Source organism: Leifsonia araucanica (assembly GCF_051161895.1).
Taxonomy (GTDB): Bacteria; Actinomycetota; Actinomycetes; order Actinomycetales; family Microbacteriaceae; genus Leifsonia.
In genome coordinates, this window is record NZ_JBMBTW010000002.1 from 566,594 (window position 1) to 678,559 (window position 111,966).

The window sequence follows — 111,966 nt, forward strand, 5'->3', positions numbered from 1 at the left end:
CCGGACCCGCGACGATGACCCCCACGGATTTCCTCGGCATCCCGCACGCGGATCTCGCCGACCTTCTCCGCCCCGTCACCCCGACGGCGTCTGTGCTCACCGACACCGCGCCAGCCGGCAGCGTGCGCCCACCGGACTCTGGCGGCCGAGCCCAGGCGGACTCCCGCTCGCGCGAACCCCGACTCACCGAGGACGGGGTCCACGCGCTGGAGACGCGTTTCGCCTGGGCTGCCATCTCCACCCTGATCGAACCAGGGGACACCGATGCTCGACTGCTCGCCGACACCCTCGGCCCCCGGGAGGCACTGCGCAGCATCGTCGTCGGAGATCCGGCAGACACCGTGCTCGGCCGTCTGCGCGAGGTGGACGAACTCGCCACCGACACGCTGAGCCGACGCCTGACTGCCGCGCTCGAACGCTGGAAGCCGAGGATCGCACTCGCCACCGCCACGCGGGCTCTCACGTCGGCGGCGCATCTCCACGCCACCCTTCTCACTCCCGCCGACGATCACTGGCCGGCAGCTCTGGATGCGCTGGGTCACGGCGCCCCGCTCACCCTCTGGGTGCGCGGAGACCTTGCGCGCCTCCACCAACTCGACCGCTCGATCGCGCTCGTCGGAGCACGCGCATCCACCGGCTACGGTGAGCACGTCGCGATGGAGAGCGCGGCCGCGCTCAGCGACAAGGGCTTCGCGATCGTGTCCGGCGGCGCCTACGGGATCGACGGCGCAGCGCACCGAGCAACGCTCGCGAGCAACCAGACGACCGTCGCCTTCCTCGCCGGCGGTGTCGACCGCCTGTATCCGGCCGGGAACACCCGGCTCCTGCAGCGCATCGCCCAGAGGGGGGTGCTCATCGGTGAACTTCCGTGTGGTTCGCCGCCCACCCGCTGGCGTTTCCTTCAGCGCAACAGACTGATCGCCGCTGTCGCGACAGCCACCGTCGTCATCGAGGCAGGCAGCCGTTCTGGATCCCTCAACACGGCGGGCCACGCGGCAATGATGGGTCGGCCGCTCGGTGCGGTCCCCGGCCCGATCACCTCCCCCGCCTCGTCGGGCTGTCACCGCCTCATCCGCGAGTACGACGCCGTCTGCGTCACCACCCCGGACGAGATGGCCGAGCTCGCCGGCGACCCGCTGCCTCCGGATTCGGCCGGAGTGGGGGCGCCGATGGGATGCAACAGGCCGATGACGCATGACCGGGCCCCGTCGAATGAGCGGGAAGGCCCGACGATCGAACTCCTGGGACCAGACCCACACCCATCCCCACACCCAGACGTGGCCGCAGACCGGCCTCCGGCCTTCGCCGAATCCCCACAGGTAGACGGGCACGACGTGCGACTCAGAGACGCGCTCAGCGCACGGACCCCACGCAGCATCCCCGACATCGCGGCCAGGGCAGGTCTTTCGCCATCCGAGGTCATGGCCACGCTCGGCCGGCTCGAGCTCGCCGGTCAGGTCACGGAAGACGAGGGAGGGTGGCGCACGACGCGCTGAGCCGTGCAGAGCGTTGGGTGCGTGGCGTTGAGGACGTGGCGTTGGGACGTGGCGTTGGGGACCTGGCGTCGGGGACCTGGCGTCGGCGACACCACCAAACCGAGCGGCAGCGGGGAGTCGCCGCGCGCGCCAGCCGGTCGTGGGGGAGGCTGGGAGGGTGCAACTCGCCCGGGCTATCGACGACTTCGCCGTGCATCTCACGGTGGAGCGGGGCTATTCGCCGCAGACGGTGCGGGCGTACCGGTCGGACTTGACCGGGCTGGCGTCGTTTGCTGCTACGCGGGGGGTTGAGGAGACGTCGGGGCTGAGCCTTGAGGTGTTGCGCGATTGGCTGTGGGACTCGTCCCAGCACGGTCTGTCCAAGGCGACACTGGCTCGGCGGTCGGCCTCCGCGAAAGGGTTCAGCGCGTGGGTTGCCCGGCAAACCGGGGACGACAACGATCCGGCGGTCCGGCTGCGGGCGCCGAAGGCGGACAAGATGCTGCCGCGCGTAGTCAATCGCTCGCAGATCGACGCGCTCCTTGCGCGACTCGCGGCGCTCGCCGAAGACGGCGATCCCGGGCGGGTGCGCGACCTGGCCGTCATTGAACTGCTGTACGCGACCGGTATTCGGGTGTCCGAGCTGACCGGGCTGGATGTCGACGACGTCGACCTGGACCGGCTGACCGTTCGCGTGCTGGGGAAGGGGGCGAAAGAGCGGGTGGTCCCGTTCGGCGTTCCCGCTCAGACGGCTGTCGTCGACTACCTTCGACGTGCGCGGCCGGTGTTCGTGACCGAGCGGTCCGGGCCGGCGCTGCTGCTCGGGCCCCGCGGGGCGCGGCTCGGGTCACGCGCGGTCTATGGGCTGGTTGCCGGACTGCTCGCCGACATCCCGGGCGGGGGACCCTCTGGCCCTCACGCGCTCCGGCACACGGCCGCCACGCACCTGCTCGACGGCGGTGCCGACCTGCGCGCTGTGCAAGAGCTGCTCGGACACGCCAGCCTGGGCACGACGCAGATCTACACCCACGTCTCCACGGAACGGCTCAAAGAGAGCTACCGCACCGCCCACCCTCGCGCCTGACCCACGCTCCGCGGCGGCATTCGCCGGTGGATGGAGGGGGAGCAGCACCGCCCTCGGCACACGGTCGAAGAACAGCAGGGGAGAGACGTACTCGCCGTCCACGCGCACGCCGACGTGGAGGCAGGTCGCTGCGCAGTGGCCGCCGTTCGCGACGTGGCCGAGGAGCTGGCCGGGTGCAATTTCCGTTCCCAGCGCCAACTCCGATGCGAGGGGCTCGTAGCTGGAGAGAATGCCGTCGCCGTGGTCGAGCGTGAGGACCGGGCGATCGACGACCGTGCCGACGAACTTCACCGTGGCTCGGGCGGGGGCCGTGACCGGTACCGCCGCCCCGGTGCCGGAAGCGACGGCGAAGTCGATGCCCCTGTGCCCTGCCGCGTACGGCGTCGGGGGAGCCGCATACGCGTTCGACAGCACGGCAGGCTGCACCGGCCACGCCCACGCGCCTGGCTGGGTAGTGGCGGTGATGGCGGCCGTGGCGGAGGCGGAGGTGGTGCTGGCCACCGCATCCACTGGCTTGGTTGAAGCAAGCACTCCGATCAACGCGAGCACCAGCGCCAACACCACCGCCAGCCTCACCGCACCTGCCACACCCGCATCCCCTCCACGCTCGCTCACCACTTCCATACCTCAACCCTGTCCGCCGCACTCTCTCGCTGCCGCCCCGGCAGGAATCCCGTGGACAACACCCCAGCGCCGCCTCCTGTGGAGAACCCCGCCCAACACACCCGGCCCGACACCCCGCCCTTGCCCCCAACCGCCTTCGGAGTATCGTGTGGGTCGCCGGTTCGCCGCAGCCAGCGGCAGCCCGCAGCGAGCGGCAGCCCGCAGCGAGCGGCAGCCCGCTGCAGCCGCGGCCAGCCGCGCGCCGTACAGCCACAACCGAAAAAAGGTCTTACATGTCTGAGCAGCAGAAGGCGTCGTCGTCGGCGTCAGCCACAGCGTCGTCGGATGCGAATGTGCCGAAGCCGACCGGAGCCATGCGGAGGAAGGTCATCGGGCTGGCGATCGCTGCAGCCGTCGGTGGCTTCCTGTTCGGCTTCGACTCGTCCGTCGTCAACGGGGCCGTCGACTCGATTCAGAAGCATTTTGCCCTGAACGCGTTCGTCACCGGGTTCATCGTCGCCATCGCCCTGCTCGGCTGCGCCGCCGGTGCGTACATCGCCGGGCGCCTCGCCGACCGCTGGGGCCGGCTGAAGGTCATGCTGCTGGGCGCCGTGATGTTCCTGGTCAGCTCGATCGGGTCCGCGCTGGCGTTCTCCGCGTGGGATCTGGGCATCTGGCGCGTGATCGGCGGTCTCGGCATCGGGATCGCGTCCGTCGTCGCCCCCGCATACATCGCCGAGATCGCTCCGAAGCAGTCGCGCGGCAGCCTCGCGTCGCTGCAGCAGCTCGCCATCACCATCGGTATCTTCGTCGCCCTCCTCTCCGACGCACTGCTCGCCGGGGTCGCTGGATCCGCATCCAACCAGCTGTGGCTCGGGATGGAGGCCTGGCGGTGGATGTTCCTGGTCGGCGTGATCCCGTCGGTCGTCTACGGCATCCTCGCGCTCACGCTGCCGGAGTCTCCGCGCTTCCTGCTGGCGAACGGACGCCACGACGAGGCCAAGGCGATCTTCTCCACGCTCGTTCCGGAGAGCGACGTCGACCGGCAGATCGCCGACATCGAGCGGGCCATCGCCGAGGACAAGGAAGGCAAGAAGGCCACGCTGCGCGGCAACAGGTTCGGGCTCAAGCCGATCGTCTGGATCGGCATCATCCTGTCCGTGTTCCAGCAGTTCGTCGGCATCAACGTGATCTTCTACTACTCGACCACCCTGTGGCGGGCGGTCGGGTTCACGGAGAGCAATTCACTGCTCATCACCGTGATCACCTCGGTCACGAACGTGGCCGTCACCATCGTGGCCATCCTGCTGGTCGACAGGGTCGGGCGGCGTCCGATCCTGCTCACCGGGTCGATCGGCATGACCGTGTCGCTCGGCGTGATGGCGCTGGCGTTCGCGTTCTCCGAGAAGGTCGACGGAGCCGTCACCCTTCCCGGAGCCTGGGGACCGATCGCGCTGGTCGCCGCGAACCTGTTCGTGGTCTGCTTCGGGGCGTCGTGGGGTCCGCTGGTGTGGGTGCTGCTCGGCGAGATCTTCCCGACCAAGATCCGCGGCAAGGCACTCGGCGTCGCCGCAGCTGCGCAGTGGATCGCGAACTTCCTGGTCACGATCAGCTTCCCGCCGATGTCCGACTTCTCCCTGCCGTTCACGTACGGGATGTACGCGATCTTCGCGCTGCTGTCGTTCTTCTTCGTGTTCTTCAAGATCCCGGAGACGAACGGGATGGCGCTCGAACACGCGGAGACGCTGTTCACGAACGCGGGCAAGAGCCGCGGTCCGCAGGTGCGGTCGACCGGCGACACCGTCTGACGCCGGCGCGCCCGACGGCCCGCCGTTCCTGATAAGCTGTCTGAAGCACTCCGCCCGTCGGAGTGACTACGCGTGCCCACACGACCTTCACGGGTCGAGGCCTTCACCGGCTGGCGCGACATCCACCGGTCTTCTTTCTCCAGCGGTCATCCGCGCGGTGAGCGAAGCGGATGCGCGCGCAGGGCACCAGGAGCGGCGGCCACACGGTCGCCACTGACAAACCGCAACGCGCATCCGCCTGCCGGCGCAGAACGCCCTGGCTCCGGATGCCCAGAAAAGGAGAACGGCATCATGGCCGTTGTAACCATGCGCCAGCTGCTCGACAGCGGCGTCCACTTCGGACACCAGACCCGTCGCTGGAACCCGAAGATGAAGCGCTTCATCCTCACCGAGCGCTCCGGCAGCTACATCATCGACCTGCAGCAGTCGCTCGCATACATCGACAAGACCTACGAGTTCGTCCGCGAGACGGTCGCCCACGGTGGCACCATCCTCTTCGTCGGCACGAAGAAGCAGGCCCAGAACGCCATCGCCGAGCAGGCGACCCGCGTCGGCCAGCCCTACGTCAACCAGCGCTGGCTGGGTGGTCTGCTGACCAACTTCCAGACCGTGTCGAAGCGTCTCGCCCGCATGAAGGAGCTCGAGGAGCTCGACTTCGAAGGCACCACGAGTGGCTTCACCAAGAAGGAACTCCTCATCAAGAAGCGCGAGCTCGACAAGCTGCACAAGTCGCTCGGCGGCATCCGCAACCTGTCGAAGACCCCGAGCGCTCTCTGGGTGGTCGACACCAAGAAGGAGCACCTCGCGATCGACGAGGCCAAGAAGCTGGGCATCCCGGTCATCGGCATCCTCGACACCAACTGCGACCCGGACGAGGTCCAGTACCCGATCCCGGGCAACGACGACGCCATCCGCTCCGTCAGCCTCCTCACCCGCATCGTCGCCGACGCAGCGGCAGAGGGCCTCATCCAGCGTCACCAGAAGCCGGAAGAGGGCACCGAGCCCGCCGAGCCGCTGGCCGAGTGGGAGCAGGAGCTCCTGAAGGCGTCCGGCGAAGAGGTCCAGGCCAGCGCCGAGACCGAGAAGGCGGCAGACGCCGACCTCGCTGAGGCCAAGGCGGACTCCGCTGAGGTCGTCGCCGAGGGCGAAGCGGTCGCAGAGGCCGTTGCCGAGACCGAGGCTGCCGACGAGGCCGCCGCCGTCGCGACCGACGACGCCACCGAGGCGGTCGTCGAGGCCGAGACCGAAGCCAAGTAGTCCGCTTCCTCACCACACAGTTTCAGAAGACAAGGGTTCTCAACGAACATGGCAAACATCAGCATCGCTGACATCAAGGCCCTGCGCGAGCAGCTCGGCACGGGCATGGTCGACACCAAGAAGGCGCTCGAGGAGGCCGATGGAGACATCGAGAAGGCCACCGAGATCCTGCGCCTGAAGGGTGCGAAGGGCAACGCGAAGCGTGCAGACCGCTCCACGAGCGAAGGCCTCGTCGCGGCCAAGGAGAACGGCGAGACCGCCACGATGATCGAGCTCGCCTGCGAGACCGACTTCGTCGCGAAGGGCGAGAAGTTCGGCGCCCTCGCCGAGAAGGTCCTCGACGCGGTCACCGCCGCGGGCGCCACCACGGTCGAGGAGGCCCTCGCGGCCCCCGCAGGCAGCCAGACCGTCGCCGAGCTCATCGGCGACGAGGCTGCCATCCTCGGCGAGAAGGTGGAGCTGCGCCGCGTGGCCGTCGTCACCGGCGAGCACTTCGCGATCTACCTGCACAAGACCTCCAAAGACCTGCCCCCGCAGGTCGGTGTCGTGCTCGGCTACGCCGGCGACGACGCGGAGACCGCGCGCAGCATCGCCCAGCACATCTCGTTCGCCAACCCGGAGTTCCTCACCCGTGAGGACGTCCCGGCGGAGGCCGTCGAGAACGAGCGTCGCATCGTCGAGGAGATCTCGCGCAACGAGGGCAAGCCGGAGGCAGCACTGCCGAAGATCATCGAGGGTCGCCTCGGTGCGTACTTCAAGCAGGTCGCGCTCCTCGAGCAGGACTATGCAAAGGACAACAAGCTGAGCATCAGCCAGGTGGTCAAGGACGCGGGGATCACCGTGTCCGGCTTCGCCCGGTTCAAGGTCGGCGCCTAGCAGCACCATGAAGGAGTCCGGATCGTCTCGTACGATCCGGACTCCTTTTCTGTGCGCATGCCGACCGCGTTCGGTGCAGGGCTCGCACACCCACTAGCTTTAACGAGATCGCTCACGGAAGGACTCATTACGCATGTCGGAATCCAACAAGAGGCGCAGGGTCCTTCTCAAACTCTCCGGTGAGGCGTTCGGTGGCGGCCAGCTCGGCGTCAACCCGGACATCGTCAGCGCCATCGCCCGCGAGATCGCGCAGGCGGCGCAGGACGTCGAGATCGCCATCGTCGTCGGCGGAGGCAACTTCTTCCGCGGCGCCGAGCTGTCGCAGCGCGGCATGGACCGCGGCCGCGCCGACTACATGGGGATGCTCGGCACCGTCATGAACTCGCTCGCCCTGCAGGACTTCCTCGAGCAGGCAGGCGCGGAGACCCGCGTGCAGTCCGCCATCGCGATGACCCAGGTGGCCGAGCCGTACATCCCGCGTCGTGCGGAGCGTCACCTGGAGAAGGGCCGCGTCGTCATCTTCGGTGCAGGCGCCGGCCTGCCGTACTTCTCGACGGACACCGTCGCCGCCCAGCGCGCCCTCGAGATCGAGGCCGACGTGGTGCTCGTCGCCAAGAACGGCGTCGACGGCATGTACGACGACGACCCCCGCACCAACCCGGATGCGCGCAAGATCGACCAGATCAGCCACCAGGACGCGCTGCAGCAGGGCCTCAAGGCCGTCGACTCGACCGCGCTCAGCCTCTGCATGGACAACGGGATGCCGATGCGCATCTTCGGCATCGAGCCGGCGGGCAACGTGACCGCAGCGCTGCTCGGCGCCGAGATCGGCACCCTGCTCGGCTGAGGCTGCCGCCGCAACCGCCGCCCGCAGCATCCGCCCGCATCCTGGGCTCTAGACTAGAAACCGTTCCACCGACTGAAGGAGAGACCGTGATCGCGGATGTGATTTCCGACGCCACCCAGCGCATGAGCAAGACCGTGGAGGCGGCGAAGGACGATTTCAGCACGGTCAGCGCCGGTCGCGCGAACCCCGCGCTCTTCCAGAAGGTGCTCGTCGACTACTACGGTTCCCCGACGCCGCTCGCGCAGCTCGCCGGTCTGCAGAACCCGGAGGCCCGCGTCCTGCTCGTCACGCCGTACGACAAGTCGGCGCTGAAGGAGATCGAGAAGGCCATCGTCGCGATGCCGAACATGTCGGCGAACGTCGGCAACGACGGCGACATCGTGCGCGTCACCCTGCCGGAGCTGACCGAGGAGCGCCGCAAGGAGTTCGTCAAGATCGTCCGCACCAAGGGCGAGGACGCTAAGGTCGCGATCCGCAACATCCGCCGCAAGGCGAAGGACGACCTGGACGCCCTCAAGAGCGAGGTCGGCGACGACGACGTGGCACGCGGTGAGAAGGAGCTCGAGAACATCACCCGCTCGCACGTCGACGCCGTCGACGACGCACTGAAGCGCAAGGAAGCCGAGCTCCTCGAGGTCTAGGCGCTGATGACCAACGACACACCGGGCGATCCTGAGAAACCCGTCATCCCCAAGCGGGGCCGGTCGGTGTCGAAGGCCGAGTTCCGAGCCCAGGTGCAGGCCACCCGGGCGGACTTCGAGCGTCAGGTGCTCGCCCGCAAGGCGCAACTGGATGCGACGAACGAGCGCATCGCGGAGCGCACAGGCCGCAACCTGATCCTCGCGATCCTGATCGGCGTCGGCGTCGGCGCCCTCCTGCTGTTCAGCCTGATCTTCATCAAGGAGATCTTCCTGGTCTTCGGGATGGCGATGGTCGGCTTCGCCGGTTTCGAGCTGACCCAGGCGTTCCGCGGGGCCGGCCACCGCGTTCCCCGCACGCCGACGCTGATCGCCGCGCTGGCGATCGTTCCCGCATCGTTCTTCTTCCACGCCGGTGGGCAGCTCGTGTCGCTGTCGGCCGGCATCCTGTTCGTGGTCGTCTGGCGTTTGATCGAAGAGGCCACCCGGCCGGCTGCGCGGCGCGGGGGAGCGGCGCTGGTCCGCGACCTGACGTGGAGCGTGCTCGTGCAGCTCTACGTCGTCCTGCTCGGCAGTTTCGCGATCCTGCTGCTCGCGGAGGACGGCGGGGAGTGGTGGGTGCTGGCGTTCATCATCCTGGTGGTCGCCGTCGACACCGGCGCCTATGTGAGCGGGCTGTCGTTCGGCAAGCACCCGATGGCGCCCACGATCAGCCCGAAGAAGACCTGGGAAGGCTTCGCGGGCGCCGCCGTGACGAGCGTGATCGCTGGCGTCCTGCTCTCGGTGTTCATGCTGCACATGACGTGGTGGTTCGGCGTCGTCTTCGGCGTCGCGCTGCTGCTCACGGCCACCCTGGGCGACCTCGCCGAGTCGCTGATCAAACGCGACCTGGGCATCAAGGACATGAGTTCCTGGCTGCCCGGCCACGGCGGCTTCCTCGACAGGCTCGACTCGATCCTGCCGTCCGCGGCGGTCACGTACGCGCTGTTCCTGATCTTCGGATGACACAATAGGGGAGTGAGCACCTTCCCCCGCACTCGCAAATCGGTCATCGGGTACGACACCGAACAGGTCGACGAGTTCCTGCAGACAGCGCGCCGCGCATACGACGGAGGCGCGGCAGACGGAGGCACGGCGGACGACGCGCCCCTCCTGACGGCCGCAGACATCCGGCACACCGCCTTCGCGATGAAGAAGGGCGGATACTCGACGTCGCACGTCGACGCCGCCCTCGAACGCCTCGAGGACGCCTTCGCGGCGCGCGAGCGGGAGTCCGCGCGGACCGCGATGGGAGACGCCGCCTGGTTCGAGCAGGCCCGCACCACGGCGCAGGTGATCCTCAACCGGCTGGAGCGTCCAGCGGGGGAGCGGTTCGAGCGCGTGAGCTTCTTGACCTACGGCTACAACAAGGGCGACGTCGACCGTTTCGCCACCCGGCTGTCGCGGTATTTCCAGGACGGGCGACCGATGAGCGTCGAAGAAGTGCGCACCGTCACGTTCCGTCCGCAGCGCGGCGGATACCGCGAAATCCAGGTCGATCTGCTGCTCGACGGCGTGACGGATGTGATGCTGGCTGTTCGCTGAGTATGGGTGGGCTGTGTTGGCAGTTCGTCAATTGTTCGTTATGGTTCTGTGATCGTGGGTAGACGAGAAGCAGAGATCATTCCGCTGTCTCCGGCCAACCCGGTCGGCGTAGCGTTCAAGCGACCCCGGCGTCCGCACATCCGGTCGCGTGCGGCCCTCTACGGTTTCGCCTTCACGGCGGCCGTCGGCTTCGCGCTCGTGAATGTGGTCGACCCGTATTCGGGATCGGCGGCGACCCCGGCGTACGCGGACACCGTGCAGGCGACCAGCCGGTTCGGCGACGCTCCCGTGCAGTCGCTCACCGCCCCCGGTTCGTACACCGCGACGGTCACGCGCGAGGCGATGACGGTCAAGCCGAAGCCGAAGCCCGTCGTGGTGGCGCCTCCGAAGCCCGCCGCGACCTCCAGCGACTCCGGCTCCGACTCCGGATCCGGTGGTGGAGCACCCGCCGCCGGCACGCCGGACCCGGGTTCCGCCCAGGCCATCGCCTACCAGATGCTGCAGGCGCGCGGCTGGGGAGACGACCAGTACAACTGCCTGGTGTCGCTCTGGAACCGCGAATCGGGCTGGAACGTCTACGCCTACAACGCGGGCAGCGGCGCATACGGCATCCCGCAGGCGCTGCCCGGCAGCAAGATGGCGTCGGCCGGTCCGGACTGGCAGAACAGCGCGGCCACCCAGATCACCTGGGGGCTCGGCTACATCTCCGGGCGCTATTCGACGCCCTGCGGCGCGTGGAGCCACTCGGAGAGCTCCGGCTGGTACTGATCCCCTCGGGAGCATCCTGAGCGGTCAGCGGCGCTCTGAGCGCCGGATGGTGGCGGCAACGGTCACAGCGGCCGCGAAACGGTAGCGTTGCTGCATGGAGTTCGCGCTGATCGGTGTCATCGGGGTGATCGTCCTCGTCACCGTCTCGAAGTTCTCGAAGCAGCTCGGCGTCGCCGCTCCGCTGGTGCTCGTGCTCGTCGGGGTGGCCAGCTCGTACATCCCCGGTCTGCCGGCTCCGATCGAGGTGCCGCCCTGGGTGATCCTCTCCGCGGTCCTCCCGCCGCTGCTGTACGCGGCGGCGATCCAGGTGCCGCTGATGGACTTCCGGCGCAACCTGGGCACCATCTCGGCGCTGTCCGTCGGCCTGGTGATCGTGACGGCCGTGATCGTCGGCGTCGTGCTGCACGCGCTGCTGCCCGGCCTGTCGCTCGCCGAGGGCATCGCGCTCGGCGCTGTCGTCAGCCCGACGGATGCGGTGGCCGCCACCGCCGTCGCCAAACGTCTCGGCCTTCCCGCCCGGCTGGTCACGGTGCTCGAAGGCGAGAGTCTTGTCAACGACGCGTCGTCCCTGGTGCTGCTGAAGTCGGCGCTGGCGGCGACGGCGGCCGTGGTCAGCATCGGATCCGTCGCCTGGAACTTCGCGTTCTCCGTGGTGGTCGCCATCGTGATCGGGCTCGTCGTCGGCATCGTCACCGTCTACTTCCGTTCCCGGCTGAACGACTCCGTGCTGGAGACCGCGATGTCGTTCGCCGTGCCGTTCATCGCGTACATCCCGACGGAGGAGCTGGGCGCATCCGGGATTCTCGCGGTGGTCGTCGCGGGGCTCTACACCGGACACAACGCTGCGAGGAAGTTCAGCGCGCAGGCCCGCATCGCCGAGCGGCTGAACTGGCGCACCGTGCAGTTCGTGCTGGAGAACGGCGTCTTCCTGCTGATGGGCGTGCAGCTGAACACGATCATCGGCAGCGTCCAGAGCGACAAGGAGTCCATCACCGTCGCCACCGCCGTGGGCATCGGGCTGCTGCTCTGCGTGCTCCTGCTCCTCATCCGGGCCGCGTTCATGACGCCGATCGTGATCTGGCTGCGGGCGACGCAGCGCAGGGCGGCGGAGCTGGAGGACAGGGTCAGCGCGGGCCTCGACCGGGTGCGCAACAGGGATGAGCCCACCACCGAGCGCGGGCACCGGCGCTGGCGCCGGCTCACCCGGTATCTGGAGCGGCGCTCGGCCGACATCACCGAGATGCAGGATTCGCCGATCGGCTGGCGCGGCGGCGCCGTGCTCACCTGGGCCGGGATGCGTGGGGTCGTCACGCTCGCGGCGGCCCAGTCGCTTCCGGCGGACGGCAGCATCCCGTACCGGGCGGAGCTCATCCTGATCGCCTTCACCGTCGCGCTCGTCACGCTGCTGGCGCAGGGAGGAACGCTGCCGCTGATGATCCGGCTGCTGCGCGTCTCCGGCACGGACGCCGCCGCCGACCGGCGCGAGCTGGCCGGCCTGCTCGAAGAGCTCAGCGAGGCGGGCATCGCCGCGCTCGAGAACCCGGAGATCCCGCTGGCGGACGGCCAGAAGCTCGACGACCAGGTGGTCGATCGGGTGCGGCAGGACACCCTGCTGCGGGTGGAGGCGGAGTGGGAGCGCGTCGAACGCGAGGAGCAGGAGGAGGAGACCGTCGGGCCGCACCAGCAGTACCGTGCGCTGCGGGCCGCCGTCCTGGATGCCGAACGCGCCGCGCTGCTCGAAGCGCGCAGCAGGGGGAACTACTCGTCGCGCATCCTGAGCAGGGCGCAGACGATGCTCGACTTCGACGAATCGCGGATGGCGCAACGCGAAGACCGGCCGTGAATCGGGCGTTTAGACTGGACAGATGCCGCGCAGCAACCGTCCCCGAGGTCGCCAGGGCCGGGTGCCCGGCGACGACGACGAGGAGAACGGCCTCGGCCGTCTGCTCGCGGGCTGGCGGCAGACGGAGACCCGCCGTGGCGTGGTCTGGAACGTGCAGCCCGTCTCCGCACTCCAGGCGCAGAAGAGCTACGTCTGCCCCGGCTGCGGAAAAGACGTCGCCCCGGGCGTCGCGCACGTGGTCACCTGGCGCGCCGACGGCGTGATGGGCGACGCTGCGGACATCGCCGCGCGGCGGCACTGGCACGCCCACTGCTGGAAGATCAGCTGACGAGAGAGGTCACGTCCGTGACGACTGCCCCCACCGAGATCCGCGGCGCCATCGAGCTGCCTGCACGACGCGAAGACATCGAGCTGCACACGCGCGACGGCCTCACCCTGGTCGGCGAGCTGGCGAGCCCGCTCGACCGTCCGCCGGTCGCGACCCTCGTCACGCTGCACCCGCTGCCGACGGGTGGCGGCTTCATGGACTCGCACATCCTGCGGAAGGCGGCGGGGCGGCTGCCTGCCTTGGCAGACATCGCCGTGCTGCGCTTCAACCTGCGCGGGGTGACGTCGCCGCGCGGCACCAGCCAGGGCGCGTTCGGGCACGGCGTCGACGAGCGGTACGACGTTGAGGCGGCGATGGACTTCGTCGCGGAGCGCGGACTGCCGAAGCCGTGGCTGGTCGGCTGGTCGTTCGGGACGGAGCTGGCGCTGATGTACGGACGCCAGTATCCCGTCGCCGGGGTGATCCTGCTCTCCCCGCCGCTGCACCGCGCAAAGCCGGAGCACCTGGCGGCGTGGGCGGGGGACAGCCGCCCGATCGTGGCGCTCATCCCGGAGCACGACGACTACCTGAAACCGGATGCGGCCGCCGAGCGGTTCGCGCCGCTGCCGCAGATCGAGCTGGTCGACGTGGAGGGCGGCAAGCACCTGTGGGTCGGCGAGACGCAGACCAGGCGCGTGCTGACCGAGATCGTCGCGCGGGTGAACCCGTCCGCGCTGCCTCTGCCGACCACGTACCCGCCCGTCGACTAGCGACGACGACGGGCGCCGGCGCCGCGCCGCGGGCTAGAGCTCGTTCTGGCGCGGGATGACGACCTGCTTGATGATGAGCAGGATCGCAGCGGCGAACGGGATGGCGATCAGCGCGCCGAGGATGCCGAGCAGCGTTCCACCCGCGAGGGCGGCCACCACGACCAGGGCGCCGGGCACGGCCACCGCGCGGTTCATGATGCGCGGGCTGAGCACGTACGCCTCGACCTGCATGTAGATGATGTAGTAGATCGCTGCAGCGATGGCGGTCGGCGGCCCCGCCAGCAGACAGACCGCCGTGATGATCACCGAGCCGGTGATCGTGCCGACGAGCGGGATCAGCGAGAAGAAGAACGCCACCGACGCGAGCAGGATCGGGAACTTGGCGCCGATGATCGTCAGGAAGATGGCGCTCAGGACGCCGTTGACCAGCGCCAGCGCGACCTGCCCCATCACGTACTTGCCGACGGAGTCGGTGATCTGGTCGCCGAGGTCGGCGAACCGGGAGCGCTTGGAGGCGGGCACCAGCTGGTAGGTGGCGCGCTTGATGCTCGGCAGCGACGCCGTGAAGTAGATGGTCAGGATGATGATGATGATGCCGCCGAACACGCCGCTGACGATGCCGATGCCGGTCTGCAGCACCTGCGAGGTGATGTTGGGCAGGTTCTGCTGCAGCCACTTGGTGACGGCGTCGATGTTGTCCTGGTTGACGATGGTCGGGAACTGGTGCTGCAGCCCCTCGAACCACTTCTCCGCATCCCCGTGGTTGACCCAGCCGATGATGCCCTGGATGAGCTGGGACAGCTGGTCGACGGCCACCGGCACGATCGCCCAGATGAGCAGAGTGACCAGCCCGATGATGACCACCAGGGTGACGGTGAGCGCCGCCCAGCGCGGGAACTTGCGCCGTTCGAGGAACGAGATCAGCGGCTCGATGCCGAGCGCGATGAAGAGGGCGGCTCCGATGTAGGTGAGGATCGTCGCCAGGTTGACGATCGAAGTCAGGAGCAGGAAACCCAGCCCGACCCCCAGGGTTCCGATCAATCCGACGCGGAACGGGTTCAGGATCTTCACGGGGCCCCCACGGTGCTCTTGGTCAGTCTCTGTCGGTGGTCACCTTCTCGGCCTGCTGCAGGACTCCACGCAGGTTCTCGAAGTAGCCGGCAACGGCTTCGCGCTCAATCCTAATCTGGGCCAGCCGCTCCTCGGCGTCCGCCACCAGGCGGCGTGTCCGTTCGTCGGCGTCCTCGATCAGCGCAGCTGCGCGTTCCTCGGCTTCGGCGACGATGGTACGCCCGGTTTCGTCCGCTTCGGACTTCGCCGACTTGATTGTCGTGCGCGCCTCGTTCTCGGCCTTCTCCGCTTCCGCACGCGCCTGCGCCGTGCGCTTGACGGCGTCGGCGAGCTGAGTGTTGGCCTCGTCGAGGTACTTCTGGGTCTGGGCGACCGCTTCCTGGTGCCGGAGCAGGTAGTCCTTCTCGGCCTCGTCGCGGCGCGCTTTGAGTTCGACGTCGAGGTCGATGCGGGCCTGCTCGATCTCGCGGGTGCGCGCATCCACGGTCTCGAGCACCTCGGTGCGCATCGTGGTGAGCTCGGTGTCGAGGGCGGACCGCGCCTGCACGGACTCCTGCTCGAACGCGCTGCGCAGGGAGGCGAGCTCGGCTTCCAGCGCTGTGCGTGCCTCGGCGACCTCGGCGGCCAGGGTTGCGCGCGCCTCGGCGGTCTCCCGCTCGAGGGCGACGCGGGCCTGCTCGGTCTCCGCCGCGAGGTCGACGCGGGTCTGCTCCGCCTCGCGCTGCAGGGCGAGGCGCTGCTGCTCCCTGTCGTTCTCCAGCTCGTTGGCGGTCGCCTCGCGCTGGTCGGCCAGGTCGACGGCCGTGCGGCGGGTGTCCTCCGCGAGCGTGCTCTGGATGCGCTGGACCTCCTCGTCGAGGCTCGACTTGGTCTGCTCCACCTCGGCGGCGAGGGCGGACTTCGTCTGCTCGACCTCTGCGGCGAGAGCCGACTTCGTGGTGGTGACCTCGGTCTCGAGGGCCGACTTCGTCTGCTCGACCTCGGCGGCGAGGGCGGATTTCGTCTGCTCGACCTCTGCGGCGAGGGCCGACTTGGTCTGCTCGACCTCTGCGGCGAGGGCCGACTTGGTCTGCTCGACCTCGGCGGCCAGCTCGGCCTTGGTCTGCTCGACCTCGGCGGCGAGGGCCGACTTCGTGGTGGTGACCTCGGTGTCGAGAGCGGACTTCGTCTGCTCGACCTCTGCGGCCAGGGCCGACTTCGTGGAGGTCACCTCGGCGGCGAGCTCCGACCGGACGTTCGCGGTCTCCGCCGCGAGGGCGCTGCGCTCGCGCGCGAGCTCGTCGGCGAGCGAACTCCTGGCCGCGTCGACCTCCTCGGCGAGGGATGCGCGCAGCTCGGTGGCCTCCGCATCCAGTTCGCGGCGCTGCCGCTCGGCGTCCGCGGCGAGGGCCGCCCTGGTCTGCTCGACCTCGGTGGCGAGCGCGGTGGCCGTCTGCTCGCGGTCTGCGGCGAGGGAGGCTGCGGTGGTCGCGCGGTCGGACTCGAGCTGCGCCCTGGTCTCGGTCGCCTCCTTTTCGAGGGCGGTTCTCGTCTGCAGGACCTCGTCGGCGAGTTCCTTCCTGGTGCGCTCGACCTCCTCGGACAGGGCGCTCCTGGTGGTCGCCGCTTCGGCGTCGAGGGCGCTCTTCGTGGTGCTGACCTCGGTGGCGAGGGCGCTCTTGGTGGTGGTGACCTCGTCCACGAGTGCGCTCTTCGTGGTCGTGACCTCGTCCGCGAGCGCGCTCTTCGTGCGGGTGACCTCGTCGGCGAGCTCCTGCTTCGTGCGGGTGACCTCGTCGGCCAGGGCGCTCTTCGTGCTGGTGACCTCGTCGGCGAGCGACGACCGCGTCTGCTCCACCTCGGCGTCGAGCGACGCCTTGGTCTGCTCGACCTCGACCGCGAGGGCCTTCTTGGTCTGCTCCACCTCGGTCTGCAGCGCGAGGCGTGTGGTCTTGGACTCGTTCTCGAGGTCGGCCTTCGTCTGGGCCGTCTCCGCGGCGATGGCCGCCCGCTGCTGCTCGACCTCTGCTGCGAGGTCCGCGCGCGCCTGGGCGGCTTCGGCGGCGAGGGCGTTGCGCGTGCTGGTCTGCTCCGCCTCGAGGCGGTCCGCCGTCTCCGCCACCTGCCTGGCCAGGTCGAGCCTGGTCTGCTCGGACTCGCGCTCGAACGCCGCCCTGTCCTCGGCGAACGCGGTGGCGAGCTCGGTGCGCCTGGTTTCGATCTCGCGGTCGAGCTGGGCGGCCTCTGCGCGAGCGGCCTCCGCCTCCCTGGTGGCCACGGCCTTGAGCTCGGCGGCCTCTCTGTCGGCCTCCGCGCGGACGGCGGACGCCTCGCGCTTGCTGGTGGCCCTGACCTCCGCCGCCTCCGTGGCGACGGCTCCGCGGATCGCCGCGGCCTCGCGCATCGCGTCGGTGAGCAGCGTCTCCTTGTCCGCCCTGGTCTTCTCCAGCAGCTCGGCCGACTCGATCTGGGCGTCCTCGATGGCGGTCGTCGCGCGGGCCCTGGCGTCGGCCAGGATGCGCTCCGCCTGCTGGGATGCGGTGGTCTTGATCTTCTCGACCTCTGCTGCGACACCGGCGCGCAGCTTCTCCGCGTCGATGTCCGCCTGCGCGATCAGCCGGGTGGACTGCTCTTCGGCGACCCTGAGGGTGTTCTCCAGTTTGGTGCCGAGGCCGGAGAACGTCGGGCTGCCGACCTCCTCGATCTCCGCGTTGAGCTCCTCGACGCGCACCTGCAGGCGCTTGATCTCCTTGGTGGCGTCCGCGGCCTGCGTGTTCGACTTGATCAGGTCGCGGCGCAGCTCCTGCAGGGCCTTGTCGACCTCGTCCTTGTCGTAGCCGCGGAAGACCTGGGTGAAGTTCGATTCGTCGGTGGCCACTTCATACTCCTGAAAGCTCGGGGGGTGCGGCGCCTGGCGTGCACCCCGACGATCCTACATTTCAAGCCAGGGGCGCGCACCGGTGGACAGTGCATCCGTGGAGGCAATGGTTAGACGGCTCCCAGGGTGACCCGGTATCTTTGTGTAACTGTGCCTCCCGTCGTCTCCGGCACAGAAGGAGCTTGCTTGCGTTTCGTACTCGCCATCGTCGCGTTCGTCGTGGCGGCCGTCATGATCGTCGCGGGAATCGCCCAGCGCACGGTTTTCGCGCCCCCGTCGCAGATCGCCGCGACCACGACTGTCAAAGGCGACCCTCGATTCATCGTGATCGACGGCGCTGTGCTGAACGCACATCCCGGGCAGCAGACCCTGTCGGTGAGCGGTGGAGACGCCAAGTCGCAGGTGGTCGCGTACGGCAGGACCGCCGACGTGAAGGCCTGGCTGGGCTCCGAGAAGTATGTGAGCCTCGGGCTCGACAAGACCACCGGCGACATCACGATGAAGACGGTCACCACCAAGACGACGGACGGTGAATCGACGTCGACGGCCACTCCGGCCCCGACGTCCACCCCGGCCGCTCCCGCCGACCCGGCGACGACCACCCCGGCGGAGGGCGCGACGACGGGCGACGCGGCCGCCACGCCGAACCCCAACCCGGCCGGCTCCGACATGTGGCTGGAGGAGTTCGACGGCGAAGACGCGCAGGTCACCAGGATGAACGTCCCGGACAGCATCAGCGTGATCGTCGCCGGAGACGGCACGAAGGCTGCTCCGAACCAGATCCGCGTCACCTGGCCGGTCGACTCGAGCACCCCGTTCGCCTTCCCGCTGATCATCGGCGGCCTCGTGCTGCTGGTGGTGGGCATCGGCCTCTACCTCTGGGGCCTGTACGCCATCCGCAAGTCGCGTGGCCCGCGCAGGAAGGGCGGACCGAAGATGCCGAAGCTGCCGAAGGCGCCCAAGTACAAGCCGTCCAAGGCCGTCGAGGCCACCCCGAAGGGCCGTCGGTCGATCAGGCGCTCGATGGTCGCCGTGCCGATCACGCTCGTCGGCGCCCTGGCCCTCAGTGGATGCTCGATCGGCTCCGTGCAGTCGTCCTCCGTCCCGATCCGCACGGCGAGCCCCATCACCACCGAGCTCCCCAAGGCCAAAGACCAGCTTCCCCCCGCCGTCACCGTCCCGCAGCTGGAGCGCATCGTGAAGCGCATCTCCGCCACGGCGACCACGGCCGACGCGAAGGCCGACCCGGCCATCGCCAAGCAGCGCTTCACCGGTCCTGCCCTGCAGCTGCGCGAGGCCAACTACGCCATCCGCGCCAAGAAGGCGGACGAGCCAGCTCTTCCGGCCATCCCGGCCAGCCCGATCGTGCTCTCGCTCCCGCAGGCCACGGACACCTGGCCGCGCACGGTCACCGCCGTCGTCGAGACGCCGAAGGACGCCAACGGGGCGGCCCAGGCTCCTCTCGCGCTGACGCTGGTGCAGGAGACCCCGCGCGACAACTACCTCGTGACGTACGCCGTCTCGCTCGAACCGAAGGCCAAGGTCCCGAACCTCGCACCGGCGAGCATCGGCTCCGCCGTCGTGCCGCCGGACTCGAAGCTGCTGAAGCTGCCGCCGAAGGAACTCGCCGCCGCATACGGCGACGTGCTGATGAACGGGGACGCGAGTACGTCCGCCGCGCTGTTCAGTCCGGACGGCGACACCCTGCGCACGCAGGTCGGCGCCGAGTGGAAGGCGCAGCAGAAGGCCGAGCTGCAGCAGAAGTTCGGCGCGACGTCGTCGCTCGACTTCACCAGCGCCGTCGGCGCAGGACCGGACATCGCGATGGCGACCAACGACTCCGGTGCGATCGTCTGGGTCAACCTCGAGGAGACGCAGACCCTGCGCGTCGTCGAGGCCGGAGCGGAAGTGGACGCAGGGCCGACCTCCGCCGCGCTTTCCGGAGTAGCGTCGTCCAAGACGGGCATCGCATCCACTTACGGATACCAGCTGGCGTTCTACGTGCCGCCGGCGGGCTCGTCCTCCAAGATCACCCTCCTGGGCTTCGCCCAGGGCCTCGTCTCAGCCAAGGAAGTCCAATGAGCCAGATCCCGCCGAGCCCCACGAACCTGCGCGGAGCCGTCGACCTCACCTCGCTCGTGAACCGGGCCATGACGTCCGGGCAGCCCGCAGCGGCCGGCGCGGCCGCCGGAACGGCACCGGCGGGGGAGCAGGGCGGCGACGTCGCTCTGCCGAGCCTCTACTTCGAGGGCACGGACGCCAACTTCAACGACTTCCTCGACCTCTCGATGACCGTCCCGGTGGTCGTCGACCTGTGGGCCGAGTGGTGCGAGCCGTGCAAGCAGCTCAGTCCCATCCTGGACAGGCTGATCGCCGAGTACGGCGGCCGCCTGGTGCTGGTGAAGGTCGACGTGGATGCGAACCCGCAGCTCACGCAGGCGTTCCAGGCGCAGTCGATCCCCGCCGTCGCCGCCGTCATCGGCGGACGCCCCGTGCAGCTCTTCGCCGGGGCGATCCCGGAGCAGCAGGTGCGCGACGTGTTCGAGCAGCTCCTGCAGCTCGCCGCCCAGAACGGCGTGACCGGACGCGCGGCCGTCGACGGCGCAGCGGTGCCGGAGGCCGGAGACGCGGCGGAGCAGGCGGAGCCGACGCCGGAGCCGCTTCCCCCGCACCACGCGGAGGCGTACGAGGCGATCGAGCGCGGCGACTTCGACACGGCCATCGCCGAGTACAAGACCGCGATCGCCCAGGACCCGCGCGACAGCATGGCCGTCGCCGGCCTCGCCCAGGTGAGTCTGCTCGCGCGGCTGGCAGGAAAGTCGCTCGACGAGATCCGCTCGGCCGGGGCCGCCGCTCCCGACGACGTGGACGCGCAGCTGCTCGTGGCCGACCTCGACATCTCCGGCGGACACGTCGACGACGCGTTCGACCGGCTGCTCACGCTGTTCCCGAAGCTCGACGCCGCGGGCAAGGACGCGGTGCGCACGCGCATCCTGGACTATTTCGAGATCGTCGGTGTGGATGACCAGCGCGTCGTGAAGGCGCGGGCTAGGCTGGCGTCGCTGCTGTACTGAGCCGATCACCGGCCCCAGCGGCTTCCGCTCCTAACCGCATCGTATCGATCTGCCGGGAGGCCCCTGCATGGCCCGCGTTCTCGTCGTCGGAGGAACCGGCCTCGCCGGTCGCGCCGTCACCAATGAAGCCGTGGGCCGTGGCCACGACGTGATCGTCGCCTCCCGCCGGGTGCCGGACGACGACAGCGAGCAGTATGTGCTCGGCGCCGTGTACGAGACGGCCGACGTCGTCTCCGGAGACGGGCTCGAAGCGGTGCTCGAGGGCGTCGACGTGCTGGTGGACACCACCAACGGCTCCGGCAGAACCGCCGCCCACGTCTTCGCCCACGGCTCGCAGAACCTGCTGCACACCGCGGCCCGGTTCGGCGTGCACCAGGCCGTGCTGCTGTCCATCGTGAACGTCGATCAGTCCGGGTACAGCTACTACCGCGCCAAGGCCGCCCAGGAGCGCGTCTACCGTGAGTCGCCGCTCAGCACCCGCATCCTGCGCACGACGCAGTTCCACGACTTCGTGTCGTCGATCTTCGCGCGGGGGAAGGCGGGCGTCATCCCCGCTCCGTCGAAGACCAGCTTCCAGCCGATCGCGGTCACCGACGTCGCCCGGCTGCTGGTCGACGCCGTCGACGGCCAGGGCGAGGAGGATTCCACGCTCACGGTCGGCGGCCCGAAGGTCGAGACCACGCGCGAGCTCGCGGAGCAGTGGAAAGCGGCCACCGGCGCGCGCGGCGCGATCGTGCCCGTGCGGCTCGGCGGTCAGCTCGGCACGTTCCTCCGGGCGGGCAGCAACCTGGTTCCGGATGCTGCCCTGCCCGGCATCGACTACGCCACCTGGCTCAGCTCGAACGCGGCTTGAGCCACAGGGCGCCGAGCGGGGGAAGCGTGACCAGCGCGGACGCCGGGCGTCCCGCCCAGGGCTCGTCCACCGCATCCACCGCCCCGAGGTTGCCGACACCGGAGCCGCCGAACGCCTCGGCGTCCGTGTTCAGCAGTTCCTCCCACTGACCGGCGAACGGCAGCGCGACGCGGTAGCCCGTGTGCGGCGCGCCGGAGAAGTTCATCACGACGGCGATCGGTGAGCCGTCAGCGTCCTTGCGCAGGAACGACACGACGTTGCCCGCCGCGTCCGAGCCGTCGATCCACTCGAAGCCGGCCGGATCGTTGTCGAGCGCCCAGAGTGCGGGGGTGGCCTTGTAGACCGCGTTCAGCTGGGCCACCAGGTCCCAGAGGCCGCGGTGCGACGGCTGGTCGAGGATCCACCAGTCGAGGCCGCGCTCCTCGCTCCACTCCGACGGCTGCCCGAACTCCTGGCCCATGAACAGCAACTGCTTGCCGGGGTGCGCCCACATGAACGCGAGGAATGCCCGCACGTTGGCGAGCTGCTGCCAGTGGTCGCCCGGCATCTTGCCGAGCAGCGAGCCCTTGCCGTGCACGACCTCGTCGTGGCTGATCGGCAGGAGGAAGTTCTCGCTGAACGCGTAGACGAACGAGAAGGTGATCTCGCTGTGGTGGTAGCTGCGGTACATCGGGTCCTCCTCGATGTACTGCAGCGCGTCGTGCATCCAGCCCATGTTCCACTTGAGGCCGAAGCCAAGGCCGCCGGAGGAGGTCGGCTGGGTGACGCCCGGCCAGCTGGTGGACTCCTCGGCGATCATCACCGTGCCCGGATTCCGCTTGTACGAGGTGGCCGTGACCTCCTGCAGGAAGCTGATCGCCTCCAGGTTCTCCCGGCCGCCGTGGATGTTCGGCAGCCATTCGCCGTCAGCGCGGGAGTAGTCGAGGTAGAGCATCGAGGCGACGGCGTCGACCCGCAGGCCGTCGACGTGGAACTCCTCCAGCCAGTAGAGCGCGTTCGCGACGAGGAAGTTGCGCACCTGCGAGTTGCCGAAGTCGAAGACGTACGTCCCCCAGTCCTTCTGCTCGCCGCGGCGCGGGTCGGAGTGCTCGTAGAGCGCCTGCCCGTCGAACCGGGCCAGCGCCCAGTCGTCCTTCGGGAAGTGGCCGGGCACCCAGTCCATGATCACGCCGAACCCGGCCTGGTGCAGCCGATCGATCAGGTAGCGCAGGTCGTCGGGAGAGCCGAACCTGCTGGTCGGCGCGTAGTACCCGGTGACCTGGTATCCCCACGATCCGCCGAAGGGATGCTCCGCGAGCGGCAGGAACTCGACATGCGTGTAGCCGAGGGCGCCCACGTAGTCGATCAGCTGGTCGGCGGCCTCCCGGTAGCCGAGGCCCGGCCGCCAGCTGCCGAAGTGCAGCTCGTAGATGCTCATCGGGCCGGAGTGGGCGTCGTGGGAGGAGCGGTCGCGCATCCACTGGTCGTCACCCCAGACGTGCTCGGAGGCGGTGACGACCGATGCGGTGGCCGGGGGAGTCTCCGCCTGCCTGGCCATCGGGTCCGCCTTGCGCACCCACGCGCCGTTCTGGCCGAGCAGGTCGAACTTGTAGATCGCCCCGGCGCCGATGCCGGGGAGGAAGATCTCCCAGACGCCGGAGGAGCCCATACTGCGCAGGGAGTGGCGTTCGCCGTCCCAGTCGTTGAAGTCGCCGACCACCCGCACGGCGCGGGCGTGCGGCGCCCAGACGGTGAACGCCGTGCCGTGCACGCCGTCGATCTCGCGGAGGTGCGCTCCGAGAGCCGTCCACAGCTGCTCGTGCCTGCCCTCGGCGATGAGGTGGATGTCCAGCTCGCCGATGGTGGGCGCGAACCGGTATGGGTCTTCCGCGTCCCAGACGCTGCCGTCCGGGTAGCGGGCCTCGATCGTGTACGTGTCGGCTCCGATGATGTCGATGCCCTGCCAGACGCCGTGGGCGACGTGCGCGAGCTCGATGTGCGCGCCGGTCGACAGCACGGCCGTCACCTCGCTGGCGAGCGGGCGCAGCGTCCGGATGACCGTGATGGGGTCGGCGACGCCCGGCGCGCTGACCGCGTGCTGGCCGAGGATGGCATGCGGGTCGTGGTAGCTGCCGGTGGCGACGGCGAGGAGCAGCCCGTCGTCGAGGGTGGGGAGCTCAACGGCTGCCGCGCCTTCGGGGATGGGACTCATCAGGAACCTGCCTTCACGGTAAGGATGTGCACGGGCTCGGTGAACGCGTCGAGCCGGACGTAGTCGTCGGCCCCCCAGGTCCATTTCGCACCCGTGACGATGTCTTTGACCTCGAACAGGGCGCCGGGCTCGACGCCGAACGCGGCGACGTCGAGGTGCACCATCGTCTCGCGCACCGAGTGCGGGTCGACGTTCGCAACGACGATGACCGCATCCGGTTTGCCGCTGCGGGTGAACTCGCCCGCGAGGTATTTGGAGTAGACGAGGATCGAGTCGTCGTCGCTGGCATGCACCCGCAGGTTGCGCAGCTGGCGGAGCGCCGGATGCTCGCTGCGCGCCCGGTTGAGCATGGTCAGGTACGGCGCGAGCGACTGGCCGAGGGTCTGCGCCCTGCCGTAGTCGCGCGGGCGGTACTCGTACTTCTCGTTGTCGATGTACTCCTCCGCGCCGGCGCGGGCGACGTTCTCGTACAGCTCGAAGCCGGAGTAGACGCCCCAGGTCGGCGCGGCCGTCGCCGCGATGGCCGCGCGCACCTTGAACGCGGCCGGGCCGCCGAACTGCAGGTACTCGGTGAGGATGTCCGGGGTGTTGACGAACAGGTTGGGGCGCAGGAAGTCCGCCGTCTCTGTGGCGAGGCCGGTGAGGAACTCCTCCAGCTCCTCCTTCGTGTTGCGCCAGGTGAAGTAGGTGTACGACTGCTGGAATCCCGCCTTGGCGAGCGTGTGCAGGATCGCGGGGCGGGTGAACGCCTCGGCGAGGAAGACCACATCCGGGTCGGTGGCGTTGACCGTGCGGATCAGCCACTCCCAGAACGCCAGCGGCTTGGTGTGCGGGTTGTCCACGCGGAAGATGCGGACGCCGAGCGACATCCAGTAGCGGACGATGCGCAGGATCTCCTCGCGCAGGCCCTCCGGGTCGTTGTCGAAGTTGATCGGGTAGATGTCCTGGTACTTCTTCGGCGGGTTTTCCGCGTACGCGATCGTGCCGTCCGGCAGGGTCGTGAACCACTCGGGATGCTCGGTGACCCACGGGTGGTCCGGTGCGGCCTGCAGCGCGAGGTCGAGCGCGACCTCGAGGCCGGCCTGCTTGGCCTTGCCGACGAAGTAGACGAAGTCCTTCTCCGTGCCGAGGTCGGGGTGGATGGCGTCGTGGCCGCCCTCCGCCGAGCCGATGGCCCAGGGCGAACCCGGATCGTTCGGTCCCGCATCCAGCGTGTTGTTCGGCCCCTTGCGGAACGTGCGCCCGATCGGGTGGATCGGCGGCAGGTAGACGACGTCGAAGCCCATCGCGGCGACCTCCGGCAGGCGCTTCGCCGCCGAGCGGAAGGTGCCGGACTTCCAGGTGCCGTCCGGCTGCTTCTTGGCCCCCTCGGAGCGCGGGAAGAACTCGTACCAGCTGCCGACGCCGGCGCGGGTGCGCTCCACCTGCACGCCGCGTGTCGCGGACAGGGTGGGCAGGTCGACGACCGGGCGCACGGTGAGGATCCCGGCGACGCGCGGCTCGATGGCGGCGGCGAACCGTTCATCCACTGTCTTGGTGGTGTCCGCGACGACCTTGGCGGTCTCGGTGAGGTGGCGGCGCTCCGCCGTGCTGCGGCGCTTGTCCGTCGCCGCGCGGGTGAGGAGCTCGTGCCCGATGGTCAGCATCAGCTCGGTGTCGATGCCGGCCGGGATCTTGACCTCCGCGTTGTGCCGCCAGGTGGCGTACTCGTCGGCGTACGCCTGCACGCGGTACTTCCAGAGGCCCTCCGTCTCCAGCTGGACGAGCACCTCCCAGCGGTCGGTACCCGGGTCGACGGGGTGCATCCTGTGCTCGGTCTGCACGCCGTTCGGGTCGAGTAGGAGAAGGTCGACGCCGATCTGGTCGTGGCCCTCCCTGAACGCCGTGGCCCGGAACGGGATCACCTCCCCGCTGAACGCCGCCGCCGGCCAGAGGCCGTCGTCCACCTGGGGGGAGAGCCCCAGGATCGGGATGCGCCCCAGCAGGGGAACGTAGTCGGTCTGCGCCGGTGCGCCGCCGTCCGCAGGGGATGCAGGCTGTCCGGCCGATACTGTTTTGGTCGCTGCACTCTTTGCCACACCCCGACCGTACACGCATTAACGTGCCGGACATCAGGCTCCCCTAGAGTGGCAGCGTGAAGGCTATCCGAAGGTTCACCGTCCGTGCCGTCCTGCCAGAGAATCTCTCTGCTCTCGAAGAGATTGCAGGCAATTTACGCTGGTCCTGGCATGAGCCGACCCGCCAGTTGTTCGCGAGGATCGCGCCCGAGTTGTGGCAGCAGGTTGGCCACGATCCGATCGCGCTGCTGGGCGCCGTCGAGCCCGCCCGGCTCGCCGAACTCGCCGCCGACCAGGGCTACGTCGACTGGGCCTCCCACATCCGGGAGGACCTGCGTGCATACCTGAGCGAGCCGCGCTGGTACCAGTCGCTCGACGACTCAGCGCCCCACTCCATCGCATACTTCTCCCCGGAGTTCGGGATCGCCGCCGCCCTGCCGCAATACTCGGGCGGCCTCGGCATCCTCGCCGGCGACCACCTCAAGGCCGCGAGCGACCTCGGCGTGCCTCTCGTCGGCGTCGGCCTCTTCTACCGCTCCGGATACTTCGCCCAGGCGATCACGCCGGACGGCTGGCAGCTGGAGAGCTACCCGGTGCTCGACCCGGACGGCCTTCCGCTGTCCGTCCTGCGCAACCCGGACGGCACCCCGGTGCAGATCACGCTCGCCCTCCCGGACGGTGTGCTGCACGCCTGCGTCTGGCAGGTCGCCGTCGGCCGCGTGACGCTGCTGCTGCTCGACACGGACATCCCGGACAACGAGGAGCGGCTGCGCTCGGTGACCGACCGCCTGTACGGCGGAGGAGGAGAGCACCGCCTGCTGCAGGAGCTGCTGCTCGGCATCGGCGGTGTGCGCGCCGTCAAGGCGTGGAACGACCTGACCGGAACTCCGGCCGCCGAGGTGTTCCACACCAACGAGGGCCACGCAGGGTTCCTCGGCCTGGAGCGCATCTCCGACCTGATCGGCGAGGGCCTCACCTTCGACGAGGCGCTGCAGGTGGTGCGTGCGGGAACGGTGTTCACCACGCACACCCCGGTCCCCGCCGGCATCGACCGGTTCGACACCCCTTTCGTCCAGCGCTACTTCTCCGCCGACCTCCTGCCGGGCGTCGACCCGCAGCAGGTGCTCTCCCTCGGCGCCGAGGACTACCCGGGCGGCTCGCCGGACGTATTCAACATGGCCGTGATGGGCCTCCGGCTCGGCCAGCACGCCAACGGCGTCTCGCGGCTGCACGGCGAGGTCAGCAGGCAGATGTTCAACGGGCTCTACCCGGGATTCGACGCGCAGGAGGTCCCGATCGACTCGGTCACCAACGGCGTACACGCCCCCACGTGGACGGACCCGATGCTGCTCGCGCTCGCCGAGGAACGCCTCGGCACCGACGACACCACCGCAGCGGACTGGGCCAACGGCCAGGCCGTCACCGACCTCGACCTGTGGTCGGTGCGCACCAGGATGCGCGAGCAGCTGGTGGAGGACGCCCGGCGCCGCCTGCAGGCCGCGTGGGAGTCGCAGAACCCCGGCGGCATCGCCCCGGCCTGGATGGACGAGCTGCTCGACCCGTCCGTGCTGACCATCGGGTTCGCCCGGCGCGTCCCGACGTACAAGCGCCTCACGCTGATGCTGCACAGCCCGGAGCGGCTGCGGTCCATCCTGCTGAACGCCGACCGGCCGGTGCAGATCGTGATCGCCGGCAAGTCGCATCCGGCGGACGACGAGGGCAAGCGCCTCATCCAGAAGCTGGTGCAGTTCGCCTCGGAGCCCGACATCCGCACACGCATGGTGTTCCTGCCCGACTACGACATCGGGATGGCGCAGCTGCTCTACCCCGGCACGGACATCTGGCTGAACAACCCGCTCCGCCCGCTCGAGGCGTGCGGCACCTCCGGGATGAAGGCGGCACTGAACGGCGCGCTCAACCTCTCCATCCTGGACGGCTGGTGGAACGAGTTCTACGACGGGGAGAACGGCTGGGCGATCCCGTCCGCCGACGCGGCGGGAGACGGGGCGGAGCGCGACGCGCTCGAAGCCGAGGCTCTCTACGACCTGATCGAGCACCAGATCGCCCCGCGGTTCTACGACCGCAACAGCGACGGCGTGCCCGAGAGGTGGGTCGGCCAGATCCGGCACACCCTGTCCACCCTGTCGCCCGAGCTGAGCGCGGGCAGGATGGTGCGCGAGTACGTCACCCGCCTCTACGTTCCCGCCACCACGTTCGAGCGCAGGCTCACCGCAGACGGCTTCGCCGCCGCCCGCAGCCTCGCCGCCTGGAAGTCGCGCGTGCGCGCAGCCTGGCCCGGCGTCACGGTCGCCCACGTCGACGCCGGAGGCGTGGATGCTGTGCCGCAGGTCGGCGACGAGCTGCACGTGCGCGCACTGGTGCACCTGGGCGGGCTGAGCCCGGACGACGTGGAGGTGCAGCTGGTCTACGGCCGCAGCCACGAGGGCGACGACCTGACCGACGTTCGCCACGAGGCGCTCGCGGTCGACGAAGCGGAGCCGGGCGTCGACGACCCGTCCGTGGCGCGCGAGTACCGCGGGACGGTCGAGCTCGACCATGCGGGCGGTTTCGGATACACGGTGCGTGTCGTGCCGCGCAACCCGCTGCTGATCTCCGATGCGGAGCTGGGGCTGGTGGCGGTCGCGAGCTGACCGTCAGGCGGCGATGGCCGCGACGTCTCCGGCGGTGACGGCGAGGAGGTCGGTGGGGGAGAGCTCCACGTCCATCCCGCGCTTGCCGCCGGAGACGAACACCGTGTCCCAGAGCTGGGCCGTCTCGTCCAGCACGGTGCGGAGCCTGGTCTTCTGCCCGATCGGGCTGATGCCGCCGACCACGTAGCCGGTCTTGCGTTCGGCGACGGCCGGGTCGGCCATCGTCGCGCGCTTGGCGCCGACGGCAGCCGCGAGCGCCTTGAGGTCGAGCATCCCGGTCACCGGCACAATGCCGACCACCAGGCCGAGCTCGGTGTCGGCGAGCAGCGTCTTGAACACGCGGTCGGGTTCGACGCCGAGCGCCTCCGCCGCTTCCAGGCCGTACGAGGCGGCCGCCGGGTCGTGGTCGTACGCGTGCACGGTGAACGGGATGCCGGCCGCCGTCAGCGCGACGGTCGCCGGGGTGCCTGCCATCCTCCCGGACGGCGACTTCGCCTTCGCCACTACTGCGCTGCCTCCGTTGCCTCCGCTGCCTCGGCCGGGTGCTGCTGGACGGCCGTCTCCGACGGCTCCAGGCGCGGGCCGTTTGCACGGAACAGCTGCATCGACGCGCCTCCCACCAGCCGGGTGGCGCCGGGAGCGAGCGTCTCGTGCTCCTCGTCGATCGGCACCTCCGTCGCGCTGTCCCAGAGCAGCCGGTACGAGTCGACGCCGGGTGCGACGGGCAGGCGCACCTCCACGTCGTCCTCGACGCCGTGCACGATCAGCAGGATGCGGTTGAACTCCTCCTGGTCGGGCGTCGACGCCGCCAGGTACTGCAGCGTGCGGTTCTCCGGCGAGTTCCAGTCCTCGTCGTCCATCAGCGCGCCGGACGCGTCGAACCAGTCCATGTGGCTGGCGTTCTTGGTGGACTGACCGAACACCGCGTACTTGCTCGGGCGGAGCGCGGGGTTGTCTCTGCGCAGTTCGAGCAGCCGCCGGGTGGTGTCGTACATCTCGCGCTGCTCGCGGGTGCGCAGCCAGCTCAGCCAGGTGAGCTCGCTGTCCTGGCAGTACGCGTTGTTGTTGCCGCGCTGGCTGCGACCGAACTCGTCGCCGGAGGTGATCATCGGAACGCCAGCGGAGAGCAGCAGGGTGCCCATCAGGTTCCTGAGCGCCTTGTGCCGGTCGAGCAGGACCGCCTCGTCGGTCGTCACGCCCTCGATGCCGTGGTTGAACGACCGGTTGTTGTCGGTGCCGTCCCGGTTGTTCTCGCCGTTACCGAGGTTGTGCTTCACGTCGTACGCGGTCAGATCCGCCATCGTGAACCCGTCGTGCGCGGTCACGAAGTTGACGGACGCCAGCGGTCCGCGCTCCGGCGAGAAGGTGTTCGACGACCCGGCGAGCCTGGTGGCGAAGCCGCCGATGCCGACCGGAGGGTTCCCGTTCCTCCGAGCCTCCGCGATGTCGGCGAGCCAGAAGTTCCGCACCCTGTCGCGGTAGCGGTCGTTCCACTCCGACCAGCCGGCCGGGAAGTTCCCCGTCTGCCAGCCGCCCATGCCCACGTCCCACGGCTCGGCGATCAGCTTCACGTCGGCGAGCGCCGGATCGCTGAGCACGCTCTGCAGCAGGGGGTGCTCCGGGCTGTACTGCACGTCCGCCCCGCGCCCCAGCGTCGCGGCCAGGTCGAACCGGAACCCGTCGATCTGCATCTCGTTCGCCCAGTAGCGCAGCGAATCCTGCACCAGCCGGATGGGGACCGGATGCCCGAAGTTCAGGGTGTTCCCGCATCCGGTCACGTCGATGTACGCGCCGGTCTCGTCCTGCCGGTAGTAGGTGGCGTTGTCGATGCCGCGGAAACCGGTGCGCGGACCGCCCAGCCCCTCCTCGGCCGTGTGGTTGTAGACCACGTCGAGGATGACCTCGAGCCCGGCCTGGTGCAGCAGCTTGACCATGCCCTTGAACTCGGCGAGCACCGCATCCGGACCGGCCGCCTGCGCAGCACGCGACGCATACGGGGCGTGCGGGGAGAAGAAGTTGAGGGTGTTGTATCCCCAGTAGTTGGTGAGCCCCTGCTGCAGCAGCCGCTGCTCGGAGACGAACGCCTGCACGGGGAGCAGCTCGACGGCGGTGACGCCCAGATCCTTCAGGTAGCCGATGGTCGACTCGTGCGCGAGGCCGGCGTACGTGCCGCGCAGCTCCTCCGGCACATCGGGGTTGAGCTTGCTGATGCCCTTCACGTGCGCCTCGTAGACCACGGTGTGATCCAGCGGGATGTTCGGCTTGCGCACGTCCCCCCAGTCGAAGCCGTCCGCCACGACCGTGCCGCGCCACCCGTCGGAGCCCACCCGCACCAGCCCGCGCGCATACGGGTCGAGCAGCATCGTCTCCGGATTGAACACGTTGGTGGGAGACGCTGGGCCGGACACCCGGATGGCGTACCGGGCGCCCACGGCCAGCGACCGCGACCTGCCCACCCAGACGTTGTTCGCATCCTTGGTCATCGGCACGGTCTTCACCAGCCAGTTCGGGTCCTTCGCGTCGAACAGGCACAGCTCCATGCCGTCGGCGTGCTCGGACCACACCCGCAGCTCGCCGCCGTGAGTGCCGACGCGGACGCCGAGGTTGCGCAGAGGATCAGCGGGGCTCATGCGATCTACAGTAGTGAATAGCCGACGAGCCGATCTGAGCGAAGGAGGGCCGGTGCCTGTCTACCTCGACCACGCGGCCACCACGCCGATGCGGCCGGACGCCATCGCGGCATACGCGGAAGCGATGGGCGTCGTCGGCAACCCCTCGTCCATCCACAGCCAGGGCCAGCAGGCCAAGCGGATGCTCGAAGAGGCCAGAGAGACCGTCGCCGCCACCCTCGGCTCCGACCCGATCGAAGTGGTCTTCACCTCGGGAGGCACCGAGGCGATCAACCTCGCGATCAAAGGACTGTACTGGCAGCGCAACACCGGCGCCCACCGGCCGCGCATCCTCGCGCCGGGAGGAGAGCACCACGCCACGATCGACACGATCGACTGGCTGCAGAACGCCGAAGGCGCACAGGCGGACTGGCTTCCCCTCGACGCCGACGGCCGCATCCGGCTCGACTCCGCCCGGGATGCGCTCGCCGCACGCGCAGACGAGACAGCGCTGCTCACCTTTCTCTCCGTCAACAACGAGGTCGGCACCATCCAGCCCGTCGAGGAACTGGCGGCGCTCGCCGCGGCGGCCGGCGTGCCGGCGCACATCGACGCGGTGGCGGCGTACGGGCACCTGCCGATCGACTTCTCCTCGCTCGGCGTCGCGGCGCTCAGCGTGTCGGCACACAAGATCGGCGGACCGGTCGGCATCGGCGCGCTCGTGCTCTCCCGCAGCGCGAGCGTCGTGCCTCTGGTGCACGGCGGCGGCCAGCAGCGGCAGGTGCGCAGCGGCACCCAGGATGTGGCGGCGGCGGTGTCGTTCGCGGTGGCGGCGCGTGCGGCGGCCGCCGAGCTGGCGGAGGAGAGCGCGCGGCTGACCGCGTTGCGGGACCGGCTGATCTACGGTGTGCGGGCTGCTGTTCCCGAGGCGCGGCTGAGCGGGCCGGAGCCGGAGAGCGGCGAGAGGGTCGCCTCGAACGCCCACTTCACGTTCCCCGGCGCCCAGGGCGACTCGCTGCTGTTCCTGCTCGACCTCGCCGGGGTCTCCGTCTCGACCGGCTCGGCCTGCCAGGCGGGCATCCCCGAGCCGTCGCACGTGCTGCTGGCGATGGGCCGCAGCGAGGACGACGCCCGCAGCGCCCTCCGCTTCACCATCGGCCGCACCACCACGGACGCCGACGTGGATGCGCTGCTCGCCGCCCTCCCGTCCGCGTACGCCCAGGCGTCCCGGGCCGGACTGGCCACCCGCGCCTCCCGCCTCGCCTGACGCGCTCGGCTGGCGCACTCGCTGGCGCGCTCGCTGGTGCTCCCGCCCGGCCCGGCGACCGCATCCAGGGTGGGCGCGTACAATCGCCGGGTGAAGATTTTGGCAGCGATGAGCGGCGGGGTGGACTCTGCGGTGGCGGCGGCACGCGCCGTGGACGCCGGGCACGAAGTGGTGGGCGTGCACCTGGCGCTCAGCAGGATGCCGGGCACGCTGCGCACCGGAAGCCGCGGCTGCTGCACGATCGAGGACTCGATGGATGCGCAGCGCGCGGCCAACATCATCGGCATCCCGTACTACGTGTGGGACTTCTCCGAGCGCTTCAAGCTCGACGTGGTCGACGACTTCATCGCGGAGTACAGCGCGGGCCGCACGCCCAACCCCTGCATGCGCTGCAACGAGAAGATCAAGTTCGCCGCGCTGCTCGAGAAGGCGCTCGACCTCGGCTTCGATGCGGTCTGTACCGGCCACTACGCCACGATCCTGACCGACGACGACGGCAACCGCGAGCTGCACCGGGCGAGCGCGTGGGCCAAGGACCAGTCGTACGTGCTCGGCGTGCTCACCTCCGAGCAGCTCGCACACGCGATGTTCCCGCTCGGAGCCACGCCGTCGAAGGCCGAGGTGCGCGCCGAGGCGGCGGAACGCGGATTCAGCGTCGCCACCAAGCCGGACTCGCACGACATCTGCTTCATCCCGGACGGAGACACCCGCGGCTGGCTCGCCGACCGCGTCGGCGCGGAGACCGGCGACATCCTCGACAGAGAGGGCAACCGACTGGGCAGCCACGATGGCGCCCACGCGTTCACCGTCGGCCAGAGGAAGGGCCTCAACATCGGCTACCCGTCGGACGACGGGAAGCCCCGCTTCGTGCTCGAGGTGCGCCCCAAGGACAACACCGTCGTCGTCGGCCCGAAGGAGGCGCTCGACATCGCCGAGATCGCCGGCTCCCGGTTCACCTGGGCGGGACGCGCTCCGGAGGACGCCGGCGAGGAGTTCGCCTGCGACGTGCAGATCCGCGCGCACGCCGACCCTGTGTCCGCTGTGGCCGTGGTGCGCGACGGCGAGCTGGTGATCCGCCCGGACGTGCCCCTGAACGGCGTCGCCCCGGGGCAGACCGCGGTGGTCTACGTCGGCACGCGCGTGCTCGGCCAGACCACCATCGACCGCACCGTCTCCGCCGTCCCCGTCGGCTAGGCGCCGAGGGGCGCGCCCCCGCCTGGACGTCGGTGGTGGTGAATAAGCTGTCTGTCGTGGCAGACGACACCAGCACGCACGACGACATCGAATCAGGCCGCGACATCGAGTCCGGCCAGGCCCAGAGCGACACGGACGCCCGCGCCGAGGCCGCGGAGCTGACCACGCGCATCCTGGAGCTGCGGGATGCGTACTACGAGCGCGACACCGTGCTCGTCAGCGACCAGGACTACGACCGCATGATCCAGCGGCTCGAAGAGCTGGAGCGTCTGCACCCCGAGCTGCAGAGCCAGGACAGCCCCACCCAGACCGTCGGCGGTCGCGCGCAGACCACGCTGTTCGCGCCGGTCGAGCACGCCGAGCGCATGCTCAGCCTCGACAACGTCTTCTCGATCGAGGAGTTCGAGGCGTGGGCGGCCAAGGTGGAGCGCGATGCAGGGCGCCGGGTCCACTACCTCAGCGAGCTGAAGATCGACGGCCTTGCGATCAACCTGCGCTACGAGTACGGCACGCTGGTGAGCGCCGCGACCCGCGGCGACGGCGTCGTCGGCGAAGACGTCACCGAGAACATCCGGTACATCCCGGCCATCCCGGCCAAGCTGTCCGGCACGGGCCACCCTCCGCTGGTGGAGGTGCGCGGCGAGGTGTTCTTCCCCGTCGCCGAGTTCGAGGCCCTGAACGCCGCTCAGCTGGAGCAGGGCGAGAAGGTCTTCGCCAACGCGCGCAACGCGGCCAGCGGGTCGCTGCGCCAGAAGGCGGAGAACAAGAACCAGGCGCAGCTCGCGCTCATGCACAACAGGCTGGTGCGACTGCACATGCTCGTGCACGGCATCGGAGCGTGGGCCAACCCGCCGGTGGCCAGCCAGTCCGAGGTCTATGACCTGCTGAAGGAGTGGGGCCTGCCCACTTCGTCGCACTACCGGGTGTTCGACGACGCCCACAAGGTCGCCGAGTTCATCGAATACTTCGGCGAGCACCGGGCGAGCGTCGAGCACGAGATCGACGGCATCGTGGTGAAGGTCGACGAGCTGGCGCTGCACGACGAGCTGGGAGCCACCAGCCGTGCGCCGCGCTGGGCCATCGCCTACAAATACCCGCCGGAGCAGGTCAACACCAAGCTGCTCGACATCGTCGTGAGCGTCGGCAGGACAGGGCGTGCGACGCCGTTCGCCGTCATGGAGAAGGTGAAGGTGGCCGGTTCGGAGGTGCGCCAGGCCACGCTGCACAACCAGGATGTGGTCAAGGCCAAGGGCGTGCTCATCGGCGACACCGTCGTGCTGCGCAAGGCGGGCGACGTGATCCCCGAGGTCCTCGGCCCGGTGGTCGAGCTGCGCGACGGCACGGAGCGCGAGTTCGTCATGCCGGAGAACTGCCCGGAGTGCGGCACGAAGCTCGCCCCGGCGAAGGAGGGCGACATCGACCTCCGCTGCCCCAACTCCGAGTTCTGCCCGGCCCAGGTGCGCGGGCGCGTCGAGCACATCGGGTCGCGCGGGGCGCTCGACATCGAGGCGCTCGGGGAGGTGGCCGCGGCCGCCCTCACCCAGCCGCTGCACCCGCCGACACCACCGCTCCCCACCGAGGCCGGACTGTTCGGCCTGCGGATGGAAGACATCTTCCCTGTCGAGGTCGTCGTGCGCGACTCGGAGACCGGGCTGCCCAAGCTCACGGACTCCGGCGCGGAGAAGACGGACACCCCGTTCCGCCGCCGCCGGCAGAAGAAGGATGGCGCGTACGACCCGGACGCCGCCGAGTTCGGCGGAGACGAAGACCACGTGCCGTCGAAGAACGCGGTCGAGCTGCTGGCCAACCTGGCCGCGGCGCGCGTGAAGCCGCTCTGGCGCATCCTGGTCGCCCTGAACATCCGGCACGTCGGTCCGGTCGCCGCCCGGGCGCTGGCCAACCACTTCGGGTCACTGGATGCGATCCGCACCGCCACCAGGGACGAGCTGGCCGCGGTCGACGGCGTCGGCGGGATCATCGCCGACGCGGTGCTCGCCTGGTTCGAGGTGGACTGGCACCGCGAGATCGTGGAGCGCTGGGCCGCGGACGGCGTGCAGTTCGCGACGCCGGGGCATCCCGGTCCCGGCGCAGCGGCGGAGGCGGGCGGCGTGCTCGCCGGGCTGACCGTCGTCGCCACCGGCTCGCTGGAGGGCTACACGCGTGAGGGCGCCCAGGAGGCGATCATCGCCGCCGGCGGCAAGGCAGCATCCAGCGTGTCGAAGAACACCGATTTCGTCGCTGCCGGACCGGGCGCAGGGTCGAAGCTCGCGAAGGCGGAGGCGCTTGGGCTGCGCATCCTCGACGCGGAGCAGTTCCGGATTCTTGTCGAGCTTGGGCCGTCTGCTCTGGACGATTCGGGCGATTCGGAGGCCGTGGACGAGCAATCCTGAGCCAGGACTGGTCCGTCTACGCCTGAACAGGGGGTAGAATGACCGGCCTGACGCGATCGCGCTACCGATAGCATCGAAGAGTGCGCTCGCCCGGGGCGCACTGCAAGGGCTTAGCTCGTCGCTCTCGGAGGGACCCGGACGGAGTGCTGGTCGGCTTTGCAGCTGTTATCGCCATGACCTCGGTCGCCACAGGGCTGACCGGGGTTTCCGTCGCGCCCGCAGATCTCCCTCCGATCGCGGCGTACAGCTACAGCGCCTCCTCGTACGACACGGTCGTCGCCGATGCTCCCTCCGGCAGCGGAACGTCCGCCGTCGCGCCGGGATCGCTGCTCGGGTCCATCGCCGGGCTGAGCGCCGCCGCGGTGCCCGGCTTCGTCAGCGCGCACAAGGCCGACCTCGACCGGATGCTCGTCACGCCGCCCCGCGCCGGTGACGTGTCCGCGGTCTGGCGCCTTCTCGACCCCGTCAAGCAGGCGGCGCTCGTCGCCGAGGCGCCGCACGTGATCGGCAACCTGGAGGGCATCCCGTACTCGGTCCGTGGCAAGGCGAACGCGATCGACCTCAGCCGCACGATCGCCTCGACCACGGAGCGACTGACCACCGAGAACGGCAAGGCCGTGCGCCTGGAGCTGGAGCGCAGGCTCACCACGCTCGACAACGTGAAGAAGGCCCTCACCGTCAAGGACGGCGTGAACCGCACCCTGGTCAACCTCGACACCTCCGACGACGCCAGAGCGTCGATCGTCGTCGGCGACCTGTCGACCGCGCGCTACGTGAGCGTGCTGGTGCCCGGCATGTACATGTCGGTGGGGGAGCAGATCGTCGACTGGGCCAAGGTCGCACAGAACCTTCACGACGAGCAGACCGCGTTCCTGCACAGGCTCCTCGGGCCGCGTTCCTCCGGCGGGGCGCCGGGCGTCGCCGTGGTCGCCTGGATCGGCTACCAGACGCCCGTGCTCACGAACATCGGCGGGATGCAGCTTGCCGAAGAGGGCGCGGACAGCCTGGAGCGCACCCTGGTCGGCATCCAGGAGCTGCGGAAGGAGAACCCGCCGTACCTGAGCGTGCTCGCGCACTCCTACGGGTCGACGGCCGCACTGCTCGCCCTCCAGCGGCACACGGTGACGGTGGATGCGCTGGCGCTGATGGGCTCGCCGGGCAGCGACGCGCAGTCGGTGCAGCAGCTGAGCGTGCGCGGCGGCAACGTGTTCGTCGGCCAGGCCGACCTCGACCCGGTCGTGCACAGCGCGTTCTTCGGAAGCGATCCGGGCTCCGCGTCCTACGGCGCGCAGCGGATGGATGTGGGAGGAGCTGTCGACCCGATCACCGGTAAGAGCCTCAGCGGCTCGTCCGGCCACAACGAGTACTTCACGGCCGGCACGGAGTGCATGCGCAACCTCGCCATGATCGGCATCGACCAGGGCCGCCTGGTGATCAGCGGGACGGGGTCGTCCGGCGGCGTCGTGACCGCCTCGGCGCGCTGACCCTGGACGGCCGCTCGGCTGCGCGCATAATGGGAGACGATGCAGCCGGATGACGACGAGCGCGACGCGGGCCAGCCCGCTCCGTCCCGGCGTGCCTTCCTGAAGACCGCGGGGATCGCGGGGATCGGTGCGGCCGTCGGTGGCGTCGCCGGCGGGGCGATCGGCGCATCCGTCGCCTCGCATCCCGCCCAGGAGATCGAGCACGAGACCGGCGAGGAGTACCCGCCGCTTCCCGTGCCGGACAAGCCGGGCTTCGAGCACCTGATCGTGCTGATGTACGAGAACCGGTCGTTCGACAACCTACTCGGCTACCTCTACGACGAGAAGAACCTCCCGGCGGGGAAGAGGTTCGACGGCCTCGCGTTCGGCGAGTACAGCAATCCGGACCCGGCAGGAGGCGTCGTCGCGGCGCATCCGTACGAGGGCACCACCGACTTCGTGATGCGGCAGCCGTCTCCCGACCCGGGAGAGGCGTACCCGCACGTCAACACACAGCTGTTCGGCACCGTCGACCCTGCCACGAACGCGACGGCGCGCGAGCGCGAGATGCTGCCGCCGTTCAACGCTCCACCCGCCGGGACGGAGGCGCAGATGAAGGGGTTCGTGCAGGATTACGTCGGCGAGCTCCGCAAAGACCTGAAGCGCGACCCCGTCCCCGAGGAGTACCGCAGGGTGATGGGCTCGTTCACGCCGGACATGCTTCCTGTGTTCTCCACCCTGGCCAAGCAGTTCGCCGTCTACGACGACTGGCACTGCGCCGTTCCGTCCCAGACCTTCTGCAACCGCTCGTTCTTCCACGCGTCCACCTCGCACGGCTACGTCACCAACGGGGGTAAGGGCGGGCTGAAGAAGTGGTTCGACGCCGCCAACGACTCCCCGACCATCTTCAACAGGCTCGACGAGGCCGGGATCAGCTGGCGGGTCTACTTCGACGACCGCCAGATCATCTCGCTCACCGGCTTCATCCACGCTCCGGTGCTCGAGCCGTACTGGCACAGCAACTTCCGCACGATGACCGACTTCTACCGGGATGTGGAGGAGGGCACCCTGCCCGCGTACGCGTTCGTGGAGCCGCGGCTGCTCTACGACCACAACGACATGCATCCACCCGGCGGCCCGATGACCGAGGAGAACGTCGACGGGCAGATCATCGTGGGCGGGGCGATCTCCGACGTGCGGGCGGGCGACCTGCTGCTGCACCGGGTGTACAGCGCCGTGCGGTCGTCGCGCAGCGCGAAGGGCTCCAACGCGCTGAACACGATGCTGCTCGTCACGTTCGACGAGCACGGAGGCACGTACGACCACGCCGTCCCCGGTCCCGCGACGCCCCCGGACGGCTCCGGTCCGGGCGAGATGGGGTTCACGTTCGACAGGCTCGGCGTCCGCGTTCCCACCATCGCGATCTCGGCGTACACGCAGCGCGGCACGATCATCAACGAGGAGATGCACCATGCCGCCGTGGTCAGCACGCTCGTGAAGAAGCACAAGCTCAAGCACCTGACCGACAGGGACAGGGGAGCGGCGACGATCGACAACGCCGTCAACAGGTCGACGCCGAGACAGCCGGGCACCTGGCCGGACACGCATCCGCAGTTCCTCCCGGCCAACCCGGAGCAGCAGGCGCCGGCGCCCGGCGACGACGACCGGCCGCTCAGCCCGCCCGGCATCGGCCTCGTCGGACTGCTGCAGGCGCGCTACGGGCTGCCGGAGGAGGAGACGCCCCGCACATACAAGGAGGCGTACGACGCGGTGACCCGTCTGGGAACGGGACTCTTCGGCGCGCAATAGAATTGGTGAGTCCACCCACGAGTCACCACGGAGACGCATGTCCGAAATCAGTGCAGAGCAGGTCGCGCACCTGGCGAACCTCGCCAGGATCGACCTCAGCCAGGAAGAGATCGCGAGCCTGACCAGCGAGCTCGGCCAGATCGTCGAAGCGGTCGCGAAGGTCACAGAGGTGGCCGGACCGGACGTCCCTGCCACCAGCCACCCGCTGCCGCTCACCAACGTCTTCCGCGACGACGATGTGCGGCCGTCTCTGACCGTTGAGCAGGCGCTCTCCGGCGCCCCCGACCGCGACGGAGACAAGTTCAAGGTCGCCGCCATCCTGGACGAAGAGTAGGACGCACGAATGACAGACCTGACCAGGCTCTCCGCCGCCGCCCTCTCCGACCTGCTCTCCGCGGGAGACGTGTCGAGCGTCGAGGCCACCCGCGCCCACCTCGACCGCATCGAGGCCGTGGATGCCGACGTCCACGCGTTCCTGCACGTCGCGGGGGAGAAGGCGCTCGCCACCGCCGCGGCGATCGACGCGCGCCGCGCATCCGGTGAGAAGCTGTCGGCACTCGCCGGCGTTCCCATCGCCATCAAAGACGTGCTCGCCACCAACGACATGCCGTCGACCTCCGGATCGAAGATTCTCGAGGGCTGGCTGCCTCCGTACGACGCGACCGTCGTGCGCAAGCTGCGCGAGGCCGACCTCGTGCCGCTCGGCAAGACCAACATGGACGAGTTCGCGATGGGCTCGTCGACGGAGCACTCCGCATACGGCCCGACCCGCAACCCGTGGGACCTGGAGCGCATCCCCGGTGGCTCGGGCGGTGGCTCCGCCGCTGCGGTCGCCGCATTCGAGGCTCCGCTCGCGCTCGGGTCGGACACCGGAGGGTCGATCCGCCAGCCCGCAGCCGTCACCGGCTCGGTGGGCGTCAAGCCGACGTACGGCGGCGTCAGCCGGTACGGCGCCATCGCGCTCGCCAGCTCGCTCGACCAGGTCGGCCCCGTCTCGCGCACCGTGCTCGACGCCGGTCTGCTGCACGACGTGATCGGCGGGCACGACCCGCTCGACTCCACGTCGCTCAGCGACACCTGGCCGTCGATGGCGGACGCCGCGCGCGCCGGGCTCGTCGACGGAGCCCTGCGAGGCATCCGCGTCGGCGTCATCAAGGAGATCTCCGGCGAGGGCTACCAGGCGGGCGTCAAGCAGCGCTTCGACGAGGCGCTCGCGCTGCTCGAATCGGCCGGTGCGGAGATCGTCGAGGTCAGCGCCCCCAGCTTCGAGTACGCGGTCGCCGCGTACTACCTCATCCTCCCCGCGGAGGCGTCCAGCAACCTGGCGCGCTTCGACTCCGTGCGTTTCGGTCTGCGCACCAACCCGGCGGAGGGACCCGTCACGGTCGAGCGCGTCATGTCCGCCACCCGCGACGCCGGGTTCGGCCCGGAGGTCAAGCGCCGCATCATCCTCGGCACGTACGCCCTGAGCGCCGGATACTACGACGCGTACTACGGCAGCGCCCAGAAGGTGCGCACGCTCATCCAGCGCGACTTCTCCTCCGCCTTCGAGAAGGTGGATGTGCTGGTCAGCCCGAGCGCGCCGACCACGGCGTTCAAGTTCGGCGAGAAGCTCGCAGACCCGATGGCGATGTACCTCAACGACATCACCACCATCCCGGCCAACCTGGCCGGCGTGCCGGGGATGGGCCTGCCGATCGGCCTCGCGCCGGAGGACGGCCTGCCCGTCGGGCTGCAGCTGATGACGCCGGCGCGTGCCGACGCCAGGCTGTACACGATCGGCGCAGCGCTCGAGCAGCTCCTGGAGCAGAAGTGGGGTCGCACCCTGCTGAGCCAGGCGCCCGACCTGAGCGCCACCGAGATGTTCGCGAGCGAAGAGGGAGCCGTCTGATGGCCAAAGCAGAACTGATGGACTACGACAAGGCTCTCGAACTGTTCGAGCCGGTGCTCGGCTTCGAGGTGCACGTCGAGCTGAACACCAAGACGAAGATGTTCTGCGGCTGCGCGAACGAGTTCGGTTCCGGTGCCAACACGAACACCTGCCCCACCTGCCTGGGTCTTCCCGGCGGTCTGCCGCAGGTGAACAAGAAGGCCATCGAGTCGAGCATCCGGCTGGGCCTCGCCCTCGGTTGCGAGATCGCGGAGTCGAGCAGGTTCGCCAGGAAGAACTACTTCTACCCGGACACGGCCAAGAACTTCCAGACCTCGCAGTACGACGAGCCGATCGCCTTCGAGGGCGCGGTCACCATCGAGCTGGAGTCCGGCCGCACGATCACGGTCGACATCGAGCGCGCGCACATGGAGGAGGACGCCGGGAAGCTGACGCACGTCGGCGGGGCGACCGGACGCATCCAGGGCGCGGACTACTCGCTGGTCGACTACAACCGCGGCGGTGTCCCGCTGGTCGAGATCGTCACCAAGATGATCGAGGGAGCGGAGCACGACGCTCCGGAGATCGGGCGCGTCTACGTGCACACGATCCGCGACATCGTGAAGGCGCTCGGCGTCTCCAACGCCAGGATGGAAGAGGGCAACGTGCGCTGCGACGCGAACGTGTCCCTGCGTCCCCGCGGCTCCGGAAAGCTCGGAACCCGCACGGAGACCAAGAACGTCAACTCGCTGCGCTCGGTCGAGCGTGCGGTGCGCTACGAGATCCAGCGCCAGGCCGCGATCCTCGCGGCCGGCGGCACGATCGTCCAGGAGACCAGGCACTGGCACGAGGACACCGGCACCACGAGCGCGGGTCGCCCGAAGTCCGACGCGGACGACTACCGCTACTTCCCGGAGCCCGACCTGGTGCCCGTCGCCCCGGCGCGCGAGTGGGTCGACGAGCTGCGCGGCACCCTGCCGGAGCAGCCGTCGCTGCGCCGCAAGCGCCTCATCGAGGCGTGGGGCTTCACGCAGCTGGAGTTCCAGGACATCGCGAACGCCGACCTCCTCGACGAGGTCGAGGCGACCATCGCAGCCGGGGCCACCCCGGCCGCCGCGCGCAAGTGGTGGTCCGGCGAAATCGCCCGCCTGGCGAACGCACAGGGTGTTCCGGCCGGAACGCTGGTGAGCCCGGAGCACGTCGCGCAGCTGGCCGGACTGGTCGAGGCGGGAACGCTCACCGACCGTCTCGCCCGCCAGGTGCTCGAAGGCGTCATCGCGGGCGAGGGCTCGCCGCAGCAGGTCGTGGATGCGCGTGGCCTCGCCGTCGTGTCGGACGACGGAGCGCTCATCGCCGCCATCGACGAGGCTCTGGCCGCGCAGCCGGACGTGCTGGCGAAGATCCGCGACGGCAAGGTCCAGGCCGCCGGTGCCGTGATCGGCGCCGTCATGAAGGCCATGAAGGGCCAGGCGGACGCCGCCCGCGTGCGCGAGCTCGTACTCGAGCGCGCAGGCTCCGCCGAGTAACACCTTCTCGACTCCGCCCGAGCGGAGAACCCAGCCGATCCAGCCCGGTTCTCCGCTCGGGCGGAGTGCTGCGCGGCGTGTCGGCCGCGATCTCCGCGTGGGCGGAGGCGCGGGGGTTGGCGTTCGGGCGGTGCGTGATGCAGATTAGGGAGATGGGCGTCTTCACACTCGGCGGGCTGACCACGGCCCCCGCCTCCACTGCCACGGAACTGCTCGCGCCGACGACCGCGGGAGCGCTGACCGCATCCGGGTGGCTGGACGATGTCGGGGTGGTGGAGATCGACCCCGCCGTCTCGGACACGGCGGCTACGCGCGAGCGGTTCGGCCTGGACGCCTCGACGCTCGCCAACTGCGTGGTGGTGGCCGGCAAGCGCGAGGGCGTCGAGCGGATCGCGGCCTGCGTGGTGCTCGCGACCACGCGCGCCGACGTCAACAACACGGTCAAGCGGCTGCTGGATGTGCGCAAGGCGTCGTTCCTGTCGATGGACCGCGCCGTGGAGCTGACCGGGATGGAGTACGGCGGCATCACGCCGATCGGCCTGCCCGCCGAGTGGCCGGTGTTCGTCGACGCCCGCGTCGCGGAGACCGACGTGGTCATCATCGGCTCCGGCGTCCGCCGGTCGAAGATCCTGCTGCCGGGGCGCTTCCTCGGTGAGCTGCCGAACGCCCGCGTCGTCGACGGTCTCGGCCTGGATGCGCTCGGCGCCGGCGCATGACCGGCATCCTCGAACCCGTCCGCTCGCGCCTCATCGAGACGCTGGCCGGACGCTCCGACGAGGTGCCCCGCTGGGTGCTCGGTCTGGAGGACGGGGAGGACGCCGGCTTCTTCGAAGCGGGAAGCGCGCCCTGGGTCGTGCACGGAGGGATGCCGACGCTCGTCGCCGGGGTGCGTGCGCTCCTGCTGCAGGCGCTGCATCCCGGCGCTCTCGCGGGCGTCAGAGACTTCTCGCGCTACCGGGAGGATCCGCTCGGGCGTCTGGCCGGCACGATCCAGTGGATCCACACGGTCACCTTCGGCAGCACAGGCCAGGCCGTCGCGAGCACGCAGATGGTGAAAGCGATGCACAAGAGGGTCAGCGGCACGTTCGTCGACGGCCACGGCGTCACGCGGCCATACTCCGCGAACGATCCGGAGCTGGCGGCCTGGGTGCACATCGCCTTCACCGACGCGTTCCTGACGGCCCACGAGCGCTGGGGGAGTCCCATCCCGGGCGGAGCGGACGGCTACGTGTCGCAGTGGGCGGCGGCCGGTGAGCTGATGGGCGTCGCGGAGCCGCCGCGCAGCGCGGCGGAGTTGCGCGCGCAGATCGGCGCGTACACCGACGACGGGGAGCTGCGCGGAGGACCGGAGGTGGAGGAGATCGTGCGGTTCATCCGGCGTCCTCCGCTGCGCAGGATGCTCCGGCCCTCGTACCGGGTGGTCTTCCGGGCGGCCGTCGCGAGCCTGGAGCCACGGCACCGCGCGATGCTCGGCCTCCGCACGACGCCGCTCGACCGGATGTTCCCCGTGGACAGGGCAGCGGCGACCGTGCTCGCCGGCGCGGGGGTGCTGCTCGGCCCGCGGACGCAGGCAGAACTCGCCGCCCGCCGACGCCTGGCGCGCCTCGCGGTGGACTGAGGACCTGCTCGGCGTCGTTTGGGGTTAGCCTGTCTCCAGCCGGCCCGCTCAGTGGAGAGCGGACCCGAGTCGGTGGAGGCGCAGAAATGACAGCGACCGTCCCCTCCAAACCGGAGGATGTGGAATCCAAGGGGCTGAAAGGCGGGGCCCTCGGCCTGGTCTCCAGCGTCGTGGTCGGGGTGGCATCGACCGCGCCCGCGTACAGCCTGGCGGCGAGCCTGGGCTTCATCGTCGTCGGCGGCACGGTCGTCGCCGGGGTGAAGGCGCCCGGCATCGTGCTGCTCGCGTTCATCCCGATGTATCTGATCGCGGTCGCGTATCAGGAGCTCAACAAGGCCGAGCCGGACTGCGGAACGACGTTCACCTGGGCGACCAGAGCGTTCGGGCCGGTCACCGGGTGGATGGGCGGCTGGGGCATCATCGTCGCCGACGTGATCGTGATGTCCAATCTGGCGCAGATCGCCGGGTCGTACTCGTTCACCTTCGTCGGCAGCTTCGGCCTGCCCGCCGTCGCCGACCTCGCGACCAACACCGTGGCGACGACGATCGCCGGCCTGCTCTGGATCGCGATCATGACCTGGATCTGTTACCGCGGCATCGAGATCTCGGCCAGATTGCAGTACGTGCTGCTCTCGTTCGAGGTCGTCATCCTGATCTTCTTCGCCGCGTTCGCGCTCGTGAAGGTCTACACCGGCAACGCGGAGCCGTACTCGCTCATCCCGCAGTGGGACTGGTTCAACCCGTTCACCCTCGACTTCAGCAAGACCATCGCACCGGCCATGCTGACCGCGATCTTCATCTACTGGGGCTGGGACACGGCCGTCTCGGTGAACGAGGAGACGAAGGATCCGGGGAAGACCCCCGGCCGCGCCGCCGTGATCAGCACGCTGCTGCTGCTCGCCACGTACGCGGTGGTCACGGTCGCGACGGTCGCGTTCGCGGGCGTGGGGGAGAAAGGGATCGGGCTGGCGAACCCGGCCAACTCGGGCGACGTGTTCTCGGCCATCGGGCCGACATTGTTCGGTCCTGGCCCGGTCGGCGCGATCCTGATGGCGCTGCTCGGCTTCTCCATCCTGACCTCGGCGTCCGCCTCCACCCAGACCACGATCCTGCCGACGGCGCGCACCGCCCTGTCGATGGCGGCCTACAAGGCCATCCCCGAGCAGTTCGCGCGCATCCACCCCCGGTTCCTCACGCCGACCTGGGCCACGATCGGGATGGGGCTGGTGTCCGCGGTCTTCTTCCTCATCTTCACCTTCATCAGCCCGGCGCTGCTGCTGGCGCTGATCGGGTCGATCGGCCTGATGATCGCGTTCTACTACGGACTCACCGGGTATGCCTGCGTCTGGTACTACCGCAAGACGCTGTTCCACAGCTTCCGCAGCATCATCCTGCGCGGGCTGTTCCCGCTGGTCGGCGGGCTGATGCTCACCTACGTCTTCATCTACGGACTGATCAACTTCGCCGCCGTGGACTGGCTGGTGGACGACAACGGGAAGAACGTGACCATCTTCGGCATCGGCGCCGAGGCCGTGGTCGGTGTCGGCGGTCTGCTGATCGGCCTCGTGCTGATGGCGATCTGGTGGTGGCGGCGGCCGGACTACTTCCGCGGCAGGACCCTCCCACGGCGCTCCGACGACCTGGTGCTGTCGCCGGAGGGCGTCGTCCCGGCGTTCGGGCTGCCGGACTCCGGCATCCCGCCCACGATCATCGCGCCGGACTTCTCCAATCTTCCCCCTGGACAGACCCCCATCAATGCCGAGACGCTGGAGCCGGTGAAGGAACCGTCCGAGCTACCGCCGGACGATCCCGCCCTGCCGCGAAAGGACGAGTGAGTGAGCGAACGACAGCGCGTCGTCGAATGGGAGGACCCGGCACCGGGAGTGGCCGTCATGCCCACCATGAGCGGCCTCGACTATCTCCGGTCGATGCTCGACGGGGAGCTTCCGCCCCCGCCGATCACCAACCTGATGAGCATGCGGCTCACCGACGTCGGGCCGGGCACGGCGACGTTCGTCTGCGAACCGGACGAGTCGCACTACAACCCGATCGGCACCGTGCACGGCGGGCTGGTCTGCACGCTGCTTGACTCGGCCCTCGGATGCGCGGTGCAGACGACGCTGCCGCAGGGTCAGGGATACACGTCCATCGAGATCAAGGTGAACTACCTGCGCCCTGTCTACGCGGGCGCCGGTCCGCTGACCTGCGTGGCGCACGTCACGAAGCCGGGCAGCAGGGTCGCGTTCGCCGACGGGGTGGTGACGGACGCCTCCGGCAAGACGGTCGCGACGGCGACGGGCTCGCTGCTCGTGTTCCCGCTCTAGCGGTCCGGGCCGGTCAGTCCTTCGCCGCGAGCAGCTGGTCGCGCACCTTGCGCCTGATCACCTTGCCCACGATGGAGCGAGGCAGATCGTCCACCTGGGTGACGTGCCTCGGCACCTTGTACGGGGTCAGCGTGTCCCTGGCGAACGCCCGGATCGCGGCCTCGTCGAACGAGGCGCCCGGCTTCATCACGACGGCGGCGACCACGTCTTCGCCCCCGCGCTCCTGCGGGACGCCGACCACGGCCACGTCCGCGACGCCCTCGAAGTCGCGCAGCGCGTCCTCGACCTCCGTCGGCGAGACGTTGAAGCCGCCGGTGACGATGAGCTCCTTGATGCGGTCGACGATGCGCACGAAGCCGTCCGCATCCATCGTCACGATGTCACCGGTGCGGAACCAGCCGTCGTCGGTGAACACCTTCGCCGTCTCGTCGGCCTTGTGCCAGTATCCGGAGAACACCTGCGGGCCCTGGGCGAGCAGCTCGCCCTCCTCGCCGAACGGGCGGTCCTGCGACGGATCGTCCGGGTCGACGACGCGCAGCCGCGTGCTCGGGAGCGCGAGGCCGACGGTGCCGTCCCTGCGCGTGGTGCCGACCGGGTTGGCCATCAGCACGGGGGAGCACTCGGACAGGCCGTAGCCCTCGACCAGATAGCCGCCAGTCTTGCTCTCCCAGAGCCGCACGATGCTCTCCGGCAGGCTCATCGCCCCGGAGATGGCGATCTCGATGCCGGACAGCGACACCTTCCGCTTCTCCGCGGCCGCGACGAGGCGGTCGTAGATCGGAGGGACCGCCGGCAGGAAGGTCGCCGGGCGCTTCTTGACCACATCCAGCACCAGGTCGGGATCGAACTTCGGGAACAGCACCAGGCGCGACCCCATGCTCATCGCGAAGGTGAGGCAGAGCGTCAGCCCGTACGCGTGGAAGAGGGGGAGCACGGCGTACACCACCGAGGTGCCCCGTTCGATGGTGGGCACCCACGCCCTGGCCTGCGCGGCGTTCACCGTGAGGTTGAGGTGGCTGAGCATGACGCCCTTGGGCAGGCCGGTGGTGCCGCTGGTGTACTGGATGAGCGCCAGGTCGTCGCGCTCGGGCCGCGGATACGAGGCCTTCAGCCTGCGGCCGCCGATCAGGGTCTCCCAGGTGACCGTGCCGCTGACCTTCGCGGTGAGCTGCTCTCTGGCCTGACGTGCTGCACGGACCGGCAGCCGCAGGGCGGCGCGCTTGGTCGCCGGCATCGCCCTGGTGATGTCGATCGAGACGACCGTGGTCACTCCGAGGTCGGCCGGGAGCTCCTGGACGGTCTTCGCGACCTTGTCCCAGACGATGGCGACGGTCGCGCCGTGGTCCTCGAACTGGTGTCGCAGCTCGCGCGGCGTGTAGAGCGGGTTGTGCTCGATCACCACGGCGCCGAGACGCAGAGCGGCGTAGAAGGCGACCACGTGCTGCGGGCAGTTGGGGAGCACGAGCGCGACCCTGTCTCCCTTGCGCACGCCGCGCTTGCGCAGGCCCTCCGCTGCACGGGCGATTTGGTCGCCCAGCTCCGCGTACGTGGTGGTCGCCCCGAAGAACTCGAGGGCGACGTTGCGCGGGTAGCGGGCGACGGACTCGTCGATCAGGTGCGCGAGCGAGCCGTCGGGCAGGTCGACGTCGTCCGGCACGTTCGGCGCGTAGCTCGCGAGCCACGGCCGCGCGGCGTAGTCGCCGGGAGCGGTGCGTGTGGCGTCGGTGCCTGGAGCGGAGGTGGTGGCGTCGGAGGTGGCTGCGGCGTCTGCGCCGTCCGGTGTCTGGCTCACGCTGGCAAGCCTACGCGGAGGCGACCAGCGCGCGCACCGCGTCGTCGATCGGCGTGCTGCCGGAGATGGCCTCCCAGACGTGCCCGATGGTGCCCGGCTCGTCGATGCAGGCGCTGATCAGCCGGGCGACGTCCTCGCGCGCGATGCTGCCCCGCTCGACGCTGTCCCCGATGGTCACGAGCCCCGTGCCCTCCTCGGTGGTGAGGCCGCCCGGGCGCAGGATGGTCCAGTCGAGCCCGGATTCGCGGAGCACGGCGTCCGCATCCCGCTTCGCCTCGACGTATGCGCGCCAGACCGGCTCGGTGTCGTCCGGCAGCGGCGCGTCGACGCCCCAGGCGGAGACCTGCACGAAGCGGCGGATGCCCGCGAGCACGGCGCCCTGCATCGACTTCACGGAGCCTTCGTAGTCGACCGTCCGCTTGCGCTCGATGCCGGAGCCGGCGCCGGCACCGGCGGCGAACACCACGGCGTCCGACCCGGCGAACGCCGTGGAGAGCTGCTCGGGCGTCGCCTTCTCGATGTCGAGCAGCACGCCCTCTCCGCCCAGGCGGTACACGTCGTCCGCGTGCTCCTCGTTCCGGACGATGCCGACGAAGTCGTCACCGTTGTCATAGAGCACCCGCATCAACTGCTGGGCGACTTTTCCGTGGGCACCGACGATCACAACACGAGTCATGCTTCCATCATGGACCCCTCGGGGGTGGATGCGCCCACGGCGAACACCTCCAGCGAATCGGCCGTGAATTTGTTAGCGTCATCCCATGCTGACGTTCTTCGAGCTGCTGGGGCGGGTCTTCGCCGCGTCGCTCGACGGCGTGCTCGCCGCATCCACGCCGGCCAGCATCATCGCTCTCGCCGGTATGGCCGGCGCGATCGGACTCGTCGCGGTCGTCGCGGCCGCCGGGCTCACGTCGGTGGCAGCACTGGCGGCGTCGCTGCGCATCCGGGCCCGGCTCGAACGGCCCATCGAACCGGCGGACAAGAGCGCCATGCTTCGCCAGTCCGATCCGGATGCCGACGGCCGCCCGCGCCCGCGAGCGCCCGGTCTCGCCCTGCGGACCGCGTAGCAGGAGCATCTCCCGCCACCCCGATGGGCGGCGCAGCCCTGCCGGCAGCCTCAGCTGCCGAGCGCGGTCAGACGGAATCCCCCCCATCCGTTCGACAGCAGGGACACCTCTCGTGGACATCTTCTCCTTCGGCCCCATCGCGGCCGTCCTCGACGCGACATACGCTCTCGTCACCGGCCTGTCCGGCGCTCTCGCGCCGGTCGCAGGCACTCTCAGCGGCCTGCTGGCCGTCGTCGCCCTCACCGTGATCGTCCGCGCGCTCCTCATCCCGGTCGGGATGAGTCAGGTGCGCGCCGAGTACAACCGCCGCCGTCTGGCGCCGCACATCGCCGAGCTGCAACGCAAACATGGAAAGGACCGCGAGCTGCTCGCCAGGAAGACGATGGAGCTCTACCAGTCGGAGAAGGTCTCTCCGTTCGCGGGGATGCTCCCGCTGCTCGCGCAGCTCCCGGTGATCTCGCTGGTCTACGCGGTCTTCACCCATCCGGCGATCTCCGGTCACGCCAACGAGCTGCTCGGCGAGCATGTCTTCGGCGCGCCGCTCGGCACGAGTTTCGTCGGCCTGACCAGTGCCGGAGCGGAGGTGTGGCCCGCGATGCTCGTCTACCTCGTCGTGCTCGGGCTGATCGCGATCGTTACCACCGTGTCCAGGAGGGTGCTCACGCTCCCGCAGCCGGAGGGCGCCGCCACGCCCGGTTCCGGCGGCCTGCTACGCGCCCTGTCGTTCCTGCCGTACGTGACCGTGGTGTTCGCGGCGTTCGTGCCGCTCGCCGCCGCCGTCTACATCCTGACCTCGACGGCATGGACCGTCGCGGAGCGGTTCACGCTGCGTCGTCTCCTCGACCCGGAGCGGCACCGTCCGGATGGGCGGATCGAGCCGTCCGCCGCCCGCTGACCGGACAGCCGGCCCGCCGGGTGGGATGCTTGGAGCATGAAGAACCGCAAGACAGCCGCCTCGACGGCCCCGGCGTTCGGCGTCGGCGTGCAGGTGTACGTGCGCGAGCCGCAGGAGCAGAGCGGTGACGACTGGGTGGGAGAGCCCACCGGCGTCATCATCGCGCCGGGTGCAGCGAGCCTGCGCAGCGTCAACCTGCCAGCCGGAGACGTGACGTCGTGGCTGGTCGCGTTCAGCGAGCCGCAGCGGCGGCGCGACGGACGCGGCCCGTACGAGCAGGCGACCATTGCACAGGCGCTGCTGGTGGCCGCAGACCCGATCGACGGTTAGCGGCATCCGGATGCACGGGGTCGGGCTGGTCCGCGGGATCAACGTCGGCGCATCCACCCGGGTGGCGAAGGGCGACCTGGCCGCCGCGTTCACGGATGCCGGGTTCGAGCGCGTCTCGACCTTCCTGCAGTCGGGGAACGTCGTGTTCGACGCCGCAGCCGCCCCGTCGGCCGCACAGGCCGCGGCCGTCGAGAGCGCCATCGAGAAGCGCTCCGGCGTCTCCGCCCGGGTGATCCTGCTGACCGAGAAGGCGTTCCGTGCCGTCGCCGCGGCGAACCCGCTGCTCGACGCCGGCGACGACCACTCGAAGCTGATGGTCACCTTTCTCGACCATCCCGTGCCGCCCGCGCTCCGCGTTCCCGACGCGGACGCGATCGCTCCGGAGGTCGTCAGCGTCGGTGAACGCGCCGTGTACCAGTGGTGCCCGCTCGGCGTCTCGAAGTCGAAGCTCACTCCCGCGTTCTGGCGCGAGGTCGGACCGGTGGCGACCGGGCGCAACTGGCGCACGGTGCTCCGCCTGATCGAGGAGCTGGATGCGCGAAACTGAGCGTTCTCCGCGAATAGTGCAGAACTGCATTCTTTCAGTTTAGAAAGCTTGCAGCGAGTGCAATAATAGTCAGGTGACATCGGAAACCCTCGGACTGCGCGAGCGCAAACGCCTGGAGACACGGGCGCAGCTCGAACGCGCCACCGTGCTGCTGGTGGCAGAGGTCGGACTCGAGAACGCCACGGTCGACGCGATCTGCGCCCGTGTGCCCGTCTCGCCCCGCACCTTCTTCAACTACTTCGACAGCAAAGAGGACGCCATCCTCGGGATGCGCGACCTCCCCATCGACGACGCCTTCCTCGACCAGCACAGGGCGGCCACCGCCGGACTGCCGGTCGTCGAACAGGTCATCGGCCTGCTGCTGCACGTGATGGGCCCGGCGATCGGAGACACCGAGCTGCACGCGGCCAGGATGGCGATCGTCAAGGAGCATCCGGAACTCCTGCGCCGGCAGTTCGCCCAGATGACACGGATGGGGGAGCAGCTCGTCGCGGGCGTCTCCCTCTTCCTCACGAACGATCCTGCGTTCTCCGCCCTCCCGGACGCCGAACGCGACTCGCTCGCCGAGCTGATCCTCCCGCTCTGCGGCGGCGCCATCCGCGCTGCCGTCAAAGAGTGGGTCGCCGACGGCTCCGTGCGCGACACAGCAGAACTTCAGAGGCGGGCCGTCGAGCTCGCCGGAAAGGTGATCACGGCACTCGCATGAGTCAGACAGCAACACACCAGGAGACCGCGGGCGCACTGCCAGACGGGGCTCCGAAGAAGAAGGCGATCCTCCTCGTCTTCGCCGGCCTCATGGTCACGATGCTCCTCGCATCCCTCGACCAGACGATCTTCTCCACCGCGCTCCCGACCATCGTCGGCGAGCTGAACGGCGTCGAGCACATGCTGTGGGTGACCACGGCGTACATCCTGGCGTCCACGATCATGATGCCGGTCTACGGCAAGCTCGGCGACCTGATGGGCCGCAAGGGCCTGTTCATCATCGCCATCGGGCTGTTCATGGCCGGCTCGGTCGTCGGCGGCTTGGCGGGCGACATGGGCTGGCTGATCGTCGGCCGTGCCGTGCAGGGCCTCGGTGGCGGCGGACTGATGATCCTCTCCAACGCGATCATCGCCGATGTCGTCCCCGCTCGCGAGCGCGGCAAGTACATGGGCATCATGGGCGGCGTCTTCGCCCTCTCGTCCGTCGCGGGCCCGCTGCTCGGCGGCTGGTTCACCGAGAGCATCGGCTGGCGCTGGGCGTTCTGGATGAACATCCCGCTCGGCATCCTGGCCATCGCGTCCGCCGTCGCCTTCCTCCGCCTGCCGAAGAACACCGCAGGCAAGCCGCGCATCGACGTGGCCGGGATGGGGCTGCTCGCCATCGCATCCACCTGCCTGGTGCTGCTGACCACCTGGGGCGGCACGACGTACGCCTGGGATTCGCCCGTGATCGTCTCGCTGATCGTGGGAACGGTCGCGGCGGGCATCGCCTTCGTCTTCGTCGAGAAGGCGGCGGCGGAGCCGATCATGCCGCTGGCGCTGTTCAAGGACCGCAACTTCAACCTGACCACGATCGCCGGTCTGATCATCGGCATCGCGATGTTCGGCGCCCTCGCCTACCTGCCCACCTACCTGCAGATGGTCACCGGGGCGAACGCCACCGAGGCCGGCTTCCTGATGATCCCGATGATGGCCGCGCTGCTCATCACCTCGATCGTCTCCGGGCAGCTGGTCAGCAGGACCGGACGGTACAAGTGGCTGCCGATCGCGGGAACGGTGATCGTCGGCGTCGCCCTGGTGCTGCTGTCGACCATGACCCCGACCCTGCCGGTGTGGGTGCTCTGCAGCTACCTGGCCGTCATGGGAATCGGGCTCGGGATGAGCATGCAGATCCTGATCCTCATCGTGCAGAACGCGTTCCCGGTGTCCCAGGTCGGCACGGCGACGGCGGCGAACAACTACTTCCGTCAGATCGGAGCCTCGCTCGGCTCCGCGATCGTCGGCAGCCTGTTCGCGTCGCGCCTCACCGAACTGCTCACCGAGCGGATGCCGGCAGGAGGCCAGGCGGCGGGCGGCGGGACCAACTCGCTCACCCCCGCGATCGTCAAGAGCCTGCCTGCACCGATCCGCGACGTGATCGTCGGGTCGTACAACGACGCGCTCACCCCGGTGTTCCTCTACATGGTCCCGCTGCTGCTCGTCGCGGTCGTGCTGCTCTGCTTCGTGAAGGAGAAGCCGCTGGCCACCACCATCGAGCGCGATGTGGTCGCGACGACCGCCGAAATCGACGGCTCGACGCATCCGACACTGGATGCGGAAGCGGCCTCCCAGCAGGCGGTTGCGTCCGACACGGCGCAGCCCGCCGAGGACGACGAGCTGGACGGAACACTCCTCAGGAGCTGACCGGCCTCGTCGTCCGAACGGCCCGCCCTCCCCGGCTTCGGGAGGGCGGGCCGTTCGCTTTACCCGTAATCACTGGCCCCGCGCGGCGGACGCTCCTACAATGACGGCATGTTCGTCGAGGGCACCCTTCGATGGCAGGTCACCGAGGACTGTCCCTGGGACCTGCTGATGGCGCTCGCCCTCCGCGACCTCGGACACCTCGACGGGGTCGGCGACCCCGTGATCCCGCGGCTGACGCCGGCGGTCGCTCCCGTGCTGCATCCGGCGACCGGTGCGCTCCCCGTGCTTCCCGCCCGGCGGCGCCCAGCGCATCCCGGAGCGGAGGGCAGCCCGCTGGCCGAGCAGTGGCTGGCGTGGTTCGAGTTCACCGTCGACAGGGAGCGGAGAGCGGCGGGGTCGCTGCTGCAGCCGCCCCACTTCTCGGCGTTCGACAGGGCGATCGAGCTGCAGGACCTCATCCTGGAGCACTTCGACGAGGCACTGCTGTGGGCGACGGAGCGGCACGACGAGTACGCCAGGGCGAGCGCGCAGACGCACGCCAGGCGTGCGGCCGACATCGTGGATGTGGTGCGCGACCGCGAGCACGAGCTGCGGAGACAGGCCGGCTACTTCCGGCTGGATCTCTCCGTGCTCCCTCTGGAGGAGCGCGGAGCCTGGATCGTGGGCCCGCACTCCGTCATCCTCAGCACGACCCTCCGAGACGACTCCGACGCCTTCCGCGCCTGGTTCGCCCCCGTCGTCGCCGCCCTCGTCTGACTCCGCCCCCTCCCCAAAACATCGAGTCCGAACTTATTCACGCGACACGCCGCGGCGAGCGTGAATAAGTTCGGACTCGATTGTCTCGGACCGATCAGGCGGGGCGCTGAGCGGGGGAGACGGTCTCTGCCGGGTCGGTGACGGCCACGTCGCCGACGGCCTCGTCGATGCGGGCGAGCACGTCGCCGGAGAGGCGGATGCCCGCTGCAGCGGCGTTCGAGGCGACCTGCTCCGGCTTGGATGCTCCGACGATGGCTCCGGCCACGTTCGGGTTCTGCAGGACCCAGGCGACGGCGAGCTGCGCCATCGTGATGCCGAGCTCGTCGGCGATCGGGCGGAGACGCTGCACGGCGGTGAGCACGTCGTCGTTCATGAACGACTTGATCGCGTTCGCGCCGCCCTTGCTGTCCGCGGCGCGGCTGCCCTCCGGCACCTCTCCGCCCGGCTGGTACTTGCCGGTCAGCACGCCCTGCGCCACCGGCGACCAGACGATCTGCGAGATGCCGAGTTCGGCGGACGCCGGGACGACCTTGCCCTCGATGACACGCCACAGCATCGAGTACTGCGGCTGGTTGGAGATCAGCTGGAAGTTCAGCTCCTTCGCCAGCGCCGCACCGGCGCGCAGCTGCTCGGCGTTCCATTCGGAGACGCCGATGTAGAGCGCCTTTCCGGCGCGCACCACGTCGGCGAACGCCTGCATCGTCTCCTCGAGCGGCGTCTCGTAGTCGTACCGGTGCGCCTGGTAGAGGTCGACGTAGTCGGTGCCGAGGCGCTCCAGGGAGCCGTCGATCGACTCGAAGATGTGCTTGCGGGAGAGCCCGACGTCATTGTGGCCCTTCGGGCCGGTGGGCCAGTAGACCTTCGTGAAGATCTCGAGGGAGGCGCGGCGCTCGGCCTTGAGCGCGTCGCCGAGGACCTTCTCCGCCGCCGTGTTCGCGTACGCGTCCGCGGTGTCGAAGGTGGTGATGCCCGCATCCAGTGCAGCACGGACGCTCTGCGTCGCGATGTCGTTCTCCACCTGGGAGCCGTGGGTGAGCCAGTTGCCGTAGATGATCTCGGAGATCTTGAGTCCGCTGTTGCCGAGGTACCTGAATTCCATGATGCTCACGCTACCCGACGACACTGTCGGCGGCACGTGGCAAGCTTGTCTGGTGGGACGAGCGGACGGCAACGACAGACGGGTGACCACCGAGCCGATCGACGACTCGTCCGCCACCATCCTGCACGTCGACATGGACGCGTTCTTCGCCTCCGTCGAGCTGCTCGACCGACCGGATGCGCGCGGCAAGCCCGCCATCGTCGGTCACCCCGGCCCGCGCTCGGTCGTGACGAGCGCGACGTACGAGGCGCGCAAGTTCGGGGTGCGCTCCGCGATGCCCGTCTCGCAGGCGCTCCGGCTCTGCCCGCAGGCGATCATCCTGCCGCCGCACATGCACAAGTACAAGGAGTATTCGGAGAAGGTCATGGCGATCTTCTCCGAAGTCACCCCGCTGGTGGAGGCGCTGAGCATCGACGAGGCGTTCCTCGACGTCGCGGGCGCCAGGCGGCTGCTCGGGTCTCCGCGCCGCATCGCCGAGCTGATCAGGGCGCGCGTGTACTCCGAGACCGGCCTCACCTGCTCGGTCGGCGCAGCGCCCACCAAGTTCATGGCCAAGCTGGCCTCCGGCCGGGCCAAGCCGGACGGCGTGCTGGTCATCCCGGAGTCCGCGATCATCTCCTACCTGCGCCCGCTGCCGGTCGGGGCGCTCTGGGGTGTCGGCGCCAGCACCCAGCAGGCGCTCGAGCGACTCGGGATGCGCACGGTCGCCGACCTCGCCGACGCACCGCTGCACGTGCTGCAGAAGGCGGTGGGCGACGCATCAGGACGCAAGCTGCACGAGCTCGCGAACGGCAGGGATCCCCGCTCGGTGGTCACGGAGACTCGCGAGAAGAGCGTCGGGCACGAGATGACGTTCGAGACCGACGTCTCCGATCAGGATCTGCTGCGCCGCGAGCTGCTGCGGCTGTCCAACCAGGTGGGGGAGCGGCTGCGCAAGCACGGGTTCGTCGGGCGCACCGTCGCCCTCAAGCTGCGGTTCTCCGACTTCCGCACGGTGACGCGGTCGCGCACCCTCGGCGAGCCGACCAACGTCGGCAGGCGCATCTTCGAGGAGGCGTGGCAGGTCTACGAAGGGCTCGACCTCGGCCGCACCCCGATCCGCCTCATCGGCGTGCGCGCCGAGCAGCTGCTCGACGGCGGGGGCGACAGCCTGGCGCTCTGGGATCCCGACGACGAGTGGCGCGAGACCGAGCGCACGCTCGACGCGGTCAGCGCACGGTTCGGGCGCGGGATGATCGGGCCGGCCTCCCTGGTGAAGCGGCAGCCGGACGCCGACGCGGCGGCCGACGACGGCCGCAACCCGCGCTGGCTCAGCGACTGAGCGTCAGCGCAGCAGGCTGAGCGCGCGACCGGTCAGCGCAGCCCGACGATGATGCCGCGGTGGTCGCTGCCGTTGTCCGGAAGCACGTCGCTCGACACGTTCGTCATGCCGCGCACAAGCGCGTGATCGAGCCGGGCGACCGGGAACTCGGCCGGCCAGGTGAAGCCGAAGCCGAGCGTGCTGTCCGGCGCCTCGGTAAGCGTGGACAGCAGCGGCTGGAACTTGCGGTCGGTGCTCGCCGTGTTGAAGTCGCCGACCACGATCAGCTTCGCCGCGTCGTCCGCGGCAACTGTCTCCGCCAGCTGCGACAGCATCGTGTCGCGCGATTGGTATGCGCCGGGCCGGACGGACGCGATGTGCACCGCGTAGACGCGCGTCGGCGTTCCCGGCGTGGCGAGGTCGACCCGCACCGCCCTGTCCCAGCCGAGGCCGAGGTCGAGCCGCTGCTCGTCGCTGATCGGGTACTTGCTCCAGACGCCGACGGTGCCGACGACGGCACTGTGCGGGTAGCCCGGGGCGAGAACGCCCGCGACCGTCTCCCGCGAGGTGGCGTCGAGTTCCTGCAGGGCGATCACGTCGGGCGCGCGGTCGGCGAGGTCTTTCGCGATCGCGCCCGCCGCGGTGTTCTGGGCGTGGATGTTCTCGCTCGCGACGGTCAGCGACGGCGCTCCCGCGTGCATCCCGGGCAGGATGGTCGGCAGGAACATGCTGCCCCAGACCGCGGCGGCCGCCGCGACGCAGAGCCCGCCGAACAGGGACAGCCGCAGCAGAGAGGCGATGCCGAGCAGCAGGATGACCCCGCCGAGCCACGGCAGGAAGGTCTCGATCAGCGACGCGGACCCCACGATGTTCGGCAGCAGACCGTGCCAGAGCAGCAGGGCGCCCACCATGAGGGCGAGCAGGCCTGTGACGATGCCGCGCGGGCCACGGCTGGAACGGATCATCGACACTCGCACGATTATTCACGGTGCACCGCTGAGAACCCGCCGCAAACGCTGGACAGAGGCTGAGCACTGCCCTGGTGAGCCTGGGAGCGGGAGGGTACGGTTGCTGCATGACCAACATCTCCCTGAAGCTCGCGGAAACGATCAGCTCAAACGGCATCAAGTCGGTCTACGGCGAGCCCGTGGAGATCGACGGGACCACCATCGTCCCTGTCGCGGCCGTGCAGTACGGCTTCGGCGCAGGCTCGGCCGGGGAGGGCGAGGAAGCAGACGCCCCCGGTGGAGCGGGCGGTGGAGGCGTGAGCATCCCGTTCGGTGCGTACATCAACGACGAGACCGGTGTGCACTTCCGTCCGAACATCATCACGCTGCTCGCCGTCGCCATCCCGTTCGTCTGGGTGGCCGGCCACGCCTGGGCACGCATCATCCGGGCGTTGAAGAAGTAGACTGAACGCGAACACGGGAGTCCGGTGAGCCGGGCTGAGAGGAAACTTCTCAAGTTTCGACCGTTGAACCTGATCTGGATCATGCCAGCGCAGGGAGACATTCTCGAATCCCGTGCCCTCTTTCCACGAACGAAAGGGCACGAACAGTGCACGCAACACTCTCTCCGAGCACCACAGCCGATCGCAGCACGCGCGTCATGAAATGGCGGGTCGTCGACATCGTCGTCGCCAGCGTGGTCGCCGTCGCCTCCGGCGTCGTCTTCTGGGTCTGGGGACAGCTCGACAACCCCATCTCCGGTCCGGTGAGCGCCGTGCTCCCGGGCTTCCAGGGCATCCTGAACGGGCCGTGGCTGTTCGCGGGCGTGCTCGGTGCGCTGATCATCCGCAAGCCGGGTGCTGCGATCTACACCGAGCTGGTCGCCGCGACCGTCTCGGCGCTGATCGGAACGCAGTGGGGCTTCGCGACGCTCATCTCCGGGCTGGTGCAGGGCCTCGGCGTCGAGATCGTCTTCGCCCTGTTCCTCTACGCCAACTGGCGGCTGCCCGTCGCGCTGCTCGCGGGCGCCGGAGCGGGCATCGCCGAGTCGATCCTCGACCTCCTCTACTGGTACCCCGGCTCCAAGCTCGGCTTCGTCGTGACGTACACGATCACCACGACCATCTCCGGCATCGTCGTGGCCGGGCTGCTCTCCTGGCTGCTCGTGCGAGCGCTGGCGAAGACCGGCGCGCTCAGCAGGTTCGCATCCGGTCGCGAGGCGACAGGCAGGGTCTGATCATCGCGGGCAGTGCGGATGGTCTGCGCGGACCGTCAGCCCCGGTCGCCGTTCGGGTCGACGACTGGGGCTGGCGCTATGCCGGGCGCAACGCGTGGGCGGTCAGCGGGCTGAGCCTGAACATCCAGCCGGGGGAGCGGGTGCTGCTGCTCGGCGCATCCGGAGCGGGCAAGTCGACCGTGCTCGCAGGACTCGCCGGCGTGCTCGGCGGGGACGACGACGGGGAGACCGTCGGGTCCGTCACCGTCGGGGGACGGCGCCCGGCCGAGGCGCGTGGGGCGAGCGGGCTGCTGCTTCAGGACCCGGACTCGCAGGTCATCCTGGCGCGCGTCGGAGACGACGTGGCCTTCGCCTGCGAGAACCTCGGCGTGCCGCGCGAGCAGATCTGGCCGAGGGTGCGGGATGCGCTCGACGCGGTGAGGCTCCGGGTGCCGCTCGACCACCCCACCGCGGAGCTCTCCGGCGGTCAGAAGCAGCGGCTCGCCCTCGCCGGGCTGCTGGCGATGCGGCCCGGACTGCTGCTGCTCGACGAGCCGACCGCGAACCTCGATCCGGACGGCGTGATCGAGGTGCGTGAGGCTGTCGAGTCCGTGCTCGAGGCCACCGGGGCGACGCTGATCGTGGTCGAGCACCGCGTGGCCGTCTGGCGCGGCATCGTGGACAGGGTGATCGTGCTCGCCTCCGACGGCGGTGTGCTCGCCGACGGACACCCGGATGCCGTGCTCGCCGACACCTCGAACGAGCTGAGAGCGGCGGGCGTCTGGCTGCCCGACGAACCGGTGCCGGTCGCCAGGGAGGTCGTCACCGGCGCACCGCTGCTGACCGCCGACGCGCTGGCGTTCGGCCGCGGTCCTGCCGTCGTCCGTCGCGCCCGGCGGGGGAGGCGCGGCCACGCGGACAGGACGGCCGACCTCGCCGCCGCAGCGCTGCCCGATCGAGTGGATGCGCGCATCGCCGAGGGCTCGGCGCTCGCCCTGGTCGGCAGGAACGGCGCGGGCAAGTCGACCCTGGCGCTCACCTTCGGCGGCCTGCTCCCTCCGCTCGGCGGGGTACTGCGCGCAGAGGCGGCCCTCGCCGGTCAGGCCGGGCAGGAGCCCTCCGCGTGGCGCTCGCGCGACCTGCTCACCCGCATCGGCAGCGTGTTCCAGAATCCGGAGCACCAGTTCGTCGCCTCCACGGTCCGGGACGAGCTCGCCATCGGGCCGCGCGTCCTGCGCGAACCGGAGAGCGCGGTGACCGCGCGGGTCGACGAGCTGCTCGACCGGCTCTCGCTCGCACCGTTCGCCGACGCGAACCCGTTCACGCTCTCTGGCGGCCAGAAGCGCCGCCTCTCGGTGGCGACGGCGCTCGCCACCCGGCCCACCGTTCTCGTGCTCGACGAGCCGACGTTCGGCCAGGACGCCAACACCTGGGCCGGCCTGGTCTCGATGATCGCCGAGCTGCGGGCCGACGGGCACGCCATCGTCGCCGCGACCCACGACGACGAGTTCGTGACCGCCATCGGCGCGACCAGGCTCGCGCTCGGCGCCGGAACGGAGGTGCGCGCGTGAGCATCATCGCCCCGGTGCGCCAGGGACCGCTCGGCGCCGTCAACCCGGTCGCCAAGCTGGGCGCAGCCCTCATCGTCACGGTGGTGCTGCTGCTGTCCATCGACATCGTCTCCGCCGCAGTCGCGCTCGGCCTCGAACTGGTGCTGCTGTGCTTCTCGCGCATCCCGTTCCGGGTGCTCGCGCTGCGCACGGCTCCGGTCTGGATCGCCGCGCCGCTCGCCGGGATCACCACGCTGCTCTACGGCCGCACCAGCGGCGTCGTCTACGTGCAGTGGATGTTCGTGGAGATCAGCGACGGCTCCATCCAGCTGGCGGTCGCGACCACCCTGCGCATCCTCGCGATCGGCCTCCCCGCCGTGCTGCTTTTCATCACCATCGACCCGACCGACCTGGCCGACGGCCTGGCACAGGTGCTTCACCTTCCTGCGCGGTTCGTGCTCGGCGGCCTGGCCGGGCTGCGGCTGGTCGGGTTGTTCGTCGACGACTGGCGCGCGCTCAGCCTCGCCAGGCGCGCCCGCGGCATCTCCGAGTCCGGAGCGCTCCGCCGGATGCTCGGTCAGGCGTTCGCCCTGTTCGTGCTGTCGATCCGCCGGGGCACCAAGCTCGCGACGGCGATGGAGGCGCGCGGCTTCGGGGCGTCGACCGTGCGCACCTGGGCGCGGCAGAGCGTGTTCCGTGGGCGAGACTGGGTGGCGCTCTCCGTCGCCGCAGCCGTCGCGATCACCGCGGCAGGCGCCGCCATCGCAGCGGGGACGTGGCATGTCTTCGGTGCGTGACGCCGAGCTGCGGCTGCGAGATGCGCTGCAGCGAGCGATCCGGGATGCGACTGCACGCCGGGCGGCGCCGGTCGTGCTCATCGACGGGCCGAGCGGGGCGGGGAAGAGCTCCCTCGCCGACCTGCTGCTGGCGGACTGGCCGGGCGACGTCGCCCCACGGCTGGTGCGGATGGACGACCTGTACCCGGGCTGGGGCGGGCTGGATGCGGCGAGCGAGGCGGTCGGGACGGACCTGCTCGCGCCACTCCGCGCATCCGGGGCAGGACGGTGGCGACGCTGGGACTGGGCGGCCGACGCCCCCGCCGAGTGGCACACCGTCGACGGCGACGCGCCCCTGATCGTCGAGGGATGCGGGACGCTCGCTCGTGCGAACGCGCGGCTCGCCGACCTCGCGCTCTGGCTCGACGCGGACGACGCCCTGCGAAAAGAGCGCGCGCTCGCCCGCGACGGACTCTCCTTCGCCACCCACTGGGACCAGTGGCAGCACGACTTCGAGCGCTACCTCGCGCGCGAACGCCCGAGGGAGAACGCCTCGCTCGTGCTCGACGTGACCGACTGGCCGCTGGCCGCAGCCCGGCAGGCAGCGCAGAGGACTAACGTTGAGGCATGACCGCAGCAGAACAGACTGAGACCGAGTACATCGTCGAATACGTCGACGGCCCCCTGGCCGGAACGACCGAGCGACGCCTCCTGATCGACGGCAAAGTGGACGAGCGCATCGGCGCCGTGGCGGCCATCGAGGGTCTCGAGTCGCTGTTCTGGTACGTGGCGGGCGCCGAGCGCACCGTCAACGGCGAGAAGTACGTGTCGTACTCGTTCGACGCCCCGGACAGCGACCCCGTCGAGACCGAGAAAGAGGAAGAGTCCCTCTAGTCCGGCAGCTGGCGGGCCGGGCCGACCGCGCCGGTTAGGCCCAGCCGAGCTCGTGCAGGCGGGCGTCGTCGACGCCGTAGAAGTGCGCGATCTCGTGCACCAGCGTGACGTGGATCTCCTCACGGAGCTGATCGATGTCGTCGCAGATCGACAGCAGCGGCTCCCGGTACAGGATGATCCGGTCCGGCATCTCGCCGAAGCCGTAACTGTCGCGCTCGGTGAGCGCGACCCCGTCGTACAGCCCGAGCAGGTCGAGCGAGCCGTCCTCCGGACGGTCCTCGACCACGAACACGACGTTGTCGAGCCCGTCGACCATCTCGTCCGGCAGCTCGTCGAGCTCGTCGGTGACCAGGCGCTCGAAGGCGTCGGCGTCCAGCTGGATCGGCACGGTCACCACGCCTGGGCGGTGGCGGCGTGCAGGTCGAGCAGTTCGACCGTGCGCTCGCTCGGACCGCGGCCGAACCCGCACTCCGTCGCGACGCCGAACCTCGGCTGAACGGCCGCCGCCGCCGCGATCCTGCGCTCGGCGCCGTCGACGCCGTCCTCGTGGTGCAGCAGCCCGAGGTACAGCTCGGTGTGCTCCGGCACGGTCACACCGGCGAGCGGGGCGAAGAACTCCGCGTCGTCGCGCTCGATCGGCACGGGCAGGTGGAACCAGGTGATCGGGCGGGTCGCGGCGCCGAGCACGCCGGAGAGCACGTCGGCCAAGTGTCCGGCGTCCGTCGGCTGCACGAAGTGCGCCTCCTCGACGTCGCCGTAACAGAGGTGGTATCCGACCTCGACGTCGGCCGGGACGGCGGCGGCCTGACGGACGGCGCGTTCGACGACACCGCCGAGCACGTCGTCGAACCACGGCACGATGGCGTGGTGCGACCGGATGTTCGCCGACTCGAGCAGGGCGAACTCGACGGCCGTGTCCCACTGGATCGCGAGGCTGTCGTGCGGGATGCCGTCGACGATGCGCTGGAGCTCGGCGAACAGGGCCCGCTCGTATGCAGGCTCGAACGCCGCGCGGTGCTCCGCGACCACGAACGCCCCGGTGATGGCCGCCGGTGTGGGCAGCGACACCTGGAACCGGGTGCCCTCCGCGATCTCGCCGGCCGCGCGCATCCTGTCGAAGGTTGCGAACGACTCCAGGGCCGCGTCGGCGTAACCGAGGTTCGGGAACACGAGGTCGTCGGCGGACACCCCGTCGTCGATCACGAAGGGGCGCCCGTCGAAGACGCCGCGGATGTAGAACGGCTCGACCGGGATGCGGGACAGCCCGCCCATCGTGTCGAAGCGCTTGGTCTGGAACTGGATCCAGTAGAACCGCTCACCGACCTCGCCATCCGGGATGCGGTGCATCCGGTCGCCGAGGTGGGTGCTGACGGTGCGGAAGACGGTCTCCGCGTCTGGCAGGTTGACGCTGCCGACGAGGTGGGCTCCCTGGACGGTGGGGGTGTTCACCCGCGCGAGTCTACCGGGAGCCCGTGCCGTGGATCAGTACCAGTTGACCGACTGCGAGTGCGACCAGGCGCTGCACGGGGTGCCGTACGAGCGGGAGATGTAGTCGAGGCCCCACTTGATCTGGGTGCCGGCGTTGGTCTGCCAGTCGCTGCCCATCGTGGCCATCTTGCTTCCGGGGAGGGCCTGCGGGATGCCGGTGGCTCCGCTGCCCGCGTTGTACGCCTGGTAGTTCCAGCCGGACTCCTTCTGCCACAGGTTGCTGAGGCAGGAGAACTGGTCGTCGCCCCAGCCGTGCGCGGCGAGGAGCGAGCGGGCGACCGACTTGGCGCCGTCCGGGGTGTTGGCGTTGGCGAGCGCGGCCACCGCGGCCTCCGCCGCCTTGCGGTCTGCCTCCGCCGCCGCTGCCGCGAGGGCGTCGGACGCAGCCTTCGCGCTGTCGATGGTGGTGCGGAGCGTCGAGTCGTCGAGCTTGTGATAGCTGTCGAGACCGGCGATGGCGGTCTTGGCCGCCGTCGGGTCTGCCTTCGCCGCGTATGCGTCGACGGTGCGGGTGGCGCCGACGATGGTGGTCTTCGCCTCGGATTCGAGGCGGTGGCGCACGATGCTCTCGTACACGCCCAGCTGTTCGTGGTGCATCCCGGTGGACTCGGAGAGTTCGCGGGTCTGCTTCTCGCTCTGCTGCTGGGCGACAGCGGGAGCGAAGAGCGATGCCGTCATCAGGGCGGCGGTGACGCCGGCGACGATGTGGCGGAAGGGGATGGTGGTGTTCTTGAAAGTGAGGGGCATGTGGTTCCTGGTTACGGGCTTCCCCGCCTGCCGTTCTGCGCACTCGGGCGCAGGGGAGGCACGGCTCTGCAGCGGTGAGGCTGCGACCCGGCGGGCTGACACCGCGCAGGCACAGGCGTGATCCACCGGCGACCTGGTGGTCCGATGGCGTGCTGTGCGCAACGCGGGTGTGCCGCGCGAAACGTTCGGCGGGCATCCGGGGGTATGGGGGGTGGATGCGCGGCAGGTGCACGGCACGACGGCGTACAGTGCCGTCGACCCGACAACGTTAGACGGCCAGTCTGGACGCGAGAGGCACGGAGCCTGGCAAAGTCGTGTGTGTGTTGCTGCTGATCAGCGGCCGTTTTCCTCGGCGGGGGACGGCCCGCTGGCGGAGGAGGTGGCTGTGGCGGTCGCGGCGGCGTGCTCGCGTTCCGCGGCCTCGTCTGCCGCATCCATGCGGGTGTCGGTGACCCAGAACATCCCGAGCAGGAGGCAGACCACCACGACGCCCATGCTGAGGAAGACCGCAGGCAGGCCGAAGAATTCGGCGATCACACCGCCGAGAGCCGCGCCGAGCGGCATGGTGCCCCAGGCGACCAGCCGGTATGCGCTGTTGACCCTGCCGAGCAGGCGGGGCGGTGCGATGCGCTGGCGGAGCGAGACCGTGATGACGTTCCAGATCGACACGGTGATGCCGCCGAGGAAGAACGCGGCGCCGATGACCCACGCGTCGGTCGTGAACGCGGGCGTCGCGACCGTGAGCACGCTGCCCAGGATGGTGAGGGCGAGCGCCCTGGCACGGCCGAGCCTCCGCTCCGCCCACTCCGCGGCGAACGAGCCGAGCACGCTGCCGAGCGCGGACGCGGTGAGCAGCAGGCCGTAGCCGGGGTCGGTCAGCTTCATGGCAGAGTTCGGGCCGACCGCGTAGAGCACGAGCACGGTGAAGGTGGCGCTCGACGCCAGGTTGAAGACGCCGACCATGATCGCCAGGACGCGCAGGATCGTGTTGTGCCAGAGGAAGCGCAGCCCCTCGGCGATGTCGGTGCGGATGGTGGTGGTGCCGGGGTGGTCGGTGCTGAAGCGCCCGCGGACGAGCAGCAGCATCCCGATCGCCAGCACCCAGAGCAGGACGGGCGCCCCGAAGGCGACGGCGATCCCGGATGCGACGAGGAAGCCGCCGAGCGGAGGCCCGACGAACTGGTTGGTGGTGAGCTCTGCGGCGTAGAGGCGGCCGTTGGCGCGGGAGAGCGCGTCCCTGCTCACGAGCTGGGGGAGGATCGACTGGGCGGAGGTGTCGTAGACCGTCTCCGCCGTGCCGACGAACAGGGCGACGGCGTAGAGCATCCAGATGGATCCTCCGCCGAGCAGGGCGATGACGACGAGCGCGGCCAGCAGCGTGGCGCGGGCCGTGTTGCCGATGAGCATTAAGCGCCGGCGGTCGAAGCGGTCGGCCAGGGCGCCGGCAGTGAGGGCGAACAGCAGCCAGGGCAGGGTGAAGGCGAAGCCGAGGCCCGCGATCAGCGCCGGTGACTCGGTGTAGCGGATGGCCACGAGCGGGAGCGCGACCTTCATCACGCCGTCGGCCAGGTTGGAGAGCGCGGACGAGGTCCACAGCTTCCAGTACGGCGCTCCGAGGGACGAGGTCATGGAAGAACGATGACACAGTGATTGAGAAAACTCAATCGATGGGAGAAAGACGGATCGAAGCGTAGAGTCTGCGTATGAGCGAGAGCGACAGCGCCCCCATCCATCCGGTCGACGCCAAGCGGCGCCCGGCGACGGTGAAGGAGACGAAAGCACTCGCGCATCCACTGCGGGTGCGCATGGTGCGCCTGTGCGGGCAATACGAGCTGACCAACAAGCAGCTGGCCGACCGCCTCGGCGTCGATCCCGGCACGGCGCACTATCACGTGCGCCAGCTCGTGGATGCGGGCTTCCTGGAACCCGCGCCGGTGCGCACGGGGGAGAGCGGCGCGCTGGAGAAGCCGTACCGCTCGACGGGGCGCAGCTGGTGGCTGTCGGATGCGCTGGCCGGGTCGGACCCGAGCGAGGGGTTCGCCCCGGTGGAGGCGTTCCAGCAGGAGCTGGCGGAGGCGGGGCCGACGTCCATCGCCACGTACGCGCGATTCTCCCTGCATCTGTCGCCGGAGGACATCGAGGAACTGGACCGCAGGATCGTCGCGGTGATCGACGAGTACGTGGAGACGGACGATTCGCGGCGGGACCTCCCGGTGCATGGCGGGATGTTCCTGCTGCACCGCTCGGCGGACTGAGCGCCGGCCTCAACGACGAAGCCCCCGCGCAATGCGGGGGCTTCAGTTCTCTTTGGGGTGAGTAACGGGGCTTGAACCCGCGACCTCCTGGACCACAACCAGGCGCTCTACCAACTGAGCTATACCCACCATGTCTTCGTCCGGAACGCGGTCCCGAACAAAGCAACTCGACGATTCTATTACATTCGCGGGGCCCATTTTTCCACTACGGCCGCCGACACGCTCTGAACGTCGTCCGTGGTGGGTCCCGGTTCGCCCACGAACGCTGCGCGGCGGTAGTAATCGAGCTCCCGGATCGACTCGAGAATGTCGGCGAGAGCGCGGTGACCGCCGTGCTTCTCGGGCGCGTTGAAGTAGATGCGCGGGTACCAGCGGCGGGAGAGCTCCTTGATGGAGGACACGTCGACGCTGCGGTAGTGCAGATGGTTGTCGAGGCGCGGCATGAACTTGGCGATGAACATCCGGTCGGTGCCGATGGTATTTCCGGCGATCGGCGCCGTGCGCGCGGTCGGCGCGAACTTGAGCACGTACTCGAGCACCTCGTACTCGGCCTCCGCCAGGCTCTTGCCGTTCGGGATCTCGTCGATCAGCCCGGAGGTGGTGTGCATGTCGCGCACGAAGTCGTTCATGTTCTCGAGCGCGGACGCGTCCGGCTTGATGACGATGCTGAGGCCGGGGTCGAGCACGTTCAGTTCGAAATCGGTGATGACCACCGCGATCTCGACGAGTTCGTCGACCTCGAGGTCGAGTCCGGTCATTTCGCAGTCGATCCAGACCAGACGATCCGAGGAATTTGCCATGCTGAAAGTCTAGTGCGGCCCTCCGACGGGCAGCGGCACCGGCTGTTTCGCATCCATGCCGTCCCCGGCGGAGATGCGCCGCATGCGCCTGGCCGCCCACGGGATGGCGTACACGCGCAGCCAGGTGCGCAGCGGGATCTCCTCCGGCGGGGGAACCGGCTGGTCGGCTGCCGCTTCTCCGGCGGTCGTCGCCGCGATCTCCGCGTACGGCACGCCGAGCGTGTGCGCCGCGTGCGCGGCGAGCAGCCGGTGGCCGCGGGCGCTCAGGTGCACGCGGTCGCTCGCCCACATGCTGCTCTCGCGGAACTCGCGCACGCCCCACACGTCGAGCACGATGGCCCTGTGGTCCCGCGCGATGCTCCAGATGTTGGCGTTGAAGACGGCGGCGCGTCCGCGGAACGGCTTGAGGAAGAACGCGAACTGCGGGTCGAACAGGTTCGCCAGCAGCACGGTCGCGCCGGCCTCCCGCAGCGACCGGATGCCGGAGTCAAGGCGCGAGGCGAGCGCATCCGGATCGGCGGCCGGGCTCATCAGGTCGTTCCCGCCGACCATCACCGAGACCAGGTCAGGGGAGAGCCGCAGCGCGTGCGGTACCTGCCCGTCGACCACGTCGGCGATGCGGCGCCCCCGGACGGCGAGATTGGCGAACTCGAACGGATGCCCCGCCAGTCTGGCGTCCCCGTCGAGGGATGGCGGCGAGGCGGTCGGCCCAGCCGATCCACGCCCCGGCCGGTTCAGGGTGCTGCGCTCCGCGCGCGGGCGGGGCATCGCAGAGGCCCTCGGTGATCGAGTCCCCGAGGGCGACATACCGGGTGAAAGCTGTGCGGCTCACATCCCGAGTCTGCCCACCGGTGCCGGGATGCGCGTGCCGACAGCCGCCGCTTGGCTCGATGGTCTCCGGATGTTCCCCGGACGTACACTGGAACCGTGGATTCGACATCGGCCGTTGGCCGTCCCGTCACCGACGGAGACGCTGTCCGGCTCACCCTGTACACGTCGGCGTTCTGCGAGCCGTGCATGCAGACGCGCGCCGTGCTGGCCGAGGCGGCGCGGCTCGTGCCGCTGGTGACCGTGACCGAGCTGGACGTCGCCCGCAACCTGCAGAGCGCGGAGGCCGACCGCATCCGGGTCACCCCCACGGTGATCGTGGCGACGGCTGCCGGCGACGAGGTGTTCCGCGCGGAGGGCGTTCCGACGCTGCAGCAGGTGCTGGTCGCCGCGGCGAAAGCGGTCTGAGCTCAGGTTCGGCGCGGCGCGGCGCGTGCGGCCCAGTCGTACTGCACAGCGGTGCCCCCGGCAGGAATCGAACCTGCGACCAAGAGATTAGAAGGCTCCTGCTCTATCCGCTGAGCTACGGGGGCGTGATTTCCACGATACCGCAGCCCGTCGGCCTCAGAGCGTCGCGCCGCTCTTGCCCGCCCTGTTGACGATGGCGATGGTGGGGCGGCGGCCGCGCAGGCCGAACCGGAGCCGCAGGCTCGCGCTCCTGGCGATCAGCAGGGCGATCACCACGGCGGCGACCGCGGGGACGACGCCGGAGATCATCATCGCGATGTGCGGCCCGACCTCCTCGACGACCCAGCCCATGAACGGTCCGCCGATGGCCTGGCCGCCGAGCAGCACCAGGATGTAGAGCGAGATGACCCTGCCCCGGATCTGCACGTTCGACGACATCTGCACGAGCGAGTTCGCCGCGGTGATGAACAGCAGGTTGCCCACGCCGATGCCGATCAGGAGCACGCCGAACGCGATCTCCGACGGCGCGAATCCGGCGATGGCCTGGATGAAGCCGAGCGCGGCAGCCGTGCCGACCACCATGCTCAGCCGCACGCTCGTTCGGCGCGTGGATGCGAGGGCGCCGACCAGCGCGCCCGCAGCGACCAGCGCGTTGAACAGTCCGTAGCCCTGCGCGCCGACGTCGTAGACGTTGTTGGCGTAGGCCGCGAGGAACACGGGCATGTTGAACGCGAAGACGGCGATGATGGCGACCATCACGACGGTCCAGAAGATCACGGGCTTGCGGCGCACATACCGGATGCCCTCGGCCAGCTGGCCTTTCGCACGCGGGGCCGCAGGGGAGTGGTGCAGCTGCGAGCGGTTGAGCGAGAGCAGCGAGCCGACCACGGCGAGGCAGGCGACGGCGTTGATCACGAACGACCAGCCGCCGCCGACCGCGGTGATCAGGATGCCGCCGACCGCGGGGCCGATGAGGCCGCCGAGCTGGAAGATGGACGAGTTCAGGCTGATCGCGTTGCGCAGGTACTTCGGTCCGACCAGCTCGTTGACGAACACCTGGCGGGTGGGGTTGTCGACCACGGTCACCAGACCGAGCAGGAACGAGATGAGATAGACGTGCCACACCTGGGTGAGCCCGGTGAGGGTGAGCGCGGCCAGGACGCCGGCCAGCAGCGCAGCGCAGGTCTGCGTGACGATGAGGATCTTCTGCTTGTTGTACCGGTCGGCGATCACTCCGCCGTGCAGGCCGAGCACGAGCATCGGCATGAACTGCATGAAGACCGTGATGCCGACGGCCGCGACGCTGCCGGAGAGCTGGAGCACCAGCCAGTCCATCGCGATGCGCTGCATCCAGACGGCCGTGTTGGCGACGAGGTTGCTTGCGGCGAACTTGCGGTAGTTGGGGACTTTCAGTGAGACGAACGTCTCCCGCCACGGTGGGCGCGTGCTGAGAACGGGCATGGGCCCGGTCGGTGGGGCTGCTGCGGTGGAGTTTGCCACGTGTATTCCTGCGTATCGAGTTTCGTATGAGGTTTCTGCACCTTCGACGTTACGCAACCTGAGCTATTCTTGCAGCGAATTGAACCTATAACTCCTATTGGATTACCGAATGGATGCGCGATGTTCGACCCTGTGCTGCTCCGCACCTTCCTCGCCGTGGCCGACACGCACAGCTTCACGAAGGCCGCCGCGCGGCTCGGGATCAGCCAGCCGACGGTCAGCCAGCACGTCCGACGGCTCGAAGCGGCGGCGAAACGGCAGCTGGTCGCCCGCGACACCCGGGATGTGCGGCTGACGGACAACGGGGACGCGATGGCCGGGTTCGCCCGCACGATCCTCGCGGCGCACGCGGAGGCCGACCGCTACTTCAGCGGCTCGGCGATGCGCGGGCGACTGCGCTTCGGCGCGGCGGACGACCTCGCGATCACGACGCTCCCGCGCATCCTGCGCCACTTCCGGCAGCAGCACCCGCAGATCAACCTGGAGCTCACCGTCGACCAGTCCGCGCCGCTGTACCGCCGCCTGCAGGCGGGGCACCTCGACCTCATCTTCATCAAGCAGAACCCGGGTACGACGGAGGGCACGGTCGTCGCCACCGACGAACTGGTCTGGATGGGGCAGGAGAAGACGGTGCTGGAGCCCGAGCATCCTGTGCCGCTGATCGCATACCAGGGGCCGAGCATCAGCCGTCAGATCACGATCGACGCGCTGGAGGCCGCCGGCCGCACCTGGCGCATCACCTGCAACACGCGCGAGGTGAACGGGGTGCTCGCCGCCGTGCGCGCCGGCATCGGGATCGCGGTGTTCCCCCGGTCGCTCATCCCCACCGACCTCATCAAGGTCACCAACCGGTTCGGCCTGCCCGACCTCGGCCACGTCGATTTCACCCTGCTCTCCAACCCCGCCGCAGCCCGCGAGCCGGTCGACGCGCTCACCACCGCCATCCTCGCCCGCGCCGTCACCCGCATCCCCTAGCCGCCGACCCCAAACAATCGAGTCCGAAGTTGTTCACGCGACACGCCGGTGTAGGGCGTGAACAACTTCGGACTCGATTGTTTGGGTCGGGTCAGCCGACGATCGGGATACGGTCGGGGTCCGGTGGGCGGAGGCCGCCGTCGGAGGAGCGCTTGCGCAGCGTGAGCGCGATGATCGGGAACGCGAGCACGGACAGCATCCCGGCACCGACCAGCGCGGTGGCCGTCCCGGTCTTCAGGTCGCCCTCCGCCACCCCGATGTTCGTCACCGCCACGATGATCGGCAGACCGGTGGCGCTGAACAGCGTGAGCGCGCTGCGGTCGGCGAACGTCGACCCGCCCGGCGCGGCGAGCGAGCCCGGCAGCCCGCGCACGATCAGCATCAGGACCAGGAAGATCGGCAGCAGGAGCAGCGCGTGCGGGTCGGTGACGAGCGCGCGGAGGTCGAAGCCGATCCCGGTGTTGATGAAGAACACCGGCACCAGCACGCCGAACGCGACCGCCTCGAGCTTCCCCTCGACGAGTTTGGCGTCCGGCTCCGCGGCTCCGGAAAGCAGCACCCGGCAGATCACCCCGGCGGCGAACGCCCCGAGGAGCATGTCGAGCCCGAGCGCGAGGCTCAGCCCGACCAGTGCCGCGATCACCATCACGATGAATCGCACGGCGAACTGCCCGCTCGTGTGCAGCGTCGCCCGCACCAGCCCGTGGAAGCGCTCGTGCCCTCCGCGCGCGGCGAACCAGACGGCGAGGCCGGCGATCACCGCGAACGCGATCAGCACCAGGGAGGCCGCGAGCGGCTTCCGCCCGCTGAGGAACAGCGAGATGGCGAGCAGAGGACCGAACTCGCCGACGGCGCCGACCGCTGTGACGGCGCGCCCGAACGGCGTCTTCAGCTCGCCCGCATCCCGCAACACCGGCATCAGCGTGCCCAGCGCGGTCGAGGTCAGTGCGATCCCCACGAAAACGCCCGTCACCGCATCCGGGGACAGCAGGATGCCGATGACCACGCCGGCCACCAGCGAGATCAGCCAGCCGAGGGATGCGCGTTTCAGCGGCCGACCCTTGATCGCCGCGAAGTCGATCTCGTTGCCCGCCATGAAGAACAGGAACGCCAGCCCGAAGTTGGCGACAGCGTCGAGCATGTCCGACTTCGGCACCCAGCCGAGCACCGCGGGGCCGATCAGCAGCCCGAGCAGGATCTCGAACACGACGAGCGGTATCTTCGCCACCCGGCCGACCGCCGTGGCCAGCAACGACGCCACCACCGCGAGCAGCGGGACGAGCACGATGGTTCCGACGGCGGGGTCCATGCGCCGATGCTACTGGCTGCGAGCGATCAGCGGCCGTTCACACGGCGGAAACGCACCGGGGATATGGTGATGATCATGCGTGAACTCCAGGCCAGAATCATCGACGAACTGAACGTGAGCCCTGTCATCGACCCCGCAGCCGAGGTCGAGAAACGGGTTGGGTTCCTCGTCGAATACCTGACGACGACCGGCGCATCCGGTCTCGTCCTCGGCATCTCGGGCGGACAGGACTCGTCGCTCGCCGGACGACTCAGCCAGCTCGCCGTCGAACGCCTCGCCGAACGCGGGATCGACGCCGAGTTCATCGCCGTGCGGCTGCCGTATGCGGTGCAGCACGACGAGGACGACGCCCAGCTCGCCCTGTCGTTCATCCGGCCGCAGCGCACGGTGACGTTCAACATCCAGCGCGGCGTCGACGGCATCGAGGACGAGTACCTGGATGCGATCGGCGACGACATGTCCGACTTCAACAAGGGCAACGTGAAGGCACGCGCCAGGATGGTCGCGCAGTACGCCATCGCCGGGCAGCGCCGCCTGCTCGTCGTCGGCACGGACCACGCGGCGGAGGCCGTCACGGGCTTCTTCACGAAGTACGGCGACGGCGGCACCGACATCCTGCCGCTCGCCGGACTCAGCAAGCGGCAGGGCCGCGCCCTCCTGGAGTACCTGGATGCGCCGGCACGCCTCTACACGAAGGCTCCGACCGCCGACCTCCTCGACCACAACCCCGGCCAGACCGACGAGGACAACCTCGGCCTCAGCTACGCCGACATCGACGCGTTCCTCGAAGGCGAAGACGTGCCGGACAGGGTCGCGGAGACCATCGAGGCACGCTACCTGGCCACGGAGCACAAGCGGCAGCTGCCCGCCAGCATGTTCGACGAGTGGTGGCATCGCCGAGGCGACTACTCGCGCTGAGGTGCTAGACCTCGCCGCTCACGAAAACGGTCCAGGACCGCCACACCGTGGCAGTCCTGGACCATTTCTTCGTGGACCGGGGCCGGATCAGACCGGCTGGTTGAGCTTCGAGGTCGGAGCGGTGTCGGAGGCGACGGGGCCGGTGCCCGTGTCGCTGCCGGTGCGCTCTGCCGCGTAGGAGGGGAGCGGCGTCGTCGCGAGCTGCGTCTGGCCCGCCGGTGCCTGTGCCTGCGCTGCTGCGTGTGCTGCTGCTGCCTGGGCGGTCTGGTCGCCGGTGTCGGACGCGGTCGGCGCATACTGCTCGTGGTGCTGCTGGGCGACCCACGCATCCTGTTGTGCGATCAGCGTGCGGTCGGTGTCGGTGTTCTCGAAGCGCCAGCGTTCGAGGTCGCCCTGGAAGATGCGGCGGGCGCGGCTGGGCTTGTTCTGCCACTCGATGAGGCGGTCGCGGAACTCCGCGATGGCCGGGTCGAGCTGGTAGCCGAACGTGGCAGACGCACGCTTCATCTCCGCGAGCTGGTGACCAGCCCAGTTCGCTGCGATGCCGGAGCCCTTGATCGGGAGCAGTCGCACCATGATGTCGGCCTGGCCGACGGCGCGGTCGGAGAGCACCTGCTCACCCGGGGTGAGGGAGTTCCAGACGGACGCCTCCGTCGCAGCGTCGACGAGCGCCGCGATGGCGGACGCCTTCTGCTGACGGTCGGTGCGGGAGAGCAGCCCTTTGACCGCGCCGCGCGCGATCCAGGCGCCCAGCAGTCCGGCGATGATCACGGCGACGGCGAGAACCACCGCGTTGAACACCACCGGCTGCGCGTCGGACGAAGTGAGCCAATCCACGAAATCATTCCACCACTGCATGCGGTGATGTTAACCTCGGCGGTCTCTCATCTCCGGCACGCCGCCCGGCGCGTCCGCGTCCCCGTGATCAAGGTGTGACAGAACCCGCCTGCCGCTACTCGTCTTCGAGGTGCTCCGTGCCGTCCACTGCGTACGGCTCGATGCTGGCGATCTCGTCCGCCGTGAGTGCTGGCGCGTCGAGCGCGGCGATGTTCTGTTCCAGCTGGGCGACACTGGATGCGCCGATCAGCGCGCTCGTGACGCCCGGCTGCCGCAGCACCCAGCTGAGCGCCAGCTGCGCGAGCGACTGGCCGCGGGCGGCGGCGATGTCGTTGAGCGCGCGGGCGCGTTCCAGGTACACAGGGCTCAGCTGCTTCTCCGACAGGAAGTGGCTGGTGGCCGCGCGGGAGCCGGCGGGAACGGTGCCGTCCAGGTAGCGGTCGGTGAGCATCCCCTGGGCGAGCGGCGAGAAGACGATGCTCCCGGCTCCCACCTTCTCGAGCACGGGGAACAGGCCGTCTTCGATGTGCCTGTCGAACATCGAGTACCGCGGCTGGTGGATGAGCAGCGGGACGCCGTGGTCGGCCAGGGCCGCCGCAGCTGCCGTGGTCTGCTCCGGCGAATAGTTGGAGATGCCGGCGTAGAGCGCCTTGCCCTGCTTCACGGCGGTGGCGAGCGCTCCCATCGTCTCCTCGATCGGAGTCTCCGGATCCGGCCGGTGCGAGTAGAAGATGTCGACGTAGTCCAGCCCGAGGCGGCCGAGGCTCTGGTCGAGCGACGACAGCATCGTCTTGCGGGAGCCCCACTCGCCGTATGGGCCGTTCCACATGAAGTACCCGGCCTTCGTGGAGACCACGATCTCGTCGCGGTACGGCTGGAGGCCTTCGCGCAGGATGCGTCCGAAGTTGGTCTCGGCGGTGCCGGCGGGAGGCCCGTAGTTGTTGGCGAGGTCGAAGTGCGTGACGCCGAGGTCGAACGCGCGGCGCACGATGGCGCGCTGGGTCTCGATCGGGCGCTCGTCGCCGAAGTTGTGCCATAGCCCGAGCGACAGGGCAGGAAGCTTCAGCCCGCTGCGTCCGCTGCGGTTGTACGTCATCGTCTCGTAGCGGTTCTCCGCGGGTTCGTAAGCCATGTCTTCATCGTAGGAGAATGGAGGCGGTCGAAACGAAAGGGATGTTGATGGACACATATGTCATCGCCGGTGGGTGCTTCTGGTGCCTGGATGCGGTCTACCGTGTCCTCCGCGGCGTGCAGGACGTCGTCTCCGGATACACGGGCGGCACGGCCGTCGACCCCACCTACGAAGAGGTCTGCACCGGCTCGACCGGCCACGCGGAGGCCGTCGCGGTCACCTTCGACCCTGAGGTGATCCCGCCGAGCGTCATCCTCGACGTGTTCTTCACCCTCCACGACCCCACCCAGCTGAACCGCCAGGGTGCCGACATCGGCACCCAGTACCGTTCGGCGATGTTCTACGACGGCGACGAGCAGAAGGCGCAGTTCGAAGCGGCCATCGAGCGCGCGAAGACCTACTGGGACGGCACCGTCGTCACCACACTCGAACCGCTCGGCACCTTCTACCGCGCCGAGGAGTACCACCAGGACTTCTTCGCCAAGAACCCCGGCCAGGGGTACTGCCTGGCGGTGGCCCAGCCGAAGGTGAACAAGATCCGGGCCTCGTACGCGCCGTATGTGATCGCGGCGTAGCGGGCGCGCGGGCTTCTGCGCCGCGCTTCTCGCGGCCACCTTCTCCACGGCGCCTCTCGACCGCGCCTCTCCCGGCCAGCTCCTCCACAGCGCTCGGCCGAGCCCGACTTCTCCACAGTTCTCCCGCGCCCGGTCCGACGCCGACGCCCTCCCCGCAGACTCGGAACACCACACCGAGTCATCCGAGGAGAGCACCATGAACGACACCATCACCGTCACCGGAGTCGTGGCGACCGACCCGCGCCACGTCCTCACCGCCGAGGGCCTCTCGGCCACGAGCTTCCGCCTCATCACCACGAACACCGTCTACGACGTGGATGCGGACGCCTGGCAGAGCACTCAGTGCAACTGGTTCACGGTCTCCGCATACAGGCAGCTCGCCTCCAACGTGGCCGGCTGCGTCAGCCGCGGCGATCCGGTCCTGGTCACCGGCCGTCTCACCGTGCGCGAATGGTCCGACGGAGACGACCCGACCTCCCGCGGGATCACAGCGGAGATCGAGGCGGACGCCATCGGCCACGACCTCGCGTGGGGGAGCGCGACGTTCGCGCGCACCGTCCAGGGCGTCCGCGCGGTCGACGTTCCCTCAGCGACGGCTGTCTAGAATGAGGCATAACGATTCGAGCGCTGCCGTCCAGGCAGCGGCCCGCCAGGGCCGGAGTCCAGCGACGGAGAGCGATGCCCCACCTGCCCAGCCCCCACGCCGCGCCGGCCGCTGCCCGGCCCACCCACGCTCCCACGGGTGCGACCGCCACCGCGCGCCCGCTGCGCCACCTCCTCGCGTCCACCGCCGGGGTGCTCCTCATCGCAGGCTCGCTCGCCGGCTGCGTCGGTGGAACCCCGGCCCCGGCAACGACAGCGCCGACACCGTCCTCCACGCCCTCCGCCACGAGCACCCCTGCCGCGGGACCCACGCTCGTTCCCGGCGGCACCGCAGCGCAGAACCTCCCGTTCTTCGACAAGGTCAACCGGGCCACCCTCGCGGCGAACCCTGCTGCGAAGGGCCGCGACTTCATCGACGCCCTCGTCGCAGCCGGCTTCGACAAGTCGGCCATGCAACTCACGGTCGACACCACCACGATCGGCCTGGCCGCCAACTCGATCCAGTTCTCGGTCAAGCTCGGCGACACCTGCCTCATCGGCCAGAACGGCGCAGACGCGGGCGGCTACAACAGCATGACCACCACGGTGCTCGGCACAGGCGGCTGCCTCGTCGGCCAAACCAGGGCGATCGACTGGTAACGCAGCTCTCCCTCCCGCTGGACCGGCCGGCCCCATCCTCCGAATAGACTGGACCTCATGGCCGAATACATTTACTCGATGGTGCGCGCCCGCAAAGCGGTCGGCGACAAACTGATTCTGGACGACGTCACGATGGCGTTCCTGCCCGGAGCGAAGATCGGTGTCGTCGGTCCGAACGGCGCCGGTAAGTCGACCATTCTGAAGATCATGGCCGGGCTCGACACCCCGAGCAACGGCGAGGCGAAGCTCACGCCCGGGTACACCGTCGGCATCCTCATGCAGGAGCCCGTGCTCGACGAGAACAAGACCGTTCTCGAGAACGTCCAGGAGGGCGTCGGCGAGATCAAGGGCAAGGTCGACCGGTTCAACGAGATCTCCGCGCTGCTCGCCGACCCGGATGCCGACTTCGACACGCTGCTCGCCGAGATGGGCACCCTGCAGGAGCAGATCGACGCCCAGGACGCCTGGGACCTCGACTCCCAGCTGGAGCAGGCGATGGATGCGCTCCGCTGCCCGCCGGGGGACTGGCCGGTCAACACGCTCTCCGGTGGTGAGAAGCGCCGCGTCGCGCTCTGCAAGCTGCTGCTGCAGAAGCCCGACCTGCTCCTCCTCGACGAGCCCACCAACCACCTCGACGCCGAGAGCGTGCTGTGGCTGGAGCAGCACCTGGCCAAGTACCACGGTGCCGTGCTCGCCGTCACCCACGACCGGTACTTCCTCGACCACGTCGCGGAGTGGATCGCCGAGGTCGACCGCGGTCACCTGTACCCGTACGAGGGCAACTACTCCACCTACCTCGAGAAGAAGCGCGAGCGCCTCGAAGTCGCTGGCAAGAAGGACGCGAAGCTCGCCAAGCGCCTCTCCGAGGAGCTCGACTGGGTGCGCAGCAACGCCAAGGGCCGCCAGGCCAAGTCGAAGGCCCGTCTGGCCAGGTACGAGGAGATGGCGGCAGAGGCGGAGCGCACCAGGAAGCTCGACTTCGAGGAGATCCAGATTCCGCCGGGACCGCGTCTCGGCCAGGTCGTCATCGACGCGAAGAACCTGGAGAAGGGGTTCGGCGACCGCAAGCTGATCGACGGCCTCACCTTCACGCTTCCGCGCAACGGCATTGTCGGCGTCATCGGCCCGAACGGTGTCGGTAAGACCACCCTGTTCAAGACGATCGTCGGCCTCGAACCGCTCGACGGCGGCGAGCTGAAGATCGGCGAGACGGTCCAGATCTCCTACGTCGACCAGTCGCGTGGCGGCATCGACCCGAACAAGACGCTGTGGGAGGTCGTGTCCGACGGGCTCGACTACATCCAGGTCGGCAAGACCGAGGTGCCGTCGCGTGCGTACGTGTCGACGTTCGGCTTCAAGGGCCCTGACCAGCAGAAGAAGGCCGGCGTGCTCTCCGGTGGTGAGCGCAACAGGCTGAACCTGGCGCTGACGCTCAAGCAGGGCGGCAACCTGCTGCTCCTCGACGAGCCGACGAACGACCTGGACGTCGAGACCCTGTCCAGCCTCGAGAACGCACTGCTCGAGTTCCCCGGCTGTGCCGTGGTCATCACCCACGACCGGTGGTTCCTCGACAGGATCGCCACGCACATCCTCGCCTACGAGGGCACGGAGGAGGACCCGGCGAACTGGTACTGGTTCGAGGGCAACTTCGAGGCGTACGAGGAGAACAAGGTGCAGCGACTCGGCCCGGACGCCGCCAAGCCGCACCGTTCCGCGTACCGCAAGCTCACGCGCGACTGACACCCGCGTCGGCCGGCGCGCGCACGACCAGCGCCGGCCGACGAGCGTAACCACCGCACGCCGGCCAACGACTAGCGGCCGACGCGCACAGAACGAAGGGCTGCCTGATGCGACTGCATGTTCCGATCAAGCTCCGGTGGAGCGACCTGGATGCGTACGGGCACGTCAACAACGCCGAGATGCTGCGGCTCCTGGAGGAGGCGCGCATCGAGGCGTTCTGGGTCACCGACGACGCCGAGGAGGCGGTCGGAGGGTCGACCGCCGTCCTCGACGGGCGACCGGGCGCAGACACGCTGACGCTGATCGCGCGGCAGGAGATCGAGTACCTCGCCCCCATCCCGTATCTGCGGCAGCCGCTCGACGTGCAGCTGTGGCTGGGCAGGCTGGGCGGGGCGAGCCTGGAGGTCTGCTACGAGGTGCGGTCGCCCGCCGGAACCGAGCCGGAGATCCTGTACTCGCGGGCGGCGACGACCATCGTGCTGGTGGATGCGGCCAGCCAGCGTCCGCGCCGCATCAACGAGCGCGAGCGGGCAGCCTGGACGCCGTACCTCGACGACCCCGTGCAGGTCACCAAGCGCGCCTGACGCCGCCAAGCGCGCCTACCTCGCCTACCGCGCCTGACTCCTCCTACCGCGCCTGACGCCACCTACTTCGTCACGGTGACCGTCTCGCCGGACACGGTGGCGGTCAGCTTCGGGAGCGGCTGGCTGGCCGGTCCGCCGAGCACGTCGCCGGTGGTGGCGTCGAAGCGCGAACCGTGGCACGGGCAGTCGAACTCCTTGCCTTGCGGTGCGACCGTGCATCCCTGGTGGGTGCAGACGGCGCTGAACGCGACCACCTTTCCCGCGGTCGGCTGCGAGACCACGATCGGCGCAGAGCCCATCTTCGCCGAGACGGCGCCCCCGACCGGGATGGACGACAGCGGCACCTTCACGGAGCTGTCCGAGCCCGTCGGCTCCGAGCCGTCGGCGCCGTCCGCCGTACAGGCCGTGAGCAGCAACGCTCCGGCGCCGACGGCGGTGACACCGCCGAGCTGGACGAGGGTGCGGCGGGTGAGCGGTGTCGAGTCGTTCATGCGGGGTCCTCCCGGTCGGCGTAGCGTTCTCTTACGGTATGCACGAAGCTGCTGTGCGTACGGTTCACAGCGCAGTGTCGCAGATGAACCTTTTCGCATCCTGTCCCGTGTCTGTGGTGGAGGTGTCATGGCGAACGAGGATGCGCGGCTGTTGCACGAACTGCACGATCAGCACGCGCAAGCGGTCTGGCGCTATGTCGTGCATCTCACCGGCGACAGGGCGATGGCCGACGACATCGTGCAGGAGACCCTGCTGCGGGCGTGGAAGCGGCCCGCCGTGCTCGACCAGTCGCAGTCGTCGGCGCGGGCGTGGCTGTTCACCGTCGCCCGCAACCTCGTGATCGACGACAAGCGCAGCGCGCGCAACCTGCACGAATACGGCACGGACACCCTGCCGGAGCGCCCGGGGAACAGCGAGTCTGACGCTGTGCTGGACGCCTGGCTGGTGTCGGATGCGCTGGCCGAGCTGTCCGTCGAACACCGCGCCGTGATCGTCCACGCCTACTACGGCGGACGGTCGATCGCGGAGATCTCGCGCGAACTGGACGTTCCGGAGGGGACGGTCAAGTCGCGCATCCACTACGGTTTGCGAGCGCTTCGACTCGCCCTGCAGGAGAGGGGAGTGACGGAGCGATGACCGGACACGAGGAGTTCGCCACCTGGGACGGAGCATACGTGCTCGGGGCCCTGTCGCCCGCCGACCGGCGTGCGTACGAGGAGCACCTGCGCACCTGCGCGGCGTGCACCGCTGACGTGTCCGAGCTGGCCGGGCTGCCCGGCCTGCTGCGACAGGTGCCGCCCGAGGACGCCTTCGCGCTGCTCGACCCCGCGCCGGAAAGCGCAGCAACCGCCGGCGCCACAGGCACCACGGGCACCACAGGCACCACCGACTCGGCACCGGATGTGCTCCCCGCCCTCCTCAGCGCCGCGCGCCGCCGCCGGATGCGCACCCGCTGGTGGACCGCCGGCTCGCTGCTGGCCGCCGCCGCGATCGTCGCCGTGTCGGTGTTCGCGCTTCCGGCCGTGTTCGCGCCGCACGCCGACGTGGCGGGGACGAGGGTGACGCTGAGCCAGGTGGAGCCCAGCGCGCTCTCTGCCGACGTCCGGCTCGTCACCGAGCCGTGGGGGACCAGGATCGAATCGAGCTGCAGCTACTCAGAGGTGAGCGGCACCGAGGGCAAGAGCTGGGCGTACGCGATGGTCGTCACCGACCGTGCGGGCACGCAGACGCAGGTCGCCACGTGGACCGCGGGTCCTGGCACCACCGTGAAGCCGACGGCCACCACCAGCGTCGCCAAGGCGGACATCGCATCCATCGACATCCGGTCCGCGGTCGACGGGACAGTGCTGCTGAAGACCACCTTCGGGTAGCCGCCGCGGGCGGCTAGGCCAGCGGCACCCGCACCATCGCCTCCTGCGCGACGCTCGCCACCAGGCGCCCGTCGCGGCTGAAGATGCGGCCGAGGGCGAGTCCGCGTCCTCCGCTGGCGCTCGGCGACTCCTGCACGTAGAGCAGCCACTCGTCGACGCGCGCAGGACGGTGCCACCACATCGCGTGGTCGAGGCTCGCAGCCCGCAGCCCGGGGGTGGCCCAGGCGACGCCGTGCCTGCGCATCACGGATTCCATGATCGTGTAGTCGCTCGCGTACGCGAGGGCTGCTCGGTGCAGGTCCGGGTCGTCCGGCAGCGCGGCGATCGACCGGAACCAGACGGCCTGGTTGGCGACGTGCTCTCCGTCGACCGTCAGGTAGATGGGGGAGGTGATGTGGCGGATATCGAACGGCCGCTCACTCGCCCAGTACTGCGCGACCGGATGCTCCACGTTCTCCAGGCTGTCCGCCGAGTTCGGCAGCGTCTCCGGATCCGGGATGTCCGTCGGCATCTCGACCTGGTGCGACAGGCCCTCGTCCTCGTCCTGGAACGAGGCGATCATCGACAGGATCGGCTGACCGCTCTGGTACGCCTGAGTGCGCCTGGTGGAGAACGACCGGCCGTCGTGGATGCGGTCAACGGAGAACGTGATCGGCAGGTTCACGTCGCCGGGACGCAGGAAGTAGCCGTGCATCGAGTGGATCGCGCGCCCGTCCGGAACGGTGCGGGAGGCGGCGACGATCGACTGCGCGAGCACCTGGCCCCCGAAGACGCGACCGAGCGGCATCCACTGGGAGGGGCCGGTGAAGATGTCTTCGCTGGTCCTCGCGCCGGTGTCCGTCAGATCGAGCGCGGTCAGAAGTGATGCCAGGGGCTCGGTCACTGTGCCTCCATTGAGTTCTCTCTTGGTAGTTTAGACAGCAGATGAGCCAGTCATTTTCTCTCGTGGATTCCCTCGCCGTCGCCGACCTGCAGACATACCTGTCCAGAGCGGCCCGTGTCGAGGAAGGGTCGGTACGCCTGATCGGTGGGTCGGGGGTGCTCGCCGTCTATACGGCGATCCTCTATCCGCGTGGCCTGCTCGACCAGACCCCGACCGTTCTCGGTCTGCGCACGTTCGCGATCGTGCAGGGTGCGGACTTCGACGCCGTGGTGCCGATCCGGTCGCTGCTCGACCGGCTCGCGCGGATCGGCGAGGCGATCACGCCCGCCGCCGGTGTCGCGCCCGTTGAGATCCGGATGCCGTTGGAGGTGTCGACCGTCACCTGGGCGGGCATCTCCCCGCCGCGCGGCGGCTGGCGTCCGGTCGGAGAGACCACATACGGCCTGCTGGCGGAGACGGCGAAGGCCGGCATCGCCGAGGTGGCGGAGTCCATCCCGAGCGGCACGGGCGAGCAGCTGGTGCAGCGGGTGCGCGCCGAGGTGTGGGGTCGGCCGATCGACACGCTCGAGTACGTGCCAGCCGGTGCGGCGTTCGCGGCGGAGAGCCTCGGCTTCCTGGCGGAGGGCGAGCCGGTGACGATCCTGGAGACGGGACCGTGGACGCGGCTGACCACCAAGCGCGGCCACATCCTGGTCCGCCGCCAGGCGTGGAGCCTGCGCGCCTAGACGGTCGCCGCGGCGGCTCGCCCTGCTTGGCGGCCGCTGAACAGGCAGCCGCCGAGGAACGTGCCCTCCAGCGCGCGGTAGCCGTGCACGCCTCCGCCGCCGAACCCGCTGGCCTCCCCGGCCGCGTACAGGCCGGGGATGGGGGAGCCGTCCGCGCCGAGCACGCGCGCATCCAGGTCGGTCTCGATGCCGCCGAGGCTCTTCCTGGTGAGGATGTGCAGCTTCACCGCGATGAGCGGCCCGGCCTTCGGGTCGAGCAGCTTGTGCGGGCTGGCCACCCGGATGAGCTTGTCGCCCCGGTACACTCGCGCCGCCCGGATCGCGGCGAGCTGCAGGTCTTTGCCGAAGTCGTTGTCGAGCTCGCGGTCGCGTTCCCGGATGTGCCGGGCGACGAGGTCGCTGTCGAGCGGGACGTCGGAGAGCGCCTGCATCCCGGCGAGGAGCTCGTCGATGGTGTCCGCCACCACGAAGTCGGCGCCCTTCTCCTTGAAGGCCTCCACCGGTCCGGGCGCGCCGGGTGAGACGCGCTTGGCGAGCAGCCGGAGGTCTTTGCCCGTGAGGTCGGGGTTCTGTTCGCTGCCGGACAGCGCGAACTCCTTCTCGATGATCTTCTGGGTGAGCACGAACCAGCTGTAGTCCGAGCCGATCCTGCGCAGGTGCTCCAGGGTCCCGAGCGTGTCGAAGCCGGGGAACAGCGGCGAAGGCAGCCGGTCTCCGCTCGCGTCCAGCCACAGCGACGACGGGCCGGGCAGGATCCGGATGCCGTGCTGCGGCCACACCGGATCCCAGTTCTGGATGCCCTCGGTGTAGTGCCACATCCTGTCGCCGTTGATCAGGTGCGCGCCCGCCTTCTCTGCGATCCCGAGCATCCGGCCGTCGACGTGGGCGGGCACGCCGGAGAGCATGTGCGCCGGCGGTGTGCCGAGCCTGGCGGGCCAGGCGGCGCGGACCAGGTCGTGGTTGCCGCCGATGCCGCCGCTCGTGACGATGACGGCGCCGGCGCGCAGCTCGAAGTCTCCGACCTGGTCGCGGTTGCTCGGAGCTCCGCGCTCTGCCGCGTCTTCGGCGAGCACCGCCCCGCGCACCCCGGTGACCCTGCCGTCTTCGACGATCAGCTCGTCGACCCTGTGCCGGTGCAGGACGGTCGCCAGCCCGGTCGCGACGCCGTCGGCGAGGCGCGCGGCGAACGGGGCGACGACGCCCGGACCCGTGCCCCAGGTGATGTGGAAGCGGGGGACCGAGTTGCCGTGGCCGCCCGCCGCTCCCGCGCCACGCTCGGCCCAGCCGACGATGGGGAAGAACCGGACGCCCTTCTCGTGCAGCCACGCCCGCTTCTCCCCGGCGGCGAACTGCAGGTAGGCCTCCGCCCAGCGGCGCGGCCAGTGGTCCTCGTCACGGTCGAAGCCCGCGCTGCCGAACCAGTCCTGCCTGGCGAGCGCGAGCGAGTCGTGCACGCCCATCCTGCGCTGCTCCGGCGAGTCGACGAGGAACAGGCCGCCGAACGACCACCACGCCTGTCCGCCGAGGGATGCGGCCGGCTCCTGCTCGACGATCGTGACGGACTTGCCTGCATCGAGGAGTTCACCGGCCGCGACGAGCCCGGCGAGGCCGGCTCCGACGACGATCGCATCCGGCTGCTGCGGGGTTCGGCTCATCCTGTGTCTCCTTCGGCACGGTTCTTCCGAGAGAGTATCGCGGTTCAGTCCTCGAACGTATTGACCATCGCGTGTGCGGCGCGCTCCAGGTACGACCAGAGCGTCTCCTCGGCGAGCGGCGGGAGGTCGAGCTCGTCGACGGCGGCGCGCATGTGCAGGAGCCAGCGGTCGCGGGCGTCCGGGTTGACCTTGAAGGGCATGTGGCGCATCCGGAGCCGGGGGTGCCCGCGCTGCTCGCTGTAGGTGCCGGGGCCGCCCCAGTACTGCTCGAGGAACATGGTGAGCCGTTCGGCGGCGGGGCCGAGGTCGTCCTCCGGGTACATCGGCTTGAGCACGGGGTCGTCGGCGACGCCGCGGTAGAACGCGTCGACCAGGCGGCGGAACGTCTCGCGGCCGCCGATCTGGTCGTAGAACGTGGCTGCCGTCTCGCCGCCGGGGTCGCCGGAGGGGCGCGGGGGAGTCGGTTGGATGGGGATGGTCATGTCACTCCGCCGGGGGCTTGGTCTTGGGTGCGTCGTCGCCTGCGCCGCTGCCGGTGGACGGCTTGGCGGCGCCGGGTGCCTTGGGCGTCTGTCCGCTGGCGGGCTTCGCGGTGCCGGGGGTCTTGGGAGTCTGTCCGGTGGCGGGCTTCGCGGTGCCGGGGGTCTTGGGAGTCTGTCCGGTGGCGGGCTTCGCAGCCTTCGCCTCGTCGGCGGGCTTCGCGGCGCCGGTGGTCTTCACCCCGGCGATCCGCAGTGCGCGCGGGTCGGCCGGCGCAGCGCCGGACCGCTTCGCCGCCGCCCGGGCCTTGCGGCCCTTGAGCGGGGTCTCCGGCACCACCGGCGTCGGACGGGTGCGCGGAGGGTGCGCCCCGGTCACGCTCGCCGCGCCGTCGAAGCCGCTCAGCACGATCGCGTTGAGCGACGGCAGCTTCACATCCATCTCGTCGAGGGCGGCCTTCAGGCGCACGCGCAGCTCACGCGACACGTCGTCCCTCGCGGTGGTGCGCGTCTTGATGACGATGCGGATCACCATCGCGTCGGCCGAGATCGACTCGAGGCCCCACAGCTCCGGCTTCTCCAGGATGCGCGAGCGCCACTTCGGGCTGGTCGCGAGCGCGGTCGCCGTCTCCAGCATCTTCGCCTCGACCGCCTCGATGTCCACCTCGTACGGCACGGCCAGGTCGATGATGACGCGCGACCAGCCCTGCGACATGTTGCCGACGCGCAGGATCTCGCCGTTGCGGACGAACCAGAGCGTCCCGTTCACGTCGCGCACCTGGGTGATCCGGATGCCGACCGCCTCCACCACGCCGGTGGCCGGTCCGAGGTCGACGACGTCGCCGACGCCGAGCTGGTCCTCCATCACGATGAACAGGCCGTTGAGGACATCGCGCACGATGTTCTGAGCGCCGAAACCGAGGCCGGCGCCGATGGCGGCGGAGAGCAGCGCGAACGAGGTCAGCGCGGTCGGAGCGAGGACGCCGATGACCATGACGATCGCGATGATGCCGATGGTCACGTTGACGATGTTGCTGAGCACGGAGCCGAGCGTCCTGGTCCTCTGCACCACGCGGACGGCCGCGAGCGGGGACGCCGAGATGGCCTGGGTGTCCGTCACGTTCTGGTTCTTCTTGACCCCGGTGACGATCTGCCGCACCACGCGGCGGATGACCACCCGCAGGATCCAGCTGAGCAGGAAGGCACCGACGATGATCGAGGCGACGTTGAGCAGCGTCCAGCCGCTCTGAATGGCCCACGCGCCGAAATCAGTCCAGAAGTTCATCTTCACCATAGGAATGCAAGCCTACCGAGGGCCGCCTTGGCGGCCGCTGGACCCGGCGCCACCGTCAGCGCTCGACCAGCCCGTTGTCGTAGGCGAAGATCACCGCGTGCACCCGGTCGCGCAGGTGCAGCTTCGACAGCACCCGCCCGACGTGCGTCTTCACGGTCGACTCCGTGAGGAAGAACTTCGTGCCGATCTCGCCGTTGGAGAGCCCTTCGGCGATGGCCAGCAGGATCTCGCGTTCGCGCGGGGTCAGCGCGGCCGTCGGGTCGGCGCCCGCCGGCTGGCCGGTGGATGCGGCGGGCAGCCGGTCGGCGAACAGCTCCAGCATCGACCTGGTCACCCTCCCGGACACCGCCGCGTCTCCCGCAGCGACGGCCCGGATCGCGTCGGTCAGCTCGCTCGGCCGTGCGTCTTTGAGGAGGAACCCGCTCGCGCCGGCCCGGAGTCCGCCGAACGCGTACTCGTCGAGGTCGAACGTGGTGAGGATGATGATGCGCGCATCCGGGTTGGCCGCCACGATGCGCCGGGTGGCCTCGATGCCGTCGAGCGACGGCATGCGCACATCCATCAGGATCACGTCGGGCCGGGTCTCGACGGCGAGCCGCACGGCTTCGAGGCCGTCCGCCGCCTCGCCGACCACGTGCAGTCCGGTGTCCGCTTCGAGCACCATCCGGAAGCCGAGCCGGACGAGCGCCTGGTCGTCGACCAGCAGGACGCGGATCGGGTTGTCGTCGGTCACGGGATGTTCTCCTCGGGGGTGGTGGTCGGGCTGGTCGTCGTGGTCCGGGCCGGTGTCTGCGTGGGCGGCGGGGTCTGTGTTGGCGGCGGGGTCTGTGTTGGCGGCGGGGTCTGGGTCGGCGACGGCGGGATCGCCTCGAGGATCGCGCGCAGCCGCCAGCCGCCTCCGGGCTTGGGTCCTGCCTCCAGTCTGCCTCCGTAGAGGGCGACGCGCTCGCTCAGCCCGAGCAGCCCGCGGCCGGAGCCCTGTCCGAGGGCGCCATGCACGGCCGCGTCGTCGTCCACGGTGATCTCGATGGTCTCCGTCCCGAACCGGATGCGCACCTCCACCGTCGTCGCGAGCGCCGCGTAGCGCAGTGCGTTCGTCAGCGCCTCCTGCACGACGCGGAACACGGTGAGCTGCTGGCCGGTGTCGGTCGGGGCGACGCCGTCGACCGTGACGCGCACGGGGAGCCCGGCTGCGCGGAAGCGTTCGACCAGCTCGCTCAGTTCGCTGACGCCGGGCTGCGGGGCGCGCTCGTCGCCGTCGCCGTCCGTCGCGCGCAGCACGCCGAGGAGGCGCCGCATGTCGCCGAGCGCGCCGCGCCCGGTCTCCGCGACCATCCGCATCGCATCGGCGGAGCGTTCCGGCGAGATCGCGGCCAGCCCGGCGGAGCCGTCGGCGAGCGTGATCATCACCGTGAGGCTGTGCGAGACGATGTCGTGCATCTCCCTGGCGATCCTGTTGCGTTCGGCCGTCGCGGCGATCACCGCCTGCTGGTCGCGTTCGCGGGCCAGCTGCTGCGCCCGGTCGATCAGGGCGACGAGGTAGCGGCGCCTGTTGCCGATGTTGATGCCGACCAGCACGAAGAACAGCGCGAGGGAGACGATCACGATCGCCGACGGCACCACGGCGCTGTCGAACGGGTGGAAGATCGCGGCGTGCGCCACGAAGGCCGAGAAGGTCAGGGTGGCGACGGCCAGGCCGGAGAGCACCGCGAACCCGATCCAGGCGGCGCGGGCGGAGCGGTAGACCGCGAGGGCGTACAGCGCGTAGAAGGCGGGCACGGGGTCGATCTCGTGCCCGAGGAAGACGGTGACCGCCATGACGGCGGCGCCCACCGCGAACACCGCCACCGGGTTGTGCCTGCGGAGGAACAGCGCTGCCCCGGCGACGGCCGCCAGCCCGACGTACACGCCGAGCTGCCAGCTCGGCTCCACGACCATCCCGATCACGCCGGCGAGCAGCGACGGGATGAGGTAGCTCGCTGCGACGATGCTGTCGACGACCATCGGATGCGCGGCCATCGTGCGCCGGATGACCCCCGGGGGCCTCGGAAGCTGCAGATCACCCCCGGCCGGAGAGGTCCGGCCGGGGGTGAGCTGTTCGTCTGTCATGCGGAGTGAGCGCGCAGCGCGTTACGCGTCGCGGCGCTTGAGGATGATCGCGCCGATGACGAACGATACGGCGGTCCAGGCGAGCACGATGAGCACGTTCGCCCACGGCTCGAACCCGCCGTTGTCCGACCCGGCCATCCCGGCGCCTGCCGCGCTGATCAGGTAGTTGTTCGCCTTGGTGATCCACTCGATGTTCGTCAGCGAGCCGACGAGGTTCACGATGATCGGCAGCAGGAACACCACACCGAGCGCTGCGGCGATGCCGCCTGCTCCTGCGCGGAGGATCGTGCCGAGACCGAGCGCGAACACCGACACGAGGCCGAGGTACGCTCCGGCACCGACGATCGCCCAGAGGGTGTCCGCCGAGGCGAAGTCCGCGGAGAAGCCCTTGCCGGACAGCACGGGGGCCGCGATGGCCCACGACCCTGCCACGGTGACGACGCCGACCACGAACGAGGTGATGAAGAGCACGATCGCCTTAGCGGCGAGCACGGGCAGGCGCTTGGGAACGGCCGCGAAGGACGACCGGATCATCCCGGTCGAGTACTCGCCGCTGATGGCGAGCACGCCGAGCACAGCGACGGCCAGCTGGCCGAACGTCACGCCGAACGACGCGGTGTTGACCACGAACGCCGAGTGCTGGGCAGCCGGGACCTGCTTCGCGATCGTGTCGGGGATCGTGAACGCGACCAGGCAGGTCATCCCGAGCCCGATCACCACGACGATCGCGTATGTCCAGAACGTGGAGCGCAGCGAGCGCAGCTTGATCCACTCCGACCGCACCACGCGGGCGAAGTTCAGGTGTCCGAGCGAGGTGTGCCGGATGGGGGCTGTTGCTGTTGCGGTGCTCATCGGGAGACCTCCGTGCGGTATTCGACCTCGTCCTGCGTCAGTTCGAGGTAGGCCTCTTCGAGGGAGGCGTTGAGGGGGGTCAGCTCGTGGAGGACGATGCCGAACTGGGCGGCGGCCTCTCCGACCTGGGCGCTGGTGAGGCCGGAGACCTCGAGGAGGCTGGCCTCGATCCCGGTGATCGTGACGTCCGCTCCCGCGATGGCGCGGGCCAGCTCTTCGGCCTGCGGCGTGCGGACGCGGACGGCGTTGCGGGTGGCGCCCGCGAGGATGTCGGCGACGGGGGCGTCCGCGAGGATGCGGCCACGGCCGAGGACGATGATGTGGTCGGCGGTCTGCGCCATCTCGCTCATCAGGTGCGAGGAGAGGAACACGGTCCTGCCCTCCGAGGCGAGGTGCCTGGCGAACTGCCGCACCCAGAGCACACCCTCCGGGTCGAGGCCGTTGACCGGCTCGTCCAGGATGAGGGTGGCGGGGTCGCCGAGCATGGCCGCCGCGATCCCGAGGCGCTGGCCCATGCCGAGCGAGAAGCCGCCGACGCGCTTGCCCGCGACGGCTTCGAGGCCGGCGAGGCCGATGACCTCGTGCACGCGCCGCTTCGGGATGCCGTGGGTCGCCGCCATCGCGAGGAGGTGGTTGTACGCGCTCCTGCCGGTGTGGACGGCCTTCGCGTCGAGCAGCGCGCCGACCTCGGTGAGCGGCGACGAGTGGTCGGCGTAGCGCTTCCCGTTGACGAGGGCCGTGCCGTGCGTCGGCCGGTCGAGTCCCATGATCATGCGCATGGTCGTCGACTTGCCCGCGCCGTTCGGGCCGAGGAAGCCGGTGACTTTGCCCGGTTGGATGGTCGCCGTGATGTCGTTGACGGCGGTCTTCGCACCGTACGTCTTGGTGAGGCGGTCAAGTTGGATCATGGTTAGACCCTATTGAACCGGCGGGGTTTGCGGCATCCCCGCGCGGTCTGGTCCCGCATCCGGTGGCTGTCGTACCCCGGTACGAGACGCGCGTGCCCGGAGACGCGAGTGGCCCCGCGACCGCCCAGGCACGGGATGTGCTGGGCGATGCGGGGCCACTCTGCGGGGTTTCCGCCAGTGTCGTTCCCGACTAGCGGGCGTCGCGCTCCTGTGCGGCGAGAGCGCGCTCGACGCCGGCCAGGTTCTCGACCACGAGGCGGCGCAGTGCGGCGGGCTCGGCGTTCGCGTCGAGCCAGGCACGGGTCGCGTCGCGCAGGGCGGCGTTCGCCAGCGGTGCGGGGTACATGCCCGCCACCAGGTATTCGGCGATCTTGTAGCTGCGCGACTCCCACACACTCTGCAGCGCCTCGAAGTACGGCTTCACGAACGTGGCGAGCACATCCTTGTCCGCCGCGCGCTGGAAGCCGAGGCCGGTGAAGCGCACGATCGTGTTCGGCGCCGTGTCCGTGGCGAACACCGAGTCCCAGGCGGCCTGCTTGCCCTCCTGGGTCGGGATGCTCGCCGCGGCCTGGGCGGCGAACTGCGCGCCGTTCGCGGTGTTGTCCTTCGCGAGGGCTGCGTCGATCTCCGCGCGACCGGCCTTGCCGCCCGCCGCGAGGGCGATCAGCAGCTCCCAGGCGAGGTCGGTGTCGACCTCGAGGCCGGGCAGGGTCACGGTGCCGTCGCGCAGGGCGGCGACGTTCGCGAGCTGCTCGTCCGTCGACGCCGCAGCGGCGAAGAACTTGACGAACTGGAACTGCGCGTCGCTGCCGGCCTCCGCCTGCTGTGCCAGCGTCCACAGCGTGGAGGCGACCTCCTCGGTGGCCGCCTTCTGCCGCTCGGGGGCGACATACGAGCCAGCGGCGAGGAGCAACTGGCTCAGCGTGGTGCGGATGGTGGTCGACTCGGTCTCCGGCGCGATGTTGCCGAGGACGAGGCGCACGTAGTCGCTCGCCGGCGTCTCGGCATCCCTGGTCGCATCCCAGGCGGCGCCCCAGACGAGGGAGCGGGCGAGCGGGTTCTCGATGGACGAGAGGTGCTCGATGGCCACCTGCAGGGACTGCTCGTCGAGACGGATCTTCGCGTACGCGAGGTCGTCGTCGTTCAGCAGCACGAGGGCCGGACGGGCGAGGCCGACCAGCTCGGCGACGTCGGTACGCTCACCGTCGACGTCGAGCTCGATGCGGTGGTCGCGCACGAGGCGGCCGTCGACCAGGTTGTAGAACCCGATCGCCAGACGGTGCGGACGGATGGTGGGGTAGTCGGCTGCGGCGGTCTGCAGCACGGAGAACGCCGTGATCGTGCCGTCGGCATCCACCTCGATCTCCGGGCGGAGCGTGTTGACGCCCGCGGTCTCCAGCCACTTCTCCGACCAGTCGGTGAGGTCGCGGCCGCTGGTCGCCTCCAGCTCCACGAGCAGGTCGCGCAGCTCGGTGTTGGAGTGCTCGTGCTTCTTGAAGTACTGGGCGACACCGGCGAGGAAGTCGTCCTGCCCGACCCACGCCACCAGCTGCTTGAGCACGGAGGCGCCCTTGGCGTACGTGATGCCGTCGAAGTTGACCTGCACGTCCTCCAGGTCGTTGATGGTCGCGACGATGGGGTGCGTGGACGGCAGCTGGTCCTGCTTGTACGCCCAGCTCTTCTCCATCGCGGCGAAGGTGGTCCACGCCTCGTGCCACTCCGTGGCCTCTGCGGTGGCCAGCGTGGAGGCGTACTCGGCGAACGACTCGTTCAGCCAGAGGTCGTTCCACCACTTCATCGTCACCAGGTCGCCGAACCACATGTGCGCCAGCTCGTGCAGGATCGTGACGACCCGGCGCTCCTTGATGGCGTCCGTGACCTTGGAGCGGAAGACGTAGGTCTCCGTGAAGGTGATCGCCCCGGCGTTCTCCATCGCACCCGCGTTGAACTCGGGCACGAAGAGCTGGTCGTACTTCTCGAACGGGTACGCGTAGTCGAACTTCTCCTCGTAGAACGCGAAGCCCTGGCGGGTCTTCTCGAAGATGTAGTCCGCATCCAGGTATTCGGCCAGCGACTTGCGCGCGTAGACACCGAGCGGGATGGTGCGGCCGTCGCGGCTGGTGAGCTCGCTGTGCACGGACTCGTACGGGCCCGCGATGAGCGCGGTGATGTACGAGGAGATGCGGCTGGTCGCCGGGAAGGCCCAGGTCTTCGCGCCGTCGCCGGCGTCCGTCGGCTCGGGGGTGGGGGAGTTGCTGACGACGGCCCAGTGCGCGGGCGCCGTCACGGTGAAGGTGAACTCGGCCTTGAGGTCCGGCTGCTCGAACACCGCGAACATGCGGCGCGAGTCCGGCACCTCGAACTGGCTGTAGAGGTAGACCTCGCCGTCGACGGGGTCGACGAAGCGGTGGAGGCCCTCACCGGTGTTGGTGTAGATGACGTCCGCGACCACGGTCAGCTCGTTCTGCGCCTGCAGGCCGTCCAGCTGGATGCGCACGCCGTCGCTGACCTGCGCGGGGTCGAGCTCGACGCCGTTGAGGGTGACGCTGTGGACCGTGCGGGTGATCGCGTCGATGAACGTCGACGCTCCCTCTTCTGCGTCGAAGCGCACGGTGGTGGTGCTGAGGAACGTCTCCGGCCCGGTCGTCAGATCGAGGACGACGTCATAGGAATGGGTGCTGACGAGCGAAGCACGCTCCTGGGCTTCGACGCGGGTGAGGTTTTCTCCTGGCAACGCTGACTCCTTGAAGATTCGACGGATTGTGTCCAATGGACAACCCTAGACGCATCGGCTGTCAGCGGTCCCTCGGCGTCGGTGGCCGTCCCTAAACTGGGTGCATGCGCATCCACATCGCCACCGACCACGCCGGTCTGGACTTCAGCACCCACCTTCAGGCCCATCTCACCGAGGCCGGTCACGAGGTCGTCGATCACGGTCCCACCAGCTACGACCCCATCGACGACTACCCGGCGTTCTGCATCAACGCTGCGAAGGCGGTCGTCGCCGACCAGCAGGCGGGGGTGGAGGCGCTCGGCGTCGTCTTCGGCGGTTCGGGCAACGGAGAGCAGATCGCGGCCAACAAGGTGATCGGCGCCCGCGCCGCGCTGGTCTGGAACGAGAGCACGGCGCAGCTGGCCCGCCAGCACAACGACGCCAACGTCATCTCCATCGGAGCCAGGCAGCACACGGTCGAAGAGGCAACCCGCTTCATCGACGTCTTCATCGCAGAGCCGTTCTCGTTTGAGGAACGCCACGTGCGCCGCATCGCCCAGCTCGCCGAGTTCGAGGCGACGGGAGACATCGCGGGCAAGAACGTGGACCGCTGATGCCCGAGGGCCACTCCGTCCACCGCATCGCGCGCCAGTTCGCGAGCAACTTCGTCGGGCACCGCATCCAGGTGTCGTCGCCGCAGGGGCGCTTCGCGGAGGGCGCATCCCGCATCGACGGGCACGTGATGACCGACGCCCGCGCCGTAGGCAAGCAGATGTTCCTGGAGTTCGACAACGGGCTGTGGCTGCGCATCCACCTGGGCATCTACGGCGCGTGGGACTTCGCGGGCGACATCAGCATCGACCCCACCATCGCTGCCGCCAACGGCCGGATGGGGCAGACCAACCAGCGCGGCACCGCCGTGGACGACGACACGGTGCTCGACAGTGCGGGCGAGAACTCGCTGCACAGCATCGGGGCGCCCCGGCGCACCCGGCTGCGCATGGCGGAGTCGGAGAAGGTGGAGGACGAGATCACGACGTTCCCGCCGGAGCCGATCGGCCAGGTGCGCGTGCGGCTGCTCAGCGACACCGCGGTCGCCGACCTCCGCGGCCCGACGGCGTGCGAGGTGCTCGACCCTGCAGAAGTGGATGCGGTGATCGCCAAGCTCGGCCCGGACCCGCTGCTCTCCGACGACCAGGCTGCAGAAGACCGCTTCGTCACCGCCGTCCGGAAGAAGCCCACCTCCATCGCGCTGCTGCTGATGGACCAGAACGTGGTGGCGGGCATCGGGAACGTCTACCGGGCCGAACTGCTGTTCCGTGCCAGGCAGAACCCGCACACGCCCGGCAAGCAGGTGCCGGAGGACACGGTGCGCGAGCTCTGGCGCGACTGGGGCAGGCTGCTGCGCATCGGCGTGGAGACCGGCCAGATGATGACGATGGACGACCTCGACCCCGAGGCGTACCGCAAGGCGATGGCCAGCCGCGAAGACCGGCACTGGGTCTACAAGCGCGAGGGCCTGCCGTGCCGCGTGTGCGGCACGCACATCGTGATGGAGCTGCTCGGAGGGCGCAAACTGTACTGGTGCCCCAAAGACCAGGCCTGAGCGGAGACCGACGATGAGACAGAATCCCAGCTTCGCCCTCGCCGACGTCGAGGAGATCAAGCGGCTGATCCGCCTCAACCCGTGGGCCACGATCGTCAGCTCCACCGAGGCCGGGCTGGTCGCGTCGCACTACCCGATCCTGGTCGACGAGTCGCGGGACGACCTCTCGATCGTCACCCACGTCGGCCGTCCGGACGACCTGCTCCACGAGCTCGGGCAGCACGAGCTGCTCGTCATCGTGCAGGGACCGCACGGCTACATCTCGCCCGGCTGGTACGACGCCAACCCGGCCGTGCCCACCTGGAACTTCACCGCGGCACACCTCAGCGGCGTCCCGGAGATCCTGACCGACGAGGAGAACTTCGCCGTGCTCGGCCGCCTGGTCGACCACTTCGAAGACCGGATGCCGTCGCCGCGCCGCATGGAGGGCACGCCACAGGACGCCGCGTATGCGCAGCGCATCTCCTCCGGCACCGTCGGCATGCGCCTCACCCCCACCAAGATCGTCGCCAAGAGCAAGCTCAGCCAGAACAAGCCGGCCGAGACGGTCGACAGGATCATCGGCGAGCTCGAGGGCGACGGCGTCTACGCCAGCCGCGACCTCGCCGCCGAGATGCGCAGGGTGCACGACCGGATGCGCGCGGCCCGGTGACGCCGGACGCGGCGCCCGCGGTTCCCGTGCTGCTGACGGGGGCGCGCATCCCGGGCGTGGATGGCGCGCACGACGTGCTGCTGCGCGACGGGCGCATCGCCGCGGTGGGCCCGTCCGGGAGCGTCGACGCGCGGTCGGCGTCGACCGGAGGTGGCGACGGCGTGCGGGTGGCGCACATCGACGGCCGCTGGATCGTGCCGGGGCTCTGGGATCACCACGTCCACTTCACGCAGTGGGCGCAGACCGCGCGGCGCCTGGACCTCTCCCACGCACACTCGGCCGCGGAGGCCGCCGACCTGGTGCGCGACCGCATTGCCTCGGAGCGCCTGGCGGGATCGGAGGCGGAGGAACCGCTTGTCGGCTTCGGCTTCCACGACGCGCTCTGGCCGGACCAGCCCACCCGCGCCCTGCTCGACGCGGCGGCGGGAGGCCGGGAGGTCGTGCTGATCGCCGGTGACCTGCACTGCTCCTGGCTGAGCACCGCCGCCGCGCGCCGGTTCGCTCCGGACTCCGCCGACGACCCGGCGGCCGCCGTGCTCCGCGAGGACGCGAGCTTCGCGGTGACGAGCATGCTGTCGGCCGCGGACGACGCCACCCTCGACCGGTGGGCGGCCGAGGCGGCGGAGGCCGCCGCTGCGCGCGGCGTGGTGGGCATCGTTGACCTCGAGTACGGCTGGAACTTGGAGGTGTGGCGGCGCAGGATGGGCGCAGCGGCGTCCGGCGCTGCCCGCTTGCTTCGGGTCGAGTTCGGCATCTACCCGGACGACCTGGAACGCGCCATCGTCGCCGGCCTCCGCACCGGCGCGGCGATCGACGGCACGGGCGGTCTGCTCACCGTCGGCCCCGCGAAGATCATCAGCGACGGCTCCCTCAACACCCGCACCGCCCTCTGCGTCGGCGCCTATCCGGACGGCGGCCACGGCGTCGCCAACCTCAGCACCGCCGAACTCGTCCAGTGGATGCGCCTGGCCGCCTCGAACGGCATCGAACCGGCCGTGCACGCCATCGGCGACCGCGCGAACACCCTCGCCCTCGACGCGTTCGAGGAGGTCGGCTGCGGAGGCAGGATCGAGCACGCGCAGCTACTCGACGCCGCCGACGTTCCCCGCTTCGCGCGTCTGGGCGTCACCGCGAGCGTTCAGCCGGAGCACGCGATGGACGACCGCGACGTCGCCGACGTGCTGTGGCGAGGTCGCACGGGGCGGGCGTTCCCGCTCGCCGAGTTGCACGCATCCGGGGCGGTGATCGCGTTCGGCTCCGACGCCCCCGTCGCGCCGCTCGACCCGTGGATCGCGCTGTCGGCCGCCGTCACCCGCTCACGCGACGGCCGGGAGCCGTGGCATCCGGAGCAGGCGCTGGCGCGGGATGCGGCGCTGCGCGCATCCACCCGGTCGGTCGTCGGCGTGGGGGAGCCGGCCGACATCGCGGTGCTCGACGCCGACCCGTTCACCTGCCGCTCCGCCGACCTGCGCGGGATGCCCGTGGCCGCGACCCTGCTCGGCGGCCGCTTCACGCACGACGGCGTCGGCTGGGCGTAGCGCCCGGCCGGGCAGCCGCAGCGCGGTCAGCATCCATCGCCTCTGACACACGGAACGGCCCCGGATCGTCGGGCGATCCAGGGCCGTTCCGTGTGTCCGGGCGGACGTTACTTGCTGATGTGCGCGAACAGGAACCAGCGGTCCTTGTCGAGGCCGCGGGCGATCTCGATGGCGATGTCCTGGCTGGTCTGGTCGAGCTCGTCGAGTTCCTTGACGGCGGCGTTCACGTTGGCGAGCGCTGCGTCGATCTGGCCGATGACCTCGGCGATCGTGTCGTCCGACTGGCGGAAGCCGGCGGTGAGTTCGGTGGTGCTGGTCTTGGCTGCCACGGTGCCGAGGCGGGCGTCGACGGGGAGGCCGAGGGCGACGATGCGCTCCGCGGCGAGGTCTGCCCACTCCTGGGCGTGCGCGACGATCGTGTCGAGCAGTTCGTGGACGCCGATGAAGTTGGCGCCGCGCACGTGCCAGTGCGCCTGCTTTCCGTTGACGACCAGGGCGGTCAGGTCGATGACGACCGGGCTCAGGAACTGCGCGACTCCTGCGGCGACGTCGGGGTTCGAAACACTCTGGGTTGCGGCGATGTCCGTCATGGGTTGGCGTCCTTTCATCTGACTGGTGACAACGCTACGCGTTCGGTGAAATTCCGCAACGAAGCTGAGCCTCCGCTAACTAAGGGTGGGGTAACCCCCGTACCGGTCCGGGCGGCCACCCGATACCGGCCGGCGCACCGTTTCGGGAGGCTGGAGCCATGACCAAGGAGACCACACCATGAGCACTGACACCCCTCCGCTCCACGTCGCCGCGGCGTCTGGCACTCTGGATGCTGTGAGCACCCCCGACCAGCCCGCCGGCGCATCCCCTGCACAGACGGCGCCCACCGCATCCCGGCGAGGGTACGGTGCCCTGTGGCGCGGCGTTCCCCGCGAACTCGGGTTCCTGCTGCTGACCATGCCGATCGCGATCGTCGGCATGTCGGTGGGGCTGACCCTGTTCTGGACGGGCGTCGGCACGCTTATCATCTATGTCGGGCTGTTCGTGCTGATCGCCACGTTCTACGTCGTCCGCGCGTTCGGCACGCTCGAGATCACGCGGTTGCGCTGGGCCGGCCGTCCGGAGATCACCGAACCGCAGTGGACGGACCCGTCCCGGCCGCAGACGTTCTGGCGCACCATGTTCGGTCCGTTCGTGAACGGGCACTACTGGCTGTACCTGCTGCACACGCTCATCATCAACCCCATCGTCAGCATCGTCTCGTGGACGCTCACCATTGCGTGGTCGGCTGTCGCGCTCGGCGGCCTGACGGCGTGGTTCTGGGAGCGGTTCATCCCGAACGGCGACCGCGAGGTGTACCTGTCGCGCATCATCGTGGACTGGGTGTTCAACGTCCGCTCGACGTTCGATCCCGTGATGGGCGAGGCGATCCTCGACCTCGTCATCGGCGTGATCTTCGCCCTGACCCTCCCGTTCATCACCCGCGGGCTCATCTCTCTGCACAGTGTGATCGCGCAGGGGATGCTCGGGGCGTGGCGCTCGGAGGCGCTGCAGCGCGAGGTCGCCGACCTGTCCGCCTCCCGCGGTGCGGCCATCGTGGCGGAGGACCAGGCGCTGCGCCGTCTGGAGCGCGACCTGCACGACGGCCCGCAGCAGCGGCTGGTGCGGCTGCAGATGGACATCGCGGCGGCGGAGCGGAAGCTCGCCGACGATCCGGATGCGGCCCGCGCCATCCTCGCGGAGGCCGGCCAGCAGGCGCACGACACCCTGGAGGAGCTGCGGGCGCTGTCCCGCGGTTTCGCCCCGCCGATCCTGCAGGACAGGGGACTCGTCGCCGCCATCGACTCGCTCGCGGCACGCAGCCCCATCCCGCTGCGGGTGGAGTCGTCGATCGAGCCCGGCGTGCGGTTCTCGCCCGAGCTGGAACGCAGCGTGTATTTCGTGGCGGCGGAGCTGTCCGCGAACCTGGCCAAGCACTCCGGTGCGACCGAGGCGCGGCTATTCCTCGACCGCACGGTCGACCCGGCGACGGGCGCGGCATGGCTGAGCGTCTGGCTGACCGACAACGGTGCCGGGGGAGCGTCGGCGGTGACCGGCCACGGCCTCGCCGGCCTGGGCGAGCGCGTGCACGGGCTGCGCGGCGAGTTCGTGGTGGACAGCCCGGTGGGCGGGCCGACGAGGATCGGGGCGCGCATCCCGGTGTAGTCGGCGGCGTGCTGGCTGCGTGCTGGCTTCGTGCTGGCGGCGTGTGGGCGGCGGGGTGCGCATCCATTCGGGTGGGCGCCCCGCCGCTGCGTGCTGCGCGGCCCCTCTAGGCTGGTGGGGTGAATTCTCCTGACGGTCTCCGCCTGGTCATCGCCGACGACTCCGTGCTGCTGCGCGAGGGCCTGGTGCGCTTGTTCGACGAGGCCGGCTTCGAGACGGTCGGCGCGTACGGCGACGCGGACACGCTGCTGGAGTCCATCGGCTCGCTCGCGCCGGATGTGGCGGTGCTGGATGTGCGGATGCCGCCGACCTTCCGCGACGAGGGCGTGCGCGCTGCGCTGACGCTGCGGGCGACGCATCCGGAGATCGGCGTGCTGCTGCTGAGCCAGTATGTGGAGGGCACGTACGCCCAGGAGTTGCTGGCGAGCGGCCAGGGCGGCACCGGTTACCTGCTGAAGGACCGCATCGCCTCCCTCGACGAGCTGCGGGATGCTGTCACCCGCGTGGCGGACGGCGGCACCGTCCTCGACCCGCAGGTGGTCCGCGAACTGCTCGTGCGCCGCACGGACCCGCTCGCGTCGCTCACCCCGCGCGAACGCGAGGTGCTGCAGCTGATGGCGGAAGGCAGGACGAACGCCGGGATCGCCCAGCGCCTCGTCATCGGGGTGGGCGCCGTCGAGAAGAACGTCACCGCGATCTTCCAGAAGCTGGGGTTGGAGGACTCCGGAGACGACCACCGCCGCGTGCTTGCGGTGCTGGCCTTCCTGCAACGCTGACCCTTGCCGCGCGCGGGCGGGAACACCAGAATGTAGGCACTTCGATCCATCGACGAAAGCAGGTGCCACAATGGCCGGATTCGACGACATCACCAACAAGGCCAAAGAGTTCCTCGACAGCGACCAGGTCAAGAACGCCCTCAAAAGCGAACAGGCCGAAGACATCAGCGACAAACTCCTCGACGGCGTCGCCGACGCGGCCAACAAGGTCACCGGAGGTAAATTCGAGGGCCAGATCGACGGCGCCCGCGACGCAGCCGACAAGGCGGTGGGGACGGAGTAGTCCCCGCGGTTTGTGCGTGTGAGCGGCCGTTCCTCTGCGGGGGAGCGGCCGCTTCTGCGTTGTGTGTGCGTCGTGGCGTTCTCTCGTGTGGGAGTGCCCGAACATGGGTGCATGGCGATGGTGTGCGTGCAGTGCGGGAGTTATGGCCGAGGCAGCGTGACGGGTCGCGTTGTCGTGTGCGACTTCTGTGGCGCGGAACGCGAACGCCCTGACCTGCCGTTCCTGGTCGTGACGGGCGTGCCTGCGGCGGGAAAGTCCCTCGTCTGCGCGGCGCTGTCCGCTACTCCGGGTGTGCTGGCGCTGGATGGGGACACTCTTGCATCCGGCGCGCACGCCGTCGCCGACGGCCGCCGCGACTACCTCGCGTTCTGGGCCTATCTGTGGCAACTCGGCCTCGAGATCCAGGACAACGGACTCATCCCCGTCCTCTGCGGGGTCGCCCTCCCCGAACAGGTGCTCACCACCCGGATGGAGGCATCCGTCCCCGTCCACTTCCTGGCTCTGACCGCCGACGAAGCGACGATCCGCGCCCGGATCATCGGGAGGCCCGGTAGTAGGAAAGGAATCGACGTCGACCGTCACGTCGCCCTGAACGAGGAGTTGCGGCAGTCGCGCGTCCGAGCCCCCGACACGCTGACCGTGCTGGACGCCACGTCGTGGGATCGCGAGGCGACGGTAGCAGTTGCCCAAGAATGGTGCGCAGCATTCGCAGCCCCGGATGCGGCCCTTCAGTAGTGTGACCGGATGAACGTCGCCGTGGATGTCAGGATCGCCTCACCCTCCCAACTGCTCGACGTCGGTGGTCTGCGCTGGGATTCGCTGCTGGAGAACGGTGGCTCGCCGGACGAGTCGCGAGACGTCTTCTCCGAGCGGTTCGCGGAATGGGGCGGCGCCCACACGTCGACGCACACCTGTTTCGCCGCCATCGCGTCCGACGGCATCGTGATCGGGATGGCCTGGCTCGCCATCACACAGCGGGTGCCGAGAGCGCGCGCGTTCGATCGCGCATCCGGTGACCTGCAGTGCGCCTACGTCGTCCCCGAGCTGCGGAACTCGGGCATCGGAGCACGGCTCGTGCGCGCCGTGCTCGAACGCGCAGCGCACCTGGAGCTGGAGCGGGTCACGGTGCACTCCAGTGCCGGGGCCGTGCCCTTCTACAGACGGGCGGGGTTCGCCTCCGAGGACGTGCTGCTGCACGTGCGAGCGTGACGCGGAAGCCGGAATCGGAGGGGATGACGGGAATCGAACCCGCGTAATCAGTTTGGAAGACTGAGGCTCTACCATTGAGCTACATCCCCGTTCCCATCTCGCGATGGGCACCAGGACATCGTAGTACAGGTTCGGACCCCGCTCCGACCGCCACGCGGTGCCGGATCGCCGCGAGGGCTCTGGCGCGCGGCGGGTCGTGGTCGTGCAGTAGACTTGCGCGTGGTCTTTCGCCCCCGACGGGTTTGTTCGTGTCGGGGTAACGGACCGGGCGGGTTGGCTAGAACCCGGGGCGTAGCTCAGCTTGGCTAGAGCGCCCGCTTTGGGAGCGGGAGGTCGCAGGTTCGAATCCTGTCGCCCCGACCAGTCATTTCCGACGAGACCATCGTTTCAATTATCAGGAGAAGCCAACAACGTGAAGACCACGGTCGAAAAGCTGAGCCCCACTCGCACTAAGCTCACCATCTCGGTGACGCCGGAGGAGCTCAAGCCGTCTATCAAGCACGCTTACGAGCACATCGCTGAGCAGGTCAACATCCCGGGCTTCCGCAAGGGCAAGGTTCCGCCGGCGATCATCGACCAGCGTGTCGGCAAGGCTGCCGTCCTGGAGCACGCCGTCAACGAGGGGCTGGACGGGTTCTACCGTCAGGCCGTCGACGAGAACGACGTGCGTCCGCTGGGGCGTCCCGAGGCCGACATCACCGAGTGGCCCAACGAGAAGGACTTCTCCGGCGACCTGCTGCTCACCATCGAGGTGGATGTGCGCCCCGAGATCGAGCTGCCCGCATACAACGACCTGAAGATCACGGTCGACGCCGCGGACATCAGCGACGAGGACGTCGACACCGAGCTCGACAACCTGCGCAGCCGTTTCGGCACGCTCGTCACCGTCGACCGCCCCGCCAAGAAGGGCGACTTCGCGCAGATCGACCTCGTCGCCGTCATCGGTGACGAAGAGGTTGACACCGCCAACAGCATCTCCTACGAGATCGGCTCCGGCGAGCTCATCGAGGGCATCGACGAGGCGCTCGACACGCTCACCGCCGGCGAGACCACCACGTTCGAGGCTCCGCTCATGGGTGGAGACCACGAGGGTGAGAACGCCCAGATCACCGTGACCCTCACCGCCGTCAAGGAGCGCGAGCTTCCGGAGGCAGACGACGACTTCGCGCAGATCGCCAGCGAGTTCGACACCATCGCCGAGCTGCGCGAGAGCGTCCGCGAGCAGGTCGAGCGTTCGAAGACGTTCGGCCAGGGCACCGCCGCCCGCGACCAGCTGCTCGACACGCTGCTCGCGCAGGTGGAGATCCCCGTCCCGACCCAGCTGGTCGAGGACGAGGTGCACCGCCACCTGGAGCAGGAGAACCGTCTCGAAGACGACGTGCACCGCGCAGAGGTCGCCGAGTCCAGCGAGAAGACCTTCCGCACGCAGATCCTGCTCGACGAGATCGCCCGTGTCGAAGACGTCAAGGTCAACCAGGACGAGCTGAGCCAGTACCTCATCCAGGGTGCATCGCAGTACGGCATGGACCCGAACGAGTTCGTGAAGATCCTCAGCGAGAACGGCCAGATCCCGTCGATGGTCGGAGAGGTCGCCCGCAACAAGGCGCTCACCATCGTCCTCAGCCGCGCCGAGGTCGTCGACAGCAACGGCAAGAAGGTCGACCTGAGCGAGTTCACCATCACTCCGGACGACGAGGAAGCGGACGCCGAGACCGCTGCGTCCGACGAGGCCCCGGCCGCCGATGAGGCGCCCTCCGCCGAGGAGGCCCCGGCCGAGGAGGCACCGGCCGAGGAGAAGCCCAAGAAGAAGGCTGCTCCGAAGAAGAAGGCAGCTTCCGAGAAGAAGTAGCATCACGCGCGCAGGCCGGGCACGCACAGTGCCCGGCCTTTCGCGTACCCGGGGCGCGTCGGCGGCGCTCGCTCTGCACGATCTCGGCGAGCACCGGGATGCGGTGGCGACGGCGGTGGGCGCGCTCGCTCCGTACCTGCCGCTGTACCGGCGCGCCGCCGCCGCGTATGCGCGCGACCTCACGACCCGGTAGCGTTGTCCTCGACAGTGCCTAGGGTTCCGTTCCCCGGAAGAGTTCGCGGGAGGTCTGGTCCGAGCGGCACCACGGCAGCGCGCAGCGCCGCCGTCATCTGACAGGACAAAAGCCCGGAGGATCCCTTCGCCGTGCCATCGCGGCGAACGAAAGGATCCTCGTGCCACCCGTCGCCCTTCTCCTCGTCATCGTCGCCGCGTTCGCGCACGCCACCTGGAACCTCGCCTCCAAACGGGCGAGCGCCAGCGGCCTGCCGTTCATCCTGCTCGGCGCCATCGCCTCCACGGTGCTCTGGCTGCCGATCGCCGGCATCGACATCGCGATCAACGGGGCTGACCTGCGCTGGCTGCTGATCGGCTCCGGGGTGTCGGCGGTGATCCACGTCGGATACATGTGGGTGCTGCAGCGCGGGTATGCGCACGGCGACATCTCCGTCGTGTACCCGATGGCGCGCGGCACGGGGCCGCTGCTGTCCGTGGTGTTCGCGATCGTGCTGTTCCACGAGCATCCGTCCGCCCTCGCGCTGGCGGGCGCCGCGGTGGTCGTGGCGGGCATCGTCGGCATCGGCCTCACCACGGGGCGACCCGCAGCAGGAGCGGAGGCGCAGCCCACCACTCCGCAACCCGGGATGCGCCCCTCCCGCCGCCCCCGGATGCTCGGCCCCGGCATCCTCTACGGCCTCCTCACCGGCGTGACCATCGCCGTCTATACGCTCTGGGACGCCTTCACCGTCAACGACCTCGGCGTCTCGCCCGTGGCCTTCATGGTGGGCTGCAGTTTCGGCGAGGTGGTGCTGCTCGCGCCCGTGCTGATCACCCGGCGCGCCGAAGTCGTGTCGGTATGGCGGCGGTTCCGCTGGCAGGCCGTGGTGGTTGGGGTGCTCTCTCCGCTGTCGTACATCCTGGTGCTGAGCGCCATCCAGCTGGCCCCGGTGTCGCTCGTCGCTCCGGCGCGCGAGCTGAGCGTGGTGCTGGTGAGCCTGGCCGGGTGGCTGATCCTGCGCGAGCCGAGGCCGGCCCAGCGGATGGCGGGAGCAGTCGTGGTACTCGGCGGGGTCGCGATGCTCGCGCTCAGCTGATCGCCGTCCGACCCCGCCGCCTGCCCGCACCGCGGCGCGCTCGTCTGCCCAGGGCGAACAGGCCGGAAATGGGCCACGGGCTCCGATAGATTCATTCACGAAGCGACAAGGAAATGGAGCGACACATGGCCGACATGGGCATGCAACCCAGTGTTTTTGACCGACTGCTGAAGGACCGCATCATCTGGCTCGGGTCCGAGGTCCGGGATGAGAACGCGAACGAGATCGCCGCGAAGCTGCTTCTCCTCGCCGCGGAGGACGCTCAGCGAGACATCTACCTCTACATCAACTCGCCCGGTGGGTCGATCACGGCCGGCATGGCCATCTACGACACCATGCAGTTCGTGCCGAACGACATCGTCACCGTGGGTATCGGCATGGCGGCGTCGATGGGGCAGCTGCTCCTCACCGCCGGCACCAAGGGCAAGCGGTACATCACCCCCAACGCCCGCGTCCTGCTGCACCAGCCGCACGGCGGCTTCGGCGGAACCGCGAGCGACATCCAGACTCAGGCGCAGCTCATCCTCGACATGAAGAAGCGCCTCGCGGAGATCACGGCGGCCCAGACGGGCAAGAGCGTCGAGCAGATCAACGCAGACGGTGACCGCGACCGCTGGTTCACCGCGCAGGAGGCCCTCGAGTACGGCTTCGTCGACCACATCCGCGAGACGGCGACCGAGGTCGTCGGCGGCGGTGGAACCGCGGACGAGAAGTAAGACCTCGGAAGGAATAGGAATCGACATGAACATCCCCAACTTCGGAGGTCAGGCGTTCAACGGAGTCCAGGCTCCGGGATCGCGCTACATCCTCCCGAGCTTCGAAGAGCGCACGGCATACGGCTACAAGCGCCAGGACCCGTACGCCAAGCTGTTCGAGGACCGCATCATCTTCCTCGGCGTGCAGGTGGACGACGCGTCCGCCGACGACATCATGGCGCAGCTCCTCGTGCTCGAGAGCCAGGACCCGGACCGCGACATCGTCATGTACATCAACTCGCCCGGTGGCTCGTTCACCGCGATGACCGCGATCTACGACACGATGCAGTACATCCGCCCGCAGATCCAGACCGTGGTGCTCGGCCAGGCGGCCTCCGCAGCCGCCGTGCTGACCGCGGCAGGCAGCCCCGGCAAGCGTCTCGCGCTGCCGAACGCCCGCATCCTGATCCACCAGCCCGCCGTCGGCGAGGCCGGACAGGGACAGGCGTCCGACATCGAGATCCAGGCCAACGAGATCATGCGCATGCGCACCTGGCTGGAGGAGACGCTCGCGCGCCACTCCAACCGCACGCAGGAGCAGGTCAACAAGGACATCGACCGCGACAAGATCCTGTCGGCCGCCGAGGCGCTCGACTACGGCCTGATCGACCAGGTGCTCACCAGCCGCAAGACGCTGCCGGCGCTGGTCAAATAAGACAGCATCCGGAGCCTTCCGCGATGAACGAACGGGGCGATCGTCTGGACGACGATCGCCCCGTTCGGCGTGTCAGGGCATATGCGGACGCTCCGTACGATCCGGATGCGTGGCCAGCGAACATCCCGGCCGTCGCGCAGGTGCTCCGCTCCGGGCTGGAGCTCGCGCCGGGCGTGACCTTCCTGGTGGGGGAGAACGGCAGCGGCAAGTCCACCATCGTTGAGGGTGTTGCGACCGCGTACGGGCTGCCGCCCGAGGGCGGGAGCAACCAGGGCTCGCACAGCACGAGGCCCAGCGAGTCGCCGCTCGGCGAGTGGCTGCTGGTCGAGCGCAGCCCGTCAGCGCCGCGCTGGGGATTCTTCCTGCGGGCGGAGACGATGCACGGCTACTACTCCTATCTGGAGTCGCTGCCCGGCAGTCCGGATGCGCACCTGCACGCGCTGAGCCACGGCGAGTCGTTCAACGACCTGCTCGAGAACAAGCTGAACCACCCGCAGTACGTCGCCGGCCTGGTCTGCCTCGACGAGCCGGAGGCTGCGCTGTCGTTCGAGTCGTCGCTGCGCTGGCTGTCCAACCTCAACGAGATGGTCGCGCGCGGCACCCAGGTGCTGTGCGCGACGCACTCGCCGATCCTGGCCGCGCTGCCCGGCGCGCGCATCCTGGAGGTGGGCGAGTGGGGCATCCGGTCGACGACCTGGGAGGAGCTGGAGATCGTGCGGCACTGGCGCTCGTTCCTCGACGCGCCCGGCCGCTACTTCCGCCATCTGCTGTAGGCAGAACAGGATGCGCGTGGCGCGCGTGACCAAATGCGGCCAGGTGCGCGCCAATGTCGCTCGCACAGGTTAGGCTCGACGGGAAAGACCCTGAGAAGGAGGGGAGAGGGATGGCACGCATCGGGGAAAGCGCCGATCTGCTCAAGTGTTCCTTCTGTGGCAAGAGCCAGAAGCAGGTCCAGCAACTGATCGCCGGACCGGGCGTGTACATCTGCGACGAGTGCGTCGAGCTGTGCAACGAGATCATCGAAGAGCGACTCGCCGAAGCAGGCGAAGAGACGGCAGGCGAATTCGACCTGCCGAAGCCCAAGGAGATCTTCGGATTCCTCGAGGAGTACGTGATCGGCCAGGAGGCCGCGAAGCGTGCGCTGGCGGTGGCTGTCTACAACCACTACAAGCGCGTTCGCGCCAAGGCGTCGATCACCTCGGCCGACGTCATGGACGACGTCGAGATCGCGAAGAGCAACATCCTGCTGATCGGCCCGACGGGCTGCGGCAAGACCTACCTGGCCCAGACGCTGGCGAAGCGGCTCAACGTGCCGTTCGCCGTCGCCGACGCGACAGCCCTCACCGAAGCGGGCTACGTGGGCGAAGACGTCGAGAACATCCTGCTCAAGCTCATCCAGGCCGCTGACTACGACGTGAAGCGCGCCGAGACGGGCATCATCTACATCGACGAGGTCGACAAGATCGCGCGCAAGGCGGAGAACCCGTCGATCACGCGCGACGTGTCCGGCGAGGGTGTGCAGCAAGCGCTGCTCAAGATCCTCGAGGGCACGGTCGCCTCCGTTCCTCCGCAGGGCGGGCGCAAGCATCCGCACCAGGAGTTCATCCAGATCGACACCACGAACGTGCTGTTCATCGTGGCCGGCGCGTTCGCCGGGCTCGAAGACATCATCTCCCAGCGTGCAGGCAAGAAGGGCATCGGCTTCGGCGCCCCGCTGCACTCGAAGGGCGACGACGTCAACCTGTTCAGCGAGGTGCTTCCGGAAGACCTGCACAAGTTCGGGCTCATCCCGGAGTTCATCGGCCGTCTTCCCGTGGTCACCACGGTGACGCCGCTCGACCAGGATGCGCTGATGCAGATCCTCACCGTGCCGAAGAACGCCCTGGTGCGTCAGTACCAGCGCATGTTCGAGCTCGACGGCGTGCAGCTCGAATTCGAGCAGCCGGCACTGGAAGCCATCGCCGACCTGGCGGTGCTCCGCAAGACGGGCGCCCGCGGACTCCGCGCGATCATGGAAGAGGTCCTCGGGCCGATCATGTTCGAGGTGCCGTCGAGCGCCGAGGTCGCCCGCGTCGTCGTCACCCGCGAAGCGGTGCTCGAGAACGCGGCGCCCACGATCGTGCCTCACCGTCCGCGCCGCGAGGAGAAGTCCGCGTAACGCGCGTTCCGTTGATTGGCGAGCTCCGCAGTAGCGGAGTTCCCGGCGACACGCCGCATCACCCGTCCGCAACATCGGAGTCTTGGGATGCGGCGGCGTCCTATCTCCGTTGCAGCGGAGTTCGGGATGCGGCGTCGCGCGTCTCCGTTACTGCGGAGAAGTGGGGTGGGGCGCGGCCGAGACTCCGCTGTTGCGGAGATCTGGACGGCGTGTCGCCGCGAGGTTCCTGTGGAACGGTGGCGAATCCATCGGGGCTCGGGCCGTGTGCAGCCCGGCGGGCGCGACCGATCCGGCCTCCCCGCGCCCGCTCCGCCGGAGCGGAGCGGGCGCGAGGGAGACCGACGGATCAGTCGGCGAGGCCGCGGCGTTCGAGCAGGGGCTCGATCACCGCGTCGCGGCCGCGGAAGTCGCGGTAGGCCTCCAGCGGGTCTTTCGAGCCGCCGACGCCGAGCAGGCGCTGGCGGAAGCGGTCGCCGTTGTCGCGGGTGAGGCCGCCGTTCTCGGTGAACCAGGCGACCGTGTCCGCATCCAGCACCTCGCTCCAGATGTAGGAGTAATACCCCGCGTCGTATCCGCCCGAGAAGGTGTGCGCGAAGTACGTGCTCGCGTAGCGGGGCGGCACGGCGGGGTTGTCGAGGCCCGCGTCCGCGAGGGCCTGCGCCTCGAAGGCGGCGACGTCGGTGACCGTGTTGTCCGCGGTGATCGCGTGCCAGGCCTGGTCGAGCAGCGTCGCAGCGAGGTATTCGCTGGTCTGGAAGCCCTCGTTGAACGCCTCGGACTCGTGCAGCTTGTCGACGAGCTCCTGCGGCATCCGCTCGCCCGTCTCGTTGTGCACGGCGTAGTTCTCCAGGATCTCCGGCCAGAGCATCCACATCTCGTTGACCTGGCTCGGGAACTCGACGAAGTCGCGGTAGACGTTCGTGCCCGCGAACTTCGGATACGTGACCCGCGCGAACAGCCCGTGCAGGGCGTGCCCGAACTCGTGGAAGAGCGTGTTGGTCTCGTCGTAACTGAGCAGCGTGGGCTCGCCGGCGGCGGGCTTCGGCACGTTGAGGTTGTTGACCACGACGGTCGGGTAGTCGAGCAGTGCCGACTGGGAGATGAGCGGGTTCATCCACGCTCCGCCCCGCTTCGAGTCGCGCGTGTACAGGTCGAGGATGTAGAGGCCGAGCTCGGAGCCGTCCTCGTTGCGCACCTCGAAGACGCGCGCCTCCGGGTGGTAGGCGACGAGGTCTGGACGCTCCTCGAACGTGATGCCGTAGAGCCTGGTGGCCGCGTAGAAGACGCCGTCGCGCAGCACGCGCTCCGCTTCGAAATACGGGCGCATCGCGGCGACATCGATGTCGTACTTCGCTTGCCGCACCTTCTCGGTGAGGTACGCCCAGTCCCAGGCGGCCAGTTCGGTGCCGTCAGGGAGCTGCTGCTGCAGGTCGGCCTGCTCGGCGCGGGCGTTGCGGGCGGCAGGAGGCGCGAGCCGTCCGAGCATGGCCGCGACCGCCTCCGGGGTCTTGGCCGTCTGCCCGGCCGTGACATAGCCGGCGTGGGTCTCGAAGCCGAGCAGCCGGGCGCGCTCGGCGCGCAGGCGGGTGATGTCGAGCACGAGCTGACGGTTGTCGTTGTCTCCGCCCCGGATGCCGCGGGAACGGGATGCGGTCATGATCCGCTCCCGCACCCCACGGGTGGTGAGGCTCGCGAGGAACGGGTGGCCGGTGGGCAGCACCAGGGTGACCACGTACTTCCCGTCGAGGCCGCGCTCCTTCGCCGCCTCCGCCGCAGCAGAGATCGCGCCGTCGCCGAGGCCGTCGAGGTCGGCGACGTCGTCGAAGACCACCGCGAGGTCGTTGGTGTCGGCCAGGAGGTTCTTCTCGAACCGGGTGGTCAGAGTGGACAGCTGCTGGTTGTACTCGCGCAGCCGCTCCTTGTCCGCGTCGCTGAGGCCGGCGCCAGCGAGGGTGAACTCCTCGTAGTACCGCTCGACCAGGTAGCGGGATTCGGGGTCGAGACCCAGCGCATCCCTGTCGTCGTAGATGGCCTTGATGCGGCCGTACAACGCCGGGTCGAGCCGGATGGCGTCCTGGTGGGCGGCCAGTAGGGGAGCGATCTCCTCTTCGAGCGCGTTGGTGAAGTCGCTGGAGTCCGACGAGCTCTTGTTGAAGAAGACCTCAGCGACCCGCTGCAGGGTCTGGCCGGACTTCTCCAGAGGGACGAACGTGTTCTCGAAGGTGGGCTCGTCCGTGGAGGCGGTGATCGCCGCCACCTCCGCCAGCTGCTCCTCGAAACCCCTGTCGAAAGCGGGGCGGTAGTGCTCGTCCCGGATGTCCGCGAACGGCGGCAACTGGTACGGAAGCGTGCTGGGGGAGAAGAACGGGTTCGTGTCTGCCATTGATCCAGCCTAGGGCCGCGCACCGCCGCCGCGCAGGATCCCATGCAAACGAATGATTGCAAAGACTCAATTGCAAAGAGTCTGTTGCAAAGAAGTCTTTGCATTGCTACTCTCTCCCTATGGCCACCGAAGAAAAGCCCGAGCAGCCGCAGAACGACGGCACGAAGCCCCCGGCGATCTCGTACCCGATGCATGACGCACTGGGGATGGAGGCGCTCCGGGCGCTCGCGCATCCCCTGCGGGTGGAGATCATGAACGAGCTCTCCGACTTCGGGCCGGCGACGGCCAGCGGCCTCGCCGAGCGGCTGGGGGAGTCGAGCGGATCGACCAGCTACCACCTGCGGCAGCTCGCCAAGCACGGCATCATCGTGGAGGACGCCGAGAAGGGGTCCGGTCGCGAGCGCTGGTGGAAGATGGCGCCTGGCGGCGTCACCATCGGTTCGCCGGAGACGCTGGCCACCCCGGCCGGCCGGGAAGCCAACGAACTCATCTCCCGCGAGTGGCAGCAGAACAACGAGCGCCGCCTCACCGCCTTCCTGCGCCGCGGCCTCGACGTCTACGGCAGCGAGTGGATGCAGGCCAGCACCCTCTCCACGTCGCACCTCCAGCTCACCATCGACCAGCTGGCCGAGTTCGGCCGCGAGTACTACGCGATGCAGACCAGGCTCCGCGACAAGTGGCGCGCCGAGGGCAACGGCCCCGACAGCCACGACGGCGGCGGAGACGGCGCCGGCGCGGAAGGCAGCCTCCGCGTGCAGGTGCAGTTCAACGCGTTCCCCCTGGTGGAGGCGAGCGAGCGATGAGCGCAGACACCCAGCAGCGGGTGACCAGGGCGCCGATGAGCGCCGGGTTCAACAGGCTCTGGACGTCGGCCATCGCCAGCAACCTCGCCGACGGGATCGGGCGCACGGCCGTGCCGCTGATCGCGACGACGCTCACCAGGGATCCCGCCCTCATCGCGGGCCTGAGCGCCGTGACGTTCCTGCCCTGGCTGCTGTTCGGCATCCCGGCCGGGATGCTGCTCGACAGGGTCGACCGCCGGATCGCGATGGCGGTCGCGAACACCCTCCGCTTCGCCGTCGCCGCCCTGCTGGCCGTGCTCGTCTCGACGGACTCGCTGACGATCTGGCTGCTCTACGGCTGCGTGCTGCTGTTCGGGATGGGCGAGACCGTCTTCGACAACGCCACCACCACCGTCGTCCCCAGCCTCGTCACCCGCGATCAGCTCGACAGGGCGAACGGCCGGATGCAGTCGGCCGAGATCGTGGTGCAGAACTTCATCGCCACCCCGATCGCCGGCTTCCTCTTCGCCGCCGCCATCGCGCTGCCGGTCTGGCTGACAGGAGGAGGGTTCCTGATCGCCGGGCTGCTGGCGCTCACGATCCCCGCCGCCGCTGCCGGTGCGTACCGGAAGGGCGCGGCCGCACAAGCCGCACAGGCCGCACAGGGTGCAGACGGCGTCGCCGCCGACACCCGGCCGCCGTTCCGCGCCGTCGTCTCGTTCCTGGTCCACCACCGGTTCCTGCGGACGATGATCATCCTGACCTCGCTGACCGCCTCCGCCCTCGCGTTCGCG

General features: G+C 69.5%; 105 protein-coding genes, 4 tRNA genes, 1 pseudogene and 1 riboswitch (1 of these 111 running past the window's edge). Of the genes and pseudogenes, 74 read left to right on the top strand and 36 right to left on the bottom strand.

Going from position 1 to position 111,966, the window contains the following annotated elements:
• Window positions 1–14: 14 nt before the first annotated feature.
• Together dprA and ACN6M5_RS02665 are read left to right on the top strand one after the other, a co-directional pair.
• Entirely contained in the window at window positions 15–1,496 is a 1,482-nt protein-coding gene (dprA, locus tag ACN6M5_RS02660; protein WP_434948414.1) for a DNA-processing protein DprA, read from the top strand.
• Between the two features lie 157 nt (window positions 1,497–1,653).
• Window positions 1,654–2,559 (top strand): tyrosine recombinase XerC, encoded by a 906-nt coding sequence (locus tag ACN6M5_RS02665; protein WP_434948415.1) that lies wholly within the window; start codon window positions 1,654–1,656, stop codon window positions 2,557–2,559.
• 90 nt (window positions 2,560–2,649) lie between these two features.
• On the opposite strand, the pseudogene ACN6M5_RS02670 reads toward ACN6M5_RS02665, so the two are convergent.
• A pseudogene (locus ACN6M5_RS02670) lies at window positions 2,650–3,183 on the bottom strand (peptidoglycan DD-metalloendopeptidase family protein); the annotation flags it as partial.
• 272 nt (window positions 3,184–3,455) lie between these two features.
• On the opposite strand from ACN6M5_RS02670, the gene ACN6M5_RS02675 reads away from it, so the two are divergent.
• From ACN6M5_RS02675 to ACN6M5_RS02725, 11 genes are all read left to right on the top strand, one after another.
• Complete coding sequence (locus ACN6M5_RS02675) at window positions 3,456–4,970, top strand: sugar porter family MFS transporter (RefSeq protein ID WP_085368561.1); 1,515 nt, start codon at window positions 3,456–3,458, stop codon at window positions 4,968–4,970.
• A gap of 291 nt (window positions 4,971–5,261) precedes the next feature.
• The gene (rpsB, locus tag ACN6M5_RS02680) at window positions 5,262–6,227 is read left to right on the top strand and encodes a 30S ribosomal protein S2 (RefSeq protein ID WP_085368560.1); all 966 of its coding nucleotides are present in this window, start codon (window positions 5,262–5,264) and stop codon (window positions 6,225–6,227) included.
• Window positions 6,228–6,275: 48 nt separating this feature from the next.
• The gene (gene tsf / locus ACN6M5_RS02685) at window positions 6,276–7,103 is read left to right on the top strand and encodes a translation elongation factor Ts (protein ID WP_168689280.1); all 828 of its coding nucleotides are present in this window, start codon (window positions 6,276–6,278) and stop codon (window positions 7,101–7,103) included.
• A gap of 133 nt (window positions 7,104–7,236) precedes the next feature.
• Window positions 7,237–7,950, top strand: coding sequence for a UMP kinase (pyrH, locus tag ACN6M5_RS02690; RefSeq protein ID WP_085368558.1), 714 nt, complete (start codon window positions 7,237–7,239; stop codon window positions 7,948–7,950).
• Window positions 7,951–8,036: 86 nt separating this feature from the next.
• On the top strand, window positions 8,037–8,591 hold the full coding sequence (gene frr, locus ACN6M5_RS02695; RefSeq protein WP_085368557.1) for a ribosome recycling factor: 555 nt from the start codon (window positions 8,037–8,039) through the stop codon (window positions 8,589–8,591).
• Window positions 8,592–8,597: 6 nt separating this feature from the next.
• Window positions 8,598–9,593: a phosphatidate cytidylyltransferase gene (locus ACN6M5_RS02700; protein WP_434948416.1), complete on the top strand. Its 996-nt coding sequence runs from the start codon at window positions 8,598–8,600 to the stop codon at window positions 9,591–9,593.
• Between the two features lie 12 nt (window positions 9,594–9,605).
• Complete coding sequence (locus ACN6M5_RS02705; protein WP_085368555.1) at window positions 9,606–10,172, top strand: DivIVA domain-containing protein; 567 nt, start codon at window positions 9,606–9,608, stop codon at window positions 10,170–10,172.
• Between the two features lie 54 nt (window positions 10,173–10,226).
• Window positions 10,227–10,940 (top strand): aggregation-promoting factor C-terminal-like domain-containing protein, encoded by a 714-nt coding sequence (locus ACN6M5_RS02710; RefSeq protein ID WP_247597373.1) that lies wholly within the window; start codon window positions 10,227–10,229, stop codon window positions 10,938–10,940.
• 94 nt (window positions 10,941–11,034) lie between these two features.
• Window positions 11,035–12,783, top strand: a complete 1,749-nt coding sequence (locus ACN6M5_RS02715; protein ID WP_434948417.1) for a cation:proton antiporter — start codon at window positions 11,035–11,037, stop codon at window positions 12,781–12,783.
• Between the two features lie 22 nt (window positions 12,784–12,805).
• Window positions 12,806–13,111, top strand: a complete 306-nt coding sequence (locus ACN6M5_RS02720; protein WP_085368553.1) for an Rv1322 family protein — start codon at window positions 12,806–12,808, stop codon at window positions 13,109–13,111.
• 17 nt (window positions 13,112–13,128) lie between these two features.
• On the top strand, window positions 13,129–13,860 hold the full coding sequence (locus tag ACN6M5_RS02725; RefSeq protein ID WP_434948418.1) for an alpha/beta hydrolase: 732 nt from the start codon (window positions 13,129–13,131) through the stop codon (window positions 13,858–13,860).
• A 33-nt stretch (window positions 13,861–13,893) separates the two neighbouring features.
• Here ACN6M5_RS02725 and ACN6M5_RS02730 read toward each other — a convergent pair whose 3' ends face one another.
• Together ACN6M5_RS02730 and ACN6M5_RS02735 are read right to left on the bottom strand one after the other, a co-directional pair.
• Window positions 13,894–14,931 carry an AI-2E family transporter gene (locus ACN6M5_RS02730; protein ID WP_085368551.1) on the bottom strand — a complete coding sequence of 346 codons (1,038 nt, stop codon included), beginning with the start codon at window positions 14,929–14,931 and terminating at the stop codon, window positions 13,894–13,896.
• A 22-nt stretch (window positions 14,932–14,953) separates the two neighbouring features.
• Complete coding sequence (locus tag ACN6M5_RS02735) at window positions 14,954–17,788, bottom strand: apolipoprotein A-IV repeat region-like domain-containing protein (protein WP_434948419.1); 2,835 nt, start codon at window positions 17,786–17,788, stop codon at window positions 14,954–14,956.
• A 186-nt stretch (window positions 17,789–17,974) separates the two neighbouring features.
• On the opposite strand from ACN6M5_RS02735, the gene ACN6M5_RS02740 reads away from it, so the two are divergent.
• The 3 genes from ACN6M5_RS02740 to ACN6M5_RS02750 all read left to right on the top strand — a co-directional run bounded on the left by ACN6M5_RS02740 (window position 17,975) and on the right by ACN6M5_RS02750 (window position 21,715).
• The gene (locus ACN6M5_RS02740; RefSeq protein WP_434948420.1) at window positions 17,975–19,870 is read left to right on the top strand and encodes a DUF8094 domain-containing protein; all 1,896 of its coding nucleotides are present in this window, start codon (window positions 17,975–17,977) and stop codon (window positions 19,868–19,870) included.
• Complete coding sequence (locus tag ACN6M5_RS02745; RefSeq protein WP_168689285.1) at window positions 19,867–20,862, top strand: tetratricopeptide repeat protein; 996 nt, start codon at window positions 19,867–19,869, stop codon at window positions 20,860–20,862. The genes ACN6M5_RS02740 and ACN6M5_RS02745 overlap by 4 nt, the downstream gene beginning before the upstream one ends.
• A gap of 67 nt (window positions 20,863–20,929) precedes the next feature.
• Window positions 20,930–21,715 (top strand): SDR family oxidoreductase, encoded by a 786-nt coding sequence (locus tag ACN6M5_RS02750; protein ID WP_085368547.1) that lies wholly within the window; start codon window positions 20,930–20,932, stop codon window positions 21,713–21,715.
• Here the strand turns inward: ACN6M5_RS02750 and glgB are convergent.
• Both glgB and ACN6M5_RS02760 read right to left on the bottom strand, forming a co-directional pair.
• Window positions 21,696–23,906, bottom strand: coding sequence for a 1,4-alpha-glucan branching protein GlgB (gene glgB, locus ACN6M5_RS02755; RefSeq protein WP_434948421.1), 2,211 nt, complete (start codon window positions 23,904–23,906; stop codon window positions 21,696–21,698). The two genes, ACN6M5_RS02750 and glgB, sit on opposite strands and share 20 nt — an antisense overlap.
• A complete protein-coding gene (locus tag ACN6M5_RS02760; RefSeq protein WP_373270187.1) occupies window positions 23,906–25,984 on the bottom strand; it encodes an alpha-1,4-glucan--maltose-1-phosphate maltosyltransferase in 2,079 nt (692 codons plus the stop codon). The genes glgB and ACN6M5_RS02760 overlap by 1 nt, the downstream gene beginning before the upstream one ends.
• 56 nt (window positions 25,985–26,040) lie before the next feature.
• Between ACN6M5_RS02760 and glgP the strand changes: the two genes are divergently transcribed.
• Window positions 26,041–28,614 (top strand): alpha-glucan family phosphorylase, encoded by a 2,574-nt coding sequence (gene glgP / locus ACN6M5_RS02765; protein WP_434948422.1) that lies wholly within the window; start codon window positions 26,041–26,043, stop codon window positions 28,612–28,614.
• A gap of 3 nt (window positions 28,615–28,617) precedes the next feature.
• Here glgP and ybaK read toward each other — a convergent pair whose 3' ends face one another.
• Both ybaK and glgX read right to left on the bottom strand, forming a co-directional pair.
• On the bottom strand, window positions 28,618–29,088 hold the full coding sequence (gene ybaK, locus ACN6M5_RS02770) for a Cys-tRNA(Pro) deacylase (RefSeq protein ID WP_434952303.1): 471 nt from the start codon (window positions 29,086–29,088) through the stop codon (window positions 28,618–28,620).
• 29 nt (window positions 29,089–29,117) lie between these two features.
• Entirely contained in the window at window positions 29,118–31,244 is a 2,127-nt protein-coding gene (gene glgX / locus ACN6M5_RS02775) for a glycogen debranching protein GlgX (RefSeq protein WP_434948423.1), read from the bottom strand.
• Between the two features lie 52 nt (window positions 31,245–31,296).
• Between glgX and ACN6M5_RS02780 the strand changes: the two genes are divergently transcribed.
• The 12 genes from ACN6M5_RS02780 to ACN6M5_RS02835 all read left to right on the top strand — a co-directional run bounded on the left by ACN6M5_RS02780 (window position 31,297) and on the right by ACN6M5_RS02835 (window position 46,684).
• Window positions 31,297–32,490 (top strand): cysteine desulfurase family protein, encoded by a 1,194-nt coding sequence (locus tag ACN6M5_RS02780; RefSeq protein ID WP_434948424.1) that lies wholly within the window; start codon window positions 31,297–31,299, stop codon window positions 32,488–32,490.
• Between the two features lie 90 nt (window positions 32,491–32,580).
• The gene (gene mnmA, locus ACN6M5_RS02785) at window positions 32,581–33,684 is read left to right on the top strand and encodes a tRNA 2-thiouridine(34) synthase MnmA (protein WP_434948425.1); all 1,104 of its coding nucleotides are present in this window, start codon (window positions 32,581–32,583) and stop codon (window positions 33,682–33,684) included.
• Between the two features lie 104 nt (window positions 33,685–33,788).
• Entirely contained in the window at window positions 33,789–36,074 is a 2,286-nt protein-coding gene (gene ligA, locus ACN6M5_RS02790; RefSeq protein WP_434952305.1) for an NAD-dependent DNA ligase LigA, read from the top strand.
• Between the two features lie 173 nt (window positions 36,075–36,247).
• Window positions 36,248–37,558, top strand: a complete 1,311-nt coding sequence (locus ACN6M5_RS02795) for an alpha/beta hydrolase (protein WP_434948426.1) — start codon at window positions 36,248–36,250, stop codon at window positions 37,556–37,558.
• Window positions 37,559–37,597: 39 nt separating this feature from the next.
• Window positions 37,598–39,346, top strand: coding sequence for an alkaline phosphatase family protein (locus ACN6M5_RS02800; RefSeq protein WP_434948427.1), 1,749 nt, complete (start codon window positions 37,598–37,600; stop codon window positions 39,344–39,346).
• Window positions 39,347–39,383: 37 nt separating this feature from the next.
• Window positions 39,384–39,680: an Asp-tRNA(Asn)/Glu-tRNA(Gln) amidotransferase subunit GatC gene (gene gatC / locus ACN6M5_RS02805; RefSeq protein ID WP_085368538.1), complete on the top strand. Its 297-nt coding sequence runs from the start codon at window positions 39,384–39,386 to the stop codon at window positions 39,678–39,680.
• 9 nt (window positions 39,681–39,689) lie between these two features.
• On the top strand, window positions 39,690–41,237 hold the full coding sequence (gene gatA, locus ACN6M5_RS02810) for an Asp-tRNA(Asn)/Glu-tRNA(Gln) amidotransferase subunit GatA (RefSeq protein WP_434948428.1): 1,548 nt from the start codon (window positions 39,690–39,692) through the stop codon (window positions 41,235–41,237).
• Window positions 41,237–42,742: an Asp-tRNA(Asn)/Glu-tRNA(Gln) amidotransferase subunit GatB gene (gene gatB / locus ACN6M5_RS02815; protein WP_434948429.1), complete on the top strand. Its 1,506-nt coding sequence runs from the start codon at window positions 41,237–41,239 to the stop codon at window positions 42,740–42,742. Before gatA ends, gatB begins: the two co-directional genes overlap by 1 nt.
• Before the next feature lie 152 nt (window positions 42,743–42,894).
• Window positions 42,895–43,458, top strand: a complete 564-nt coding sequence (locus ACN6M5_RS02820) for a YbaK/EbsC family protein (RefSeq protein WP_434948430.1) — start codon at window positions 42,895–42,897, stop codon at window positions 43,456–43,458.
• Window positions 43,455–44,360 (top strand): oxygenase MpaB family protein, encoded by a 906-nt coding sequence (locus tag ACN6M5_RS02825; protein ID WP_434948431.1) that lies wholly within the window; start codon window positions 43,455–43,457, stop codon window positions 44,358–44,360. Before ACN6M5_RS02820 ends, ACN6M5_RS02825 begins: the two co-directional genes overlap by 4 nt.
• An 86-nt stretch (window positions 44,361–44,446) precedes the next feature.
• On the top strand, window positions 44,447–46,195 hold the full coding sequence (locus ACN6M5_RS02830) for an APC family permease (protein ID WP_085368533.1): 1,749 nt from the start codon (window positions 44,447–44,449) through the stop codon (window positions 46,193–46,195).
• Window positions 46,196–46,252: 57 nt separating this feature from the next.
• Window positions 46,253–46,684 (top strand): PaaI family thioesterase, encoded by a 432-nt coding sequence (locus tag ACN6M5_RS02835; protein WP_168690841.1) that lies wholly within the window; start codon window positions 46,253–46,255, stop codon window positions 46,682–46,684.
• A gap of 13 nt (window positions 46,685–46,697) precedes the next feature.
• Here the strand turns inward: ACN6M5_RS02835 and ACN6M5_RS02840 are convergent, their stop codons facing one another.
• Together ACN6M5_RS02840 and ACN6M5_RS02845 are read right to left on the bottom strand one after the other, a co-directional pair.
• A complete protein-coding gene (locus ACN6M5_RS02840; RefSeq protein WP_434948432.1) occupies window positions 46,698–48,476 on the bottom strand; it encodes a long-chain-fatty-acid--CoA ligase in 1,779 nt (592 codons plus the stop codon).
• Window positions 48,477–48,486: 10 nt separating this feature from the next.
• Window positions 48,487–49,152, bottom strand: a complete 666-nt coding sequence (locus ACN6M5_RS02845) for an SDR family oxidoreductase (RefSeq protein WP_434948433.1) — start codon at window positions 49,150–49,152, stop codon at window positions 48,487–48,489.
• Between the two features lie 85 nt (window positions 49,153–49,237).
• Between ACN6M5_RS02845 and ACN6M5_RS02850 the strand changes: the two genes are divergently transcribed.
• The 7 genes from ACN6M5_RS02850 to ACN6M5_RS02880 all read left to right on the top strand — a co-directional run bounded on the left by ACN6M5_RS02850 (window position 49,238) and on the right by ACN6M5_RS02880 (window position 54,459).
• Complete coding sequence (locus ACN6M5_RS02850; RefSeq protein WP_085368530.1) at window positions 49,238–49,543, top strand: DUF6412 domain-containing protein; 306 nt, start codon at window positions 49,238–49,240, stop codon at window positions 49,541–49,543.
• 112 nt (window positions 49,544–49,655) lie between these two features.
• Window positions 49,656–50,438: a YidC/Oxa1 family membrane protein insertase gene (locus ACN6M5_RS02855; protein WP_168689301.1), complete on the top strand. Its 783-nt coding sequence runs from the start codon at window positions 49,656–49,658 to the stop codon at window positions 50,436–50,438.
• Window positions 50,439–50,474: 36 nt separating this feature from the next.
• A complete protein-coding gene (locus ACN6M5_RS02860; RefSeq protein WP_434948434.1) occupies window positions 50,475–50,768 on the top strand; it encodes a hypothetical protein in 294 nt (97 codons plus the stop codon).
• A 10-nt stretch (window positions 50,769–50,778) separates the two neighbouring features.
• Complete coding sequence (locus ACN6M5_RS02865; RefSeq protein ID WP_434948435.1) at window positions 50,779–51,315, top strand: DUF1697 domain-containing protein; 537 nt, start codon at window positions 50,779–50,781, stop codon at window positions 51,313–51,315.
• A 73-nt stretch (window positions 51,316–51,388) separates the two neighbouring features.
• On the top strand, window positions 51,389–52,021 hold the full coding sequence (locus ACN6M5_RS02870) for a TetR/AcrR family transcriptional regulator (RefSeq protein WP_168689303.1): 633 nt from the start codon (window positions 51,389–51,391) through the stop codon (window positions 52,019–52,021).
• Window positions 52,018–53,703, top strand: a complete 1,686-nt coding sequence (locus ACN6M5_RS02875; RefSeq protein WP_434948436.1) for an MDR family MFS transporter — start codon at window positions 52,018–52,020, stop codon at window positions 53,701–53,703. Before ACN6M5_RS02870 ends, ACN6M5_RS02875 begins: the two co-directional genes overlap by 4 nt.
• 108 nt (window positions 53,704–53,811) lie before the next feature.
• Window positions 53,812–54,459, top strand: coding sequence for a hypothetical protein (locus ACN6M5_RS02880; RefSeq protein ID WP_168689305.1), 648 nt, complete (start codon window positions 53,812–53,814; stop codon window positions 54,457–54,459).
• A gap of 94 nt (window positions 54,460–54,553) precedes the next feature.
• Here ACN6M5_RS02880 and ACN6M5_RS02885 read toward each other — a convergent pair whose 3' ends face one another.
• Window positions 54,554–55,558: an aldo/keto reductase family protein gene (locus tag ACN6M5_RS02885; protein WP_168689306.1), complete on the bottom strand. Its 1,005-nt coding sequence runs from the start codon at window positions 55,556–55,558 to the stop codon at window positions 54,554–54,556.
• Window positions 55,559–55,610: 52 nt separating this feature from the next.
• On the opposite strand from ACN6M5_RS02885, the gene dinB reads away from it, so the two are divergent.
• Window positions 55,611–56,879, top strand: coding sequence for a DNA polymerase IV (gene dinB / locus ACN6M5_RS02890; protein ID WP_168689307.1), 1,269 nt, complete (start codon window positions 55,611–55,613; stop codon window positions 56,877–56,879).
• 32 nt (window positions 56,880–56,911) lie between these two features.
• Here the strand turns inward: dinB and ACN6M5_RS02895 are convergent, their stop codons facing one another.
• Entirely contained in the window at window positions 56,912–57,823 is a 912-nt protein-coding gene (locus ACN6M5_RS02895) for an endonuclease/exonuclease/phosphatase family protein (RefSeq protein ID WP_168689308.1), read from the bottom strand.
• Between the two features lie 110 nt (window positions 57,824–57,933).
• On the opposite strand from ACN6M5_RS02895, the gene ACN6M5_RS02900 reads away from it, so the two are divergent.
• The 6 genes from ACN6M5_RS02900 to ACN6M5_RS02925 all read left to right on the top strand — a co-directional run bounded on the left by ACN6M5_RS02900 (window position 57,934) and on the right by ACN6M5_RS02925 (window position 62,241).
• Window positions 57,934–58,269, top strand: a complete 336-nt coding sequence (locus tag ACN6M5_RS02900) for a GerW family sporulation protein (RefSeq protein ID WP_434948437.1) — start codon at window positions 57,934–57,936, stop codon at window positions 58,267–58,269.
• 12 nt (window positions 58,270–58,281) lie between these two features.
• Window positions 58,282–58,382: riboswitch (TPP riboswitch) on the top strand.
• Window positions 58,383–58,466: 84 nt separating this feature from the next.
• Window positions 58,467–59,042, top strand: a complete 576-nt coding sequence (locus ACN6M5_RS02905) for an ECF transporter S component (RefSeq protein ID WP_434948438.1) — start codon at window positions 58,467–58,469, stop codon at window positions 59,040–59,042.
• 2 nt (window positions 59,043–59,044) lie between these two features.
• Complete coding sequence (locus ACN6M5_RS02910) at window positions 59,045–60,592, top strand: ABC transporter ATP-binding protein (RefSeq protein ID WP_434952308.1); 1,548 nt, start codon at window positions 59,045–59,047, stop codon at window positions 60,590–60,592.
• Window positions 60,589–61,368: an energy-coupling factor transporter transmembrane component T family protein gene (locus ACN6M5_RS02915; protein ID WP_434948439.1), complete on the top strand. Its 780-nt coding sequence runs from the start codon at window positions 60,589–60,591 to the stop codon at window positions 61,366–61,368. The genes ACN6M5_RS02910 and ACN6M5_RS02915 overlap by 4 nt, the downstream gene beginning before the upstream one ends.
• Window positions 61,352–61,978 (top strand): nucleoside/nucleotide kinase family protein, encoded by a 627-nt coding sequence (locus ACN6M5_RS02920; RefSeq protein WP_434948440.1) that lies wholly within the window; start codon window positions 61,352–61,354, stop codon window positions 61,976–61,978. The genes ACN6M5_RS02915 and ACN6M5_RS02920 overlap by 17 nt, the downstream gene beginning before the upstream one ends.
• Window positions 61,975–62,241 carry a hypothetical protein gene (locus tag ACN6M5_RS02925; protein ID WP_085368518.1) on the top strand — a complete coding sequence of 89 codons (267 nt, stop codon included), beginning with the start codon at window positions 61,975–61,977 and terminating at the stop codon, window positions 62,239–62,241. The genes ACN6M5_RS02920 and ACN6M5_RS02925 overlap by 4 nt, the downstream gene beginning before the upstream one ends.
• Window positions 62,242–62,275: 34 nt before the next feature.
• Here ACN6M5_RS02925 and ACN6M5_RS02930 read toward each other — a convergent pair whose 3' ends face one another.
• From ACN6M5_RS02930 to ACN6M5_RS02945, 4 genes are all read right to left on the bottom strand, one after another.
• Window positions 62,276–62,629, bottom strand: a complete 354-nt coding sequence (locus ACN6M5_RS02930) for a metallopeptidase family protein (RefSeq protein ID WP_434948441.1) — start codon at window positions 62,627–62,629, stop codon at window positions 62,276–62,278.
• Window positions 62,630–62,631: 2 nt separating this feature from the next.
• Window positions 62,632–63,690 carry a hypothetical protein gene (locus ACN6M5_RS02935; protein WP_434948442.1) on the bottom strand — a complete coding sequence of 353 codons (1,059 nt, stop codon included), beginning with the start codon at window positions 63,688–63,690 and terminating at the stop codon, window positions 62,632–62,634.
• A gap of 33 nt (window positions 63,691–63,723) precedes the next feature.
• Entirely contained in the window at window positions 63,724–64,476 is a 753-nt protein-coding gene (locus ACN6M5_RS02940; RefSeq protein ID WP_434948443.1) for an aggregation-promoting factor C-terminal-like domain-containing protein, read from the bottom strand.
• 333 nt (window positions 64,477–64,809) lie between these two features.
• Window positions 64,810–66,105 (bottom strand): MFS transporter, encoded by a 1,296-nt coding sequence (locus tag ACN6M5_RS02945; RefSeq protein ID WP_434948444.1) that lies wholly within the window; start codon window positions 66,103–66,105, stop codon window positions 64,810–64,812.
• 74 nt (window positions 66,106–66,179) lie between these two features.
• Here ACN6M5_RS02945 and ACN6M5_RS02950 point away from each other — a divergent pair, with 74 nt between their 5' ends.
• Window positions 66,180–66,731 (top strand): ArsR/SmtB family transcription factor, encoded by a 552-nt coding sequence (locus ACN6M5_RS02950; RefSeq protein WP_434948445.1) that lies wholly within the window; start codon window positions 66,180–66,182, stop codon window positions 66,729–66,731.
• Between the two features lie 53 nt (window positions 66,732–66,784).
• Here ACN6M5_RS02950 and ACN6M5_RS02955 read toward each other — a convergent pair.
• The 3 genes from ACN6M5_RS02955 to ACN6M5_RS02965 all read right to left on the bottom strand — a co-directional run bounded on the left by ACN6M5_RS02955 (window position 66,785) and on the right by ACN6M5_RS02965 (window position 68,299).
• A tRNA-His gene (locus ACN6M5_RS02955) sits at window positions 66,785–66,860 on the bottom strand.
• Window positions 66,861–66,910: 50 nt separating this feature from the next.
• Entirely contained in the window at window positions 66,911–67,531 is a 621-nt protein-coding gene (orn, locus tag ACN6M5_RS02960; RefSeq protein ID WP_168689314.1) for an oligoribonuclease, read from the bottom strand.
• Between the two features lie 9 nt (window positions 67,532–67,540).
• Entirely contained in the window at window positions 67,541–68,299 is a 759-nt protein-coding gene (locus ACN6M5_RS02965; protein WP_434948446.1) for an SGNH/GDSL hydrolase family protein, read from the bottom strand.
• Window positions 68,300–68,458: 159 nt separating this feature from the next.
• Here ACN6M5_RS02965 and ACN6M5_RS02970 point away from each other — a divergent pair, with 159 nt between their 5' ends.
• A complete protein-coding gene (locus ACN6M5_RS02970) occupies window positions 68,459–68,767 on the top strand; it encodes a thioredoxin domain-containing protein (protein ID WP_085368511.1) in 309 nt (102 codons plus the stop codon).
• A gap of 52 nt (window positions 68,768–68,819) precedes the next feature.
• On the opposite strand, the gene ACN6M5_RS02975 is transcribed toward ACN6M5_RS02970, so the two are convergent.
• Both ACN6M5_RS02975 and ACN6M5_RS02980 read right to left on the bottom strand, forming a co-directional pair.
• Window positions 68,820–68,892: transfer RNA gene (locus tag ACN6M5_RS02975), tRNA-Arg, on the bottom strand.
• A 31-nt stretch (window positions 68,893–68,923) separates the two neighbouring features.
• The gene (locus tag ACN6M5_RS02980; protein ID WP_168690844.1) at window positions 68,924–70,228 is read right to left on the bottom strand and encodes an MFS transporter; all 1,305 of its coding nucleotides are present in this window, start codon (window positions 70,226–70,228) and stop codon (window positions 68,924–68,926) included.
• Window positions 70,229–70,387: 159 nt separating this feature from the next.
• On the opposite strand from ACN6M5_RS02980, the gene ACN6M5_RS02985 reads away from it, so the two are divergent.
• Window positions 70,388–71,242, top strand: a complete 855-nt coding sequence (locus ACN6M5_RS02985; RefSeq protein WP_085368509.1) for a LysR substrate-binding domain-containing protein — start codon at window positions 70,388–70,390, stop codon at window positions 71,240–71,242.
• A gap of 91 nt (window positions 71,243–71,333) precedes the next feature.
• Here the strand turns inward: ACN6M5_RS02985 and ACN6M5_RS02990 are convergent, their stop codons facing one another.
• Window positions 71,334–72,551 (bottom strand): cation:proton antiporter, encoded by a 1,218-nt coding sequence (locus ACN6M5_RS02990; protein WP_085368508.1) that lies wholly within the window; start codon window positions 72,549–72,551, stop codon window positions 71,334–71,336.
• A 75-nt stretch (window positions 72,552–72,626) separates the two neighbouring features.
• On the opposite strand from ACN6M5_RS02990, the gene nadE reads away from it, so the two are divergent.
• Entirely contained in the window at window positions 72,627–73,469 is an 843-nt protein-coding gene (gene nadE, locus ACN6M5_RS02995) for an NAD(+) synthase (RefSeq protein WP_085368609.1), read from the top strand.
• A gap of 87 nt (window positions 73,470–73,556) precedes the next feature.
• Here nadE and ACN6M5_RS03000 read toward each other — a convergent pair whose 3' ends face one another.
• Window positions 73,557–74,306 (bottom strand): hypothetical protein, encoded by a 750-nt coding sequence (locus ACN6M5_RS03000; protein ID WP_434948447.1) that lies wholly within the window; start codon window positions 74,304–74,306, stop codon window positions 73,557–73,559.
• A 115-nt stretch (window positions 74,307–74,421) separates the two neighbouring features.
• On the bottom strand, window positions 74,422–75,438 hold the full coding sequence (locus ACN6M5_RS03005) for an aldo/keto reductase (RefSeq protein ID WP_434948448.1): 1,017 nt from the start codon (window positions 75,436–75,438) through the stop codon (window positions 74,422–74,424).
• A gap of 47 nt (window positions 75,439–75,485) precedes the next feature.
• Here ACN6M5_RS03005 and msrA point away from each other — a divergent pair, with 47 nt between their 5' ends.
• The 5 genes from msrA (at window position 75,486) to ACN6M5_RS03030 (ending at window position 79,579) form a co-directional block, all read left to right on the top strand.
• The gene (msrA, locus tag ACN6M5_RS03010) at window positions 75,486–76,013 is read left to right on the top strand and encodes a peptide-methionine (S)-S-oxide reductase MsrA (protein WP_168689318.1); all 528 of its coding nucleotides are present in this window, start codon (window positions 75,486–75,488) and stop codon (window positions 76,011–76,013) included.
• 196 nt (window positions 76,014–76,209) lie between these two features.
• Window positions 76,210–76,617: a single-stranded DNA-binding protein gene (locus tag ACN6M5_RS03015; protein WP_434948449.1), complete on the top strand. Its 408-nt coding sequence runs from the start codon at window positions 76,210–76,212 to the stop codon at window positions 76,615–76,617.
• Between the two features lie 74 nt (window positions 76,618–76,691).
• Window positions 76,692–77,255, top strand: coding sequence for a DUF6993 domain-containing protein (locus ACN6M5_RS03020; protein ID WP_434948450.1), 564 nt, complete (start codon window positions 76,692–76,694; stop codon window positions 77,253–77,255).
• A gap of 57 nt (window positions 77,256–77,312) precedes the next feature.
• Window positions 77,313–78,995 (top strand): energy-dependent translational throttle protein EttA, encoded by a 1,683-nt coding sequence (gene ettA, locus ACN6M5_RS03025; RefSeq protein ID WP_085368504.1) that lies wholly within the window; start codon window positions 77,313–77,315, stop codon window positions 78,993–78,995.
• Between the two features lie 107 nt (window positions 78,996–79,102).
• Entirely contained in the window at window positions 79,103–79,579 is a 477-nt protein-coding gene (locus ACN6M5_RS03030; protein ID WP_434948451.1) for an acyl-CoA thioesterase, read from the top strand.
• 62 nt (window positions 79,580–79,641) lie between these two features.
• Here ACN6M5_RS03030 and ACN6M5_RS03035 read toward each other — a convergent pair whose 3' ends face one another.
• The gene (locus ACN6M5_RS03035; protein WP_434948452.1) at window positions 79,642–80,070 is read right to left on the bottom strand and encodes a QcrA and Rieske domain-containing protein; all 429 of its coding nucleotides are present in this window, start codon (window positions 80,068–80,070) and stop codon (window positions 79,642–79,644) included.
• A 127-nt stretch (window positions 80,071–80,197) separates the two neighbouring features.
• Between ACN6M5_RS03035 and ACN6M5_RS03040 the strand changes: the two genes are divergently transcribed.
• Complete coding sequence (locus tag ACN6M5_RS03040; protein ID WP_434948453.1) at window positions 80,198–80,707, top strand: sigma-70 family RNA polymerase sigma factor; 510 nt, start codon at window positions 80,198–80,200, stop codon at window positions 80,705–80,707.
• On the top strand, window positions 80,704–81,441 hold the full coding sequence (locus ACN6M5_RS03045) for an anti-sigma factor family protein (protein ID WP_434948454.1): 738 nt from the start codon (window positions 80,704–80,706) through the stop codon (window positions 81,439–81,441). Before ACN6M5_RS03040 ends, ACN6M5_RS03045 begins: the two co-directional genes overlap by 4 nt.
• 13 nt (window positions 81,442–81,454) lie before the next feature.
• Here the strand turns inward: ACN6M5_RS03045 and ACN6M5_RS03050 are convergent, their stop codons facing one another.
• Window positions 81,455–82,324, bottom strand: coding sequence for an acyl-CoA thioesterase (locus ACN6M5_RS03050; protein ID WP_434948455.1), 870 nt, complete (start codon window positions 82,322–82,324; stop codon window positions 81,455–81,457).
• Between the two features lie 41 nt (window positions 82,325–82,365).
• Here ACN6M5_RS03050 and ACN6M5_RS03055 point away from each other — a divergent pair, with 41 nt between their 5' ends.
• Complete coding sequence (locus ACN6M5_RS03055) at window positions 82,366–83,049, top strand: DUF8185 domain-containing protein (protein ID WP_434948456.1); 684 nt, start codon at window positions 82,366–82,368, stop codon at window positions 83,047–83,049.
• Here ACN6M5_RS03055 and ACN6M5_RS03060 read toward each other — a convergent pair.
• From ACN6M5_RS03060 to pepN, 8 genes are all read right to left on the bottom strand, one after another.
• Entirely contained in the window at window positions 83,046–84,704 is a 1,659-nt protein-coding gene (locus ACN6M5_RS03060) for an FAD-binding dehydrogenase (protein ID WP_434948457.1), read from the bottom strand. The two genes, ACN6M5_RS03055 and ACN6M5_RS03060, sit on opposite strands and share 4 nt — an antisense overlap.
• Before the next feature lie 44 nt (window positions 84,705–84,748).
• Window positions 84,749–85,186 carry a globin gene (locus ACN6M5_RS03065; protein WP_434948458.1) on the bottom strand — a complete coding sequence of 146 codons (438 nt, stop codon included), beginning with the start codon at window positions 85,184–85,186 and terminating at the stop codon, window positions 84,749–84,751.
• Window position 85,187: 1 nt separating this feature from the next.
• The gene (locus ACN6M5_RS03070) at window positions 85,188–86,477 is read right to left on the bottom strand and encodes a mechanosensitive ion channel family protein (RefSeq protein ID WP_434948459.1); all 1,290 of its coding nucleotides are present in this window, start codon (window positions 86,475–86,477) and stop codon (window positions 85,188–85,190) included.
• Window positions 86,478–86,532: 55 nt separating this feature from the next.
• Window positions 86,533–87,210, bottom strand: a complete 678-nt coding sequence (locus tag ACN6M5_RS03075) for a response regulator (RefSeq protein WP_085368495.1) — start codon at window positions 87,208–87,210, stop codon at window positions 86,533–86,535.
• Window positions 87,207–88,586 (bottom strand): sensor histidine kinase, encoded by a 1,380-nt coding sequence (locus ACN6M5_RS03080; protein ID WP_434948460.1) that lies wholly within the window; start codon window positions 88,584–88,586, stop codon window positions 87,207–87,209. The genes ACN6M5_RS03075 and ACN6M5_RS03080 overlap by 4 nt, the downstream gene beginning before the upstream one ends.
• A gap of 21 nt (window positions 88,587–88,607) precedes the next feature.
• Window positions 88,608–89,438, bottom strand: coding sequence for an ABC transporter permease subunit (locus ACN6M5_RS03085; protein ID WP_434948461.1), 831 nt, complete (start codon window positions 89,436–89,438; stop codon window positions 88,608–88,610).
• A complete protein-coding gene (locus ACN6M5_RS03090) occupies window positions 89,435–90,346 on the bottom strand; it encodes an ATP-binding cassette domain-containing protein (RefSeq protein WP_168689328.1) in 912 nt (303 codons plus the stop codon). Before ACN6M5_RS03090 ends, ACN6M5_RS03085 begins: the two co-directional genes overlap by 4 nt.
• 190 nt (window positions 90,347–90,536) lie before the next feature.
• Window positions 90,537–93,080, bottom strand: coding sequence for an aminopeptidase N (gene pepN, locus ACN6M5_RS03095; RefSeq protein WP_434948462.1), 2,544 nt, complete (start codon window positions 93,078–93,080; stop codon window positions 90,537–90,539).
• Window positions 93,081–93,184: 104 nt separating this feature from the next.
• Here pepN and ACN6M5_RS03100 point away from each other — a divergent pair, with 104 nt between their 5' ends.
• Genes ACN6M5_RS03100 through ACN6M5_RS03115 form a run of 4 tightly spaced genes read left to right on the top strand, consistent with a single transcriptional unit; the run spans window position 93,185 to window position 96,855 of the window.
• Window positions 93,185–93,673 carry a ribose-5-phosphate isomerase gene (locus ACN6M5_RS03100; RefSeq protein WP_434948463.1) on the top strand — a complete coding sequence of 163 codons (489 nt, stop codon included), beginning with the start codon at window positions 93,185–93,187 and terminating at the stop codon, window positions 93,671–93,673.
• Entirely contained in the window at window positions 93,673–94,665 is a 993-nt protein-coding gene (locus tag ACN6M5_RS03105; RefSeq protein ID WP_434948464.1) for an Fpg/Nei family DNA glycosylase, read from the top strand. The genes ACN6M5_RS03100 and ACN6M5_RS03105 overlap by 1 nt, the downstream gene beginning before the upstream one ends.
• Window positions 94,666–94,678: 13 nt before the next feature.
• Window positions 94,679–95,317, top strand: a complete 639-nt coding sequence (locus ACN6M5_RS03110; RefSeq protein WP_434948465.1) for an FMN-binding negative transcriptional regulator — start codon at window positions 94,679–94,681, stop codon at window positions 95,315–95,317.
• On the top strand, window positions 95,314–96,855 hold the full coding sequence (locus ACN6M5_RS03115; protein ID WP_434948466.1) for an amidohydrolase: 1,542 nt from the start codon (window positions 95,314–95,316) through the stop codon (window positions 96,853–96,855). The genes ACN6M5_RS03110 and ACN6M5_RS03115 overlap by 4 nt, the downstream gene beginning before the upstream one ends.
• Before the next feature lie 107 nt (window positions 96,856–96,962).
• On the opposite strand, the gene ACN6M5_RS03120 is transcribed toward ACN6M5_RS03115, so the two are convergent.
• Entirely contained in the window at window positions 96,963–97,445 is a 483-nt protein-coding gene (locus ACN6M5_RS03120; RefSeq protein WP_434948467.1) for a Dps family protein, read from the bottom strand.
• Between the two features lie 178 nt (window positions 97,446–97,623).
• Here ACN6M5_RS03120 and ACN6M5_RS03125 point away from each other — a divergent pair, with 178 nt between their 5' ends.
• From ACN6M5_RS03125 to ACN6M5_RS03145, 5 genes are all read left to right on the top strand, one after another.
• Window positions 97,624–99,051 (top strand): sensor histidine kinase, encoded by a 1,428-nt coding sequence (locus ACN6M5_RS03125; protein WP_434948468.1) that lies wholly within the window; start codon window positions 97,624–97,626, stop codon window positions 99,049–99,051.
• Window positions 99,052–99,170: 119 nt separating this feature from the next.
• Window positions 99,171–99,827 carry a response regulator transcription factor gene (locus ACN6M5_RS03130; RefSeq protein ID WP_085368485.1) on the top strand — a complete coding sequence of 219 codons (657 nt, stop codon included), beginning with the start codon at window positions 99,171–99,173 and terminating at the stop codon, window positions 99,825–99,827.
• A 70-nt stretch (window positions 99,828–99,897) separates the two neighbouring features.
• A complete protein-coding gene (locus tag ACN6M5_RS03135) occupies window positions 99,898–100,110 on the top strand; it encodes an antitoxin (protein ID WP_434948469.1) in 213 nt (70 codons plus the stop codon).
• A gap of 156 nt (window positions 100,111–100,266) precedes the next feature.
• Complete coding sequence (locus ACN6M5_RS03140; protein WP_434948470.1) at window positions 100,267–100,845, top strand: nucleoside/nucleotide kinase family protein; 579 nt, start codon at window positions 100,267–100,269, stop codon at window positions 100,843–100,845.
• 9 nt (window positions 100,846–100,854) lie between these two features.
• A complete protein-coding gene (locus ACN6M5_RS03145; RefSeq protein WP_434948471.1) occupies window positions 100,855–101,319 on the top strand; it encodes a GNAT family N-acetyltransferase in 465 nt (154 codons plus the stop codon).
• Window positions 101,320–101,337: 18 nt separating this feature from the next.
• Here ACN6M5_RS03145 and ACN6M5_RS03150 read toward each other — a convergent pair.
• Window positions 101,338–101,408 (bottom strand) — tRNA-Gly (locus tag ACN6M5_RS03150).
• Window positions 101,409–101,604: 196 nt separating this feature from the next.
• On the opposite strand from ACN6M5_RS03150, the gene ACN6M5_RS03155 reads away from it, so the two are divergent.
• The 8 genes from ACN6M5_RS03155 (at window position 101,605) to clpX (ending at window position 108,007) form a co-directional block, all read left to right on the top strand.
• Window positions 101,605–101,682 (top strand) — tRNA-Pro (locus ACN6M5_RS03155).
• A 49-nt stretch (window positions 101,683–101,731) separates the two neighbouring features.
• The gene (gene tig / locus ACN6M5_RS03160) at window positions 101,732–103,168 is read left to right on the top strand and encodes a trigger factor (protein ID WP_434948472.1); all 1,437 of its coding nucleotides are present in this window, start codon (window positions 101,732–101,734) and stop codon (window positions 103,166–103,168) included.
• A 28-nt stretch (window positions 103,169–103,196) separates the two neighbouring features.
• Window positions 103,197–103,361 carry a tetratricopeptide repeat protein gene (locus ACN6M5_RS03165; RefSeq protein ID WP_434948473.1) on the top strand — a complete coding sequence of 55 codons (165 nt, stop codon included), beginning with the start codon at window positions 103,197–103,199 and terminating at the stop codon, window positions 103,359–103,361.
• A gap of 160 nt (window positions 103,362–103,521) precedes the next feature.
• Window positions 103,522–104,439 (top strand): DMT family transporter, encoded by a 918-nt coding sequence (locus ACN6M5_RS03170; RefSeq protein WP_434948474.1) that lies wholly within the window; start codon window positions 103,522–103,524, stop codon window positions 104,437–104,439.
• 125 nt (window positions 104,440–104,564) lie between these two features.
• Entirely contained in the window at window positions 104,565–105,155 is a 591-nt protein-coding gene (locus ACN6M5_RS03175) for an ATP-dependent Clp protease proteolytic subunit (RefSeq protein ID WP_055893424.1), read from the top strand.
• 25 nt (window positions 105,156–105,180) lie between these two features.
• Window positions 105,181–105,849, top strand: coding sequence for an ATP-dependent Clp protease proteolytic subunit (locus ACN6M5_RS03180; protein ID WP_168689343.1), 669 nt, complete (start codon window positions 105,181–105,183; stop codon window positions 105,847–105,849).
• Between the two features lie 23 nt (window positions 105,850–105,872).
• The gene (locus ACN6M5_RS03185; protein WP_434948475.1) at window positions 105,873–106,622 is read left to right on the top strand and encodes an AAA family ATPase; all 750 of its coding nucleotides are present in this window, start codon (window positions 105,873–105,875) and stop codon (window positions 106,620–106,622) included.
• Between the two features lie 110 nt (window positions 106,623–106,732).
• Window positions 106,733–108,007 (top strand): ATP-dependent Clp protease ATP-binding subunit ClpX, encoded by a 1,275-nt coding sequence (clpX, locus tag ACN6M5_RS03190; RefSeq protein ID WP_085368477.1) that lies wholly within the window; start codon window positions 106,733–106,735, stop codon window positions 108,005–108,007.
• Window positions 108,008–108,353: 346 nt separating this feature from the next.
• Here clpX and ACN6M5_RS03195 read toward each other — a convergent pair whose 3' ends face one another.
• Window positions 108,354–110,390: a M3 family metallopeptidase gene (locus ACN6M5_RS03195; RefSeq protein ID WP_434948476.1), complete on the bottom strand. Its 2,037-nt coding sequence runs from the start codon at window positions 110,388–110,390 to the stop codon at window positions 108,354–108,356.
• Between the two features lie 119 nt (window positions 110,391–110,509).
• On the opposite strand from ACN6M5_RS03195, the gene ACN6M5_RS03200 reads away from it, so the two are divergent.
• Window positions 110,510–111,193 carry an ArsR/SmtB family transcription factor gene (locus tag ACN6M5_RS03200; RefSeq protein WP_085368475.1) on the top strand — a complete coding sequence of 228 codons (684 nt, stop codon included), beginning with the start codon at window positions 110,510–110,512 and terminating at the stop codon, window positions 111,191–111,193.
• Window positions 111,190–111,966, top strand: the 5' portion of a protein-coding gene (locus tag ACN6M5_RS03205; RefSeq protein WP_434948477.1) for an MFS transporter. The gene runs 528 nt beyond the window's last position; 777 of the gene's 1,305 nt are visible here — the first part of the coding sequence; it begins with the start codon at window positions 111,190–111,192; its stop codon lies off the right edge, out of view. The genes ACN6M5_RS03200 and ACN6M5_RS03205 overlap by 4 nt, the downstream gene beginning before the upstream one ends.

What these genes read in the sequence shown, in the direction of transcription:
- ACN6M5_RS02720 (WP_085368553.1), top strand. Translation starts at nt 12,806, where the DNA reads ATGCCGCGCAGCAACCGTCCCCGAGGTCGCCAGGGCCGGGTGCCCGGC.
- glgB (WP_434948421.1), bottom strand. Translation starts at nt 23,906, where the DNA reads ATGAGTCCCATCCCCGAAGGCGCGGCAGCCGTTGAGCTCCCCACCCTC.
- orn (WP_168689314.1), bottom strand. Translation starts at nt 67,531, where the DNA reads ATGGCAAATTCCTCGGATCGTCTGGTCTGGATCGACTGCGAAATGACC.
- ACN6M5_RS03105 (WP_434948464.1), top strand. Translation starts at nt 93,673, where the DNA reads ATGCCCGAGGGCCACTCCGTCCACCGCATCGCGCGCCAGTTCGCGAGC.
- ACN6M5_RS03090 (WP_168689328.1), bottom strand. Translation starts at nt 90,346, where the DNA reads ATGATCCAACTTGACCGCCTCACCAAGACGTACGGTGCGAAGACCGCC.
- ACN6M5_RS03015 (WP_434948449.1), top strand. Translation starts at nt 76,210, where the DNA reads ATGAACGACACCATCACCGTCACCGGAGTCGTGGCGACCGACCCGCGC.
- dprA (WP_434948414.1), top strand. Translation starts at nt 15, where the DNA reads ATGACCCCCACGGATTTCCTCGGCATCCCGCACGCGGATCTCGCCGAC.
- rpsB (WP_085368560.1), top strand. Translation starts at nt 5,262, where the DNA reads ATGGCCGTTGTAACCATGCGCCAGCTGCTCGACAGCGGCGTCCACTTC.
- ACN6M5_RS02950 (WP_434948445.1), top strand. Translation starts at nt 66,180, where the DNA reads ATGAGCGAGAGCGACAGCGCCCCCATCCATCCGGTCGACGCCAAGCGG.
- ACN6M5_RS03175 (WP_055893424.1), top strand. Translation starts at nt 104,565, where the DNA reads ATGGCCGACATGGGCATGCAACCCAGTGTTTTTGACCGACTGCTGAAG.
- ACN6M5_RS03060 (WP_434948457.1), bottom strand. Translation starts at nt 84,704, where the DNA reads ATGAGCCGAACCCCGCAGCAGCCGGATGCGATCGTCGTCGGAGCCGGC.
- ACN6M5_RS03065 (WP_434948458.1), bottom strand. Translation starts at nt 85,186, where the DNA reads ATGACCATCCCCATCCAACCGACTCCCCCGCGCCCCTCCGGCGACCCC.
- ACN6M5_RS03035 (WP_434948452.1), bottom strand. Translation starts at nt 80,070, where the DNA reads ATGAACGACTCGACACCGCTCACCCGCCGCACCCTCGTCCAGCTCGGC.
- ACN6M5_RS02925 (WP_085368518.1), top strand. Translation starts at nt 61,975, where the DNA reads ATGACCGCAGCAGAACAGACTGAGACCGAGTACATCGTCGAATACGTC.
- ACN6M5_RS03185 (WP_434948475.1), top strand. Translation starts at nt 105,873, where the DNA reads ATGAACGAACGGGGCGATCGTCTGGACGACGATCGCCCCGTTCGGCGT.
- ACN6M5_RS02715 (WP_434948417.1), top strand. Translation starts at nt 11,035, where the DNA reads ATGGAGTTCGCGCTGATCGGTGTCATCGGGGTGATCGTCCTCGTCACC.
- ACN6M5_RS02825 (WP_434948431.1), top strand. Translation starts at nt 43,455, where the DNA reads ATGACCGGCATCCTCGAACCCGTCCGCTCGCGCCTCATCGAGACGCTG.
- ACN6M5_RS03195 (WP_434948476.1), bottom strand. Translation starts at nt 110,390, where the DNA reads ATGGCAGACACGAACCCGTTCTTCTCCCCCAGCACGCTTCCGTACCAG.
- ACN6M5_RS02865 (WP_434948435.1), top strand. Translation starts at nt 50,779, where the DNA reads ATGCACGGGGTCGGGCTGGTCCGCGGGATCAACGTCGGCGCATCCACC.
- ACN6M5_RS03030 (WP_434948451.1), top strand. Translation starts at nt 79,103, where the DNA reads ATGCGACTGCATGTTCCGATCAAGCTCCGGTGGAGCGACCTGGATGCG.
- ACN6M5_RS02940 (WP_434948443.1), bottom strand. Translation starts at nt 64,476, where the DNA reads ATGCCCCTCACTTTCAAGAACACCACCATCCCCTTCCGCCACATCGTC.
- ACN6M5_RS02800 (WP_434948427.1), top strand. Translation starts at nt 37,598, where the DNA reads ATGCAGCCGGATGACGACGAGCGCGACGCGGGCCAGCCCGCTCCGTCC.
- ACN6M5_RS02820 (WP_434948430.1), top strand. Translation starts at nt 42,895, where the DNA reads ATGGGCGTCTTCACACTCGGCGGGCTGACCACGGCCCCCGCCTCCACT.
- ACN6M5_RS02875 (WP_434948436.1), top strand. Translation starts at nt 52,018, where the DNA reads ATGAGTCAGACAGCAACACACCAGGAGACCGCGGGCGCACTGCCAGAC.
- ACN6M5_RS02920 (WP_434948440.1), top strand. Translation starts at nt 61,352, where the DNA reads ATGTCTTCGGTGCGTGACGCCGAGCTGCGGCTGCGAGATGCGCTGCAG.
- ACN6M5_RS02990 (WP_085368508.1), bottom strand. Translation starts at nt 72,551, where the DNA reads ATGGACCCCGCCGTCGGAACCATCGTGCTCGTCCCGCTGCTCGCGGTG.
- ACN6M5_RS02900 (WP_434948437.1), top strand. Translation starts at nt 57,934, where the DNA reads ATGACCAACATCTCCCTGAAGCTCGCGGAAACGATCAGCTCAAACGGC.
- ACN6M5_RS02795 (WP_434948426.1), top strand. Translation starts at nt 36,248, where the DNA reads ATGACCTCGGTCGCCACAGGGCTGACCGGGGTTTCCGTCGCGCCCGCA.
- ACN6M5_RS02980 (WP_168690844.1), bottom strand. Translation starts at nt 70,228, where the DNA reads ATGCCCGTTCTCAGCACGCGCCCACCGTGGCGGGAGACGTTCGTCTCA.
- ACN6M5_RS03110 (WP_434948465.1), top strand. Translation starts at nt 94,679, where the DNA reads ATGAGACAGAATCCCAGCTTCGCCCTCGCCGACGTCGAGGAGATCAAG.
- ettA (WP_085368504.1), top strand. Translation starts at nt 77,313, where the DNA reads ATGGCCGAATACATTTACTCGATGGTGCGCGCCCGCAAAGCGGTCGGC.
- ACN6M5_RS02700 (WP_434948416.1), top strand. Translation starts at nt 8,598, where the DNA reads ATGACCAACGACACACCGGGCGATCCTGAGAAACCCGTCATCCCCAAG.
- ACN6M5_RS02830 (WP_085368533.1), top strand. Translation starts at nt 44,447, where the DNA reads ATGACAGCGACCGTCCCCTCCAAACCGGAGGATGTGGAATCCAAGGGG.
- ACN6M5_RS03100 (WP_434948463.1), top strand. Translation starts at nt 93,185, where the DNA reads ATGCGCATCCACATCGCCACCGACCACGCCGGTCTGGACTTCAGCACC.
- glgX (WP_434948423.1), bottom strand. Translation starts at nt 31,244, where the DNA reads ATGAGCCCCGCTGATCCTCTGCGCAACCTCGGCGTCCGCGTCGGCACT.
- ACN6M5_RS02885 (WP_168689306.1), bottom strand. Translation starts at nt 55,558, where the DNA reads ATGGAATTCAGGTACCTCGGCAACAGCGGACTCAAGATCTCCGAGATC.
- ACN6M5_RS03180 (WP_168689343.1), top strand. Translation starts at nt 105,181, where the DNA reads ATGAACATCCCCAACTTCGGAGGTCAGGCGTTCAACGGAGTCCAGGCT.
- ybaK (WP_434952303.1), bottom strand. Translation starts at nt 29,088, where the DNA reads ATGGCAGGCACCCCGGCGACCGTCGCGCTGACGGCGGCCGGCATCCCG.
- ACN6M5_RS03020 (WP_434948450.1), top strand. Translation starts at nt 76,692, where the DNA reads ATGCCCCACCTGCCCAGCCCCCACGCCGCGCCGGCCGCTGCCCGGCCC.
- ACN6M5_RS02845 (WP_434948433.1), bottom strand. Translation starts at nt 49,152, where the DNA reads ATGACTCGTGTTGTGATCGTCGGTGCCCACGGAAAAGTCGCCCAGCAG.
- ACN6M5_RS03005 (WP_434948448.1), bottom strand. Translation starts at nt 75,438, where the DNA reads ATGGCTTACGAACCCGCGGAGAACCGCTACGAGACGATGACGTACAAC.
- ACN6M5_RS03125 (WP_434948468.1), top strand. Translation starts at nt 97,624, where the DNA reads ATGAGCACTGACACCCCTCCGCTCCACGTCGCCGCGGCGTCTGGCACT.
- ACN6M5_RS02895 (WP_168689308.1), bottom strand. Translation starts at nt 57,823, where the DNA reads ATGATCCGTTCCAGCCGTGGCCCGCGCGGCATCGTCACAGGCCTGCTC.
- pyrH (WP_085368558.1), top strand. Translation starts at nt 7,237, where the DNA reads ATGTCGGAATCCAACAAGAGGCGCAGGGTCCTTCTCAAACTCTCCGGT.
- ACN6M5_RS02850 (WP_085368530.1), top strand. Translation starts at nt 49,238, where the DNA reads ATGCTGACGTTCTTCGAGCTGCTGGGGCGGGTCTTCGCCGCGTCGCTC.
- ACN6M5_RS03055 (WP_434948456.1), top strand. Translation starts at nt 82,366, where the DNA reads ATGAGCCAGTCATTTTCTCTCGTGGATTCCCTCGCCGTCGCCGACCTG.
- clpX (WP_085368477.1), top strand. Translation starts at nt 106,733, where the DNA reads ATGGCACGCATCGGGGAAAGCGCCGATCTGCTCAAGTGTTCCTTCTGT.
- ACN6M5_RS03200 (WP_085368475.1), top strand. Translation starts at nt 110,510, where the DNA reads ATGGCCACCGAAGAAAAGCCCGAGCAGCCGCAGAACGACGGCACGAAG.
- ACN6M5_RS02835 (WP_168690841.1), top strand. Translation starts at nt 46,253, where the DNA reads ATGCCCACCATGAGCGGCCTCGACTATCTCCGGTCGATGCTCGACGGG.
- gatC (WP_085368538.1), top strand. Translation starts at nt 39,384, where the DNA reads ATGTCCGAAATCAGTGCAGAGCAGGTCGCGCACCTGGCGAACCTCGCC.
- ACN6M5_RS03080 (WP_434948460.1), bottom strand. Translation starts at nt 88,586, where the DNA reads ATGACAGACGAACAGCTCACCCCCGGCCGGACCTCTCCGGCCGGGGGT.
- ACN6M5_RS03145 (WP_434948471.1), top strand. Translation starts at nt 100,855, where the DNA reads ATGAACGTCGCCGTGGATGTCAGGATCGCCTCACCCTCCCAACTGCTC.
- ACN6M5_RS03040 (WP_434948453.1), top strand. Translation starts at nt 80,198, where the DNA reads ATGGCGAACGAGGATGCGCGGCTGTTGCACGAACTGCACGATCAGCAC.
- ACN6M5_RS02745 (WP_168689285.1), top strand. Translation starts at nt 19,867, where the DNA reads ATGAGCCAGATCCCGCCGAGCCCCACGAACCTGCGCGGAGCCGTCGAC.
- ACN6M5_RS02750 (WP_085368547.1), top strand. Translation starts at nt 20,930, where the DNA reads ATGGCCCGCGTTCTCGTCGTCGGAGGAACCGGCCTCGCCGGTCGCGCC.
- ACN6M5_RS03070 (WP_434948459.1), bottom strand. Translation starts at nt 86,477, where the DNA reads ATGGTGAAGATGAACTTCTGGACTGATTTCGGCGCGTGGGCCATTCAG.
- ACN6M5_RS03120 (WP_434948467.1), bottom strand. Translation starts at nt 97,445, where the DNA reads ATGACGGACATCGCCGCAACCCAGAGTGTTTCGAACCCCGACGTCGCC.
- ACN6M5_RS02985 (WP_085368509.1), top strand. Translation starts at nt 70,388, where the DNA reads ATGTTCGACCCTGTGCTGCTCCGCACCTTCCTCGCCGTGGCCGACACG.
- gatA (WP_434948428.1), top strand. Translation starts at nt 39,690, where the DNA reads ATGACAGACCTGACCAGGCTCTCCGCCGCCGCCCTCTCCGACCTGCTC.
- ACN6M5_RS03045 (WP_434948454.1), top strand. Translation starts at nt 80,704, where the DNA reads ATGACCGGACACGAGGAGTTCGCCACCTGGGACGGAGCATACGTGCTC.
- ACN6M5_RS02675 (WP_085368561.1), top strand. Translation starts at nt 3,456, where the DNA reads ATGTCTGAGCAGCAGAAGGCGTCGTCGTCGGCGTCAGCCACAGCGTCG.
- tsf (WP_168689280.1), top strand. Translation starts at nt 6,276, where the DNA reads ATGGCAAACATCAGCATCGCTGACATCAAGGCCCTGCGCGAGCAGCTC.
- gatB (WP_434948429.1), top strand. Translation starts at nt 41,237, where the DNA reads ATGGCCAAAGCAGAACTGATGGACTACGACAAGGCTCTCGAACTGTTC.
- ACN6M5_RS02860 (WP_434948434.1), top strand. Translation starts at nt 50,475, where the DNA reads ATGAAGAACCGCAAGACAGCCGCCTCGACGGCCCCGGCGTTCGGCGTC.
- msrA (WP_168689318.1), top strand. Translation starts at nt 75,486, where the DNA reads ATGGACACATATGTCATCGCCGGTGGGTGCTTCTGGTGCCTGGATGCG.
- ACN6M5_RS02880 (WP_168689305.1), top strand. Translation starts at nt 53,812, where the DNA reads ATGTTCGTCGAGGGCACCCTTCGATGGCAGGTCACCGAGGACTGTCCC.
- ACN6M5_RS02905 (WP_434948438.1), top strand. Translation starts at nt 58,467, where the DNA reads ATGAAATGGCGGGTCGTCGACATCGTCGTCGCCAGCGTGGTCGCCGTC.
- ACN6M5_RS02965 (WP_434948446.1), bottom strand. Translation starts at nt 68,299, where the DNA reads ATGCCCCGCCCGCGCGCGGAGCGCAGCACCCTGAACCGGCCGGGGCGT.
- ACN6M5_RS03135 (WP_434948469.1), top strand. Translation starts at nt 99,898, where the DNA reads ATGGCCGGATTCGACGACATCACCAACAAGGCCAAAGAGTTCCTCGAC.
- nadE (WP_085368609.1), top strand. Translation starts at nt 72,627, where the DNA reads ATGCGTGAACTCCAGGCCAGAATCATCGACGAACTGAACGTGAGCCCT.
- ACN6M5_RS03085 (WP_434948461.1), bottom strand. Translation starts at nt 89,438, where the DNA reads ATGAGCACCGCAACAGCAACAGCCCCCATCCGGCACACCTCGCTCGGA.
- ACN6M5_RS02945 (WP_434948444.1), bottom strand. Translation starts at nt 66,105, where the DNA reads ATGACCTCGTCCCTCGGAGCGCCGTACTGGAAGCTGTGGACCTCGTCC.